This window comes from Anaerolineaceae bacterium oral taxon 439 (assembly GCA_001717545.1).
GTDB lineage: Bacteria > Chloroflexota > Anaerolineae > Anaerolineales > Anaerolineaceae > Flexilinea.
Map to the genome: position 1 here is coordinate 920,784 of CP017039.1, position 115,343 is coordinate 1,036,126.

101 protein-coding genes (2 of these 101 cut by a window edge) are annotated in these 115,343 nt (G+C 56.6%); 65 read left to right on the forward strand and 36 right to left on the reverse strand.

Translation table 11 applies throughout. The features are described 5' to 3' along the window. From BEQ56_04150 to BEQ56_04195, 10 genes are all read left to right on the forward strand, one after another. Positions 1-688 carry the 3' portion of a hypothetical protein gene (locus BEQ56_04150; protein ID AOH42739.1) on the forward strand. The gene continues 1,868 nt to the left of window position 1, outside the view, so the window shows 688 of its 2,556 coding nt (coding positions 1,869-2,556); its start codon lies beyond the left edge, outside the window; it ends in the stop codon at positions 686-688. A gap of 108 nt (positions 689-796) precedes the next feature. Next, positions 797-1,582 (forward strand): conjugal transfer protein TraX, encoded by a 786-nt coding sequence (locus tag BEQ56_04155; protein ID AOH44396.1) that lies wholly within the window; start codon positions 797-799, stop codon positions 1,580-1,582. Between the two features lie 43 nt (positions 1,583-1,625). Beyond that, positions 1,626-2,318 carry a DNA-binding response regulator gene (locus tag BEQ56_04160; protein ID AOH44397.1) on the forward strand — a complete coding sequence of 231 codons (693 nt, stop codon included), beginning with the start codon at positions 1,626-1,628 and terminating at the stop codon, positions 2,316-2,318. A gap of 9 nt (positions 2,319-2,327) precedes the next feature. Continuing rightward, complete coding sequence (locus tag BEQ56_04165; GenBank protein AOH42740.1) at positions 2,328-3,260, forward strand: two-component sensor histidine kinase; 933 nt, start codon at positions 2,328-2,330, stop codon at positions 3,258-3,260. A 333-nt stretch (positions 3,261-3,593) separates the two neighbouring features. After that, positions 3,594-4,517, forward strand: a complete 924-nt coding sequence (locus BEQ56_04170) for a bacitracin ABC transporter ATP-binding protein (GenBank protein ID AOH44398.1) — start codon at positions 3,594-3,596, stop codon at positions 4,515-4,517. Continuing rightward, entirely contained in the window at positions 4,510-5,295 is a 786-nt protein-coding gene (locus BEQ56_04175) for a lantibiotic ABC transporter permease (protein ID AOH42741.1), read from the forward strand. The genes BEQ56_04170 and BEQ56_04175 overlap by 8 nt, the downstream gene beginning before the upstream one ends. Position 5,296: 1 nt before the next feature. After that, the gene (locus BEQ56_04180; protein AOH42742.1) at positions 5,297-6,076 is read left to right on the forward strand and encodes a lantibiotic ABC transporter permease; all 780 of its coding nucleotides are present in this window, start codon (positions 5,297-5,299) and stop codon (positions 6,074-6,076) included. A 10-nt stretch (positions 6,077-6,086) separates the two neighbouring features. After that, positions 6,087-7,010 (forward strand): bacitracin ABC transporter ATP-binding protein, encoded by a 924-nt coding sequence (locus BEQ56_04185; GenBank protein ID AOH42743.1) that lies wholly within the window; start codon positions 6,087-6,089, stop codon positions 7,008-7,010. Further along, the gene (locus BEQ56_04190) at positions 7,003-7,737 is read left to right on the forward strand and encodes an ABC transporter permease (GenBank protein AOH42744.1); all 735 of its coding nucleotides are present in this window, start codon (positions 7,003-7,005) and stop codon (positions 7,735-7,737) included. Before BEQ56_04185 ends, BEQ56_04190 begins: the two co-directional genes overlap by 8 nt. A 5-nt stretch (positions 7,738-7,742) precedes the next feature. Continuing rightward, positions 7,743-8,483 (forward strand): ABC transporter permease, encoded by a 741-nt coding sequence (locus BEQ56_04195; protein AOH44399.1) that lies wholly within the window; start codon positions 7,743-7,745, stop codon positions 8,481-8,483. A 52-nt stretch (positions 8,484-8,535) separates the two neighbouring features. Here BEQ56_04195 and BEQ56_04200 read toward each other — a convergent pair whose 3' ends face one another. The 5 genes from BEQ56_04200 to BEQ56_04220 all read right to left on the reverse strand — a co-directional run bounded on the left by BEQ56_04200 (position 8,536) and on the right by BEQ56_04220 (position 12,443). Continuing rightward, positions 8,536-8,730 (reverse strand): hypothetical protein, encoded by a 195-nt coding sequence (locus tag BEQ56_04200; protein AOH42745.1) that lies wholly within the window; start codon positions 8,728-8,730, stop codon positions 8,536-8,538. A 166-nt stretch (positions 8,731-8,896) separates the two neighbouring features. Further along, complete coding sequence (locus BEQ56_04205) at positions 8,897-9,451, reverse strand: hypothetical protein (GenBank protein AOH42746.1); 555 nt, start codon at positions 9,449-9,451, stop codon at positions 8,897-8,899. 38 nt (positions 9,452-9,489) lie between these two features. Then, on the reverse strand, positions 9,490-10,278 hold the full coding sequence (locus tag BEQ56_04210) for a hypothetical protein (protein ID AOH42747.1): 789 nt from the start codon (positions 10,276-10,278) through the stop codon (positions 9,490-9,492). A 146-nt stretch (positions 10,279-10,424) separates the two neighbouring features. Next, on the reverse strand, positions 10,425-11,699 hold the full coding sequence (locus BEQ56_04215; GenBank protein ID AOH42748.1) for an AAA family ATPase: 1,275 nt from the start codon (positions 11,697-11,699) through the stop codon (positions 10,425-10,427). Positions 11,700-11,804: 105 nt separating this feature from the next. Continuing rightward, positions 11,805-12,443: a hypothetical protein gene (locus BEQ56_04220; GenBank protein ID AOH42749.1), complete on the reverse strand. Its 639-nt coding sequence runs from the start codon at positions 12,441-12,443 to the stop codon at positions 11,805-11,807. A gap of 357 nt (positions 12,444-12,800) precedes the next feature. Between BEQ56_04220 and BEQ56_04225 the strand changes: the two genes are divergently transcribed. From BEQ56_04225 to BEQ56_04285, 13 genes are all read left to right on the forward strand, one after another. Next, positions 12,801-14,048, forward strand: a complete 1,248-nt coding sequence (locus tag BEQ56_04225; GenBank protein AOH42750.1) for an AAA family ATPase — start codon at positions 12,801-12,803, stop codon at positions 14,046-14,048. 97 nt (positions 14,049-14,145) lie between these two features. Further along, positions 14,146-14,574: a hypothetical protein gene (locus BEQ56_04230; protein AOH42751.1), complete on the forward strand. Its 429-nt coding sequence runs from the start codon at positions 14,146-14,148 to the stop codon at positions 14,572-14,574. A 24-nt stretch (positions 14,575-14,598) separates the two neighbouring features. Then, a complete protein-coding gene (locus BEQ56_04235) occupies positions 14,599-14,919 on the forward strand; it encodes a hypothetical protein (GenBank protein AOH42752.1) in 321 nt (106 codons plus the stop codon). After that, positions 14,912-15,244, forward strand: coding sequence for a hypothetical protein (locus BEQ56_04240; protein ID AOH42753.1), 333 nt, complete (start codon positions 14,912-14,914; stop codon positions 15,242-15,244). Before BEQ56_04235 ends, BEQ56_04240 begins: the two co-directional genes overlap by 8 nt. A gap of 128 nt (positions 15,245-15,372) precedes the next feature. After that, entirely contained in the window at positions 15,373-16,326 is a 954-nt protein-coding gene (locus BEQ56_04245) for a hypothetical protein (GenBank protein AOH42754.1), read from the forward strand. Further along, on the forward strand, positions 16,320-17,312 hold the full coding sequence (locus BEQ56_04250; GenBank protein AOH42755.1) for a hypothetical protein: 993 nt from the start codon (positions 16,320-16,322) through the stop codon (positions 17,310-17,312). Before BEQ56_04245 ends, BEQ56_04250 begins: the two co-directional genes overlap by 7 nt. A 12-nt stretch (positions 17,313-17,324) precedes the next feature. Next, positions 17,325-18,551, forward strand: a complete 1,227-nt coding sequence (locus tag BEQ56_04255; GenBank protein ID AOH42756.1) for a hypothetical protein — start codon at positions 17,325-17,327, stop codon at positions 18,549-18,551. 1 nt (position 18,552) lies between these two features. After that, a complete protein-coding gene (locus tag BEQ56_04260; GenBank protein ID AOH42757.1) occupies positions 18,553-19,518 on the forward strand; it encodes a hypothetical protein in 966 nt (321 codons plus the stop codon). Between the two features lie 83 nt (positions 19,519-19,601). After that, positions 19,602-20,291, forward strand: coding sequence for a hypothetical protein (locus BEQ56_04265; protein ID AOH42758.1), 690 nt, complete (start codon positions 19,602-19,604; stop codon positions 20,289-20,291). Next, on the forward strand, positions 20,288-21,358 hold the full coding sequence (locus BEQ56_04270; protein ID AOH42759.1) for a carbamoyl phosphate synthase: 1,071 nt from the start codon (positions 20,288-20,290) through the stop codon (positions 21,356-21,358). The genes BEQ56_04265 and BEQ56_04270 overlap by 4 nt, the downstream gene beginning before the upstream one ends. After that, positions 21,355-22,125 carry a hypothetical protein gene (locus BEQ56_04275; GenBank protein AOH42760.1) on the forward strand — a complete coding sequence of 257 codons (771 nt, stop codon included), beginning with the start codon at positions 21,355-21,357 and terminating at the stop codon, positions 22,123-22,125. The genes BEQ56_04270 and BEQ56_04275 overlap by 4 nt, the downstream gene beginning before the upstream one ends. Next, positions 22,116-23,039 (forward strand): hypothetical protein, encoded by a 924-nt coding sequence (locus BEQ56_04280; GenBank protein AOH42761.1) that lies wholly within the window; start codon positions 22,116-22,118, stop codon positions 23,037-23,039. The genes BEQ56_04275 and BEQ56_04280 overlap by 10 nt, the downstream gene beginning before the upstream one ends. Positions 23,040-23,300: 261 nt before the next feature. After that, positions 23,301-24,698, forward strand: coding sequence for an AAA family ATPase (locus BEQ56_04285; protein AOH44400.1), 1,398 nt, complete (start codon positions 23,301-23,303; stop codon positions 24,696-24,698). A gap of 10 nt (positions 24,699-24,708) precedes the next feature. On the opposite strand, the gene BEQ56_04290 is transcribed toward BEQ56_04285, so the two are convergent. From BEQ56_04290 to BEQ56_04325, 8 genes are all read right to left on the reverse strand, one after another. Continuing rightward, entirely contained in the window at positions 24,709-25,287 is a 579-nt protein-coding gene (locus tag BEQ56_04290) for a hypothetical protein (GenBank protein AOH42762.1), read from the reverse strand. Continuing rightward, positions 25,284-26,069, reverse strand: coding sequence for a hypothetical protein (locus tag BEQ56_04295; protein ID AOH42763.1), 786 nt, complete (start codon positions 26,067-26,069; stop codon positions 25,284-25,286). The genes BEQ56_04290 and BEQ56_04295 overlap by 4 nt, the downstream gene beginning before the upstream one ends. A 3-nt stretch (positions 26,070-26,072) precedes the next feature. After that, entirely contained in the window at positions 26,073-26,984 is a 912-nt protein-coding gene (locus BEQ56_04300) for a hypothetical protein (protein AOH42764.1), read from the reverse strand. A gap of 30 nt (positions 26,985-27,014) precedes the next feature. After that, on the reverse strand, positions 27,015-27,530 hold the full coding sequence (locus tag BEQ56_04305) for a hypothetical protein (GenBank protein AOH42765.1): 516 nt from the start codon (positions 27,528-27,530) through the stop codon (positions 27,015-27,017). A gap of 14 nt (positions 27,531-27,544) precedes the next feature. Next, entirely contained in the window at positions 27,545-28,756 is a 1,212-nt protein-coding gene (locus BEQ56_04310; GenBank protein AOH42766.1) for a hypothetical protein, read from the reverse strand. A 34-nt stretch (positions 28,757-28,790) separates the two neighbouring features. Continuing rightward, positions 28,791-29,927: a hypothetical protein gene (locus BEQ56_04315; GenBank protein ID AOH42767.1), complete on the reverse strand. Its 1,137-nt coding sequence runs from the start codon at positions 29,925-29,927 to the stop codon at positions 28,791-28,793. A 184-nt stretch (positions 29,928-30,111) separates the two neighbouring features. Beyond that, positions 30,112-31,830 carry an ABC transporter ATP-binding protein gene (locus BEQ56_04320; protein ID AOH42768.1) on the reverse strand — a complete coding sequence of 573 codons (1,719 nt, stop codon included), beginning with the start codon at positions 31,828-31,830 and terminating at the stop codon, positions 30,112-30,114. Positions 31,831-31,843: 13 nt separating this feature from the next. After that, a complete protein-coding gene (locus tag BEQ56_04325) occupies positions 31,844-33,583 on the reverse strand; it encodes an ABC transporter ATP-binding protein (GenBank protein ID AOH42769.1) in 1,740 nt (579 codons plus the stop codon). A gap of 302 nt (positions 33,584-33,885) precedes the next feature. Between BEQ56_04325 and BEQ56_04330 the strand changes: the two genes are divergently transcribed. From BEQ56_04330 to BEQ56_04340, 3 genes are read left to right on the forward strand one after another with little or no spacing between them, the layout of a single operon-like run. Then, complete coding sequence (locus BEQ56_04330; protein ID AOH44402.1) at positions 33,886-34,884, forward strand: hypothetical protein; 999 nt, start codon at positions 33,886-33,888, stop codon at positions 34,882-34,884. Next, on the forward strand, positions 34,856-35,647 hold the full coding sequence (locus tag BEQ56_04335) for a hypothetical protein (protein AOH44401.1): 792 nt from the start codon (positions 34,856-34,858) through the stop codon (positions 35,645-35,647). Before BEQ56_04330 ends, BEQ56_04335 begins: the two co-directional genes overlap by 29 nt. Continuing rightward, positions 35,644-36,228, forward strand: coding sequence for a hypothetical protein (locus BEQ56_04340; GenBank protein ID AOH44403.1), 585 nt, complete (start codon positions 35,644-35,646; stop codon positions 36,226-36,228). Before BEQ56_04335 ends, BEQ56_04340 begins: the two co-directional genes overlap by 4 nt. A gap of 35 nt (positions 36,229-36,263) precedes the next feature. Here BEQ56_04340 and BEQ56_04345 read toward each other — a convergent pair whose 3' ends face one another. The 13 genes from BEQ56_04345 to BEQ56_04405 all read right to left on the reverse strand — a co-directional run bounded on the left by BEQ56_04345 (position 36,264) and on the right by BEQ56_04405 (position 47,110). Further along, positions 36,264-37,298: a UDP-glucose 4-epimerase GalE gene (locus tag BEQ56_04345; protein AOH42770.1), complete on the reverse strand. Its 1,035-nt coding sequence runs from the start codon at positions 37,296-37,298 to the stop codon at positions 36,264-36,266. Further along, the gene (locus tag BEQ56_04350; protein ID AOH42771.1) at positions 37,295-38,269 is read right to left on the reverse strand and encodes a hypothetical protein; all 975 of its coding nucleotides are present in this window, start codon (positions 38,267-38,269) and stop codon (positions 37,295-37,297) included. Before BEQ56_04350 ends, BEQ56_04345 begins: the two co-directional genes overlap by 4 nt. 6 nt (positions 38,270-38,275) lie before the next feature. Then, complete coding sequence (locus BEQ56_04355; GenBank protein AOH42772.1) at positions 38,276-38,587, reverse strand: hypothetical protein; 312 nt, start codon at positions 38,585-38,587, stop codon at positions 38,276-38,278. A gap of 200 nt (positions 38,588-38,787) precedes the next feature. Beyond that, positions 38,788-41,094: a hypothetical protein gene (locus tag BEQ56_04360; GenBank protein AOH42773.1), complete on the reverse strand. Its 2,307-nt coding sequence runs from the start codon at positions 41,092-41,094 to the stop codon at positions 38,788-38,790. Between the two features lie 41 nt (positions 41,095-41,135). Continuing rightward, on the reverse strand, positions 41,136-42,263 hold the full coding sequence (locus tag BEQ56_04365; GenBank protein ID AOH42774.1) for an A/G-specific adenine glycosylase: 1,128 nt from the start codon (positions 42,261-42,263) through the stop codon (positions 41,136-41,138). Between the two features lie 3 nt (positions 42,264-42,266). Then, complete coding sequence (locus tag BEQ56_04370) at positions 42,267-42,569, reverse strand: hypothetical protein (protein AOH42775.1); 303 nt, start codon at positions 42,567-42,569, stop codon at positions 42,267-42,269. Positions 42,570-42,572: 3 nt separating this feature from the next. Further along, on the reverse strand, positions 42,573-43,226 hold the full coding sequence (locus BEQ56_04375; protein AOH42776.1) for a hypothetical protein: 654 nt from the start codon (positions 43,224-43,226) through the stop codon (positions 42,573-42,575). A gap of 166 nt (positions 43,227-43,392) precedes the next feature. Then, positions 43,393-43,641 (reverse strand): translation initiation factor IF-1, encoded by a 249-nt coding sequence (locus tag BEQ56_04380; GenBank protein AOH42777.1) that lies wholly within the window; start codon positions 43,639-43,641, stop codon positions 43,393-43,395. Positions 43,642-43,682: 41 nt separating this feature from the next. Next, positions 43,683-43,880 (reverse strand): 30S ribosomal protein S21, encoded by a 198-nt coding sequence (locus BEQ56_04385; GenBank protein ID AOH42778.1) that lies wholly within the window; start codon positions 43,878-43,880, stop codon positions 43,683-43,685. Between the two features lie 108 nt (positions 43,881-43,988). Then, positions 43,989-44,519, reverse strand: a complete 531-nt coding sequence (locus BEQ56_04390) for a hypothetical protein (protein ID AOH42779.1) — start codon at positions 44,517-44,519, stop codon at positions 43,989-43,991. Positions 44,520-44,574: 55 nt separating this feature from the next. Next, positions 44,575-45,354 (reverse strand): 5'/3'-nucleotidase SurE, encoded by a 780-nt coding sequence (locus BEQ56_04395; GenBank protein ID AOH42780.1) that lies wholly within the window; start codon positions 45,352-45,354, stop codon positions 44,575-44,577. Beyond that, positions 45,351-46,280, reverse strand: a complete 930-nt coding sequence (locus BEQ56_04400) for a hypothetical protein (protein AOH42781.1) — start codon at positions 46,278-46,280, stop codon at positions 45,351-45,353. The genes BEQ56_04395 and BEQ56_04400 overlap by 4 nt, the downstream gene beginning before the upstream one ends. Before the next feature lie 71 nt (positions 46,281-46,351). Further along, positions 46,352-47,110 carry a hypothetical protein gene (locus BEQ56_04405; GenBank protein ID AOH42782.1) on the reverse strand — a complete coding sequence of 253 codons (759 nt, stop codon included), beginning with the start codon at positions 47,108-47,110 and terminating at the stop codon, positions 46,352-46,354. 26 nt (positions 47,111-47,136) lie between these two features. Here BEQ56_04405 and BEQ56_04410 point away from each other — a divergent pair, with 26 nt between their 5' ends. The 9 genes from BEQ56_04410 to BEQ56_04450 all read left to right on the forward strand — a co-directional run bounded on the left by BEQ56_04410 (position 47,137) and on the right by BEQ56_04450 (position 59,041). Then, positions 47,137-47,697 carry a hypothetical protein gene (locus BEQ56_04410; protein AOH42783.1) on the forward strand — a complete coding sequence of 187 codons (561 nt, stop codon included), beginning with the start codon at positions 47,137-47,139 and terminating at the stop codon, positions 47,695-47,697. After that, complete coding sequence (locus BEQ56_04415) at positions 47,694-50,045, forward strand: hypothetical protein (protein ID AOH42784.1); 2,352 nt, start codon at positions 47,694-47,696, stop codon at positions 50,043-50,045. The genes BEQ56_04410 and BEQ56_04415 overlap by 4 nt, the downstream gene beginning before the upstream one ends. Positions 50,046-50,213: 168 nt before the next feature. Then, positions 50,214-51,182 carry an ABC transporter permease gene (locus tag BEQ56_04420; GenBank protein ID AOH42785.1) on the forward strand — a complete coding sequence of 323 codons (969 nt, stop codon included), beginning with the start codon at positions 50,214-50,216 and terminating at the stop codon, positions 51,180-51,182. Continuing rightward, positions 51,169-51,963 carry an ABC transporter ATP-binding protein gene (locus tag BEQ56_04425; protein ID AOH42786.1) on the forward strand — a complete coding sequence of 265 codons (795 nt, stop codon included), beginning with the start codon at positions 51,169-51,171 and terminating at the stop codon, positions 51,961-51,963. Before BEQ56_04420 ends, BEQ56_04425 begins: the two co-directional genes overlap by 14 nt. Before the next feature lie 11 nt (positions 51,964-51,974). Beyond that, a complete protein-coding gene (locus BEQ56_04430; GenBank protein ID AOH42787.1) occupies positions 51,975-52,859 on the forward strand; it encodes a DNA methyltransferase in 885 nt (294 codons plus the stop codon). Beyond that, positions 52,853-53,647, forward strand: coding sequence for a 16S rRNA (cytidine(1402)-2'-O)-methyltransferase (locus BEQ56_04435; GenBank protein ID AOH42788.1), 795 nt, complete (start codon positions 52,853-52,855; stop codon positions 53,645-53,647). Before BEQ56_04430 ends, BEQ56_04435 begins: the two co-directional genes overlap by 7 nt. A gap of 11 nt (positions 53,648-53,658) precedes the next feature. Further along, positions 53,659-54,456: a hypothetical protein gene (locus tag BEQ56_04440; GenBank protein AOH42789.1), complete on the forward strand. Its 798-nt coding sequence runs from the start codon at positions 53,659-53,661 to the stop codon at positions 54,454-54,456. Positions 54,457-54,628: 172 nt separating this feature from the next. After that, positions 54,629-55,351: a ribonuclease III gene (locus BEQ56_04445; protein ID AOH42790.1), complete on the forward strand. Its 723-nt coding sequence runs from the start codon at positions 54,629-54,631 to the stop codon at positions 55,349-55,351. A 57-nt stretch (positions 55,352-55,408) separates the two neighbouring features. Then, on the forward strand, positions 55,409-59,041 hold the full coding sequence (locus BEQ56_04450; GenBank protein AOH42791.1) for a chromosome segregation protein SMC: 3,633 nt from the start codon (positions 55,409-55,411) through the stop codon (positions 59,039-59,041). 160 nt (positions 59,042-59,201) lie between these two features. On the opposite strand, the gene BEQ56_04455 is transcribed toward BEQ56_04450, so the two are convergent. Then, positions 59,202-60,665: a phosphoglucosamine mutase gene (locus BEQ56_04455; GenBank protein AOH42792.1), complete on the reverse strand. Its 1,464-nt coding sequence runs from the start codon at positions 60,663-60,665 to the stop codon at positions 59,202-59,204. Positions 60,666-60,823: 158 nt separating this feature from the next. Here BEQ56_04455 and BEQ56_04460 point away from each other — a divergent pair, with 158 nt between their 5' ends. The 8 genes from BEQ56_04460 (at position 60,824) to BEQ56_04495 (ending at position 75,046) form a co-directional block, all read left to right on the forward strand. Next, a complete protein-coding gene (locus BEQ56_04460) occupies positions 60,824-63,304 on the forward strand; it encodes an ATP-dependent DNA helicase RecG (GenBank protein AOH42793.1) in 2,481 nt (826 codons plus the stop codon). A 7-nt stretch (positions 63,305-63,311) separates the two neighbouring features. Continuing rightward, positions 63,312-63,806 carry a pantetheine-phosphate adenylyltransferase gene (locus BEQ56_04465; protein AOH44404.1) on the forward strand — a complete coding sequence of 165 codons (495 nt, stop codon included), beginning with the start codon at positions 63,312-63,314 and terminating at the stop codon, positions 63,804-63,806. Positions 63,807-63,841: 35 nt separating this feature from the next. Further along, the gene (locus tag BEQ56_04470) at positions 63,842-64,330 is read left to right on the forward strand and encodes a hypothetical protein (protein AOH42794.1); all 489 of its coding nucleotides are present in this window, start codon (positions 63,842-63,844) and stop codon (positions 64,328-64,330) included. A gap of 75 nt (positions 64,331-64,405) precedes the next feature. Then, entirely contained in the window at positions 64,406-65,887 is a 1,482-nt protein-coding gene (locus BEQ56_04475; protein AOH42795.1) for a hypothetical protein, read from the forward strand. Positions 65,888-65,906: 19 nt separating this feature from the next. After that, positions 65,907-67,376, forward strand: coding sequence for a transcriptional regulator (locus BEQ56_04480; protein AOH42796.1), 1,470 nt, complete (start codon positions 65,907-65,909; stop codon positions 67,374-67,376). Positions 67,377-67,635: 259 nt separating this feature from the next. Further along, complete coding sequence (locus BEQ56_04485; GenBank protein AOH42797.1) at positions 67,636-69,882, forward strand: hypothetical protein; 2,247 nt, start codon at positions 67,636-67,638, stop codon at positions 69,880-69,882. Between the two features lie 54 nt (positions 69,883-69,936). After that, positions 69,937-72,162: a hypothetical protein gene (locus BEQ56_04490; GenBank protein ID AOH42798.1), complete on the forward strand. Its 2,226-nt coding sequence runs from the start codon at positions 69,937-69,939 to the stop codon at positions 72,160-72,162. A gap of 193 nt (positions 72,163-72,355) precedes the next feature. Beyond that, positions 72,356-75,046 carry a hypothetical protein gene (locus BEQ56_04495; GenBank protein AOH42799.1) on the forward strand — a complete coding sequence of 897 codons (2,691 nt, stop codon included), beginning with the start codon at positions 72,356-72,358 and terminating at the stop codon, positions 75,044-75,046. A gap of 64 nt (positions 75,047-75,110) precedes the next feature. On the opposite strand, the gene BEQ56_04500 is transcribed toward BEQ56_04495, so the two are convergent. Next, the gene (locus BEQ56_04500; protein ID AOH42800.1) at positions 75,111-75,491 is read right to left on the reverse strand and encodes a hypothetical protein; all 381 of its coding nucleotides are present in this window, start codon (positions 75,489-75,491) and stop codon (positions 75,111-75,113) included. Between the two features lie 105 nt (positions 75,492-75,596). Here BEQ56_04500 and BEQ56_04505 point away from each other — a divergent pair, with 105 nt between their 5' ends. Further along, the gene (locus BEQ56_04505) at positions 75,597-77,192 is read left to right on the forward strand and encodes a murein biosynthesis integral membrane protein MurJ (protein ID AOH42801.1); all 1,596 of its coding nucleotides are present in this window, start codon (positions 75,597-75,599) and stop codon (positions 77,190-77,192) included. Here BEQ56_04505 and BEQ56_04510 read toward each other — a convergent pair. Together BEQ56_04510 and BEQ56_04515 are read right to left on the reverse strand one after the other, a co-directional pair. After that, complete coding sequence (locus BEQ56_04510; GenBank protein ID AOH42802.1) at positions 77,148-78,785, reverse strand: hypothetical protein; 1,638 nt, start codon at positions 78,783-78,785, stop codon at positions 77,148-77,150. The two genes, BEQ56_04505 and BEQ56_04510, sit on opposite strands and share 45 nt — an antisense overlap. 75 nt (positions 78,786-78,860) lie before the next feature. Beyond that, on the reverse strand, positions 78,861-81,233 hold the full coding sequence (locus BEQ56_04515) for a hypothetical protein (GenBank protein ID AOH42803.1): 2,373 nt from the start codon (positions 81,231-81,233) through the stop codon (positions 78,861-78,863). A 148-nt stretch (positions 81,234-81,381) separates the two neighbouring features. On the opposite strand from BEQ56_04515, the gene BEQ56_04520 reads away from it, so the two are divergent. Next, positions 81,382-83,085, forward strand: a complete 1,704-nt coding sequence (locus BEQ56_04520; protein ID AOH42804.1) for a hypothetical protein — start codon at positions 81,382-81,384, stop codon at positions 83,083-83,085. Positions 83,086-83,163: 78 nt separating this feature from the next. Here BEQ56_04520 and BEQ56_04525 read toward each other — a convergent pair whose 3' ends face one another. Together BEQ56_04525 and BEQ56_04530 are read right to left on the reverse strand one after the other, a co-directional pair. After that, positions 83,164-84,210, reverse strand: a complete 1,047-nt coding sequence (locus tag BEQ56_04525) for a hypothetical protein (GenBank protein ID AOH42805.1) — start codon at positions 84,208-84,210, stop codon at positions 83,164-83,166. A 55-nt stretch (positions 84,211-84,265) separates the two neighbouring features. Next, the gene (locus tag BEQ56_04530; GenBank protein AOH42806.1) at positions 84,266-86,350 is read right to left on the reverse strand and encodes a hypothetical protein; all 2,085 of its coding nucleotides are present in this window, start codon (positions 86,348-86,350) and stop codon (positions 84,266-84,268) included. 290 nt (positions 86,351-86,640) lie between these two features. Between BEQ56_04530 and BEQ56_04535 the strand changes: the two genes are divergently transcribed. The 6 genes from BEQ56_04535 (at position 86,641) to BEQ56_04560 (ending at position 97,128) form a co-directional block, all read left to right on the forward strand. After that, positions 86,641-88,728, forward strand: coding sequence for a hypothetical protein (locus BEQ56_04535; protein AOH42807.1), 2,088 nt, complete (start codon positions 86,641-86,643; stop codon positions 88,726-88,728). A 54-nt stretch (positions 88,729-88,782) separates the two neighbouring features. Next, entirely contained in the window at positions 88,783-91,158 is a 2,376-nt protein-coding gene (locus BEQ56_04540) for a hypothetical protein (GenBank protein ID AOH42808.1), read from the forward strand. Positions 91,159-91,177: 19 nt separating this feature from the next. After that, positions 91,178-93,430 (forward strand): hypothetical protein, encoded by a 2,253-nt coding sequence (locus BEQ56_04545; protein AOH42809.1) that lies wholly within the window; start codon positions 91,178-91,180, stop codon positions 93,428-93,430. A 563-nt stretch (positions 93,431-93,993) separates the two neighbouring features. Next, a complete protein-coding gene (locus BEQ56_04550) occupies positions 93,994-95,217 on the forward strand; it encodes a sugar-binding protein (GenBank protein AOH42810.1) in 1,224 nt (407 codons plus the stop codon). 193 nt (positions 95,218-95,410) lie between these two features. Then, a complete protein-coding gene (locus BEQ56_04555) occupies positions 95,411-96,280 on the forward strand; it encodes an ABC transporter permease (GenBank protein ID AOH44405.1) in 870 nt (289 codons plus the stop codon). A gap of 5 nt (positions 96,281-96,285) precedes the next feature. Continuing rightward, the gene (locus BEQ56_04560; protein AOH44406.1) at positions 96,286-97,128 is read left to right on the forward strand and encodes an ABC transporter permease; all 843 of its coding nucleotides are present in this window, start codon (positions 96,286-96,288) and stop codon (positions 97,126-97,128) included. Positions 97,129-97,157: 29 nt separating this feature from the next. Here the strand turns inward: BEQ56_04560 and BEQ56_04565 are convergent, their stop codons facing one another. Beyond that, complete coding sequence (locus BEQ56_04565; protein ID AOH42811.1) at positions 97,158-97,406, reverse strand: hypothetical protein; 249 nt, start codon at positions 97,404-97,406, stop codon at positions 97,158-97,160. On the opposite strand from BEQ56_04565, the gene BEQ56_04570 reads away from it, so the two are divergent. From BEQ56_04570 to BEQ56_04595, 6 genes are all read left to right on the forward strand, one after another. Then, on the forward strand, positions 97,405-97,731 hold the full coding sequence (locus BEQ56_04570) for a hypothetical protein (GenBank protein ID AOH42812.1): 327 nt from the start codon (positions 97,405-97,407) through the stop codon (positions 97,729-97,731). The genes BEQ56_04565 and BEQ56_04570 overlap by 2 nt on opposite strands. Before the next feature lie 3 nt (positions 97,732-97,734). Continuing rightward, positions 97,735-99,321: a glutaminyl-tRNA synthase (glutamine-hydrolyzing) subunit A gene (locus BEQ56_04575; protein AOH42813.1), complete on the forward strand. Its 1,587-nt coding sequence runs from the start codon at positions 97,735-97,737 to the stop codon at positions 99,319-99,321. 8 nt (positions 99,322-99,329) lie between these two features. Continuing rightward, the gene (locus BEQ56_04580; protein AOH42814.1) at positions 99,330-100,769 is read left to right on the forward strand and encodes a glutaminyl-tRNA synthase (glutamine-hydrolyzing) subunit B; all 1,440 of its coding nucleotides are present in this window, start codon (positions 99,330-99,332) and stop codon (positions 100,767-100,769) included. A 74-nt stretch (positions 100,770-100,843) separates the two neighbouring features. Continuing rightward, the gene (locus tag BEQ56_04585; protein AOH42815.1) at positions 100,844-101,581 is read left to right on the forward strand and encodes a hypothetical protein; all 738 of its coding nucleotides are present in this window, start codon (positions 100,844-100,846) and stop codon (positions 101,579-101,581) included. A gap of 85 nt (positions 101,582-101,666) precedes the next feature. Continuing rightward, the gene (locus tag BEQ56_04590) at positions 101,667-103,532 is read left to right on the forward strand and encodes a hypothetical protein (GenBank protein AOH42816.1); all 1,866 of its coding nucleotides are present in this window, start codon (positions 101,667-101,669) and stop codon (positions 103,530-103,532) included. Beyond that, positions 103,525-105,234 carry a hypothetical protein gene (locus BEQ56_04595; GenBank protein AOH42817.1) on the forward strand — a complete coding sequence of 570 codons (1,710 nt, stop codon included), beginning with the start codon at positions 103,525-103,527 and terminating at the stop codon, positions 105,232-105,234. Before BEQ56_04590 ends, BEQ56_04595 begins: the two co-directional genes overlap by 8 nt. Before the next feature lie 13 nt (positions 105,235-105,247). Here BEQ56_04595 and BEQ56_04600 read toward each other — a convergent pair whose 3' ends face one another. From BEQ56_04600 to BEQ56_04610, 3 genes are all read right to left on the reverse strand, one after another. After that, on the reverse strand, positions 105,248-106,141 hold the full coding sequence (locus tag BEQ56_04600; protein AOH42818.1) for a hypothetical protein: 894 nt from the start codon (positions 106,139-106,141) through the stop codon (positions 105,248-105,250). Continuing rightward, on the reverse strand, positions 106,111-107,532 hold the full coding sequence (locus BEQ56_04605) for a hypothetical protein (protein ID AOH42819.1): 1,422 nt from the start codon (positions 107,530-107,532) through the stop codon (positions 106,111-106,113). Before BEQ56_04605 ends, BEQ56_04600 begins: the two co-directional genes overlap by 31 nt. A gap of 86 nt (positions 107,533-107,618) precedes the next feature. Next, positions 107,619-108,206 carry a hypothetical protein gene (locus tag BEQ56_04610; protein ID AOH42820.1) on the reverse strand — a complete coding sequence of 196 codons (588 nt, stop codon included), beginning with the start codon at positions 108,204-108,206 and terminating at the stop codon, positions 107,619-107,621. A gap of 394 nt (positions 108,207-108,600) precedes the next feature. Between BEQ56_04610 and BEQ56_04615 the strand changes: the two genes are divergently transcribed. From BEQ56_04615 to BEQ56_04650, 8 genes are all read left to right on the forward strand, one after another. Beyond that, positions 108,601-109,227 (forward strand): hypothetical protein, encoded by a 627-nt coding sequence (locus tag BEQ56_04615; protein ID AOH42821.1) that lies wholly within the window; start codon positions 108,601-108,603, stop codon positions 109,225-109,227. 126 nt (positions 109,228-109,353) lie between these two features. After that, the gene (locus BEQ56_04620; protein ID AOH42822.1) at positions 109,354-109,605 is read left to right on the forward strand and encodes a hypothetical protein; all 252 of its coding nucleotides are present in this window, start codon (positions 109,354-109,356) and stop codon (positions 109,603-109,605) included. Further along, the gene (locus BEQ56_04625; GenBank protein ID AOH42823.1) at positions 109,598-111,022 is read left to right on the forward strand and encodes a glucuronate isomerase; all 1,425 of its coding nucleotides are present in this window, start codon (positions 109,598-109,600) and stop codon (positions 111,020-111,022) included. Before BEQ56_04620 ends, BEQ56_04625 begins: the two co-directional genes overlap by 8 nt. Positions 111,023-111,063: 41 nt before the next feature. Then, on the forward strand, positions 111,064-112,350 hold the full coding sequence (locus BEQ56_04630) for a hypothetical protein (GenBank protein ID AOH44407.1): 1,287 nt from the start codon (positions 111,064-111,066) through the stop codon (positions 112,348-112,350). 50 nt (positions 112,351-112,400) lie between these two features. Next, positions 112,401-113,219, forward strand: a complete 819-nt coding sequence (locus BEQ56_04635; protein AOH42824.1) for a D-mannonate oxidoreductase — start codon at positions 112,401-112,403, stop codon at positions 113,217-113,219. 143 nt (positions 113,220-113,362) lie between these two features. Continuing rightward, on the forward strand, positions 113,363-113,632 hold the full coding sequence (locus tag BEQ56_04640; protein ID AOH44408.1) for a hypothetical protein: 270 nt from the start codon (positions 113,363-113,365) through the stop codon (positions 113,630-113,632). Positions 113,633-113,635: 3 nt separating this feature from the next. Then, positions 113,636-114,568 (forward strand): protein kinase, encoded by a 933-nt coding sequence (locus BEQ56_04645; GenBank protein ID AOH42825.1) that lies wholly within the window; start codon positions 113,636-113,638, stop codon positions 114,566-114,568. Positions 114,569-114,643: 75 nt separating this feature from the next. Beyond that, positions 114,644-115,343, forward strand: partial view of a 2-keto-3-deoxygluconate kinase gene (locus tag BEQ56_04650; protein ID AOH42826.1) — the 5' portion only. It continues 377 nt past the right edge of the window; the window shows 700 of its 1,077 coding nt (coding positions 1-700); it begins with the start codon at positions 114,644-114,646; the stop codon falls past the right edge of the window.

Genomic DNA, 115,343 nt, shown 5'->3' on the forward strand with positions numbered 1-115,343 from the left:
TGCGATCCCGCTGGGCGTCTGTCTGGTTTATTTATTATCATCGTCGATTGGCCGCTATTCGGGGTGGCGCTTTAATCTACCGGCGGATTGGTTCATATGTTTGTTTTTCGCGATCGGCGCGGCGATGGTTAGCGAATGGGTATCGCTGGCGTTTCGGTTCAGCGACGAACTGGGGGCGGATTCCCGCGTCTCCGAGGCGTCCGGGAAACGGAATCGGTTTTCCGTGGTACGGGCGGCCGCGCTGATTGGGGTCATGGCGTTGATCGGGGCTGCGCCGGCGCTGAGCGGGCGGCTCCGTTCGGATCGCGTCGTTCCGCTCCGGGGTCGGGAGAGCGCGGTCGAGTGGCTCGCTGAACGGGGGATGACGGCGGGGGAGCGGATAGAAACGCGGATTGCGTCGGCGTCGGAGCTGCGCGTTGGACGGCTGCTGTACCCGCGCTGGTTCGCCGCTGACGATGGGCTGACGAGCGCGAATCCCTGGGCGGCGTACCGTCCGCGTCCGTTCGACCGGCTTGGATTCGTTCTCCTGAATCGGGAAAACGTGGACGTCGTCATTCCGATCGGCGCGCTTTCGGGGCAGGTCCCGCATCGGGCGGATTGCCTCGTCGGCGGGACGCGGGACGGCGACGCGCTGATCGCGGATTTCGTGATCTGCCCCGCGGCGGGTTTCGCCGTTTTTCCAGAATAAGTCGACATGTTTCTTTATTTTGATAATTAGATAATTATTTTTGCAATGAAACGTTTTGGGCGGGATGTCGTATTTAAAATCAAAAGCGGATATCTGGAAGGAAACGGGATGAGTACGTTTGGGTTAAAAATGTTGGCTGCGACGTTCATGCTGCTGGATCATGTTTATTTGTACTTTTTCGCCCCGTCGCTGGGCGCGCCTTTGATCCTGACCTGTATCGGACGGATGGCGTATCCGTTGTTTTTGTTTTGTATGGTCTGGGGGTATCACTATACGCGCAGCCGCAAGGTTTACCTGCTGCGGTTGTACCTGTTGAGTATCTTCATGACCGTCTTCTGTTACGCTGTCGATTCTTATTTCCCAACCGAAAACGGCTTCGGATTTCATAATATTTTCCTGAGCCTGTTTCTTGTTGGCGCGCTGATCAGTACGATCGAAATTTTCCAGAAAGACCGGAAGCGGGGGATTGTCCTGTTCAGCGTTATTTTCGCGGTTCAGGTTTTATATATCTATGCGGAGCGGATATTGCGCGCGGTTTTTCCATCCCTGCCAGGGCTGAGCGGCGACACGATCACCGGGATCGTTCCGAATCTGTACCTGAACGAATACGGTTTTGAATTCGTTGCGCTCGGCGTTCTGATGTACTTCCTTAAGGACAGGAAGGAGCTGTTTTGCGCGGCGTATATCCTGTTTTGTATCGCCCAGTTCAGCGCTGAGATGATTTCGGGTGAGTTGGGTCTTCCGGTGCAATGGCTGATGATTGCGGCGCTGCCGCTGATGATGAGCTACAATCATGAAAAAGGCCGGGGCATGAAATATTTCTTTTACGTTTTTTATCCGGCGCATGCGTTCCTGCTGTTTTACCTGGCGAATTTTGCGGTGGGATCGAGCTGACAATGCGCGGTGCGGATGCGGAGCGAAATGGAGAATGGATGGGGTGAACCGGATTTTAATCATTGACGACGATTGGCAGCTTTGCGCTTTGATTCAGCGCTGCGTTTCGCGGGAGCATATCGATGCGGATATATGCCGCGACGGGCGGGCCGGGTTAGCGAAATTAAGGGAAACCGGGTACCAGCTGGTTATTTTAGACGTGATGATGTCTGGCGCGGATGGTTTTGAAGTTTTATCAGAGATCCGTAAAGAAAGCGGCGTTCCGGTCCTGATGCTGACCGCGAAAAACGACAGCGCTTCGAAGGTCCGCGGGCTGCGCGGCGGGGCGGACGATTACCTGACGAAACCGTTCGATCTGGAGGAGCTCATGGCGCGGATTTTGTCGCTGATCCGGCGGTACACGCGCTTCAATCCCGCCGACGACGGGCCCCGGATGCTGATCTACGACGGACTGACGATCGATCTCGACCTGCGGACGGTTGCGACCGCGGCCGGTTCGTTTGAACTCCCTCCGAAGGAATTCGACCTGTTGCTGTTCGCCGCGAAAAATCAGGGCAGGATCCTGACGAAGAAACGGATCTATGAGGAGGTATGGAAGGAAGCGTATCTTCATGACGACAGCAATATCATGGCAGTGATCAGCCGGCTGCGGAAAAAGCTCGAAGCCGATCCCGGGAGCCCGAGGTATCTTCAGACCGTGAAAGGGATCGGCTATCGGTTCAATAAGGACGTTTGAGCTCGCCGGATGAAGATTCTGATCGCGTTCCTGATTTTCCTGACGCTGGCGGCGATCGGTTCCGCCGTTCGGCTCTGGCGCGTAAAGAAACGGCTTTCTGAAATGACCGGCGCGCTCCGCGACGTTCGGGACGGGAACGGGAACCGCCGGCTCCTGGCCGGACCGTCAGAGCCGATCGCGCCGCTTGCGTATGAGATGAACGAGATTGTTCGCGCTTATGAGGACCGGCTGGCGCAGTTCCGGCAGACGGCGGAAACGAATAAGCGGCTGATGACGAGCCTGTCGCATGACGTTCGGACGCCGCTGACGACGCTGATCGGGTACCTCGACGCGGCTCAGAAAGGTATCGTAACAGGGAAGGAGCGCGAGGAATATATTGAAACGGCGCGCCGGAAGGCTTACGACCTGAAAGCGTATATCGACGTTTTATTTGACTGGTTCAAGCTGAATTCCGACGAATTTGTCATGGAAATCGTTCCGGTCGAAGCGGGAGAGCTGACGCGGAATATCCTGATCGATTGGATCCCGATTTTCGAAAGTCAGGGGATCGCGGTTGAGATCGATATCGCGGAAGAGTCGGTTCCGGCGGCGCTGGACAGCGGGAGTTACACGCGGATCCTGAATAACCTGATTCAGAATCTGGTCTCTCATAGCCGCGCGGATCGCGTTGAAGCGCGCCTGTCGAAGCGGGACGATTGTTTTGAATTTACGCTGTCGGATAACGGCGTCGGGATCGCGAAAGAAGCGCTGGATCAGGTTTTTAACCGGCTTTACACGCGCGATCTGGCCGATAGCGAGAGGGGAAGCGGGCTTGGGCTGTCGATCGCGCGCCAGCTGGCCGGGAAAATGGGCGGGCGGATCAGCGCTGAAAGCCGCGTCGGGGAAGGGACTTCTTTCACGCTTGCTTTTCCGCTGATTCGGTCGGAGGCTTTACGACGCTGAGGACATGGAAAGTTTCGCTGCAGGCCTCAGGCGGATTCAGAACGCTTGTGATGAAGCCGGCCGCGGGGCTGCGTATGATGGCGATAACGATGGTTTTACGGTCTGCGTTGATCGTCATTGCGGCGAAGGTTGGGTATCACGGATGAGTGCCAACCGCGGCACTCATGGCATCCATATGTATATGTTTATCTGTATTTGATCTCTTTTGCATGAGCTACGACCGCGAAAGTCCTGCCGAAAACCTTGCGTTCAGCCGATTGCAAGGTTAATTCAACGTTCCCGCAAGGTTAACGCAAGGTTGCGCTGCTAAAGTAAAGAGAAGGAAGTTGAATGATGGACGAATTTGTGATTGAGACGAAAAAGCTGACGAAGAAATACGGGCATGAAACCGCGATTCATGACGTCGATCTCCATGTCCGGAAAGGGCGGATTTACGGGCTTCTCGGGCGGAACGGCGCCGGGAAAACGACAATAATGAAGCTGCTGCTTGGGCTGACGGATCCGACCGCCGGAGAGGTGCTGCTCTGGGAAAAGCCGCTGCGGGGGAACGAGAAAAAAGTTCTGCCCCGGATCGGGTCGATGGTTGAGGGCCCGGGTTTTTATCCGAATCTGACCGGGACGGAAAATCTGCGAATTTTCGCGACGCTGCGCGGCGTTCCGACGGCGAACGCGGTCGAAAACGCGCTGAGGCTGGTCGGGCTTCCGTATCGGGATAAAAAGCTGTTTTCGCAATATTCATTAGGAATGAAGCAGCGCCTGGCGATCGCGCTTGCCGTCATGCATGATCCGGAGCTGCTGATATTGGACGAGCCGATCAACGGTCTCGATCCGATCGGAATCGCGGAAGTCCGCGCTTTTATCCGCGAGCTCTGTGATCAGCGCGGAAAGACGGTCCTGATATCCAGTCATATCCTGTCAGAGGTCGCGTTATTGGCGGACGATATCGGGATTATCGATCATGGCGCGCTGTTGGAAGAAGGCAGCCTTGCGGAACTGGAACGGAGAAACAGTCGTTTCGTACAGTTTTCTGTTTCCGACATGGCGCAGGCGGCGCGGATATTGGAGCGAGTTTTTAACGAAACGCGGTTTTCGGTTCAGGACGATTATCGTTTGCGAGTGGACTGTCTCGATTTACCGGTTGGGAAACTCGTTGCCGCTTTTGTGGAAAATGGACTGGAAGTCAATGAAGCGCATACCTGCGAAGAAAGTCTGGAAGACTATTTCAAACGGGTAACGGGAGGAGAAGGCATTGCTTAATCTTGTGCTTTGTGAATTCACAAAATTAAAACGCAAAAAAATTGTTTTACTGATCATACTTTCTGCTTTCCTGTTTCCTGTTCCGCTCACAGCGTTCATGACGCTGCCCTTTCCGATTGAAAGCGAGGCGGCTAATTTCAATGAGTATTTCAGTTATGTGATGGGATATGGCGTAGAGCTACTGCTGCCCTGTGTGATCGGCATTACTGCCGCGAACCTGTTTTTTATGGAACGCGATCATGATACTTTTAAAAATTTGCGGGTGATTCCGGTCACAAGCACACAGATGGTCCTTGCAAAAATTATTGTTTTATTCCTTTTCGGAATATTATTCAGTTTAGCTTCAGCCGTTGCCGCGTTCCTTTGCGGGGGTTTTACACCGGGCGCGGAGGTCACAGGGATATTCTATAAATTGGTATTGGCGTTAGAAATGGGGGCCTTTATTACGGGCGGAACTTTGCCCTTAGTTGTTCTTGTCGTTTTCTTCAGTAAAACCTATATCTTTTCTATTTTGCTCTGCGTATTTTACAGCGTTTTGAGTTTGACGGCGGAAGCCAGTTTCGGCGCGCTGCCCAAATTATTGTGCTGGCTCATGCCAATTCCTCTGACAACGCTTTGGAGCGCGGGAAATATGATTCAACATGGCGTACGCGAAAATATAGAAGCGTTAGAGCGTCTGTTTCCGTCTACAGCTCAGACCGTTGCTATTTTAAGCGTTATGGCATTCCTGTCTGTCATGCTGATCGATTACCTGTATAAAGTGAGGAGAGATGAATAACATGATTCGCATGATTCAGACCGAAATCTGGAAATTAAAAAGGTATCGAATTATCTGGTCCGGGGTTTTCCTCATGCTGCTTTCCGTTCTGCTGACTATTTTTTCTACTACGGCAATGGATGGGACGATCTGGACATTTCCTTTCTTTTCTGAGCAGGTCGTCAAGAACAACGTTACGACGATTTTTCCGATGTGTATTGTTTTGATTGCCGGATATATCATAGCAAGAGAAGAAAAAGATAACGCGCTTAAAAATATTATGGTAATTCCTGTTTCTTATTCCTGTCTATTGTCAGGGAAACTGGTTGCTTGCGCATTGCTTTCTTTGTTTTTAGGGCTGGCAAGCGCGGTGTTTACGATAGCTGCGAGCTTGCTGCTGGAATTTCCGGGATTTTCTGTCGCGGTCGTTATTCAGACATTTATTCAGATGATTTTGAACTGTCTGTTTCTGTATATTGCGGTGACGCCAGTGATTGCGCTAACGGTTCGTATTCCAAACGGGCACCTGATCGGGACGATCATAGCGTTTGTTTATGGCTATGGCGGTATGTTTGCTTCGGGGAATATGACGCTGGCGAACGTTTACCCAATTACTGCAAGCCTGGGCCTGATCCGCTATCGCAGTTATGATCCAGCAGTCCATTGGAACATGCTGAGCTGTCTTTGCAGCCTGTTCCTCTGCGTCTGTATTTCCTGTATATTCATCCTGCGCATAAAAAATAAAGAGCCTGAAAGAACAACGAAAAAGCCTGATAAAGCGATCCTTAAGAAAGGATGGTAATTTCTGCCGAATGAACGAATTTGTGATTGAGACGAAAAAGCTGACGAAGAAATACGGGCATGAAACCGCGATTCATGACGTCGATCTCCATGTCCGGAAAGGGCGGATTTACGGGCTTCTCGGGCGGAACGGCGTCGGGAAAACGACAATAATGAAAGCCGTTTTGGGGCTGATCCCGATCGATTCCGGGGAGGTTAAAGTATTTGGCGAGCGGATCGAGGAACGGAAGGAGCGGATTTATCCGCGGATCGGCGCGATGATCGAGACGCCGGGCTTTTATCCGAACCTGACCGGGACGGAAAATCTGGAAATTTTTGCGAAGCTGCGCGGCGTTCCGACGGCGAACGCGGTCGAAAACGCGCTGAGGCTGGTCGGGCTTCCGGTTCGGGATAAAAAGCTGTTCGGCGCGTATTCTTTGGGCATGAAGCAGCGCCTCGGTATCGCGAACGCGGTTTTTCATGACCCGGAGCTTCTGATATTGGACGAACCCACGAATGGACTCGATCCGATCGGAATCGCCGGGATCAGGGATTATCTTAAAAAGCTGGTCGTTGAGCGTGAAAAAACGATCCTGATATCCAGTCATATCCTGTCTGAAATCACGCTGCTCGCCGACGATATCGGGATTATTGACCGCGGCGTATTATTGGAGGAAGCCCCGTTGAGCGAACTGACAAAAAGGGACCGGCGTTATATCGAGCTCCGGGTTTCGGACGTTCCGAAAACCGTTCTGATCCTGGAACGGGATTTTGGAATGAAGGGTTATTCCGTTCAGGACGACTGCACGCTTCATCTTTTTGACGCGGTTGAGGATATCGGCGCGGTCCACAGAGCGCTCGTACTGGAGGACGTCGCCGTTTACGAATCCCGGTTTTGCAGCCATACGTTGGAGGACTATTTCAAGAGTATAACGGGAGGAGAGGGAATTGCTTAACCTGATTCAGACGGAGTTCCTCCGGCTGCGGCGCAGGCGTACGGTTTTCTGGATGCTCCTGGCCGCCTGGCTGATGCCGCTTGTCGGCGTTTTCTATTTCGGCGACGATTGCCGGTTGGGACTGGATCCGATCCGGTTCTTTAAATGGGCGTCGTTCAGCTATACGGCGTGGATCGTTTTACCCATCGTGCTTGGAATCTTTGCCAGTATGCTCATGGTCGACGAAAATCGCCTCGGGATCCTTTATCAATTCTGGATCGTCCCGGTTCATCGGTCCAGCTTCTTTCTCAGTAAGTTTCTGATGGTCATGATCTACGCGCTTTGCTTCATGCTCGTTTCCGCGTCCGCGTCGTTAATTTCAGGGCTGCTTTCCGGCTGCGTTACGCCGGATCGGGACGCTGTCGTCTTCCTTTTTCGAAAGTGTCTTGAGATCGGATCCCTGACGGCCTTTACGACGGCGCCGGTCCTCGCCGCGGCTGGGACGCAGCGCGGTTACCTTCTGCCGGTCTGCCTGACAATCGTTTATACGTTTTTCGGGTTTATCCTGCTGGGAGTCAATCCGTTTCTTCATCCGATATCGAGCGCGATGGAAATCGTTTTTCGCGACGTTCCCGGCGTAGTTTTATCCCGCCCGTCGAATCTTCCCGACGCGTTCTTTTGTATCGGAATCTGGTGCGCCGGGTCGGCGGCTGCGGCGCGAATACGGGTGAAAGGGTCATGGATATGAATCGGGTGAAAACGCTGCTTTGGGCGGAATGGCGAAAACTGCGCCGTTCGAAAATCATATGGATCAGCGTCTTCGCGGTTGCGCTCGCCTCGGCGACCGTGATCGCGCAGGGGCAATTCGTTCATTATGGTGAAACTTTCGCGAGCCGTCCGGGCTGGCTGCTGACCACGGCGCAGTCGTTGGCGACGTTTTATGTTTTGCCGGCGATCGTTGCGCTCGTGGGGAGCTATCTGATCTGCCGCGAGGATCATGACGGAACGATCGTTTCGCTTCGACTTGTACCGGTCGATGAAAAAAGACTGTCTGCGGTGAAAATGGTTGTTGCGTTGATCTTCAGCCTGATCCTTTACCTGCTGCTGTTCCTGTTCATGCTGGCGGCGGAAGCCATTCTTCACGTTCAGGATTTAACGGCGGCGACAGTGATTTCTTTTCTGAAAATGTACCTGATTGATGGGGCGGGGGTATTTTTCGCGATCTCCCCGATCATCGTTACCGTCGCGCGCGACCGGAAGAAATACTGGCTGGCGCTGCTGGTCGCCGAAGTATATTCTTTCGTCGCGGTCTTCGCCGGGTTGGCGGGGCTGAACGACGTGGTTCCGATTACGGCGGTCCTTAATCTTTCCGGAGCGTTCGGCGAATCCGGCACGGTCAGCCTGATCCGGAGCGGTCTCGTTTTGCTCTGCTGCGGCGGTTTGGCGCTGTACATGTTGATGCGGATCGATTCCTGCGGCCGACGGGCAAAATAGAGCGTTTCATGTGAAGATCCCCGTCGGTCTCAGCGGAGGATATCGGGATCGGTCAGGAACTGGCGTATCCCGATCGTAATAAATCCGTTGTCGTCAGGGCGTGGACGGCGATTTTCCTGAACGACGATGAATTTTCGGAATGAATCAGGAATTTTCCGCAGCGACGCACACCGGTCACGACCTTGATCAGTCCGTTCTTTTTCCGCCGGATCAGTTTCTTCAGGTACGCGTCGCGTCTGATTTCCATGACTTCGCTCTTATTGAGAATGATTTCGGTTCCCCAAGCGTATTCTCAATAAGTTTACCCCGGTTCTTTTTCTGGCCTGCGGCGCGCCGTCTCCGGACGAAAACAGGGGTTCTATTAAGGATCAGGTCGCCTCACAGCCTTAATTCTCAGCAGCCTCAGGAGTGGGTCATGGGAAGCAGAAGAAGATTTCCTGGATCGCTTTTTCTTCGGCAGGCAGCGGAATTGTCTGCTGTCCGGCGGCGAAAACGACCAGCTGCGGCCGGAAGGCGGCGACGCGTTCCAGCTTCCCCGCGTCTCTACGCAGGTCTTTCGCGCGGTCCAATTCGATCCCTCCTTCCCATTCCGAAGCAAGCTCGATCTCCATCATCGCCGCAGCCGTCTCAGCTTCCGTTCGCAGCTCGTTCGGGAACGCCAACAGGGCGGGCTTATAATCTTCGCAGAACGCGCGCAGCGCGTCGGCGGCCGAAAACGTTTCCTTCGGTTCATAGATGAAAAGGCGATCGGCGCCGAGGCGGGTCAGCTTCGCGGCGGATTCAGGCGCGGTCGGCCCGATCAGGACGAGCTGAGCGCGGAGCCGGTATTGGCCGGCGGCAGCGCGGACGACGGTCCAGGCGGCGTGGGCAGAGGGGCCGAGCCCTCCGTCAGGGGTGAGTTCGGCGGCCAGCGCCAGATCGATCCAGTCGGTTTTCGAAAGCTTTGGAGCCGGTATCGGGTTTGTCATGCGTTTCCTTTCCGTAAAGAGGGAGCGATCGCGAATCGTCAGAGCGACCGCTGACGGCGCACCTCGTACATCAGGATCGCCGCGGCAATCGCGGCGTTCATCGATTCGATCCGTCCGGTCATCGGAATCAGGATTCTCCGCCGGGCAAGCGCCGCGGCGTCCGGGCCGATTCCCTGCGCCTCGGAGCCGAGGATCAGCGCGGTCGCTTTCGTATAGTCTGAAAGCCAGAAATTTTCACTGTCTTCGACCGCCGCGGCGCAGATTACGATTTCGGGACGGCTGCTGAAAAAGGTTCGAATCTCGTCCCAGTTCAGTTCGTAAATCGGAATCGAAAAATGCGCCCCCATCGCGGAGCGGACGACTTTTGGCGCGCTCGGATCTGCGCAGCCCGGCGAGAGCAGCACGCAGTCAACCCCGGCCGCCGCCGCGGTCCGCAGGATTGTCCCCAGATTCCCGGGATCATGGATCTCGTCAAGGATCAGGATAAACGTTGGTTCGTTCGGGATCGGGAGATCGCGTTTTTGCGCGATCGCGATGAGCGGCTGCGCGTTTCGCGTATCGGAAATCGCGTCGATCAGCGTCGGCGCGGTTTCGATCGTTTCGATTCCGACGGCGCGCGCGTCGTCAAGGAGCGTACGGACGCGCGCGGGCGCCGGTTCGGCGTAAAAGATCGTTTCGAGAAGCGCGTTCTGACGAAGGGCTTCTTCGACGAGGCGGACGCCTTCAATCATGAATTTTCCTTCTTCGTCGCGCGCTTTTTTCTGTGCTCTCAGCCGGCGGACGCGCTGGATTTTCGGATTTTGGATCGAGGTCAGGATCGTGGTCATGCGGTTTTCCTTCTTATGGGCGCGATGGGTAAAGAGTCGCCCACTTAAAGAATTGTACCTGCTCTATGAACAGAAGCGTGTCTTTTTATTTCCGTTGTCCCAGATCTATCAGTGTTGATGCTGGGCGCTTCTCGTACCCCCCGTGTTCAGGGCTTTAGGCAGCAAATCGGCACAATCCAAACGCCGTCTTCTCTCCTGTAAGCGAAAGGGGCTTTCGCGCAGAGCACCATCAGGAAGGACGGTTCTTTCATTCGATCCGTATTGATTTTGGATGCGAGTTTTTTGAGATTGTCTGCGCCTCCGTTGATCAGCGTGTCGCCGCCTAATTTGATTTCAATTAAGGCATACGAGCCGTTCCGCAGATGAAGGACAGCGTCGCACTCCAGATCGTTTTTATCTCGGTAATGATAAATTGAGCCGTCTAAGGGTTCCGCGTAAATTCTCAGGTCCCGGATACAGAGATTTTCAAAAAATAATCCCATTGTATTCAAATCGTTTAATAAATCCTGCGGCCCGATTCCTGACGCTGCCGCCGCGATCGAGGGGTCGGTAAAGTATCGTGTGTCGGTTGTTCGAATGGCCGTTTTGGATCGCAGGTTTGGGTTCCAGGCAGGTGTGTCTTCGATAACGAATATCTTTTTCAGCGCGTCAATATAAGAATACAGAGTTGCGCTGTCGAAAGTATCCATCTGATTCGCTAACATGTCCTGTCGAATCGTTTCGAGCGAGGCTTGTGTTGAAATATTCCTGGCATAGGATTTGAATAGCCGTCTTGCTTTCTCTTTATCTTTTCGAATGTTGTCGGCTCTGCTGATGTCGTTCGATAGAATCGACTCGAAATAGTCGATCGCTTGAAACAGGGCGCTTTTCTCTGGCAGTCCGATCGATTTTGGCCAGCCGCCTCTGCAGATTGAAAAAGCGATTTCTTCTAAGGTGTGATGATCTGTTGCGGAGATGATCTTTCCGTCGAAGAGGTCACGCAGCGAGACGGATCCTGTGGATTCTCCGGATTCGAACAGGCTCATGGGCCGCATGTGCAATCTTGAGATTCTTCCGGTTCCGGTATGCGTGGATGGATTTAATTCCGCCGGGATGGCGGACCCGGTTAAAATGAATTGCCCGAATTCATCTCTTTGGTCGACCTCGTACCTGACGGCGTTCCAGAGATTCGGCGCTAATTGCCATTCGTCGATGAGCCGCGGGACTTCGCCTTGCAATAGCAGCGTTGGATTCAACTCTGCCATTTCCCGGTATTGTCTGGCTAAATCCGGCTGATCCATCGCTAAAACGCTTTTTGAGATCTGTTTTGCCGTTGTCGTCTTTCCGCACCATTTTGGGCCTTCGATCAGAACCGCGCTCTTGAAGCTCAGGCGTTCCTCAAGGATTTTATCCATTATTCTCGGTATGTAATTTTTTGGCATGATGCCCGCCTTTCTCTGATACGCTGAATTATAGTGGAATTCCAGTGTTTGGCGCTTTTTTATTCCAGTAAATGGCTGGTTTTCGTTCCAGTATTTGGCGGCTTTTTATTCCAGTGTTTGGCCGGGCTGAAATACGGTTGCGCGGATCGCCCCCGCCGCATGAATCCGGACAACCTTATGAGGATCTTCGTTCGCAAGCCGTTCGAGCCTTGGAAGATACGGCTTGACGTAGTTCGGCTTCCTTTTTCCGATGACCCGGAAAATTTCCGGCGCTTCGATCCGAACCCTGTCGGAAGCGTCCTCAAGCAAAGCGAGGAAAATCCCCATTTTATTTTCGAATCGGTGAGGAGCGTTGGTCGCAATATTTTCGCAGGCCCAGATAAAGTTCATTCTGACAGTCGGGACCGGGTCCCGCGCTAAAGCGAACAGGCCGTTCAAATAAGGCTCTACGAGTTTATCGTCCGCGCGTCCGATCCGTCCTAAGGCTCCCGCGGCCCGTTCCCGAATTTTCGGGTTCTCGTTTTTTAAATAGTTCGCTAAAATGCTGATATATGGCTCCGCTTTTTTCGGATATTTCAGCCCCATTTCTCCGATGAGCCAGATGGATTTTTCTTTGATCCTGTCCGAGGAATCGGTCAGCCGTTCTCCGACAAAGAGAATCGCTTCATTCCAATGATTTTTATCCTTGGTCAATGCAGTTAACCGGTTATAAGTTTCGTCCGCTGCGATATTTTTTGAGTTCATTCGACTTACTCCGTTTTCCGTGCGTCCATTGCAAGCTTCTGGCAATTCGTAAGCGTTGAAGGCTTTTCGGCGATCCGCCTTGAAAGGATCGTGGCCGCCGCATGAATAACTTCCCCGGGATCGTTGAATCGACGATACGATCATGTTGCAGTAGTCCTGAATTATACGGCTGTTCCGAAGCGACGGTGCATGGGCCGTCGGGAAGCGCACGGACGCGCTGGATTTTCGAATTTTGGATCGAAGTCAGGCCCGTGGTCATGCGGTTTTTCTGATTTAGCCGCCGTCAGGATCTCCGGCGGTGCGGCTTGCGCGATATAATTCTTAAAAATGTGGCGACACACAGAAAAAGGAGCCTCAATGATCATCAGGCGCGATCTCTATCTGGAAAAATTGATCGAAAGGAAAGGCAACGGTCTGATTAAAATCGTAACCGGGATCAGGCGCTGCGGAAAGTCGTTCCTTTTGAATAATTTATTTATTGAGCATCTTCGAACCGAGCGGGTTGACGACGCGCATATCATTCGCCTTTCGCTCGAAGGCGTTGCGAATCGGAGATACCGCGATCCGGAGTTCAGCTACGCTTACGTGACGGAACGGATAAAAGATTCTCAAACGCACTATATTATTATCGACGAAGTTCAGCTGATGACCGATTTTGTCGAGGTGCTGAACGGTTTTTTGCAGCTTCAGAATGTCGACGTCTACGTAACCGGAAGTAATTCCAGATTTTTATCTTCGGATATCGTCACTGAATTCAGGGGGCGGGGCGACGTCGTTCGGCTGCATCCGCTCCGTTTCGCTGAATTCGCAACGGCGTACGCGGATCGGCAGGAGGCATGGGACGATTATTTTATCTATGGCGGACTCCCGCAGGTTCTGACTTACCGTTCGAAAGAGAGTAAGGAAGCCTATCTCGTCGACTTATTCGATACGGTTTACAAGCGGGACATGATCGATCGGAATCGATTAAGAGGCGCGGAGAATCTTGATGAATTGTTGGACGTTCTTGCGTCTGGGGTCGGGTCGTTGACCAATCCGTCGAAGCTTGAGAAAACGTTTCGGTCGGTGAAGAATTCAGCTTTTTCGAGGAGCGCGATCGATCGTTATATTTCCTGCCTGGAGGACGCGTTTATCGTTTCGAAAGCGCTGCGGTATGACGTAAAAGGAAAGCGTTATATCGAAACGCCATATAAAGTTTATTTTGAAGACGTTGGATTACGGAACGCCCGGCTGAATTTCCGTCAGGTTGAAGAAAACCGCCTGATGGAGAATATTATTTTTAATGAATTGCGATGCCGTGGGTTCAGCGTTGACGTCGGGTTGGTCGAATCTTATTCAAAGAATGTCGATGGGCTGACGGTTCGGAAAACGCATGAGATCGATTTTGTCGTGAATCGGGGGAGCGAGCGGTACTATATCCAATCCGCTTACGAGATTCCGGATTCTGAAAAAATGGCGCAGGAAAAAGCGTCATTGAACCGGATCGGCGATTCTTTTAAGAAGATCATCGTCGTCCGCGATTACATGAAGCCGAGGATCGATGAGACCGGAATCGTCAGGGTCGGGTTGATTAATTTTTTACTGGACAATCGGATTCTGAGTTGACTGCGAAAAATGTGGAATCAGACGGGAAACAGTGAATTTCCGATTCATCGGTTAACGCGCTGGCCCTTTGTGTATCAGACGTAGATGGAGGCAGCAAATGCCGCAGATGAACAAAGGCGGAAAATTTATTTTCGGGATTTCCCTGATCCATTCTGACGGGGCGGTTTTACTGCCGGCGCAGGCGGTTGAAGAATACGCGATCGCTAAAGAGGGCAGGGTTATTCTTCTTTCAGGCAGCAAAAGCACAGGCGGTTTTTGCGTGACACGGAAAGGATTGCTTGAAAAGTCGCGTCTGAGCCATATTCTCAGCGAAAACCCTGCGCTAAGCAACTATGAAATCAATGAAGGGGAGTTTATTAAGTATAAAGGCCGTTTTTATTGCTGGAAGAGGATCGACACGAGCGGAAGACTTCAATTGGATGACAAATTATATTGCAAATTCGCAGTCAGATTCGTCCCTTGTCGCTCCGGGATTCTGCGGCAGATAGTTTCTTTTGTATCTCAGTTCGTTATACAAATGGTATAATGACAGCAGAAAGAGAGGTGCAGTATGGCGACAAAAAGCGCAAACGTCATCGCCCGGGTTGAACCGGAGATCAAGGAACGTGCGGAGGCGATTTTCAGTCAGATCGGGATCCCCGCTTCAACGGCGATCAACATGTTTTACCGGCAGGTCATTCTTCAGCGTGGGCTCCCATTCCGTCCGGGCGTATCGGTCCAACGGCCGCTTTCTCGTGATGAAATGAGCGATGAGGAGTTCAACGCCCGGATGGAGGAGGGTTACCGTCAGACAATGACAGATCAGGCTGAGCCGGCGGATGAATATTTTGATCGACTCATTCAGCGAATCAACGTTGCGATTCATGAATGAATATACCGTTAAGGTTACGAAGCGCGCGGCCAGAGCGATGGATCAGATCGCTGATTATATTACTTATAATTTAATGAATCCTGAGGCTGCAATCGTTTTAGCAAATGAGTTTTGTCATGAAATACGAAATCTTCGTACTATGCCGTCTCGTTTTGAAAGTGGCGATGAAGAAAAGTGGGGAAAAAAAGGGTTTCGTCGATTGATCGTGAAGAACTATTTTATCTATTTCGTAATAAAAGAAGAGGGCAAAACAGTATATGTGATTGATGTTATCTACATGAGAAGGAATCAATCTGCGCTGCCTGAATCGGCGATTACGGAGTAAGCACGACTTCCGATTCCTCCGGTTCCGCGCGAACGGAACCGGCTTTTATGATAAAATGCAGAGGATAAGATAACGTTGGATCACGGGTCTCAGATCCGTAATTTCTGAATCAGAAAGAGATTCCCTGCATGACGAATCCGGAAATTTCGGTCATTATTCCTTTTCTCAATGAAGCTGAAAATATTCCAGAGCTGGTCGCGGCGATCGAGGCGTTCGCGCCGACGCTCCCGGTTCCGATCGAGGTTGTCTTCGTCGACGATGGGTCGACGGACGGATCGGGCGAGCTCCTGAGCTCGATTTCATTTCGGAATTTCAGCGCGCAGCTGGTCAGGCTGTCGCGGAATTTCGGGTCGCATCCGGCCGTTCGCGCCGGATTCAGCGTGGCGAAGGCGCCGAATTGCGTCTGGCTTGGCGCGGATTTACAGGAACCGCTCGAAATTATCCGCCTCGGTTACGAAAAAATTCGCGAGGGCTTCGACCTCGTCTGCGTTCAAAAGCGTTCGGTCCGGGTTTCGGCGTCTGAAGAAACGTTCTCGCGGCTGTATTCGAAGCTGATCCGACGGTACGCGATCGCGGGTTATCCGGAGAAGGGCGTCAATACGATCTTTGTCGGGCGAAAGGTCAGGGAACAGCTCCTGCTGAACCCGGAATCGAATTCGAGCGTCGTGCTGCAGTGCCTCAGCATGGGGTACCGGCAGGCGGTTCTCAACGTCGATTATCTGGAACGGAAGCGCGGCGTTTCGAAATGGTCGTTTGGAAAGAAGTTGAAGCTGATGATCGATTCGTTCGTCGCGTTTTCGTACTTTCCGATTCGGATGGTTTCGGTTCTGGGCTTCCTTTTCGCGCTGATCGGCGGGTTGATCGCGCTGTACGTCGTTATCGTTAAAATCAGCGGCATCGCCGAGGTCACGCTCGGCTGGACGTCGCTGCTGTCGATCCTGATGATCGGGTTCGGGCTGACGAATATTTCGCTCGGGATTATCGCCGAGTATCTCTGGCGAACGCTCGACGCTTCGCGGAAACGGCCGCCATATTTGATAGATTCTATAGAAGATTTATGTCGTGAAGAGGGAAAATGCTGAAAATAGCGCATGTTGGGTATGGCTACTGGGGGACGAACGTTGTCCGCAACCTGGCGGCGTCGGGGAAAACGGAGCTTTGCGCGATTGTCGACGCGCGGCCGGAGCGGGTCGAAGCGGCGCGGAAGGCGTATCCGTCGGTTCCTCGGATCGGAACGGACGCGCGCGCGGTTTTAGACGATCCGGCGGTCGAGGCGGTTTCGCTCGCGATTCAGACGGAACCGTCGTTCGAGATGGCGAAAGCGATCCTGAACGCGGGAAAACATCTTTTTATCGAGAAGCCGATTGCGGAAAACGCCGAAAAAGCGGAGATTCTCGCCGAATTGGCGCTGAAAACCGGACGCGTCCTGCATATCGATCATTTGATGCTCTTTCATCCGATTATTCGCCGGATTAAGGACCTTTACGATTCGGGCGAGTTGGGGAAGCTGATTTATGTCGACGTTTCACGGATGAACCTGGGGCCGATCCGGAAGGACGTGAACGCGATGCTCGATCTGGCGGTTCATGACCTGGCAGTGATCGATTTCATTTCCGGCGGCGAAATCCCGTATCATGTCGAAGCGATCGGCGAGACGCATTATGGAAAGCAGGAGACGCTGACCTATCTGACGTTGAAATATCCGACGTTCCTGGCGCATGTGAAATCGAGCTGGATTTCGCCGATCAAGGAGCGGCGGACGATTTTTGGATGCGAAAAGAAGATGGTCATATTTGACGACATGAAAACGGTCGATAAGCTGACGATTTACGATCAGGGGATCGTCGAGACCGGCGAGGAATACGGCGCGTACGAGTACAAAGCGCGGACCGGCGATATCACGATCCCTTACGTCGCGCAGCAGGACGCGCTCCGCAACAGTATCGAGCATTTTGCCGAGTGCGTCGGGGCGGGGCGCGAATCGATCGCGAACGCGGCGCAGGGCGTCAAAATCGCGAGGATTTTAGACGAAGCGCGGCGGAAGCTGGACGCGACGCGGGCGTCATAGAGAGGATAGATCATGCGGCAGATTCCGATCATGAAACCATATTTTACCGAGCGCGAGGCCGCGCTCGTCGCTGAAACGCTGGAAAGCGGCTGGGTCGCGCAGGGGCCGCGCGTCGCGGCGTTTGAAAAACAGGTCGCGGCTCATGAAGGCGTGGCTTATGGGATTGCGGCGACGAGCTGTACGACCGCGCTGCATCTTTTGATGGTCGCGATGGGGTTTGGGGCGGGCGACGACGTTCTCGTTCCGTCGTTTACCTTCGTCGCGACGCCGAATTCAGTTGCGTATACCGGCGCGGCAGTCGTTCTCGTCGACGTCGATCCGGCGACGTTTAATCTTTCGGTCCCATGGCTCGAATCGTTCCTGGACGCGAATTATCGGGAAGCGGACGACGGGTTCCGGAACCGGAGGAGCGGGAACCGTTTAGCGGGAATCGTTCCGGTTAACCTGTTCGGCCTCTGCGCCGATATTCCGGCGGTGAACCGGATCGCGGCGCGGTACGGGATGAAGGTCGTTGAGGACAGCGCCTGCGCGTTGGGCGCGATGATTTCGGGAACGCACGAGGGCGGGTTCGGGAACCCGTCGGCGCTGAGTTTTCATCCGCGCAAGTCGATTACCACCGGCGAAGGCGGAATGATCCTGACCGATTCGGAAGAGCTCGCCGGAAAGCTTCGCCGCCTCCGCTCGCACGCGGCTTCTCTTTCGGAGACGCAGCGGCATCTCGCGAAGGGGTATCTCCTTCCGGAGTTCAACGAGCTTGGTTATAACTATCGAATGACCGACCTGCAGGCGGCGGTCGGAATCGCGCAGATGGAAAAGATCGATTTGATTACGGAAGCGCGGCGGCGGATCGCGGCCCGGTACGACCGGCTGATCCCGGGGAGCGTTCCATGGCTGATTCCGCCGTTCGTCCCGGATGGGTATACGCACGTGTACCAGACGTATTGCTGCCGCGTGAATCTGGCGGCTTTGGAGATGAAGACAGTCGAGGCGGGGAACGCGTTCCGGAACCGCGTTATGGAATTTCTTGAGACGAACGGTATCGCGACGCGTCAGGGGACGCACGCGACGCATACGCTGGGCGTGTACCGCGACCGCCGCGGCGCCGGCGCGCCGGATCTTCCCGGGGCGTATGAATGCGACCGGCTGTCGATCGCGCTGCCGCTGTATGTCGAGCTGACGGAGGCGGATCAGGACTTCGTGATTGAGGAACTGATCCGGGCGGGGAAGGAGGCGTTATAGAATGGCGAGCGTTGCTGGGAAAAATATCCTGATTACCGGAGGCGCGGGGTTTATCGGGTCGCATTTAGCGGACGCGCTTCTCGAACGTGGGGCGGGGAAGGTCGTCATCGTTGATAATTACTTCCTTGGAAAGACGGAGAACAACGCGCAGGCGCAGGCGAATTACGCGAATTTCAAGGCGTATCGCGACGACGCGCGCGATTTGGGGACGATGCGCGCCGTGATCGATACGGAGGGAATCGATGTCGTTTTCAATCTGGCGACGATCGCGCTGAATTATTCGTTTTTTAATCCATATACGGCGTATCAGGTCAACGTCGATATCGCTGAAACGCTGCTCAGGCTGCTGAGGGATGGGGCGTATCGGACGCTGATTCATTCGTCGTCGTCGGAGGCGTACGGGACGGCGCGGTATTCGCCGATGGACGAGGCGCATCCGCTCGATCCGACGACGCCATACGCGGCTGGGAAGGCGGCTGCGGACCTGATGATCCAGGCGTTCTATAAGGTATACGGTCTGGACGTCGCGATCGTCCGTCCGTTTAATAATTATGGCCCGCGTCAGAACGATCAGGCGCTGGCGGCGATTATTCCGCTGACGGCGCGGCGGATCCTGACCGGGGAGAAACCGGTTCTCGAAGGCACGGGCGAGCAGACGCGCGATTTTATTTTCGTTAAGGACACGGCGCGGGCGTTCGTCATGGCGTATGAAAGCGAGGCAACGCGCGGACGGATCATCAATTTAGGATCGGGAAAGGAAATTTCGATGAAACGGCTCGTCGAGCTGATCGCCGGGTATTTTGGCTATGACGGCGGAATCGAGTACCGTCCGGCGCGTCCGGCCGACGTTTCCCGCCTCTGTGCGTCGGCGGCGCTGGCGAAGGAGCTGATCGGGTTTGAGCCGGCGGTTGGCTTTGAGCGCGGATTGGAAGAAACGCTCGACTGGTATCGCGGGAAGTATCTTTAATCGCTTGAATCGCTTGCGGGCTGATGCCGGAAAGACGCCGCGCCTGAATAAAAGCGGGTGATTCCGGAGAAGAGCTTAGTGAAATGAAGTGGTGCGTTTTTTCGGATGTGCATGGCAACGCGGCTTACCTGGACGCGTTGACCGAAGTCTGGCGGTCGCGGGCGTACGACGGTTATTTTTTCCTCGGCGACGCGGTCGGCTATTTCCCGGCATGGCGTGAGGCGCTGCGCGGGGTTGAAGCGCTCGGGGCGGTTTGCCTGTTGGGGAATCATGACGCGATGGCGGTCGGGATCCTTCCGATCGATCCGAAGAAAGACGAGGTTTACCGCCTGAGCGAGGTCCGCGCGACGCTGAGCGAAGAGGATCGCGCGCTTTTTCTCTCCAGGAAGCCGGAACTGACAGTCGAGCTGGACGGACTGACCGTTATGATGACGCATGGAACGCCGGAGAATCCGCTCTGCGGATATGGGTACGAGGATTTGGCGGACGACGCCTGGGACCGGAAGGGGATCGATTTCCTGTTCATGGGCCAGACGCATCGGCCCTGGCTTCGCCGCGGCATGTATACGACGATCGTCAACGCCGGCTCGGCCGGCCTTCCGCGCGATATCGGGAATGCGCCGAGTTGGGCGACGCTCGATACCCGAACGCGGACGGCGGCGATCGAGCGGCTGAAGCTGGATTTGGTCGAGACGTTCCCGGAGAAGCCGGCGGTTCATCCGTCGGTCTGGGCATGTGTCCGGCGAGGGACCGGAGACGGAGGGGTGGAATGAATCGCGACGAAATTCGCGTGATGGTGACGGGGGTCGGCGGCGGCGGAAACGGGGAACAGCTGGTCAAAGCGCTCCGGCTGGCGCGGACGAATTATCGGATTATCGGAGCGGATATCACGCCGCTGTCGAAGGGGCTTTTCCTGACGGACGAGCGCGTGATCCTGCCGCCGGCGACCGCGCCGGAATATCTGGACGCGCTGATGCGCGTCTGCCGGGAGAAACGGATCGACGCGCTGTTTACCGGTTCGGAGCCGGAGCTGAAACGGGTCGCCGCGGTTCAGGACGAGATCCGGGCGGCGGGCGTTTTTTTGCCGATGAATCCCCAATCTGTGATCGAGACCTGTATGGATAAGTCGAAGACGATGGCTTTCCTGGCGGAAAACGGCTTTTCGTATCCGGAAACGGTACCGGTTCGCGGCGTCGAGGACCTGACGCGGGTCCGGGCGTTCCCGGTCGTCCTGAAGCCGTCGATCGGCGGCGGCGGATCGGCGAATACGTTCATCGCGCAGAGCCCCGACGAGCTTCGTCTTTTCGGCGAATGGATGCTGCGCGCGTATCCCGAGTTTATCGTGCAGCGGTACGTCGGGAACGCGGGCTGCGAATATACGGTTGGCGTCCTCTGCGGAATGGATGGGGCGCTGATCAACTCGATCGCGGTTAAAAAGAATATCCTGTCGGCGCTGAGCTGCCGGATGAAGATAAAGAGCCGCTTCAGCGACGAGCTGCTGGTTATCAGCAGCGGGATTACGCAGGGCGCGATCGGGCGCTACCCTGACGTTACGGCGCAGTGCGAAGCGATCGCGCTGGCTTTAGGCGCGCGTTCGGCGATCAATATTCAGCTGCGTTTCGTCGACGGCAAGGCGGTTATTTTTGAGATTAATCCGCGCTATTCGGGAACGTCGTCGTTCCGCGCGATCGTCGGATACAACGAGCCGGACGTCATGATCCGGAAACACCTGCTCGGCGAGACGATCGAGCCGGGCTTCCCGTACGAAGAAGGCGTTATCCTGCGCGGGCTGGACGAAGTCTTCGTTCCGGCGAAGGAGCTTTCGGGGCTGGGCGAATGAAAATGAAGCGGCGCGCTTATCTTACGATGGATACCGACTGGGCGTCGGACGAGGTCCTGGCGTTTGCGCTGGATTGGTTCGAGGCGAACGCAGTCCCGGCGACGATCTTTGTGACGCATGATACGCCGCTGCTGGCGCGGATGCGCGCGAATCCGCGGATCCGACTGGGGATCCATCCGAATTTTTACCCGCTCCTGAACGCGAAGCCGGACCGCGGCGATTATCATGAAACGGTCGCCGCGCTGAAACGGCTCGTTCCCGAGGCGATCATCGCCCGCTCGCATGGCCTCGTCGACGCGGGAATTATTCTGGACGAGTTCGCGGCGCAGCGCTGCAAAGCTGATTCGAACCTGTTTATTCCGTTCAGCTCGGGAATTTCGCTCCAACCCTTCGCGCATTACAGCGGGCTGACGCGGATCCCCTATTTTTACGAAGACGACGCGTATTGCTTCGACGCGGCGAAGCCGTCGCCGGAGGCGCATTTACGCCTCGATCCGACGGGGTTAAAGGTTTTTAATTTTCATCCGATTCACCTGTTCCTGAATACGGAGACGATGGAGCGGTACGGGTCCTCGCGCCCGGTTCATGGCGACTTCGCGCGTCTGTCCGCGTTCGTCAATCCGTCCGCTCGGGACGGGGCGTTTTCGTTCCTGAAGCGGATTTTCGCGGAGGCGCGCGAGCTTGGGATCGAATGGGGGCTGATCGAGGAGCTGGTTCCGGGGCGTGAGCCTAGCGGTCCGGACGGAAAGGAAAACGCATGCGGCTGACGGAAATCAAGCGGGACGGTTGGACGGTCGTTCGCGACGGGTCGTTCTCGTCGTTGGGGCTTTGCGGCGCGGCGGCGGGACTGCCGATTTTGACGTTCGCAGGGAACGAAAAGTTTTTACGGATCGCGCTGGCGAACGCGGATGTTGCCGCGGTCATGGTTCCGGCTGCGTTAGCCGGCGCGCCGGCGCTTCGGGACACGACGCTGGGCGTTGCGGTCGTTCCGGAGTTGCGCCGTGACTTTTTCGAGCTGCATAACCGCCTGGCAGCAGATTTCCCCGACGCGTACCTGCGTCCCGGGTTCGAAACGCGGATCGCGCCGTCGGCTTCGATTTCGCCGTTGGCGGAGGTCGGCGCCCGGAATATCGAGATTGGGGAAAACGTCCGGATCGAGGCGTTCGTTTCGGTTAAAGAAAATACCCGGATCGGCGCGGGGACGATCGTTCGGAGCGGGAGCGTTTTAGGCGGTACCGGACTCGAGTTTATTCGGATCGGCGCGGACGGGATCCTGCCGGCGGCGCACTGCGGCTGGCTGACGATCGGCGCGGACGTTGAGATTCAGTACAATTGCAGCGTGTCGCGGTCGCTTTTCCCCTGGCACGAGACGGTCATCGGCTCGGAAACGAAGATCGAGAGCCTGACGCATGTCGCGCATGGCGTATCGATTGGATCGCGCGCGCTGATCGCTTCCGGGGCGGTTATCGGCGGCTCGGCGCGGATTGGCGACGGCGTCTGGATCGGACCGAACGCGACGATTTCGTCGGAGGTCAGGGTCGGCGACGGCGCGCGGATCAGTTTAGGCGCGGTCGTCGCCGGAACCGTCAAAGCGGGCGAGACGGTCAGCGGGAATTTCGCGATCCCGCATGAGAAATTCCTGCGGGAACAGTTCCGACGCATGCTTGGCGCCGGTCAGTAGCGCAGGATATCGCGGTTATACCGTTTCTAAACCAAACGGTCGTCTCTTTCATCGTAGAATACGGCTTAAGGAGACGATGAAAATGAAACAAAATTTTTTCAGGCTTGGAATATGGGTAACCGCCCTCGGGGCTCGCCGCTTTTGATTCGGGGCTGAATCACCGCTATAATTGATTCATCTGAAGCGCCGGAACCGCTCCGGACGATTCAGCATGATATAAATTTGAGGAATTCAGTTGACATGCGAAAAGGTTCGTTTGAAATGGCCCTCTCGGAAGCCGCCGAATCCGAATTCAAAAGCGCGTTGGAAACGAAAAAGCCAAAAAGCTGGCTGAAAACCGTCAGTGCGTTCGCGAACGGGATCGGCGGGACGATATTTTTTGGAATTGGGGACGATCGCGACTGGATCGGGCTTACCGATCCGAAGTCCGACGCAGAGGCGATCAGTCGTTTAATTCAGGCGCGGATTACGCCGGTTCCGGGCTTTGTTCTGACGCCGATTGCGAAAGAGGGAAAGAGCGTCTTAGCCGTCGAAGTCGCCGCCGGTCGCTCAACGCCTTATTATTACAGGGCCGACGGGATTTTGGAAGCGTTTATCCGAATTGGAAATGAAAGCGTCGCCGCGCCGGATTATGTTGTAAACGAGCTCATTCTTAAAGGGACGAACCGATCTTTCGATTCGCTCGCGACCGATTCGCGAATCGCGGATTACAGTTTTACTTTGTTAACCGCGACGTATTTGGAACGGACCGGGCTGAAATTTGAGCCGGCGGATTTTGTTTCGTTTGGATTAGCGGATCGGAACGGCTGCCTGACCAACGCGGGGAAGCTGCTCGCGGATCAGCGTCTCGTTTATAACTCTCGTATATTTTGTACGCGCTGGAACGGACTGGATAAGGGCTCGATTTTTGACGACGCGCTTGACGATAAGGAGTATGAGGGGAACTTAATTTATCTTCTCCAAAGCGGGCGCGAGTTTATTCGGAATAATTCGAAGGTCCGTTTCGAAAAGAAGGCCTTTTACCGCGTTGATAAGCCGGACTATTCGGATCGGGCCGTGACCGAAGCGTTGGTTAACGCGTTGATTCACCGCGACTATCTTGTCCCCGGAAGCGAAATTCATATTGACATGTACGACGACCGATTGGAAATCAGCTCTCCCGGCGGGATGTACCGGGGAAAACCGATCCAGAAATACCGGTTGGAGGAAATTGAATCGGTTCGTCGGAACCCGGTTATCGCCGATTTATTCCACCGCATGAAGTTCATGGAGCGCAGGGGCAGCGGAATCCGGAAAATTCTATTGGAGACGGCGAAATTACCGGGGTACACCAATGCGCTGAAACCGCGGTTCCGCTCTTCGGATACGTCGTTTTCCGTGATGCTGAAAAATGTCAATCATTCATCCTGGTCACAGCGTGATCACATGAATGATCAAAGCGCTGCCCAGGATCGCGCGGTGGGCAATCTGGGCGAATCGATTCTTGACTTCTGCTCCGTGGCGAGGACAAAGCGCGAAATCTCGGATCATCTTGGATACAGGAACCTGACGTATTTTACGCGGCGTTTTTTAAAACCGCTTCTGGCGAGCGGGCGGCTGCGCATGACGATTCCGGAAAAACCGAACAGCAAATATCAGAAGTATTATCGCGCAGGATAGTTTTTTCCCGTCAGCCCTTGATCCGGAGCGGGACGCCGGCGAGCATGAAGCAGGCGGTGGCCGCATGTCGGACGATGCGCTGGTTAATCCTGCCGAGGGTATCGCGGTAAAGACGGCCCAACGGGTACGCCGGGATAATCCCCAGTCCGACTTCGTTCGATACCAGGACGAAGGTCGTTTTCGGGTTTTCTCTGATGATCGCGAAGAGCTTATCCAGCTCTGGGGAGAGAACGGAATACGCGTATTCTTCGGAAGCGATTTCCGGGAGCGTGATCACGATATTGGACGCCCAGACGGAAACGCAGTCGATAATGACGCCCTGATATGGTCCGTCGTTGGAAAGGCGCTGCCTGAGCTTATCGAACGTTCGGGAATAGGCTTCGAGCGTGTCCCAGTTGCTGGGACGGCGGGCCTGATGCGCCTCGATCCTCCGGCGCATCTCGTCGTCCGCGGCCTGCGCCGTCGCGACGTAAAGAACGCGTTCGCCGGCGGATTTTACGAGCTCTTCTGAGTAATGGCTTTTTCCGCTGCGCGCGCCGCCGAAGACGAAATGCAGATTTGCGAATAATTCGGATGCATGGTCGCTCATAATATCTCCCTCAGCAACTTCATAGACGATCGGAAATCGTTCTCGTTGAATATTTCCAACGTTACAACGCCGGCGTAGGAATTCAGGACGAGTTCTTTCAGAATTAATTCTACCCGATTATCGCTGAAGGACGTTAAGCTGCTGTGGTCGCGTTTGGCGATCCCATGCAGGTGGATAACTTTCGTTCGGGCGAGCCGTGGGCGCAGGTAGGGAATCGGATCGCGTCCCTGGAGCCAGAGATGGCCGAGATCCACGCAGTAAGACGCGCCGAACCGGCGGACGATTCCGTCGTTCCGTTCGGCGGGGTACGATTCGAGGTTTTCGATCGCCAGCCGGCTCCGGTCGGGAAGCGCGCCGGTCAGCCGTTCCAATGCATTCAGGCAGTTCCGCTCCATTTCGGCGAGTTCGTTTTCCTCCGCCATGCCGATCTGGTGCGTATCGAGATGGGCGACGTAGGCGATTGGATCGAGCTTCTCAGTACAGCCGATCACTTTCAGCGCTTTTTCAATCGAGATGTCTGCGCGTTCGCCGCCGGCGGTGAATTTCAGGTCCAGCGGCAGGTGAACCGTCCAGGAAAGCGCATGGTCCGCGGCGATCCGGCGGAGCTCCTTGACGAGCGCCTCCGAAGGCAGGTTCGAATAATCGTCGGCTTCGAAGAGAACGAGCTCGATATCGTCGACTTTGTCGGCGAGGTAACGGACGTTGGGGAGGATATCGGCGGGAATGATGTAGGAGGTCGTCCCCAGCCGAAACGGCAGCGCCGGAAAATTTTTCAGGCTCATGGGCTAAAGATGATAAATGAACGAGAACGAATCCGTCATGAGAAAGACCGGCGGATGAAGCGTGAATAAGAAGAGGACGATCAGTTCGGAAATCTCGATTGCCGCGCCTAAGACGTCGCCGTTGATCCCGCCAATCGTTTTTCGTGCGATTTTCCCGAGCCAGCCGGGCAGTTTCCAGAGAACGAACAGCCGAAAGATCATCAGGATAATTTCGAGCAACCCGATCAGCGAGCTCCGTTTCTGATGAAAATTGAAACCGCGGTACATGATGATCGAATTGTATCGCAGCGACAAAACCGCGACCCCGGCGAGCGTCAGCAACGGCAGGATCGCGCCGTAAGCGACCGCTTTGGGATGCAGCTCTTTTTTCAGCTGTGCCGCCATGCCGTTCGGGTTGACGACCGGTTCGTCCCGGACGATCTTCAGCGCGGCCCAGCGCGCGTAAACCGGCGCGAAGAAGAGGACCGGGGTGAAGAAGATCGGGATCAATTGCGCTTTCATCAGGAAAAAGAGGATCGTTCCGGCCAGCGCGTACGTCCCGTGATGAACGTCTTTCATGATTTCCAGGCGGCGTTCCGCCGTTCCGGCGTAGAAGAAGCCGTCGAAAACGTCCATGAGCCCGTCTAAATGCAGCGCGCCGGTCAGCGCAACCCAGACGATCAGCTCGAATACGCCGTTATTGTCGTACTGTACGGTTTCGGAAAAGAACAGGCGTGTCAGGATCAGGAGAACGCCGATGATCCCGCCGGCGAGCGGGTAGAGGACGGTCGAGAGCCGCCGGTTGGCGAAGGTGTCTTCTTCGGCGGAAACGCGGACCGGGATCCGCGTCAGGAAGCGCAGCGCGATTTTCAGCGCCGCGCGGAAGCTCGCGCGCTCACCTGAGGCCGGAGAGGAGAGCTGAGAAGTTGGTTCCATATTCAAATTGTACCTCGATTTTCAGGAGGTTCAGCGCGCAGGCGGATCTGGCAGCGTGAAGAGGTCGAAGCGGAACCCCAGCGCGCTGAAATCAGCGATATGATCCGGACGGATAACGACGAGCGCGCGGCGATAGTCCGCCTCGCGAAGGAGATCAAACGCGGCGGTCAATCCTTCGTGGCGCCGGAATTCGAGCGGACCGAGCTCGTCGACGACGATCAGGTCGGCTTCCCGAACCGCGGCCAGCGACTCGTTTGCCCAGCGGAAAACGCCGTCGTCAATTGTCCATTTTCCCAATCGCGTTCCGAGATCGATCCCGGGATCGTCGCTTCCGGCGAATTTCTCCGCGCCGGAAACGACGTCGACAAGGCTGAAGCCGGTTTTAACGCCGTTTTCGTTAAATCGTCCGGGTTGAAGGACCCCTGCGCAGCGGAACCCGTCTTCCCGCCAGCGTTCGATCGCGCCGCGGCAGAAGGTCGTTTTACCAGCGCCGCGTCCGCCTGATATGACGCTGATTCGACGGGGCGGAGTATCGCTGCGTTTCATTGGGAAAATTTTCGTTAATAAGGTTCGATGATCCGCTGAATCGTCCACCAGCGGTTCCAGTACAGCAGGATCAGCGTGACAAACGGGAAGATCAGATTCAGCGCGGAGACCGGTTCGGCGAACCCGGTATAGAAAAGGCTGACAAGCCAGGGGATCAGGAGAAACGCGGCGCTCAGCGCCAGCGATATCGCGGTCCCGAACCGCTGCCAGCGCTGCATCGCTTTATCCATCGCGTACAGGAACGGGATCCAGAGCAGGTAAAGATTTTTTCCGATATTGGGGATCCCGACGAGGAATCCGGCGCTGAGCGTCATCGCCAGGACCCATTCGAAAGCGCGTTCGTCCTGTTTCGCGTTCAGCGCCCATTCGAGGATCATCAGCAGCGCGATGACGCCGGAAACCGCCCAGGCGATCCGTCCGCCGATTTCCGGCTGCCAGACTTCAATAAAGAGCGCAAAGTACATTGGATTCAGGTATTTATAGTAGTAGATAATCGCGCGCAAAAACTCGGTCGGCCAATTCGGCATGAACAGGAACGAAATCAGGATCAGCAACCCGAGGACCATCATAAACCAGGCGGCAACCGCGCCGCGCCGGTTCGCGAGCGTCCAGATCAGGATCCAGAGGATGGGGAGGAGCGTCAGGCTGTATTTCATCGTTGCGAACGCTAACATGATCCCCGCAAATTCAAGTTCGTTTTCCCGGACGGCGTTGACGGCGACGAGGAGCGCCAGAACGGAAAGGATCCCGATATCTCCGTCCATGGCGGCGAAGGCGCCGTAATACGTGAAGAGAACGAACGAGCCGACGACCGCGGGCGAAAGCCATCCTGAGCGAAGCCGGAGCGCGGCGATCGTTCGAATCGCGATCAGGACGAGCGCCGCTTCGCAGACAGTCATCCAGATTACCAGCGCGGCATCATAATTCCCGATAAACGAGAGCGGAAGCGTCGGGAGCGTCGCGTACAGCGGCAGCGTGAACCCCGATACGCGGACGTCATGCGTATGCCGCAGCACGATATTTTCGAATATCCCGGCGCTGTAGGGGTTCTGGCCCTGCGCGAAGAGAACGCGCCCTGCGAGCCAGTTCGCGTAAAAACTCGCCCCGTAATCGGTCCTGCTGACGAGGAAGACGTTCACGGCGGCGAAAACGATGGTCAGAAGAATAACGACGGATACGACCGAGGGCGAAAGCCCGTAGGTCCGTTTCGGCGGTTCGAGAATCATATCGGCAGGGTCAGGTTTATCCGGTCGGCCCCGGTCAGATCGCTTTCCGGTAGACGCGATGAACCTTGGAGCGTTTCATTCCCAGCCCGTTCATTTCGCGCTGGACTTCTTTCGCGGTCTCGGACATCTGCGCCCCTTCGCCGGTCAGGAAACGCGGATTATCGCGGATAATTTCATGGACCCCGTCGAAGAGGAGCGCGTCGCCGCCTTTGATCCGGTATTCGGATAGGATCCCGAGCCCGTTGACGATAATTCGATCGGTCTTTTTTATTTCCCGGAGAATATCAAGAATCAGGAGCGGGTTCAGGAGGCTGCCGTTATGCCGCTGCATGGCGGCGGAGATATCCGGGAAACCGAGGATGAACCCGATCAGCTCGTCTTTGTCGTTGACGATGAACTTGACGAGGTTGGGATCGACGAAGTTGATCACGTTATCGATCAGAAAGTTCAGGTCGCGTTCGGTCAGCGGAAAATACTCCCAGTTATTCGTAAACGCCTTTTCGTACAGCTGGCCAATCTCTTTCGCGCGGGCGAGGATGTCTTTCCGGTTTTTGAACGTGAAAACCTTGATTTCGCCGCGTTGTCGAACGAGATCGACGGCGCGCGTGACTTTTTCGGGGACGACGACGGTCGATGTATTGAATTCGACCGAGATAAAGTCGGTGACCTTTGCGAGGCCGATGCCTTCAAGGAGCGTCTGATAATACGGGAAGTTATAGGAGGACATGTTCATCGACTGGCGCAGGTTGAAGCCGTCTACGAGAACGCCGTAGCCGTCGAAAAGCGAGAACCCTTTCGGCCCGATCATCTCGTTCATCCCGCGCTCCCGCCCCCAGCCGATCGCCGCGTCAAAGAGCGCGGCGGTAACGTCCGGATCGTAAATCGCGTCGAAGAGGCAGAAGCTCAGGACTTTTTTCTTCTGGTAGTCGTTGAAATGCGGATTGATCAGCGCGGCGATCCGTCCGACGATCCGTCCCGCGCGGTAAGCGAGGAAAAAATCCGCCTCGCCGTATTCGTAAAACGGATGCTTCTTCCGGTTCATCATCATCGCGACGTCGTTTCGAAACGGCGGGACCCAGTTCGGGTCGTTCTTATACAGGTCGAATTGGAATTGGATAAACGCGCTGACGTCTTTACGGTTCCCGGTATCGATTTTGCGGATTTGAATCATATGCCCTCCGACATGACAATTCTTTAATGATCGGGTTTATTTTACCTTTTTTTTCGATAAAAATCGTGTTGGGATGGAAAATCGCCTGCGTTTGCATGGCCGGATTCGCCGGTGGATTGGGGCTGGAAAGAGAACGGACGCCGAGCGGTTCAGCTGGCGTCCGTTCTGTCAGGCGAAACGTGGATTAATACGTAAACGCGTCGGTCAGCCGCGACTTATCGATCATTTCGCGATAGGTTGTAGAGCGGTCGAGGAGCTCCTGATGATTCCCTGCGGCTTCGACAAGCCCGTCTTTCAGGACGACGATCGTATCGGCGTTTTCGATCGATTTCATGCGGTGCGAAATGATGATAACCGTCCTTCCCTTGATCAGGGAGTTCAACGAATCCTGGATCCTCTTTTCGTTCTCGATATCGAGCGCGGCGCTGATTTCGTCTAAGAGAATAATCGGCGAATTTTTCAGGATCGCGCGCGCGATCGAAAGCCGCTGGCGTTCGCCGCCGGAGAGTTTTCCGCCGTTCTCCCCGATCATCGTCTCGTACCCGTTCGGGAGCTTCAAAACGAACTCGTCGCAATTTGCCAAACGCGCCGCTTCCTTGACCTCCTCGTCGCTTGCGTCGGGACGTCCGATCCGAATATTTTCGAGAACGGTGGTGTTAAAGAGAGTGACGTCCTGAAAGACGATCGAGATTTTCTTGAAGAGATCTTCCGTCGCGATGTTCTTCATGTCGCGGCCGTCGATCCGGATTTCGCCTTGGTCATAGTCGTACAGGCGCGAAGCCAGACGCAGAGCCGTCGTCTTTCCGCCGCCGGACGGCCCGACGAGCGCCGTGACTTTTCCGGCGGGAGCGGTGAAGCTGACGCCGTTGATAACGTGGTTATCGTCGTACGCGAAAGTAACATCTTTAAATTCGATCGCGGTATCGCGGATTTCGGCGGATTCGCCGCTTTGAATCGCCGTTTCGTTAATCGATTGGATATTCTTGACGCGGCTGTCAATGTAGAGCATCTCGGCGAAGTTCATCTGGATATCGAGGATCGCTTCGCTGATCCGCGACGAGGCAAGAATATACCCGAGGAGATAAAGGAGCGTTACGCCGTCGTTGGCATAAAGGATCGATCCGACGAAAATGGTTACGCCCAGCATCGAACGGACGATAAACCCGGATAGCGTAACCGGGATTGCCTGCGCAAATTCGGCTCGGATATGGATTTTTTCCGAATCTTCGATTGAGGCGGCGACGTCTTTCCGAGTCGCTTCCTCGAGCCGATAACTTTTAATTTCTTGCTGAAGCTCGATCGCCTGCTGGAATTTTTCGGCGTTTTCGCGAAGCTTGACGAAATATTTATTTGTCTCGCGGATTTGGATCGATTTCGAAAGATAGAGAAACGCGAAGCTGAGAATCGTTGGAATAATAATGCTCAGTCCCAACGGCACGTTCCAGACCAGGAGCAGTATCGAGATCAGCACGAAAGCAATGAGATTGCTGTAGAACTTGGGAATGGCGTGACTGAGGGCGTGTTCTATATCGGTGATGTCTTTCATGATTGCCTGCGCCAAGTCGGACATATCGTGCTTGGAGAAGAACGAAAGCGGGAGCTCTTTTAACTTTTCCGCGAGGTTGATCCGCAACGTTTTCGCTTCCGAATAAACGACCGTATAGGTATCGTTATAGTTAACGTAATATAGGACGAACATGACGAGCGCGCCGCCGCAGATCAGGATCACGAACGTTTGCAGACTGGGCAGCCCGCCTTCAAGCAGCCCCTTGGTAAAAACCATAATGATTATCATTGGAATCATATTCGAAATGGCGAGAAACGCGCCGCTGACAATCGCGCGGATAATTTCCGAAGCGCCGCTGTCGGAGAGTTGGAATCGGTTTTTTAAGTAATTGATCATGGTTTCCTTCTTTTCAGGATACGGCCCAGACGTTGGCCTGGTGATAGAGATCGACTAATTTCTTGTATTCGCCGCTGAGTTTTACCAATTCGGCATGCGATCCGCGTTCGACGATTTTTCCGGCGTCGACGACGAGAATCTCGTCAACGTTCTGAATCGCGCTGAGACGATGCGCGATCATGATCACCGTCTTTCCTTTCATCAGGTTCGCGAAGGCCTGTTGGATCTCGTATTCGTTTTCAGGGTCGGCTGCGGCGGAGGCTTCGTCCAGGATGATAACGTTGGCGTTTTTCAGGATCGCTCGGGCGATCGCGATACGCTGAATTTCTCCGCCGGATAAATGGATCCCCTGGCTTCCGATCAGCGTATTTTCCCGTTCCGGGAATTTCGCCAGTATTTCGTCGCACTGCGCCAGCGAGAGGGCTTTCATGATTTCTTCCCGAGTGGCGTCCGGACGTCCGATCCGGACGTTTTCGTAGATTGTCGTTTTGAACAGTTTCGTATTCTGGAAGACGAACGCGATATTTTGCATAACGGCTTCCTGCGAGTACGTTGTCAGCGGTTTTCCGCCGATCCGGATTTCGCCGCCGTTGAGTTTATAGAAGCCGGAAATCAGTTTCGCAATCGTCGATTTTCCGCCTCCTGAACTCCCGACGAGCGCGTATGTCCGCTTGCCCGGGAGCTTGAAACTCAGATCGTTCAAAACGTATTCGTCGTCATACTTGAAGGAAACGTCGGAAAATTCGATATCGTAATTGCTGAACCGGGTTTCGTTTCCGAAAACGACTTCTTCTTCGCTCATCTCGGTAATGAGATTTTCGATTTTATCGACGACGTCTCCCGCCTGAAGCTTGTACATGCCGACGTACATGACCTTCATGAAACAGTTGAAAAGCAGTCCCGAAAAGACGGTATAAAAGATGACTTTCACGATGATTTCGTTTGTTTCCGCTCCTGCCCCGAACTTAACGAATGCGAGGGGGATCGTAAACGCGACGCCGATGTTCAGAATAACCTGAAACAATACGAACGGCATCCTGCAGCTCAAGGTATACGCATGGGCAGTATCTCCGTATTCGATGATGGCGTTGTAAAAAGAAGTAAACGATTCGAGGCCGCCGCCGAAAATTTTAACGACGGGCATTCCGCGGACGTATTCGACCGCCTGCGCGCCCATTTTTTCTAACGCCAGAGCGTATTTCCGCATGAATTGCTGGTTGCCGGTTGTCAGGTAAATCAGCAGCGTACCGACGATAAGCATAATCACGAACAAAATCCCGAGCCGCCAGTCGACGCTGAACATGATCAGCGTAATCAGGATCGGCGCGAGCGCGGCGACCGTCAAGTCCGGAATCAGGTGCGCGACGATCGTGTGCGTTTGTTCCGTGTTGTCGTCGATCAGCTTACGGATCCGTCCGGACTGATTACGGTCGAAAAAGGAGAAAGAGGCTTTTAAGAGGTTTTCAAGCCCGCGCTTTTTCAGGTTGCTTTCGAGGCGGAACGCGACGATATGCGTCGCGATGAGACTGAAGAAGTAGCTTATCCCGTAAGCTAATAAAAGTCCCGCGATGACGTATGCCGCATGTTTCCCTTCTGTGGTGTTTCGGTTGACGATCAACGCGTTTAAAAATTGATAAAGATACCAGAACGTAATAAACTGGAAAACGGTCGCGATCGTGGTTAGAAAAACGGCGAAAATCGCTAAGAATTTCTTTTCCGGAACATACTTGAGGAGTTTCTTGTAAATTTCCATTTAATTCCTTCTTTAACTTGATAGGATGAATTCGTTAGGCGAACCTAATCGTTAGGCAATTCTAACATTCCTGAGGTCGTCGGTCAAGAATCATTGGCAGCAATTGCTGCCTTGAGCATATTGATTCGAAAATTGCTCTGCTTTGGATCTGGTTTGCGTATCCGTTTGGAAAAACGACGTCCGCTGGGCGCGGATCGGGTAAAATCATTTCAACGCAGAACGCCGTCATGAATTAGATTCTTCAAACTGCAATCCAGGTACAATAAGGGATATCTCAAATCTGATGATGAAAGAGGCGAATGATGAAACATAATTTACCTGTTCGAAAATCAGCGTTAGCCGTTGCGGCGGCGCTGGCGTTTGTTTTGACGAGTCTGACGGGCGTCTTTGCGATCGGCGATAAAGAAGCGCTGAACGTGGGGGCGTTGAACGGTCCGACGGCAATGGGGCTGGTCGATTTAATGCATAAAGCTGAGACTGGCGAAGCGAATTACACGTTCCAGATTTTCGGATCGCCGGACGAAGTCGTCGCCGAACTCTCGACTCAGTCGCTCGACGCGACCGCGATTCCCTGCAACCTGGCATCGGTTCTATATAACAAAACTGAAGGCAAAATCCGGCTGGCGGCGATCAACACGCTCGGCGTCCTGTACGTTGTTGAAACGGGCGACAGCGTCCAATCGGTTGCCGACCTGAAAGGCAAAACGATTTTTGCGACGGGGAAAGGCGCGACGCCCGAAGTTGTCCTGCGGACGGTCCTGACGAAAAACGGTATTGACCCTGACAAGGACGTCACGATTGAATTCAAAAGTGAAGCGACCGAAGTCGCGGCGCTGATGAAAAACGCGGGAGACGCGGCGATCGCGATGCTGCCCCAGCCGTTCGTGACCGCCGCCGCGATGCAGAACGATAAGATTCGCGTCGCCCTCGACATGACGAAAGAATGGAACGCGGTCAGCGACGGGAAAGACCTGATTACCGGCTGCGTCGCGATTCGCGCGGACGTCGTCAAAAAGAAAGCTGAGAAAGTCGCGGCGTTCATGGCCGATTACGCCGCCTCGGTTCAGTTCGTTCAGGAAAACGCGGGGGAAGCGGCGAAGCTGATTGAAGAATATTCGATCGTCCCGAAGGCCGCGATTGCCGAGAAGGCGCTCCCCGCCTGCAACATTGTCTTCATCGATGGAGAAAAGATGAAGACGCTGGCGGAATCATATTTTGAGCTCTTGTTCGAATTTGACCCGAAGACGGTCGGCGGAAAGCTTCCGGCTGAGGATTTCTATTATCTCCCGGCCGCGAAATAAGTCTTTTTTCGTGCGTTTTGGCGCGGCGTGCTTCTGGATTCTCGTCTGGGAGCTCGCCGCGCGTTGGTATGATAATTCGTTGATTCTGGCGTCGCCGAGCCGGACGGCTGCGACGCTGGCGGCGTTGCCGATGGATCCGGCTTTCAGGCTGGCGATCGCGTCCAGTTCCGCGCGGATCGTTACTGGGTTCGCTGGGGCGCTGGTATTCGGCGTCTTCTTCGCTTTTCTGGCCAGCCGGTCGAGCTGGCTGGCGGCGCTTCTCGATCCCCCGCTTCACCTGATCCGGTCGACGCCGATCGCGAGCGTGACGATCCTGATCCTGCTTTGGGTCGGATCGCGGAATTTATCCGTGATCGTTTCGTTTATTTCGGTCGTTCCGATCGTTTATCTGAATACGCTCGCCGGGATCCGGTCGCTCGATCCGAAGCTGCGCGAGATGGCGACGGTTTTCCGGCTTCCGTTTGGAAAACGGCTGCGGTATATCCTGCTCCCGACGGTTTTTCCCTACTTCCGCGCCGCGGTCAGCGCGGGGCTGGGCTTCTGCTGGAAGAGCGGGGTGGCGGCGGAGGTCATCGGGATCCCGTCGAACAGTATTGGCGAGAAGCTGTATCTGGCGAAGATTTACCTGAGTACGGGCGAGCTTTTCGCCTGGACGGCGGTGGTGATCCTGCTCAGCTACCTGTTCGAACGGATCAGCCTGGCGGCGCTGGCGCGGGCGGAGCGATGGCTGACGAAGGCGTCCCCGATTTCGGAGGACGGATGAGCGCCGGGATTACGTTTCGTGAGGTTACGAAGCGGTTCGGTCCGGAGCTCGTCCTGGACCGTTATTCGGCTGAATTCCCGTTCGGCGAGACGACATGCCTGATGGGGCGGAGCGGCGCGGGGAAGACGACGATTTTCCGCCTGATCCTCGGGCTGATCCGTCCGGATTCCGGGACGATCGCGGGGATCGGCGGCGTTCGGGTTGTCGCCGTTTTTCAGGAAAACCGGCTGCTGCGCGGGATGAGCGCGGTGGATAACGTCCTGCTCGTCACGGACGGGCGGGCTGAGGCGGCGCGTCGGTCCTGGTCGCTGCTGGCGCGGATGGGGCTGGATCGGGAGCTGGCGCGGAAACGGGTCGACGCGCTTTCGGGCGGTCAGCAGCGGCGCGTCGCGATCGCGCGCGCGTTGGCGGCGGAGGCGGACGTTGTCCTGATGGACGAGCCGTTAAAGGGGCTGGACGAAGCGACGGCGCGGACGGTTTGCGGCGTGATTTCGGACGAGACGCGGGAAAGGACGCTGATCTTTTCGACGCATGACCGGCGCGAGGCGGAACGGCTCTGCGCGCGGGTCGTGGAGATATAAAAAATTCCGCCGCTCTTACTCTTTCCTTTTTTTCGCTACTCCCAGCTCAGGAGCTTCAGCCGTTTTTCTCCCCATTCGATCGCAGTGCGGATGCCTTCGTCGATCGGGTACTGCGCTTTCCAGCCGAGGAGCTTCGCGGCGCGGTCGGCGTTCGCATATGCGCCGGCGACGTCGCCGGGCCGGGGCTCGGCGGTCTCGATTTTGATCTTTTTTCCGTAAACGCGCTGGAAGGCGTCGACGAGTTCTTTGACCGTCGTCCCGTTTCCACCGCCAATATTGATGACGAGATAGCGGCAGTCCGGATCGCCGTTGCGCTCGAACGCCTGATCAAATTCGGTCAGCGCCTTAACGTGCGCCTGAGCCAGGTCCCAGATATAGATATAATCGCGGATGCCGGAGCCGTCGCGCGTTGGCCAGTTGACGCCGGTGATGGTGAAATGGTCGATTTTTCCCAGTGCGGTATCGACGAGCTTGCCGATGACATGCGACGGTTCTTTGACGTGAATTCCGCTTCGGTATTTCGGATCGGCGCCGATGGGATTGAAATAGCGGAGCGCGATCCCTTTCATTCCGTACGCTTCGCAGGTATCCTTCAGGACCATTTCCATGATGAATTTCGTCCGCGCGTACGGAGAGGACGGGTTGAGGTAGCTGTTTTCCGTGACGACGAAGTCCGGTTTTTCGCCGGGTTTGAGCCTGACGTCGCCGTAGACCGACGCCGACGAGCTGAAGACGATCCGTTTGCAGCCGAGTTCATGCAGAATATGGAACATCTCGTTCGACTTGGCGACGTTTTCGCGGTAATACTCGTACGGGCTGGAGACCGAATCGGGAACGACGATCAGCGCGGCGCAGTGCAGCACGGCGTGAATATCGGGATGATCGCGGAAAATCCGCGTCAGGACGGCGCGGTCCGTAATATCGCCCTGATAGAAAATCCGTCCTTCCGTGAATTCGCGCCGTCCGGTGACGAGCGAATCGAGGATAATCCCGGTATGCCCCGCGTCGCTGAGTGCGGAAATGACGGTGGATCCGATATAGCCGGCGCCGCCGGTAACTAAAAATTTCATGGCGTTGGTTCCTTTCCTGAGGTTGATGCGGATGCGTTGTCTTTTGCGAAGGTTTCTCGGACGATATAGACCGGGCGGTGCTTGACTTCCTGGAAAATGTACCCGATGTAGATGCCGATGAAGCCCAGAATGAACATGAGAATGGCGGCGACGATCAGGAGCATGAACATCAGCGAGCTCCAGCCGGGCGCCAGCGTACCGGTATTGCCGCTGAGCCAGATGGAGAGGACGTAAACGACTTCGGCGATCGCCAGGATCAGGAAAAGCCCGCCGGCGGATAACCCGATATACAGCGGTACGAGCGAAAACGAAAAGATCGCGTCCGAACCGAGCCGGAGCATTTTCCGGAACGAGTATTTCGACGCGCCGGCGATCCGTTTTTCCGGCGTGAACGGGAGGATAACGCTCCTGAAGCCGATCCAGCTGACCATTCCGCGCAGGTAACGATGGAATTCGGGAAGCGAACGGAGCGCGTCGAGCGCCCGCCGCGACAGGAGGCGGAAATCGGCGCCGCCGGGCACCGACGGCGTGTCGGCCAGCCGGTTTAACGCCTGGTAGAAGAGCGCCGAGGTTTTGCGCTTGAAATAGCTGAGAGACGGGTCGGCGAGGCGCTGGGTCTGGACGACGTCGTAGCCGGATTCCGCCAGCGCGATCATTTCGGGAATGAGCCTGGGCGGGTGCTGTCCGTCGCTGTCGAGCGTGACGACGTAGTCGCCGGACGCGGCGTTGAGCCCGGCGCAAAGCGCGGCCTGATGGCCGAAGTTGCGGCTGAGATGAAGCGCGCGGACGCGGCGGTCGCTTTCGGCGATCCGGTTCAGCCGTTCTTCGCTCCCGTCGCTTGAGCCGTCGTTGACGAAAATGATTTCGGTTTGGTACGGAAGCGGGGAAAGAACGGCGCTGAGCGATTGATAAAACACGGTCAGGACCGGTTCTTCGTTATAGACGGGGGCGACGATGGAAACGGTTTTCATTCGGCTTTACAGCGCCGGAACGGCGGACTGAGCTTCCTTTCGTTTTTCAGCGAGCCTTTCCTCCTGGATCAGGCGGAGCTTTTCCCGGTACCCCGCTTCAGTCTTCAGCCAGAAGCTCGCCGAAGGGCCGGTATTCTTTTCGAGCCGGTTCGCTGAATCTTCGTCGATCCTCAGCGTTCCGGCGATCAGGTTCCGCATCTTGTCGAACGTGATCCCGAGGGTTTCGGTGAAATCGAATTCCGAAATTCCATGGTCTTCGAAGAGTTCTTCGAGCGTTGCGTCCGGAGGCGTCGCTATACAGATCGTACTGAAAATCATCTTGCTGCCTCCCTTGTTCTCAGTGATAGTCCACAATTTCAATGATGCACACTGCCTGGCCGTCTATTTCAATTTTTTTCGAATATCAGTCTGTACGGATGCATCAAATAGAAACGTGACGATCATATGACGGCTGAACCTTAATAGTTAATTGTAATGTTTTTTTTCTCACTGTCAAAACCGTTCGCTGTCAAAGCGCGTCAGCGTTTCTTCAGCTTCGAGAGCGACACGATTAATTTCTTGTCGCCGCCTTTTTCGAATCGGACGCGGACGACCTCTTCCCCATCTTCGATCAGGCTTTCAAGAACGAGGCCCGTTCCCCAGAGCGGATGCGCGACCGGGTCGTTCGCTTTGAACTTCTGCGCAGGGAGCCCCGCGGCGGCGGCAGGCTTTTTTCCGCCCGTCGAAATCGCGGACGAGCTCGCGAAAATCGATTCGGCCGATTTCCCGGAAGACGCGCAGGAGCGCGGAGAATCCTTGATCCTGATCTTCGAGACCCAGGTCGGTTTCGATTCCCAGCGCGGGTTTTCGCCGCTCCGCCGTCCGGCTGAAAAGCCTGCGCCGATCGATCCGGCGGAAGGGTTTTCGATAACCTGAATCAGGTTTTCGGGGATCGAATTCAGGAAGCGCGACGGAAGCGTCGTTTCGATCGACCCGAAATTCATTCGTCGTTCCGACCGCACGAGCGTCAGCTCGTTCCGCGCTCGGGTCATCCCGACGTAAAAGAGGCGGCGCTCCTCGGCCATTTCTTCCGGGTCGTCGAGGCTTCGGACATGCGGAAGGGTCCCGTCGTCCAGTCCGACGATGAAAACCCGGTTGAATTCGAGCCCTTTAACCGCGTGCAGCGTCATCAGCGTTGGCAGGTCGCTGTTATCGACGATTGTATCCTGATCGGCGACGAGGGCTAAATTCTGAAGAAATTCCGAGATCCCGCGGTCCTCGTATTCGAACGCCATCTGCCGAAGTTCCTCGACGTTTTCCCATCGGTCCGTTTCGTCCGGATCCTCGGTCAGGTAGCTTCGATAACCGACGTCGAAGATGACCTGATCCAGGAGGGCGACGATCGAGGGATCGCCCCTGAGCCTTTCGGTCCAGCGGACCAGGAGCGCGCCGAAGTCGGCGACGGACAGCGCTCCGCGGCCGATATCGGGCCAGTACGGCGATTCCGGGCCGTTTTTCCCGAGGTCGAGAAGGACTTTTCCGACGCTCTGGCCGGCTTCAAACGCGGCCATGCGCAGGTTCTGAAGCGTTTTCCCTCCGATCCCGCGGGCCGGTACGTTGATAACGCGCGTCAGGCTGATTTCGTCGTCCGGGTTATAGACGAGCCGCAGGTACGCGATCAGGTCCTTGATTTCGCGGCGTCCGTAGAACCGCTGTGCGCCGACGATCCGATATTGAAGGCCGCGATGCAGGAAGGCGTCTTCAAGAAGCCGCGATTGATTATTCGCACGGTAAAGGACGGCGAAGTCTTTTCCCGAAGCGGTCCGATTCGCGATCATGGCCGAAATCGTATCGACGACGTACCGCGCCTCCATTCGGTCGTCCTCCGCCTCATAGAAACGGATTTTATCGCCGTCGCCGCGGTCGCTGAAAAGCGCTTTTGGCGTGCGGTTGGCGTTGTTGTCGATAACGGCGCGGGCGGCGTTGAGAATATTCTGGGTCGAGCGGTAGTTCTGTTCGAGGAGAATCTTTTTGCATCCGTTGAAATCCTTCTCGAATTGCAGGATATTCCTGTAATCGGCGCCGCGCCAGCGGTAGATCGACTGGTCTTCGTCGCCGACGGCGAAGAGGGAGCGGTTGACCGACGCGAGCTTGCGGAGGAGCTGGTACTGGGCGGCGTTGGTGTCCTGAAATTCGTCGACGAGAATCTGCTCAAAGCGTTTCCCGTACCGTTCGCAGACGTCAGGATGATCCTGCAAGAGCCGGTGCGTATACAGGAGCATGTCGTCGAAGTCGACGGCGTTGCTGAGACGGAGCGCTTCCTGATATTTTTCGTAGACGCGGGCGACGATCTCGCTGCGGTAATCGCCGCGCGGCATGTCCTTCGCGAAGAGGAGGTTATTCTTGGCGTTGGAGATTTCGTTATGGACCGACTGCGGCCTGTAGAGTTTATCGTCGATATTTAATTCTTTCAGGATCCGCTTGATCAGCGTGAGCTGATCGTCGGCGTCCATGATGACGAAGTTGCTGCTGACCGGGAGAAATTCGGCTTCGCGGCGCAGGATCCGTCCGCAGATTGAGTGAAACGTTCCGATCCAGAGCGAGCCGCTGACGGTTTCGCCGAGGATATCTTCGACACGGCTGCGCATTTCGTCGGCGGCTTTGTTGGTAAAGGTGACGGCGAGGATATGATACGCCCGGATATTCAGGTCGCGGATCAGGTAAGCGACCCGCTGCGTCAGGACGCGGGTCTTTCCCGATCCCGGGCCGGCTAAGACGAGTACGGGTCCGGGCGGCGCGGTGACGGCTTCGTATTGCGCTGGGTTCAGGTGTGAATAATCGTTCATGTAGACTCCTCTCCGTCCGGCGATCCGCCGGTTTTTTTCAGTTATTCAGCTGGATTTGGAAGACCGGTCAGCGGCAGCGATTTTTCGTCGAGCCAATTCCGCGCGATCGCGCGGTCGACCTTCCCCATCGGGTATGCGTTCAGTTCCGACGGCCCGGCCCAGGTCAGCGCGTCAGCGCTCAACGGCTCCGCTTCGGCGTTCGCGGGAATCGTTCCGACGAACGCGTGCAGGATGATTTTGAAATGTGTGAAGGCATGCCGGTACACGCCGAAAGGGCGTCGCGGACTGAAATCGACGCCGAGCTCTTCGCGAATCTCCCGCCGGATACAATCCTCCAGACTTTCGCCCGCTTCAACTTTTCCGCCGGGAAATTCCCAAAGCCCGCCGAGGAGGCCGTTTTTCGGGCGGCGCGTCAGGAGGAGTCGTCCGTCCCCGTCCACAATGACGGCGGCGGTCACGGTCAGCGTCGGCGCTGGCGCTTTCTTTTCGACGACCGGACGGTCGCGGACTGTCCCGCGCGCGGCCGCCAGGCAGTCGTCCCGCAGCGGGCAGATCGGGCAGCGCGGCGCGGCCGGAGCGCAGATCGTCGCGCCAAGATCCATCAGCGCTTCGAGGAAATCGCCCGGCGCCACGCTGACCTTCGGATCGGCCAGGAAGCGTTCGCTGATTCGTTTTAATTCAGCTTCCGACGCTTTCGATCGCAGCGGCGCGGATAAATCAAAAAGGCGGGAATAGACGCGGCGGACGTTCCCGTCGATCGCCGGAACCGGGTTCCCGAACGCGATCGAGGAGATCGAGCCGGCGGTATACGGCCCGATTCCGGGAAGCTTCGCCAGGGCGTCCGGATCGGACGGAAGTTCGCCGCCATAGTCGCGAACGACGATCCGCGCGGCGCGATGGAGCGAGCGGGCGCGCGAATAATAGCCGAGCCCTTCCCAGCGTTTCAGAACGTCCTGTTCCCCGGCGGCGGCCAGGTCCGCGATCGTCGGAAAAGCTTCGAGCCATTTTTGATAATAAGCGATAACGGTATCGACGCGCGTCTGCTGGAGCATGATCTCCGAGATCCAGACGCGGTACGGCGTCCGCTCCTCCCGCCAGGGAAGGCCGCGCCGATTCGGGCCGAACCACGCGAGAAGTTTCGCGCTCAGCGGGTCCGTGTCGAGCGCCATGAGCTACAGCTGGAATTCGTTCCGCGCGGGGACGAGCTTATCCTCGAAGTCGAGAACGTACTCCTGAAGCTTTTCCAGGAGATCATGCCATTCTCTGGAATTCATCCGCTCTTCGGCTTCGGCCTCTCCGGGCAGGAGCGCCGTGACCATAACCTGCGGCCTGTCGCCGTAGACGGTCGCCCAGGCGTCGTTCAGCTCGAATCCCAGCCGGTTCATATTCGGGACGAATTTCCGAACCAGAAAATCGAAATATTCCTGCTCATGGTTCGGGAGGATATTCCAGGTCATGATCAGCTTCAGTTTCATCTTCTAAGCTCCCGCGGCGTTTTCATTCGCGTCCGGATCGTCCGATTCATCGTCGTTCGCTGAAGAAAGCGGATGATTCAGGATAATGACCCTGGTTTCCTCGGGGAGGTTGGCGGGGTTCGTCGCTTTGAAGCTGTTCATGACGTCTTCCGTCTGCGAAATCCCCATTTCTTTCAGGAATTTTCCGAGCGGATCGAGCTCCAGTTTGCAGAGCGGATCGCTGTACGCCATGGGGATAACGATATTGGGTTTGATCATGCTGACCAGCTCGACGGCCTGCTGCGCGTTGAGCGATCCGTTCCCGCCGATCGGAACGAGCATGATATGCGCCGTTCCGAAGGATTCGATTTCCGACATGGTCGGGAGATAATCCAGCTTGCCGAGATGGGCGACGAAAACCCCGTTCATCTCGATCACGAAAACGGTGTTCCCATGCTGCTGACGGGCGTGATCCTGATACCCGTCGATAAAAATCTGATTGACTTCATATTCGCCGGGGCCGGTGATGACGAACGGGTCGGCTTTCGCGCCGCGGACCGCCGCGATATGACGGTGATTCGGCGAATTGGCGGACGAGGTAATGATATCCGCTTTGAGTTTCAGCGGCTCGAACCCCGTGACCGCCGCGTCATACGGGTCGCAGACGACCGTTCCCATTCCTCTTTCCGTGATCCGAAAGCAAGAATGCCCATACCAGGTAATTTCCATCCATCCTCCCAAAAAGCTTCCATCGTAAGGCTTCTGAAATTATACACGACGGAGCGCGGAAAAAAAGACCCGCTCGGAAGAACGGGTCGAAGCGGCAAATCGGCAGGAAGGCGGCCTATTCGCTCGGCGTCGGTTCGCTTTGTTTACGCTGACGGAAGACGATCCGACCGCGGGTTAAATCGTACGGCGACATTTCGACGCGGACCTGATCTCCGAGGAGGATACGAATGTAAAACTTGCGCATTCGGCCGGACAGGTAAGCCAATACTTCATGTCCATTCTCCAGACGGACGCGGAACTGCGTTCCGGGCAGCGCTTCGATTATTGTACCGTCAACGGTAATCTTGTCTTCTTCTTTCGCCATAACCTTCCTGTTTCCTGTTGATTCCTTCGCCCAGCTTTGGATTATTCCTTACCGGGGGCGGAGCGGCGCTTGAGGCGTCGCAGCGTTTTACTGCGTTCGACGCGGTTCGTTTCGCTCTTGGAAACGTACCATCGCTTGCGGCGCACGGTGCTCAAAATGCCGCTTTTGACGACCTTCTTGCGGAAACGTTTCAGCAATTGATCCTGCGATTCATTCTGTCGTAAAACTACGCTTGTCATCTGTTCTCACCTCCCCTCACGTTCGGGATGAAGCTGAGGGACGGTCTTTCCGCACCCTGAGTATAAGATTATACGCGGAAGAGCAGGATCCGTCAAATTCGCGCGGGACTAATAAACGTATATCTGCACGGTCAGGATGGTCCCGAACGACAGGTTATTATCCGAGAAGATTTTCCAATTCCCCTCGTACATTCCCGCTTCCTCCGGCGCGGTGAGGTCGAGCGCGAGGACGACGTTTTCGCCCGAATTCGCGTTCGGAAACGGCAGGCTCGCGGGAGAGCCGAAATTTTCGCCCGAAATAAATCGCAGCTTATATTCCGGGTTCCATTTACAGCCGCTGTTATTGCGGATCTCCCATTTCTTCGTGAACGCTGTTCCGGGGGTCAGGACGGTTCCGTCGGGAATCGTCAGGTCCCGAACGAAGTAGAAGCTGTCGGCGCAGTGGACCGGGGTTCCGGTTGGGGTGAGCGTTGAAGCGTCGCGCGTCGGGAGCGGCGCGGTCGGGACCGGCGTTTCCGTTTTGGCGGGCGTTGGCTCGATCTTCAAGAGCGCCTCCAGCCGGGCGCAGCCGGCGGCGGACGCGGCGACGGTCAGAAGGATCAGGCTGATAACAGCCTGGGCGAATCGGCGGGAGGACATGGATTTCATCTTTCTTCTTTCAAAAATAAAAATAAAGAGCGCGGATTCGTACCGCCTAATTCCAGACCACCTTGCGCAGCGCGGCGAGTTCCTCCCGCGCCGTCAGGTCCAGGTGAAGCGGGGTGACGGAGATATTTCCGCGCGCGATCTCGCCGCAGTCGGTCCCGGGATGGGTATCGCCTTCGGGTTTATCTCCGCCGAACCAGTAATAAGGCCGTCCGAACGGGTCGACCCGGCGGATCAGTTCGTCACGGTAGACGCGTTCGCCCTGGACCGTGATAACGAATTCGGATTGTCCTCTTTTCAGCGTTTCCGGATCAGGGAAGTTGAAATTCAAAATCGTGAACGGCGGGAGCGCGATCCCTGAAAACGTCCGGATCGCGCGGCGAAGGTACGGCTTGACGATATCGCGGTTTTCGGCGTAACTCCCGGGTTCGTCGAGCGAAAACGCGGCGGCGCGCATCCCCCAGATCGTCGCTTCGAGCGCGGCGGTGACCGTTCCGGAGTAAGTAATATCGCGGCTGACGTTATTCGTCGGATTGACGCCTGAGAAGACGACGTCGATTTTCTTATTCAGGAAGCCGAGCCCTGCGAGCGCGCTGCAGTCGGACGGGCTATGGTCGCAGGCGTAAGCGGGCGCTCTGCCGACGGGCGCGGCCGGGTCGACACGCATGGAGCGGCCGAGGGCTTTCTGATGACCCGTGGCGGACCAGTTCCGGTCCGGCGCGATAACGGTTACATTTCCGAATTCGGAAGCGGTTTCGGCGAGGAGCGCGATCCAGGGCGCCGTGATCCCGTCGTCATTGGTAACGACAATTTCGAGCGGGGTTTTCATAAAGAATTCCTTTCTGTATCATGCGGACGGCCGGGGTCGTCGATCTCCGCCCGTGACGTCAGCCAGGCGGCGATAAAAATCAGCGCGCCGCCGACGAATTGAATCGGGAGAGGACGCTCGGACAGGAGGATCATCCCGAAGAGCATCGCGAATACGGATTCCAGTCCGAGAATATTGGCGGCGTGCGCCGGGTTCGCGTTTCGCATGCCGATCGCCTGAAGCGTGTATCCGCCGCCGGCGACGATCAGTCCGGCGTAGAGGACGATCGGCAGGCTTTCGAGTACCGGACGGAGGTCGCCCCGATCGGCGACTCCCCAGACCGTGAGGTTCATCACGGCGCAGACGAAAAACTGGCTTGCAGAAAAAACGAGCGGATCGATTTCATGGATGACGAGCTTAATCGTTAATATCTGGACCGCCCAGAGGACCGCGCCGAGGAAAACGATAACGTCGCCGGGGGTTATCCGGGCGAGCCCCAGTCCGGCGGTCGTGAGCAGGTATAACCCGATCGCGGCCAGCGCGGCGGCGAGGAGCGCGTTCGCCGTCAGCTTCGTTTTTAAAAAGAGCGCCGACAGGAACGGGACGAGGACGACGTAGAGCGTGGTGATAAAACCGGTGTTGCCGACGGTCGTCAGCGCGATCCCAGCCTGCTGAAGCGTGGCCCCGCCGAAGAGCAGGACGCCGTTGACGAGGATCCCGAAGATTTCTGTCTTTCGCCTGGGGAAGCGGAAGCGCGCTAACGCGAAGATAAAAAGCGACGCGGCCAGGTACCTCCAGCCGTTAAACGCGTAGGGCGACATGCGTTCAGCGGCGATTTTTTGCGGTATGAAGCCCGTTCCCCAGATCAAAGCGGCAAGCAACAGGATCAGCGACGCAGCGGTGCGCTTTCTTAGGACGGGTGGCTGGGAATCAGGACACGGTTTCATTCGGATTTTATGGGTCAGGTTTTCATGCTGCCCCGGCGGACGAAACGCCGTCGGGCCCGGAATTCGTTTCGTCAGAGTGTTTTCATCTTTTTGACGTTGGCGCGGTGAACCGACCGTTCGGCCGCGGGCTGTTTCGTCATTGAGATCGTTTTTCCTTCGATCAGCGCGCTCAGGTAATCGGCGGTCTCGGTCAATCTCTCCGCTCCGCCGACGTCGCCATGCCCGGGAACGACGAGCCGGACGCGCGGATCCGACGCCCAGTTCCGCAGCGCCGCGATCCAATCGGGAACGAGGCGCGGGTTGGTAATTTCCGGGACGGTTTCAACGGCGTCGCCGACGAGGAGCGCCCCAATCTCCGGGCAGAAGGCAAAAATCGAATCGATCGTATGGCTCGGGCAGGGGATCAGATCGAGCGTTTTCCCGCCCAGGTCGAGCGAGACCGGCTGGTCGAAGATGACGTCGGGCGGTTCAAGCGTGACGTCGGCGAAAAAATCGCCGTAGCGTTTCTGATACCGTCGGAGAAGCGAAGGGAGTTCGTTCGCGAAACGGTCGGTCGCGGCCTGATGCGCCATGATTGCGTCGAACGGAAACGCGCCCGTCCCCCAGCAGTGATCCCAGTCGGCATGAGAATAGACCGCGATGACGCGATGATCCAGCGGGATCAGCTCGTCGATAAAGCGGAGATCGTCCGGTTTTGAAAGCGTGTCCCAGACGACGGTCGTTTTTTCGCCCTTCAGGATCGCGCCGTTGACGAGCCAGTCCTGGTTGGGAAGGAAGCGCGCCTGCGTCAGGATCAGGTCATCGCTGAGGTACTGATAATTCTGCTGCATAAGTTTCAAAATTATAAGCGGAAAGCATGGGCTTCTGTCTTGATTTCGGTGTGTTTTATGCATCGGCGGTCCTCATCGCGACAAGAACGTTTATAATTTTGGGGATGGAAATCGATCAGGGCGGACGTATCAGGAATGTAAAGCTCATGGATCCGGGAATCAGCGATTATTGGGCGATCGCGCGCCTGGAAAAGGAGTCGTTCGGAGAGGACGCCTGGACGGCGCTGGACATGATCCCGGTTCTGCTGAATGGGGATATTTTCCGTTGCAAGGCGGTCTCCGAAAGCGACGGACGGTTGATCGCGTTCGCGGCGGCGGAGTTCAATCGCAGCGCGAAAAGCGCTTTCCTTCTGACGATCGCGGTCGCGGCGGAAGCGCGCCGGCGCGGGCTCGGGTCGCTGATGCTGCGGGGGTGTGAACGCGCCTGCTCCGAACGGTTCGCGGGAGGGCGGATGAAATTAACCGTTTCGACGGTTAATAATGCCGCGATCGCGCTTTATCGGAAACATGGCTACCGGCGGGTCGGCGAGCTTTCGAATTATTACGGCGAAGGCCGGGACGCATATTTAATGGAAAGAAGTTTATGAATGAGTTGACGCGGAAACGGCTGTTTCAAGGGGTTTTGATATTTTTTCTTCTGATCGGGGTCTTTTTTCGCTTTTATAACCTGAATTGGGATTCCGGCGCGCTGCTGCATCCGGACGAATACGGCTTTGCGAATACGCTGACGCGGCTTTCGTTCCCGTCGAGTCTCGGCGATTATTTTAATACTCGTCTCTCGCCGCTCAGTCCATATAATAAGTATGACGAAGCCGGGGTCAGGACCGCGGACGGGCCGGATAACCGGATGCGCTGGGGCCAGCTTCCGATTACGCTGATCCGGCTGACGGCGGAGATTTTCCGGACGACGGGCTATTCCGAAGCGCGGATGACCGGGCGCGTCCTGTCGGCGCTGGCGGACGTTGGGTCGCTGCTGCTGCTCGTTGCGATCGGGATTCGTCTCTTCCGGGACCGGACGGTCGCGCTGCTGGCGGCGGCGCTGAGCGCTTTGGCGGTGATGCAGATTCAGCAGTCGCATTTCGCGACCTCGGATAATTTCGCGGTCCTGTTCGTCATGCTGACGATATTCGCCGGAGCCCGGATCGCGTCCGAGCCTTCGCTTGAACGCGGCGCTGAAACGGGCGTGTATCGCGTTCCGGCGGGTGCGTTCCGGCGCTTTATCCTGTTCGGGATTTTTCTGGGAATGGCGACCGCCTGCAAGATTAATCAGGTCGTCGCCGCGATCGTGATTCTTCCGGCGGCGTTCTTATCGATCGCCGATGTCAGGCTCTCGCGCCGCGGCGATTTCCGCGAAGTTTTCGGGAGGGTTTTCGGGTTATGCTGTCTGGCGGCGATTTGCGCGCTGATTTCCTTCCGGATTTTTCAGCCGATGAGTTTCCGCGCGGCGAGCGGCGATACGTCGTTTTTTACCTGGCGTCCGAATCCGGATTGGCTGGACTCAATGGCTGTGTCGGCGATCGAGTCGAGCGGTCTGGGCGGCGGGCCTCCCGCGGAGCAATGGGCCCACCGGCTCCCGATCATCTTCCCGCTGGTGAACATGATCGGGTATGGGATGGGGCTTCCGCTGGGGTTGACGGCGTGGGCGTTGATGGGATGGGCTTTCGTCCGGATCGTGCGGATGAAGGAGGACTGGCGCGCGCTGCTGATCCCGTTTGGCTGGGCGTTCGTTTTCTTCGTCTTCATGGGGACGCGTTTTGTCAAGAGTATCCGCTACATGCTGCCGGTGTATCCGATGCTCTGCCTGATCGCCGCGTGGGGTTTGATCCGGATGACGCGGTCGGCGCGGAAGGACGCGCGGATCGCAGGCTGGATCTGGCTGTCGCTGGCGCTCGTGGGAACGGGGACGTGGGCGGCGATGTTCGCCGCGGCGATTTATGCGCAACCGCATTCGCGGGTCGAGGCGGTTCGCTGGATGTACCGCGAGATTCCGGCCGCGATTCAGTTTGAAAGCGGCGGCGCGGACGGCGAAATCACGGCGGAAACGAAGATTGTCCGGGTCTTCGCGGCGGATTCCGTCGAAATTTCGCCGGATAACGGGCATGATATCGGGTTCAGCGTCGAGGAAGCGGCGCTGGTCGGGAGGCTCCGCTTCGCAAAGGCCGAAATTCCCGCCGGGACGCGTTCCCGTATCGGCGTCCGCGTTTTAGATGGAAGCGGCGCGACGCTCATGGAGGAGATGGCAGCGCTGACAGGAACCGGCGCGCCGGTTGAAATTCTTTTTCCGCTGACCGACGCGCTCCCGCTTTCGCCGGGCTTCTATACGCTTCGCCTTTCGGCGGACACGACGGTCCGGCTTCGGCGGAACGTGATCGCGAACGAGAGCTGGGACGAGGGGCTTCCGTTCCGGCTCGACGGATTCGATCCGTTTGGCCAGCTGTATACCGGGATTACGAATGAGATTCGCTGGAGCGATTCGGAAAGCAAGAAGGAGATGCTCCTTGACGTATTGAAACGCGCCGATTATCTCGTTCTTCCGAGCCAGAGATCGATCTGGTCGGCGGTTCGGATCCCGAAGACGTATCCGATGACGCTTCGCTACTATGAGGCGCTTTTCGACGGTTCGCTTGGTTTTACGAAAGCCGCTTCGTTTTCGCGCCCGTTCCGGTTGGGGGACGTTTATATTTCGGATCTCGTCGGAGAGATCAGGATCGGCGCCGCGCCGGAACTTCCGATTTATAACCTGCGCCTTCTGGCGGCGGAGGAGGCGTTCAGCGTCTACGACCATCCGCCCGTTTGGATTTTCAGGAAGACGGACGCTTTTTCGATCGAGAAGGCGACGGAAATTCTGGATTCGGTCGATTTGTCCGCTGTTAAAGTTCAGGGTCCGCGCGAGGCGGAATGGGACGACGGGTACGCCGCGCCGGCGCTCTTTTAGATTCAGCGCTTCAGGGCGATAAACTGTTATAATCGTCGGCGTCCGGTTCGTCTGCGTGGAATGGAGCTTCCGGCGGTCCGGCGGCGATAATCAACTTGTCCATGCGCGCGATTTTTTACCGGGCGGCATGATAGAATTCGAAAGATTAAACCTTTTATCGGAGCTGTTGTGGCTGAAATTATTGGGAACGCGATTTCGTTAGGGATTCTCTGGGCCGTTTTAGCGATCGGCGTATACGTAACCTACCGGATGTTGGATATTGCGGATTTATCCTGCGAAGGGGTTTTCCCGCTGGGGGCGGCGATTACGGCTCGGGTCCTTTCGGAAAACGGCGATCCGATCGTCGCCTGTCTGCTGTCGATCGCCGGCGGCGGGATCGCGGGCGCGGTCACCGGGATCATGCATACCCGATTGAAGATCCCGATCCTGCTCGCCGGGATTCTTTCGATGACGGGGCTGTATTCGGTTAATTTACGCGTCCTCGGAAAGGCGAATATTTCGCTGCTGCGGATTCCGACGCTGTACTCGAAATTTCAGGACGCGTTCGGGCTGCGCGCCGACGTAGCGACGTTTTTCGTCGGGTTGATCGCCGTCGCGTTGATTATCGCGGTTTTGTGGTGGTTCTTTAATACGGAGCTGGGTTATTCGCTTCGCGCGACCGGAAACAACGTTCACATGATCCGCGCGATGGGCGTCGATACGGATTCGATGTTCATGATCGGTCTGGTGATCAGCAATGCGCTGATCGGGCTGGCCGGCTCGCTCATCGCGCAGAAACAAAGCTTTGCGGATATCGGGATGGGGACCGGGACGATCGTTATCGCGCTGGCGTCGGTGATTATCGGAGAGGTCCTTTTTGGGCGGAATACCGTCTTGCGGCATATGATTTCCGTGTTTCTGGGTTCGATCGTTTACCGGATTATTATTTCGCTGATTCTGGAAATCGATTTCAGCGTCAGCCTTTTCGGGGTGTCGTTCGATATTGCGGTTGAGCCGACCGATTTGAAGCTGTTCACGGCGATTCTGGTCGCGGCAGCGCTGTCGCTGCCGGTCCTGTCGAAGCGGATTCAGGCGCGGAAGGCGCTGACGACGCGAAACGAGGCGAAGAAAGAGGGTCCCGCGAATGCTGGAAATTAATTCGATTACCAAGATCTTTGATCCCGGGCTGGTCAGCGAGAAAACGGCGCTGAACGGATTGAATTTATCGATGGCGGACGGGGATTTCGTGACGATTATCGGCGGGAACGGCGCGGGGAAGTCGAGCTTATTGAACGCGATCGCCGGCCGGTTTTACCTGAACGCCGGGACGATCACGATCGACGGCGTCGATATTACCGATTTCCCGGAATTTAAGCGGGCGCAGTGGATCGGGCGCGTTTTTCAGGATCCGATGATGGGGACCGCCTCGAACATGACGATCGAAGAGAACCTGTCGATTGCGATCCGCCGCGGAAAGAGCCGGACGCTGAACTGGGGGATTGGCCGGGGCGAAAAGGAGCTTTTCTTTTCGCAGCTCAGGCAGCTCGATCTTGGGCTCGAGGACCGGCCGAAGACGAAAGTCGGCCAGCTTTCCGGCGGCCAGCGTCAGGCGTTGACGCTCCTTATGGCGACGATCCGGAAGCCAAAGCTCCTTCTTCTTGACGAACATACCGCCGCGCTCGATCCAAGCACCGGGCGGAAGGTCCTGAGCCTGACGCGGAAGCTGATCGAAGAGGAGAAGCTGACCGCGCTGATGGTGACGCATAACATGAAAGATGCGCTTTCGTTTGGGAATCGGACGATCATGATGCACGAGGGACGGATTATCGCGGATATTCGCGCCGAAGAAAAAGCGCGGATGGACGTCGAGGACCTGATTGGATTATTCGAGGTTAATTCGAAGAGCGCGCTGGCGAACGACCGCATGCTGCTGGGATAAATGGAACTGGCATGATTCGTGTAGTCGCTGCTGAGAACCTCGCGTACCTGAAAACGCTTTCATCGGGAACGGTCGACCTGATTTATATCGATCCTCCGTTTAATACGGGGCACGAGCAGATACGAACGCATTACCGCATGACGCGCTCGGACGCGGGGACGCGGCGTGGTTTTAATGGGGTTACCTATAGCGACGAAATCCTGAGCGAGCGGCGTTATTCCGACAACTTTGACGATTATTTAAATTTTCTTCGGCCGCGGATCGAGGAAGCGCACCGGCTGCTGAAAGGGAGCGGTTCTTTTTATTTCCATATCGATTATCGTGAGGTGCATTACTGTAAGGTCCTGATCGACGAGATATTCGGACGGGATTCGTTCCTGAACGAGATTATCTGGGCGTACGATTTCGGCGGACGATCGAAGAAAAGATGGCCGGCGAAGCACGATAATATCCTGTATTACGCTAAGGACCCGGAACGATATACGTTTAATCGCGACGCGGTCGACCGTATTCCATACATGGCGCCGAGTCTCGTCAGCGAAAAAAAGCGCAAACTTGGAAAATTTCCGACGGATACCTGGTGGCATACGATTGTCCCGACGAACGGGAGAGAGAAAACCGGCTACCCGACGCAGAAACCGGCGGAGATCCTTCGCCGGATCGTCCGTGCGTCTTCGAATTCCGGCGACCTTGTCCTTGATTTTTTCGCCGGGAGTGGGACGACCGGGGCGGTCTGTGCCGAGGAAGGGCGCGACTGCATCCTGGTCGACGAAAATCCTGAAGCGATTGAAATCATGCGCAAGCGGATCCCAGGCGCGGAATTCTGCCCGTTCGGGTCGATCGGCGCCGGCGAGGCGCCGGAGCCTGAAACGGCGGGCCGGAACGGGAAATGCTGAATCTGGTTGCGACGCCGATCGGAAATCTTGGCGATATTACGCTGCGCGCGCTGGAGACGCTCCGCGCGGCGGATTTAGTCGTCTCGGAGGACACGCGTAAAACGGGAACGCTTCTTCATCATTTCGATATCCGGAAGCCGCAGCTTTCCTTCCGCGAGGATAACGAAGCCAAAGCGCTTCCGCGCGTGATGAACGCGCTTCGCGAGGGGCTGAACGTCGCGCTCGTTTCCGACGCCGGTTCGCCGTCGGTTTCCGATCCCGGGTTTACGCTCGTGCGCGCCTGCCTGAGCGAGGGGATCGCGGTCAGCGTCAATCCCGGCCCGACGGCGGTTGTCGCCGCGCTGACGCTTTCGGGACTCCCGGTGCATTCGTTCACGTTCCGCGGTTTCCCGCCGCGGAAGCCCGGTCAGCGCAAGCGCTTTTTTGAGGTCGACCGCCGCGCGCCGCATACGCTCATCTTTTACGAAAGTCCGCGTCGTCTGACCGGTTTCCTGAGCGACGCGCTCGATGTCTTCGGCGACCGGGACGCCGCCGTTGCGAACGACCTGACGAAGCTTTTTGAGCGGGTTGACCGCGGAAAACTCAGCGAGCTTCTGGCCGTTTTCCGTGAGAACGAACCGCGCGGCGAATATACGGTTGTTATCGCCGGCGCGGCGGCGGAAGCCGACCCGGCGCGGGCGGAACGGGCGGAGAAGAAACGCCGGTACAAGGAGCTGAGCCTGCGCGGGCGTGGGGAACCGATTGGGGACGGCCTGACCGATTCCGACGATGCGACCGAAGGCGATTAAGGAGCGGCCTCATGCATCGGTTCTTCCTTCCTGCAGGCAGCTTTTCTTCGGATGCAGTCCTGTTTCCGCCTGAAACGGCGAATCAGATCCGCCGCGTCCTTCGGCTTCGGGACGGCGAACGCGTTGTCGCGCTGAAACGGGAGGGGCGGGGCTTTCTCGTGGAGCTGACGGTCGACGATAGAGCGGTTCAGGGACGGATCGTCGGCGAGGCCGAATCGGGTCATGAAACGCCATACCGGATGACGCTGCTGACGCCGGTAACGCGGCGCGAAAAATTCGAATGGATTTTGCAGAAATGCACTGAGGCGGGGGTCGGTCGCTTCCTTCCGACGATTTCCGAACGCAGCCTGATCCGCTCGGCCGCGGATTTAGCCGGTAAGCGCGAGCGCTGGGAAAAGATCATTCTCGAAGCGGCGGAGCAATCCGGACGGGACCGCGTTCCTGAGCTCATGGAGCCGACGACGTTTGAGGCGGCGATCGCAGCCCGCACGGAGGATTTACCCGCTGATCCTTCGCTCAGCCCGGGGTCCGATCCGTTGCCGGCCCTGCCTTCCGGTTCGCTGAAGGTCCTGTTCTGGGAAGAGGCGGAGGAGTTGACGTTGCGGGCGCTGCTCGAAGAGACTCGGCGAACGGGGATGCCGTCGGACGTTTATTTAGCGGTCGGTCCCGAGGGCGGGTATGGCGCCGGGGAGGCCGCGGCGGCGCGGTTGGCGGGGTGGCGTATTGCGACGCTCGGGAAACGGATCCTGCGGATGGAAACGGCGGCGTTGGCGGCGGTCCTGCTGACGAATTACGGTCTGGAAATGTAAATTATTGATATAATGTTTTACGGTCCCAGCGGGATGAGAACGGCTCCGCGCTGAATTGGTTGATGAATTCGTTTTTTCAAAACTTTTTTGCGGAATGCATTCCTTAATTAATTCATAACTGCGGCGCTCCGGAATTCCCAGCTGGTCAGGGTTTTATAAAGGAGAAAAACGAATGAAGAAAAACGCACCATACGAATTACCGGAGGATTTTTCCAGGCGGATCGGGTTGACGTTCAACGACGGGCTGCTGCTGTATCGCGCGCTGACGCACCGTTCCTTCCTGAACGAACATGCCGACGCGATTGAAGACAATCAACGGCTCGAATTTCTGGGCGACGCTGTTCTGGGGTTCATTGTCGGCGCGTGGCTGTATAACGCGATGCCGGAGATGCCTGAGGGCGAGTTGACGAAGTATCGTTCCGCCCTCGTGCATACCGAGCAGTTAGCCTCGTTCGCGCGGGAAATCGATCTGGGTCGGGCGCTCCGGCTCGGGCGCGGGGAGATCATCGCTGGCGGCCGTGCGAAAACGCCGATTCTCTGCGACGCGTTCGAAGCGCTTGTCGGCGCGCTCTACCTGGATCAGGGACTGGAGGCAGTCCGCGATTTTCTGCGTCCGATTATGACCGAAGCGCTCGACGATATTGTCGCCAACCGTAAGGGCGAGAATCCGAAGAGCCAGCTTCAGGAGATCCTTCAGTCGCGTGGGCTGGACGTTCCGCGTTACGTCGTTGTTCAGGAATCCGGCCCCGATCATGCGAAAATGTACGAGATCGAGGTTCTCGTCGGCCCAAAGACGGTCGGCCATGGGAAAGGATCGAGCAAGCACGCCGCGACCAAGGACGCCGCGCTCAACGCGCTTTCGCGTTTGGGTTTTTATGGCGGGACGGCGGAGTAGCCGGCCCGGGCGCTTTCGTTATGGCTGAAGCGGACGGAAATGAAGCGGTAAAAACGCATGTCGACTAAATTACAATCGCTCGAGCTTCAAGGTTATAAAACCTTCGCGCAGAAGGTCCGGCTCGAATTTCCCGGCGCGATTACCGCGATCGTCGGTCCGAACGGTTCGGGAAAGTCGAACGTTTCCGACGCGATCCGCTGGGTTCTGGGGGAGCAGTCGTATACGCTGCTGCGCGGGCGGAAGACGATGGACATGATTTTCGCCGGCTCGGACCAGAAGGCCCGCGCCGGAATGGCGTCCGTGACGATTACGTTTCGAAACGAGGATGGCTGGCTCCCGATCGATTACGATGAAGTTGCGCTGACGCGGCGCGCTTATCGGAGCGGCGAAAACGAGTATCATCTCAACGGCCAGCGCGTTCGATTGAAGGATATCAATGAGCTTCTGGGGCAATCCGGATTAGCCGAACGGACATATACGATTATCGGTCAGGGCCTGATCGATACGGCGCTGGCGCTTAAAGCGGACGAGCGGCGGAGCTTTTTCGAGGAGGCAGCCGGGATCGGGCTTTTCCGTGGGAGGCGGGACGAAGCGGTCGGCCGTCTCGATCAGACGCGGCGCAACCTCGAACGGATCAGCGATATTTTAGCCGAGCTGGAACCGCGGCTGGCTTCTCTTTCGAAGCAGGCGAAGCGGGCGAAGGAGTACGAATCGCTCAAGGCAGATTTGAAGGCGCTGCTGCGCGACTGGTACGGGTACCACTGGCATAAGTCCCAGGGCGAGCTTTCAGCGGCGATCCGAGGCGTCGAGGCGCAGTCCAGAATCGCGGCCGAAGCGCGCGCGCGGCAGGGCGAGAAGGAACGGCTCGTGAATCAGATTCAGGCGCGGATTAAAGCGGAACGCGACGCGATCGGCGAGCTTCATCGTTCCCTTTCGCAGGTCCACGCGGCGAAGGAACGGGCGGCCCGCGAGGCGGCGATTTTGTCGGAACGGCTTATCGCGGCGGATCGCTCGCTGAAACAGTTTGGCGAAGAGAGCGAGCTGAATCAGGTCGAATATCAGCATCAGGAAGAGCGCCTGGCGCAGACGCAGCAGGAGATCGACAGGCTGCGAAAAGGGATCGAGACGGCGGGCGCGGAGAAAAAACGCGTTGAGGCCGAGCTCGAAACGCAGCTGGCGGAGATGAATACGCTTCGTCGCCGCTTATCCGACCAGCGGAACCAGAGCGCCGCGAAGGAAAATGATAAGGTCCGGGTTAAAGCGCGGCTCGACGAGGCGCGGGAGCGTTTGCGCTCGATCGACGTGTCAAATCGGACGTTCGAGGAGACGGGAAAAAAAGCGGAGTCTGAGTTGGCGGGAATTCGGGAGAAGCTCCGGCTTGCGGCCGAGACCGTCAGCGCGAATGAAGCGGCGTATCAGGCCGCGGCGAACGAGCTCGCGCAGGTCCGGCAGGAAGCCGACGCGCTCCTGACGGAACGCGCTGCGATTCAATCCGCGCTGGCGGAAATCCGTACCGCCCAGTCGCAGAAGAAAGCGCGGCTCGACGTCCTGACGAGCGCTGACGCGAACCTGACCGGCGTGAACCAGGGCGCGCAGTTTCTCGTCCAGGCGGCGAAGAAAAGCCAGCTCACGAAAGCGGTAACGACGATCGGCGCGCTTTTCCGCTTCCCGAAGGAAGCGGAAACCGCCGCCGCGGCGGTTTTAGGCGAGGCGCTGGACGGCGTTATTGTCGACCGGTCGGATTGGGCCGCGGCCGCGGGGCTTCTCCGCGCCGGGAATAACGGCCGCGTCGTTATTTCTGACGACGGCGGCGACCGGACAATGGAATCCGGCCCGAACGAAGCGCTGCTGGCTGCTGGCTGTGTACCGCTGATGGCGATCGTCGAGGCCGAGCCGGAATACGCCGCGCTGGCGCGGCGTTTTTTGGATGGAGCATACCTGATCGGCGGCGAAGCCGACGCGGCGGAAGCGTTCCGGAAAGCGGATGTGCTGCGATCTGTGCTTCGTCCGGGCGAGACGCTGGTGACGGCCGCGGGCGAGCGGTTTGATGGCGACGGCGTTGTTATCGCTGGAACGAATCCGAAAGTCGCGCTGCTGTCGCGGAAACGCGAGATGCGCGAGCTGGCGGCGGAGATCGAGCGGATCGGGACGTCCGAGGCGTCGGAAAACGCGAAACTCGGCGATCTCGCGCTGCGGGTTAACGAGAATTCAGTTCGTCAGTCGGCTATATCGGAAAAACGGAAGGAGCTGGCCGCCGCGCTTGACGGCGATCGGAAGGCGCATAGCAGGCTTCAGATCGACGTTCAAAAGCAGGAACAATTCATCGCGTTCCAGCGTCAGCGGATCCAGGAGAACGAGGCGCAGCGCGAGAAGCTCATGATCCAGATCAACGCGGACCGTCAGGCGTTAGCGGCGGCCGAATGCGCGTTGGAAACGATTCGAACCGAAATCCGCGCGCTTCAGGACGCGATCCACGCGATCCATCCGGAAGAGCTTCAAAGTCAGCTCCAGTATTGGACGATTGAGTATACCGTGACCGGAAAATCGATCCGCGAAGCGGAAGCGCGCGCGAAGGAAGCGGCCGCGCAGATGGAACGGAACCAGGCGCGGATTGCGGCGAACGGCGAAAAGATCCGCGCGATAGAGGACGAGATCGCGGTAATTAACGAACGGAGCGAGACGCTCCGACGCGAGGAGACGGAAAGCGGCGCAGAGGCGAAGCGGATCGAGGCCGCGATTCAGCCCGCTGAAGGCCGGTTAACCGCGTACGACCAGTCGGCGGCCGCGGCGCAGTCCGATTTTCAATCCGCTCAGCAGCGGTCGGCGGCGGCGGAAAAAAGCCTCATGATCGCGCAGCTCGAAGTCTCGCGCCTTCAAAATGGTCTGGATTCGCTGAAATCGCGGATCGAAGAAGATTTTGGATTGGTATCGTTCGATTTTGACGAAAAAGTTATCGGGCAGTCGACGCTTCCGCTCGGCGACCTCGTTTCCGAGTTAGCCAGTGTCGAAGAAATTCCGGAATCGCTCAACGACCAGATTCAGCGGATGAAATCGTCGATCCGGCGCATGGGGCCGATCAATCCGGAGGCGATCAGAGAGTACGACGAGGTTCAGGAGCGTTATGCCTTCCTGAAGACGCAGCTGGCGGACGTTCGTCAGGCGGATAAGGATTTGCGCGAGGTGATCGTCGAGCTGGAGGAGATGATGCGAACCGCGTTCCAGACGACGTTCGAAAAGGTCCAGTCGGAATTTCGCGACCTGTTTACCCGGCTTTTCGGCGGGGGTACGGCGAAGCTGGTGCTGACCGATCCGGACGATTTAAACAGCTCCGGGATCGATATTCAGGCGAAGCTTCCGGGACGGCGCGAGCAGGAATTATCCCTGCTTTCCGGCGGGGAACGCAGCCTGACGGCGGTTGCGCTCGTTTTCGCGCTGCTGCGCGTATCGCCGACGCCGTTCTGCGTATTTGACGAGGTGGACGCAGCGCTGGACGAAGCGAACGTCGGGCGGTTCTGCGAACTGCTGCGCGAGCTGAGCAATGAGATTCAATTTATCCTGATCACGCATAACCGCAATACGGTTGAGACGGCGGACGTTATTTACGGCGTGACGATTTCGAAGGATTCGATCAGCCAGGTTGTCAGCCTGCGGCTCGACGACGTTGATCAGTCCTATTTCAGCCGCGCCTGATTGGATTTGCGCCAGGACGGAGCGGCGGGTCCGGTCATACCGTCTTTAATCAGGATCTCCGGGAGGAATCCGTCCCTGTCAGGATCAGCGCGGCGCTCGAAGCAATATTCGGCGGAATGAGCATGAATCCTCCCGGAAGTATGGATAACTATGATTGGGTTTATTTAACGCGATCCGCGACTGTGTTCCCGTAGTTCAGGAGCGTCCTGACCATCTCGTCTGAATGCCCTTCCGCGTAGACGCGGAGGACCGGTTCGGTTCCCGACGGCCGGATCAGCAGCCATCCGTCGTCTTCCAGAATGTACTTGACGCCGTCTTTGGTCGAGATTTCCGCGACTTGGACGCCGCCGATTTCCGCGGGGGCCCGGCGGATGAGCATGTCGATCATGTCTTTTTTCGCAACCGGACGGGCGAGACGGATGTCGATCCGATCATAGCGGAACGCGCCGATTTCGTCTTCGAGCGACTGAACGAGTTCGGACAGCGTCGTTCCGCTCTTCGCGACCATTTCGGTCACGAGCAGCCCCATGATAATTCCGTCTCCTTCGGGAATATGGCCCTGGAAGGAAATACCGCCCGACTCTTCCCCGCCGATCAGGACCTCGCGTTCCATCATGTGATCGGCGATATGGTTGAAGCCGACCGGGGTTTCAAAAACGTCGACGCCGTACTTCCTGCCTAAAACGTCGACCATGCGCGTCGTCGAGACGGTTCGGACGAGCGCGCCGTTCAGTCCTTTTTCCTGACGCAGGTAGCGGGCGGCGAGGGCGATAATTTTATGCGGATCGACGAAGTTTCCCCGCTCGTCCATCGCGCCGATCCGATCGGCGTCGCCGTCGGTCGCCAGTCCCAGGTTCCCCAGTCCCGCGCCGATCGCGCTGGCAAGCGAGCCGAGGTAGCGTTTGATCGGCTCCGGATGAATCCCGCCGAAACCGGGGTTGAGCTCCCCGCGAATCTCGGTGACTTCGCGGCCAGTCCCCTGAAGAAGATTGGGGATGACGCCGCGCCCGGATCCATACATCGAGTCAACGACGATCCTCAGGTCTTTCGCGTTCGCGATCGTGTCGAAATCGATGAGCCTGCGCAGGTGCGCGCCGTATTCGATCGTTGGGTTGAACGTTTTGATCAGGCCCATGTCCCGGGCTTTTTCGTAGTCGAGGATATTCGGGCCGCGGCCGCGCGTCTCGTTGTCGTTCATGTACACTTCAACCAGGTCGCATTGTTCCGATAATGCGCTCCCGCCGAACGCGGCTTTCAGCTTGAAGCCGTTGTAGCGCGGGGCGTTATGCGACGCGGTGATCATGACGCCGGCGATCGCCCCGTAATTCCGCGTTGCAAACGAGATCGCGGGCGTCGGCGCGGCCGACTGGCTCAGGTAAACTTCGAAACCGTTCGCGGCTAAGATCCGCGCGACTTCCCGCGCGTACCGGTCGGAGAGGAACCGCGTATCGTATCCGATAACGATCCGGTTTGGATTTTCGACTTTCTCGACTTTGGAAAGCTTGAGCCAGGTTCCGGATTGAACCGCGTCGGCGACCGCCTGCGATACGATTCGCAGGTTATCAAAGGTGAACGTGTCGGAAATGACCGCGCGCCATCCGTCTGTCCCGAAATTAATTGCCATAAATTGCGCTCCTGTTTATCAAAACTGCGGTTAAGTTTACCTTTTTTTAAGCGATTTTATTCTGTTTTCTGACGGCGGGGCGTTCATAGTCGCCCCGGCCTCTGAATGTACCCGAAAGGACTGCGCAGCGCGTGAGAATGCGATAAAATAAGCATATTATGTTGTCTGCAAAAGAGAAGCTTCTAAAATTTATCAGTTTGGAAATTAACCGCGGCTGCGACAATCGCGCGGTCGTCGGCGGCATGATCCGATTCCTGCCAATCTGGAATCAGGAGTCCGGCGGCGACGAGCTCAGCCCGGAAGAGGACGAAGCGGTCCGTGCGTACCTGAACGGGTACGAGGAGATGGACCGTGAGGCGCGGGAGGCGGCGGGTCTCGCGCTGAGCGAACGGTTAGGCTCGCCGGTTTCGAAGAAGGCGAGTTCCCCGAGGCCTAAACCGGCGCAGTCCCGGCCACGTTCCGACGGGGCACGATTTGATGAGCGGCGCGAGCGAACGGATCGCCCGCCGCGATTTCAGGTCCGGAAGATCCGTTTCGACGACCTGAGCGTGAACAGCGAGATGCTGGAAAAGCCGGTCAGCGTCATTCCCGGGATCGGCCCACAGAACTCGCGAAGCATGGCGAAGCAGGGGATCTATACCGTCCGCGACTTTCTCTACTATTTCCCGCGCCGGTATGACGATTATTCGACGTTTAAGAAGGTCAACGAGCTCGAATACGGCGACGTCGTCACGATTATCTGCAACGTGTATTCGATTTCGACGGTCAAGCGCGGAGTCCGTCAGCTGACAGAGGCGGTCGTTGGCGACGGAACCGGGAAAATCCGTCTCGTCTGGTTCAACCAGCCCTGGATCGAACAGCAGCTCAAAGCGGGGACAGTTTACGTTTTCTCGGGAAAGGTCGACGAGTATCTTGGCCGCGCCGTGATGAACGGGCCGGACTGGGAAACGATCGACGCGGATCACCTGACAACCAACCGGATCGTTCCGATTTATTCAACCAATTCGCAGCTCAAACAGAGCTTCCTGAGACGGATGGCGTTTAATACAGTGAACCACTGGCGCGAGGCGCTCGGCGATTTCCTTCCGCCGGACGTCCGGCAGCGGGCGAAACTCGACGCGCTCCCGGACGCGATCGCCCAGATTCATTTTCCCTCGTCGCAGGAAACGCTGCGCGAAGCGCGGCGGCGGCTGGCGTTCGACGAGGTCTTTTTAGGACAGGTCAACGCGGTCCGCGCAAAGGCAGACTGGAAAAAGGCGTCGGCGACTTGCTTCCGGATTTCCGACGAGCGGATAACCGGTTGGACCGACCGGCTCCCTTACCGGCTGACCGAGGCGCAGTGGCGCGTTTTAAATGAAATGCGCGGCGATATCGACTCGGGTCACCCGATGAACCGCCTGATCCAGGGGGACGTCGGTTCCGGGAAAACAATCGTCGCGCTGCTTTGCGCGCTGATCGTCGCCAATTCCGGCGGGCAGGCGGTCCTGATGGCCCCGACGGGAATCCTCGCGGAACAGCATTATCAAAACCTGCTGAAGCTGCTGGAGGCGTTTACCTTCCCGGAGAGCGGGTTGAACCTTACGCCCGGGAATACGGCGCTCCTTTCAGGCGGGACATCCGAGACCGAAAAACGGCGGATCACCGACGCGCTTCAATCCGGCGAAATCCGGCTCGTCATCGGGACGCACGCGATTCTCGAGGCCCCGATTCAGTTTCGGAATCTGGAACTGGCGATTATCGACGAACAGCATCGTTTCGGCGTCAGGCAGCGGGCAATCCTGCGTTCCAAGGGGGAAAGTCCGCATGTCGCGGTCATGAGCGCGACGCCGATTCCGCGCTCGCTCTGGCTGACCGTCTTCGGCGACCTGGACGTTTCGGTTATCGACCAGCTCCCGCCGGGGCGGATCCCGATTGAAACAAGCGTTTTCCCGCCGGTCGCGCGGGAACGCGCCTGGTACTTTGTCGAGGATCAGCTCAAAAAAGGCCGGCAGGCGTACCTGATTTATCCGCTGATCGACAGCGGCGACAACGGCGAAAAGGACGAAGTCGCGGCGGTTAAGTCGTTCGAACGTCTTCGCGACGAAATCTTTCCGCATCGGCGCATTTCGCTCCTGCATGGGAAATTGAAAGACGCGGAAAAGGACACGATCCTGACCGCTTTTAAGGATCATGAGGTCGATTTACTGGTGTCGACGTCGGTTATCGAAGTTGGCGTCGACGTTCCGAACGCGACCGTTATGGTCATCGAAGGCGCGGACCGCTTTGGCCTGGCGCAGCTGCACCAGTTCCGCGGTCGGGTCGGCCGCGGCGACGCGCAGTCGTACTGTATCCTGATCCCCGAAAAGGACGATTCGGTCGAGAACGACCGGCTCGTTGCCATGACGCAGACGAACGACGGCTTCGAGCTGGCGGAGAAGGATTTGGAAAAACGCGGCCCGGGCGACGCGTTGGGAACGCGCCAATCCGGCCTGACGGAATTCAAGCTGGCGACGCTTTTCGATCTGGAACTGATCCAGCTTGCGCGCGCTGAGGCGGAACGGATTTTTTCCGCCGATCCCGACTTATCCGCGCAGGAGCATCAGGCGCTTCGGGTGGAAGCCGAACGCGTTGAAAAGGTCATTCAGACGGATATCAGTTAGCGACATGATTATTACCGCTCTCTTTCCCGGAAGTTTTGACCCCGTGCATTACGGGCATCTGGATATCGCGGTGCGCGCGTCGAAGCTGTTCGATCGGCTGGTTGTCGGCGTTTACGCGTCTCCGGATAAACGGACCGTCTTATTTACGCAGTCCGAACGGATTGAGATGTTTTCCCGGGCGGTTGCCAATTATCCGAATATCGAGGTCGTCGGCTACGACGGACTGACGGTGCAGTTCGCGAAGAAGATCGGCGCGTCGGTCATGGTTCGCGGGCTGCGCGTGTTTTCCGATTTCGACTATGAATTCCGGATGGCGCTCGCGAATCAGGAGATTCATCCGGATATTGAGACTGTCTCTCTGATTACGCATCCGCGCTTCATGTTCCTGTCGTCGTCGACGGTTAAGGAAATCGTCTTGAATCAGGGCGATCCGAAGACTATGGTCCCGCCGCACGTTAAAGAACGGTTCCTCACGAAAGCCGCGGAGAAGCCGCGTTTATAATAATCAGGAGCTATCGGATATAATTTTAATAGATCGTGATCGCGTCGCAGGAAGCAGGTGAAATTATGGATATTCATACACTGATTGACAAGCTGGAGGACTTAGCGAGTCAGGGAAGATCGGTTCCGCTGACGCGAAACGTTATTGTCGACGAAGATCGACTGTTGGATATCATCGATCAGATGCGCGTGTCGATTCCGGACGAGATTAACCGCGGGAAACAGATCCTCGCGCAGCGCGATCGGATTTTAGCGCAGGCGTCGGAAGAGCAGGCGCGGACGATCGAGATCGCCAACGAAAAGAAGGAACAGCTGATTTCCGCGTCGGAAATTACGATTGACGCGAAGAAACGGGCCGATCAGATCGTTTCGCAGGCAATGACCGAGGCGGAGATGATCAAGCGCGAGGCGGATAAATACACGCTCGAAAAACTGCGGCAGCTGGAAGCGGAGATGGAACTGGCGCTGAATCAGGTCCGCAACGGGATTCATCATATCCAGCGCGATCAGGGCGGCGACGACTGAAGCGCTTTCGCGTGGGACCGGGCGATTTTCAGCGGCTCTTTCCGCGCCGGCTCTCTTTTTTCCTATTGATTTGAAATGAACCGGAATCAGAACGGCAATTCGATCGCGGCGAACGTCCTCCTGTATGGAATCGGCGGCATCCTGTCGCAGGCGGCTGGTTTAATTACGCTGCCGATGATGGTTCGGTCGCTGACGGCGTCGGAATACGGGACGATCGAAGTCATTACCTCGGCGTCGGGTTATTTTTCTCTCCTGATCGGACTGAATACGATTTCGGGGCTGTATCGTTTCTTTAATGAAACCGACGAAGCGAGCGGCGAACGGCGGACGGTCGTTTCAACCGTGATGATCTTCGTTTTTCTTTGCGGCCTGGCGATCGCGCTGGGGGCGATTCTTTTTTCGTCGGCCCTGTCGTTCCGGCTTTTCGGGAGCGGTGGGAATGCGGCGCTGATCCGATTGGCGTTTCTTTCGATGATCCCTGTTTCGGTTTACACGTATGCGATGGGGCTGCTTCGGCTTCAGAACAAGGCGCTTCCGTATATCGTTATTTCGCTGGTCGTTTCCGCCGCGTACATGGGGTCGATCCTGTACTGGGTCGGGTTCCGCCGGACCGGCGCGCCCGGCTTCTACGTTGCGCAATTCACCGCCAACCTGATCGGGACGATTTTAGCGCTTGCCGGCTCGCGGCGCTACCTGACGTTCGCGTTTTCGCCGCGCTGGTTCCGGCGGATCGCGCGCTATTCGTTCCCGCTCGTTCCCGGCTCGATTCTGGCCTGGTCGCTGTCGGCGAATAACCGGCTGGTCCTGAACGCGGCGGCGGGCGAGGTTCAGGTTGCTTACTATGGGCTGGCGAATAAGGCCGCGATTGTGATTACGCTGGCGACGCAGGCGTTCTGCAACGCGTGGGAACCGATGATGTACGCGCTGTTTCGCGAGGAGGACAGGCTCAGGTGCACGCTGCCGAAGATGCTGACGCTGTTCACGTATGGGACGCTGCTGATCGCGGCGATCATGATGACGGGGGCGCGGGAGATATTCCTGCTCCTGGCGCCGCCGGAATATCTCGTCGGCGTCGGGCTGCTGGCCGTGATCCAGCTGCGCTGGCTCTTTACCATGGGGGTTTACGTCGTCGACCCGGGGACGGCGAAGACAGGGCGGACGATCTGGGTAACGGTCATGCTGGCGGCCGCGGTCGCGGCGAACCTGATCGCGAATCGGATTCTGGTCCCGCTTTTTGGGCTGACCGGCGCGGTTTTCGCCGAGCTGATCGGGTATGCGGCGGCGATGATCGGACGGTGGATCGTTTCGGACCGCCTCTTCCCGATCCGTTGGGACCGGCGCTTTTTTATCCTGGCGATTGCGCTGTACGCGCTTTGCGCGGGGGTTCAGACGCGGCTGGTTTTCTCCTCGCTGAATCCCGCGGCGGCGTTCGCGCTGCGTTTCGCCGCGACGAGCGTCTTCGCCGGGACGCTCTGGGCGGCGCAGGGGGCGGACTGCCGGACGGAGTGCGTTGAGCTGGGGAAGAAGGGCTGGGCGCGGATCCGGAAGTGGGTCTGAGGTGAGAATTGGGGGGGAGATGATAATAAAGAAGAATCAGGACTATGAAAGAAATTTGGTTCGAGAATTGATCTCTCTACCGTGTGAGACAGAATGGGTCGAATTTAAACATAATATGTGTGACCCCCAACAAATAGGCGAATACATTTCTGCTTTAGCAAATTCTACTGCTCTGATCATTAGACCGAAAGCTTATATGATCTGGGGTGTGGATGATGCTACGCATAAACTTATCGGAACATCGTTTAATTTCAGGACCTGCCGGAAAGGCTCTGAGGAACTGGAATTATGGTTGTCTCGAATGTTGAGTCCGAGCGTTGCTTTCAGATTTTTTGATGTTGAGGTGGATGACGTTAGAGTAGTATTACTGGAAATTCCTGCCGCTGACAGGCAGCCGGTCAAGTTCTCAGGGGAGGAATTTATTCGAATTGGATCGAATAAGAAGAAATTAAAAGAATATCCGGAAAGAGAAAGAGCCTTATGGCGCGCTTTCGATACGACGCCCCATGAGCTTAGGAATGCAAAAGAGAATATATCGCCAGATTACATATTAAAATCATTCGATATTGCGGGATATTATGAAAAGATGGGCTTTGCGTTGCCTGAGAATAAGAATAAAGTTATCGACGATTTTTCTAACGAAAAATTCATCAGGAAGAACGACCATGGAGGATTCAGTATCACGAATTTAGGTGCGTTGTTGATTGCTAAAGATCTAAGAAGCTTTGATGAATTAGGACATAAGCTTGTCAGGGTTATCTGGTATAAAGAAAACAACAGACTGGAAACGATCCGCGAGAAAGTATTTAATAGCGGATATGCTATTTCTTATGACGAAATTGTCGAATACATTTTAACAATTATTCCGCAGGAGGAAGTTATAGAAGATTCAATAAGAAAGTCTGTTTTAGCGTACCCGGAAATAGCGATTCGTGAATTGACGGCGAATATGATTATTCATCAGGCAATTGATCAGAGGGGAACGAATCCGATGATTGAAGTCTTTAAGAACAGAATTGAGTTTTCAAACGTCGGCTCGCCTTTGGTCCCGGTTGAGCGAATCGTAGATACGGTCCCGGTTTCTCGAAACGAGAATCTTGCGGGATTTATGCATAAATGTGGAATTTGTGAAGAACGTGGAAGCGGTTATGATAAAGTGATTGACGCTACTGGAAAAAGAGCGATGTTAGCGCCAAAGATAGAAATCCAGAACGATAGATTTACGAAGGTTACACTGTATTCGAAAATCCCGTTAGATTTAACGAGTAAGGAAGATCGGATCAGAACCTGTTACATGCAAGCCTGTTATGCCTATGTTAATGGCGAGGCAATAACGAATAATAATATTCGGAATTTATTCGATATAGATTCAGCCGATAAATATAAAGCGTCGCGAATTATCAAAGAATCGCTTGAAGCAGGCGTAATCAAACCGATTCAACCGAATATGGCGCCAAGACACAGGAAATACATTCCAATATGGGCTTGATTTAAGTTGCGGTAAGTTGCACAAAATTTGACTTGAAGCAACGATATTTGATTTATATCGGCTTATTCTTTTTGAAAAACGCCATATATGGAGAGGAAAAGAATGAAAGGACAACGGCTTTCAGTTGCAGCGTTTGAATTGGAGCATGAACAATCCGGCGTGATAAATATAGCGGTCAACGCAGGGTTCGTCCTGGAAGGTTGAGCCTTCGAGGCAAATCACAGGAAAGCTGAGGCAAACTGATTTATAATTTTTCATCATGGAAACGAGACGAAAGAATCGCAGCTATCACCCTTTTCTGATCGGGGTTATCATCGCGGCGGGGATTGGCATTCTGGCGCTGGTATTCGATTCGCTCGCCGTAGTTCCGACGCATGTCGGAATGGGGCCGTTTAAGCAGGGGCTGCTGATCGCGCTGGCGTACCTGTTCCTGATTGCGTTCGACTTGCGCTGGAACGGGTATTCGCGAGGTTCGGCTATCGCCTGGGGCCTGGCGATTTCAGGGGGTGGATATTTTGTCCTGATCAACGTCTTCAGCTATCGGTACCCAACGGCGAAAGCGCTCGATCGGATCGGGTTTTACTCGTTTCTGGCGCTGATGGCGCTGCTGTCGGGTTTGCTGCTGCGGCTGAACGCGCTGTCGGACGGAAAATTCTGTCGGCCGATCGGGTTGAGCGAGCGATTCGCGAACGTATTGGCGATCGTATTCCTGATCCTCAGCCTGCTGCCGGTCGTGCAGAGCGGTTTTTATTGGGACGACGCCTATTTCTCGGTCCAGCTTCCCGGGCTGCGCCTGGCGGGCGGGTCGATCTGGGAGCGGACCTGGGGCGAGATCGTTCGCTACGTTTCGCGCGGCCGGATCAATCCGTTCGCGACGTTTCAGTTTTTCTTTTTCTATCTTCTTCCGGACGCGCGCGCGTATAAAGTTTTCCTGATCCTGATGACGATCCTGAGCGTCCTCTCTTTCTGGATCTTAGCGCGGCGGATTTTCGGTCCGCGGAGAATCGTGACGCTGTCGATATTGCTGCTGCCGATCTGCTTCCAGCTGCGTTTGTATCATGATCCGCTGGTTTCGTATTATGGATTGATGCAGGTGCTGATGATCGAGTTCTGCTGGGCGATGACGCTATGGATCGATTTCCTGCGGAGCGGGCGAAAGGGGCGTCTCGTCGGGAGCCTCGTCCTCTTCATGATCGGGCTGCTGACGTATGAGATGTTTTATCCGCTGCTGTTGATTTTTATCATGACGGCGGTTTTCGAGCGGAAATCGGTTCCGGCCGGGCTGCGCGCCGCGTGGGGCCATCTTCTGATCACGGCGCTGCTTTTCGCGTTGACGATCGCGCTTAAATTTGCTTCGCCCGACGGCGCGGCGGGGTATTCCGGGACGACCTTTTCGGCGAATCCAGGTAAATTCTTTGCCGCATGGCTGAATCAGGCGACGGCGGCTTTCCCGTTCGCTTATCGCCTGAGCGCGCCGGAGTCGCTCGTCCTGACGCGGCTCGTTTTCCCGCGCGAGATTTTCAAGACGACGTTCTCGACGTTTATCGGCGGGATCGAATGGTGCGACGTTACCGCGCTGCTCGTCCTGTTCGTGCTGCTGTCGGAACTGCGCAAGGCGTTCAGCCCGGCAGAAGTTAAACCGTATCATTTTGCTTTCGGGCTGGCGCTATTGGCGCTGTCGTCGGTCGTTATCGCGCTGAGCCGGAAATATCAGGAGGAGCTCGTTCCTGGCGTCGGCTACCTTCCGGTTTTCTTCGGCTACTTTGCCGCGGCGTGGCTGATTTTTATTGGAGTTGCCCGGATCTTCCCGTGGCTGTCCCGGCGCATGGGGGCGAATACGCCGTTCCTGATCGGTTTTTCCGTCTTCGCGGTCCTGTACTGCATGAATCAGCAGACGAACCGGGCCGTGATCCGTGTATTGAACGAGGGGTTCCTCTATGGGCGCGAGACGGCGGAGGAAGCGCTCCGCGGCGGGATCCTCGATCCCATATCGGACGGCGACCTGCTGATCTCAAATCAGCCGTCGGCGCTCTGGGAAACCGGATGGGAGGGGGAATATTCTTCAGCGCTTTTCTACTCGCTGAACAGCGGTTGTCCGGTTAACGCGATCTCTGCGCGCGCCTATCATCAGGCGATTCAGGACGAAGCCTTCGCCGCCGAATTCGCTTCGAATCGCTACGTGATCGAGTCCGCGGGGAATCAGGACAGTGGCTTCGTGAAATTCGGGAAGCTGATCCAATCCGACCCGCCGGAGGATGGGGCGACGGAAATGGCCGGCGGGCCCGTTCAGCTCGAAAATCCGATCGTTAATTCGGTTTACGTTTTTATTCGCGGTTTCGACCGGACCGCGGACGCGATTTCGTATGTCGGCTGGAGCGGGAACGGGGTTACGCTTCCGATTCGCGACGCCTGGCTGATTCGGACGACCGCGGCGGGAAGGCTCTATAAAGTCGACGATCCGAAAGCGATCCTCTTCGATTCGATCGGACTGACTTCGTTTCGTTAATCGGCGCGCGGAAACGGCGGCGAATCTGAATCTGGAAAAGCTGAGAAAAGAATCATGAATCGATTGCTAACGTCTTCAAAAATACGCACGGTTTATTCGTCGCTCAAGCAGCTGGGCTTCTGGTTCAGCGTGCTGACGGTTTTCGGTGGCGTTTACGGCTTTTTTGGCGAAACACGGTCTGGGAAAATCTTTTTCGTTGTGATTTTCCTGGTCGGCATATTCCTCGATCGCCAATCAGAACGTTCTCTTGAGTCAGCGGCGGTCCGGCTCAGGATCGGTCCGTTTACGCTGTCGCGGAAGCTGATTTCGCGGCTGGCGCTGACGGCTGGGCTGGCTGGCGTTTATATCGCGGAGCGGAGCGCGCTGACAGGAACGCCGTCGCGTTTCGGGTATTTAACGCTGCTGCTCCCGGTTTGGGCGGTCCTGCTCCGGATTCCGATCCGGGACGCGGAGGAACGCGGGAATTCGTTCTTTGCGGTATGGAATCCTGAAATCTGGATCCTAGGGCTGACGGCGCTGATGCTGACGCCGATGCTGGAAGGCGGGTATTATTGGGATGACGCGGTGAACGCGACGGTTTACGGCGCGGAACGCTTCGACGCGGCGCCGCTGTGGCTGAATTTATCGGTGTTTATTCAGAAATACTTCGCGTTGGGACGCGTTAACGTTCTTTCAGTCTACTATTACTTTTTCTTCTTGCTGCGGAACCCGCTGATTTATAAAACGCTGATTTTACTGTTCATCCTGTTGAATCAGTTTTTATCCGGAATGATCGTTCGAAAGATCACCGGCTCGAAACGCATGGGGCAGCTGGTGATGCTGATCGCGCTGCTGTGTTTCCAGATGCGCCCGTATCAGGACGCGCTGACCGGATTTTACGCGCTGATGCAGCTGATTCTGGTCGAGCTGCTGCTGACGGCGTATTGGCTGATCAAGTATGTCCGCGAGGGGAAGCGCCGGTACCTCGTCGCATCGGTTTCAGCGTTCGCGATGGGGCTGTTCACGTATGAAGTCGTGTTCCCGTTCTTGCTGATGATCCCCGTGATCGCCTGGGCGGAGTCGCGGAAGGTCAGGCGTGTCGTTGCCGTCAGCCTTCCTTACGTCGCCGTCTGGCTGGCGGCGGTCGGCGCAGTCGCGTACGTGCGGCTGAACCTGGACGCCGGGCTGGGGTACAGCGGCGCGGCGTTCAGTTGGGATTGGACGGCGATCCTGCGAACCTGGCTGAGGCAGACAGTCGCCGGGCTGCCGCTGAATTTTCATACGTTTGGGACCGAGGCGGCGATCCTGAGCGACGTTACCCAAATCGATCAGGTATTCAATTTCACGCCGGTAAAGCTGCTGTTCGCGATGAATGTTCTTGATTTCGTCCTGGCCGCGATCGCCGCATGGCTGATTTTCCGCGTTTTTTCACGGCTCCGACCGGATGCGCGCCCCGGATCGCTGCGGACGCTTGCCGCGCTTGGCGCGTCGCTGTTCCTGCTTTCCGGCGTCTCGATCGCGCTGAGCCTCCGTTATCAGGGTCAGCTTGTCCCCGGGTTGGGATATCTTCCGGCGTATCTGGGTTATTACGGGACGGCGATGCTGACGACGGCGCTGATCGGCGCGCTGTCTTCCTGTTTCCGGACGTGGCGCTACGCTGACCGATGGATCCTGAAGGGGCTGACGGCGGCGTATGTCGTGGTCTTCGTAGTTACGCTGCAGGAGAACCGGAGCGTCCTGAACCTGCTGGACCGGGCATTTTCAGATCCGTATCGGGCCGGCTGCGACGCGCTGGCGGCGGGGATATTCGATTTTCTGCCCGGGAACGCGGCCGTCCTGACGACGAATCCGGGCGATTATCTTTGGGAAGCGAACTGGAATGAGACCGGAATCGAGGGTGAATTCTGGACGATGGAATCCGGGCGGAACTTCCTGAACGGGACGCTGCGCGCGGGGCGGTTTCCCGCGCCTGGCGAGGCGTTCGCGGATCCCGGCGCGCCTGTTTACGCGTTTGAGTATGGCGGGAACGAGCTCGGGACGTTCGCGAAGTTAGGGCGTGTCGTCGAGGTCCGGACGGAAGCGGACGGCGGACGGAGCGTCCTGACCGACGGCGTGATTTATTTTATGGGCGGGAACTTTTTAAGACGTTCGGACGTTTCATATTTAAACGGAACCGGCGAGTTCATGCGTCTGTCGGGGAAGGCGATGCTGCGCGTCCGGGAGGACCGGCGCGGAACGATTTTCCACCTGCCCGAAGCGGAGACGCTGCGCTTCGAGACGCTTGACGTCGTGGGGTTTTAAGGGATTCAGATGCGAAAAGTTCAGGACATGCTTTATGCTGATGATGGCGCCGGCGGTCCGATCGGGCGGGAAAACGTTTCGTTCAGGAACGGGGTTTTATCCCGGCGGGGTTTATGGTACGATTAGAAAATCAGATTCATCAATCTGAACGTTTCCCTGCCGGTTCGGGGGGAGAGCTATGAAGGAGAGTTGCATGAAAAATCCGCAGATGATACTGAAAAAAGCATGGCAGGCCGTCCTGGCTGTCGCCGTCGTCGCGCTGATCGCGGCGGGGTCGGTTTTCGCCGCGACCGAGTTCCTGAGCGGCGGGGACTGCAAAGCGTTTCATACGGACGGGATCCTGTTTACCGGAAGCGTTTCGATAACCGGGACGACGGTTGAAAAATGGCGCGATCGGGTCCTGGTGACGATTACCGATCCGAACGGCGTTGAATACACGACGGGCAACGACCGGGTCAAGGAGCTGATTTTATACGCCGCTTCGGACAGCACGCCCTACCAATGCCAGCAGCTGTCATCGAATCCGCCGAATCCGCCGAACTCGTTCAGCTGCAACAGTTTCCCGAAGAACGGCGTCATCGCACGTGTCGGGATCCGTTTCATCCCCGCTTTCCAGGGCCCGAACCCGACCGACCCGGCGCTTCCGGGAAAATATACGATTAAGATTAACAGTCTGGTCGTTACGACGGATCAGCTGCTCGACGGGCACGCGACGATCGACGCGGTTTCGACGGCTTGCGCTTGGAATATGTCGATCCGGGAATGGATCCCGGACCCGGACGGAACGCCGAAGACGGATAAATTCGTGTTTAATGCGAATAAAGAAGCTGCATGCCATGACGGCGGCGTCGTGCAAACGGCGCAGACGCTCAGTTTTAAGGACGAGCCCGGAAAGGCGTTTACGATCGTCAGCCTGCCGTTGGGCGAGGCGTTTGATACCGGGCGCGTTCGCTTTTACGGCGATAAGGTGATCAAGGAATTTGATTATAGTATAGAATTGAACTTTAAAAATAATGTTAATGTCGACTATAAAGTAACTTATGCGTATCATAAGGGTACAAATCCAGCCGATCACTCGGTGAATCCGATAGGTTTTGTCCCTGCCGCGCCTTGGGCGACTGTTCATAACGAACTGCCGCTCCGGTTTGTAGGGGGAACGATCAAAATCGATGTTGGGGCGCTGCCGTTCGAGAGTCTTCCGACGGTTTCGGATTTCAAGTTTACGTTCTATTATGCGAATAAGAACCCAACGCTGGGCTACGAAAACTCCATGTTCCATTTTGAACGGGAGATGAGCGTCGTCTTTTCGCGAACGTGCGATGTCGCGACCAACCTGAAATATCGGACCACCAGCGTCGCTTACGACCCCTGCATCCCGACGAAGCAGGTCGCGTCGATCAGCTTCACGGATGCTACTGGAAACGGGTATAATCCGATAACTTCGGTGCCATCGCTGGCCGGTTCGGATATGCCGCCGGCGGTTGCCGGCGGTTATATCCCTACGTCGACCTTTGCCGCGGCGCCTTTGCGGAACTGGTACTTTGAGGTCGAACGCTGCAAGAACGCGACCTGCACGGATAAGGAACGGCAGTCGGACACGTATATCCACCGGATTTACGTCGACGACGCCGAGGTGGATAACCGCTGGTGGCACTATAACGCCACTCCTGAAGCCAATATGCGCCGATATACCGGAATCCCGCTGAAGACTTTTCAGGGCGCTGGCCGGCCGTTCGAGATCAAGCAGATGGACGTGACGATCCGCGGCGCGGGAACGTATTTCGTGCGCGCGATGATGCCGGATATCAGGATGTCCGGTGCCGGAAGCGGACCTTGGTACCCGAACAACGCGATGATGGAATTCTACCTGACGGTTCCCGAAAAAGCCGGCGAGAATACCTGCTCGAGCGAGGGCTCGGACGGGATGTATAAGGTGATCTGGGATGGCTGCGGCGAGAATTACGTTCCCCAGACGCAGAAGTTCGAAGCGGTCAACGAGAAATATGGGTTTATCTCGAATTATTCGGCGCTGACGCTCGAATACCGGTTGAACCCGTCGAAGTCGAGCCTGACGTCGGTCGCGGAGATCGCGGAGCTGGAATGCGAATGGCAGCTGTTAGCCGAGGGATACACGATCGATGGGTCCGGCTGCTATAAGGATAAGATTATTCTCCCGCCGTTCACGCGCGCGATTATCAAGGGCGGGAAGATCGTTATGCCGGTGAAGCCGACGTTTTATCAGAACGATACGCTCAGCGAATTTGTCATGGCGTATACGCGGCGAACCACGGAACAGAATACTAACCTGTTTATTAACGCCACGGATCAGGAATGCCCGCGCGAGCCGATTCCGGATACCGGGTATTCGCTGCGTTCGCCGGCGCCGATGAGCGCGGCGGATCAGTCCGGCTTTATTTTCACGGGCAATACGCTCGAGATTCCGGCGATCGGGCTGGGGACGGAATACCCGATTGAAATCGTGCATATCAACTATCTGAACGGGAAGGACCTGTCCGGCGGGTATGACCTGAAGGTCTTGGGCGGGTATGTCGGCGAGCTTGAGGGCGGCGCTTATCTTCCGTATCCGGGGAATACCGTCCTGACGGGGCATTATTATTCTCAGGGCGTCTTCGTCAACCTGACCAGTCTGCATATGGAAGATGAAATTATTATCTATGGGACGGACGGATATAAGTACACGTACCGCGTCAACAACTCGTTCTGGACGAAGCCGGACGACGCGTACATGATGTTCCAGCCGAACGGCGAGCGGTCGCTGACGCTGGTGACCTGCGACGATTATAACTTTATCGACGACGAGTATAAAAAGCGCTATATCGTCCAGGCAACGATTTCGTCGATCGAACCATATAACAAGGAATAAAGGTTTTATTCATAATTTTACGGTAAAAAAACCGCTCTTCAAAGAGCGGTTTTTTTACCGTAAATCAGTCGTCTTTTTTGATCGCTTCGCGGGCTTTCGCTAAAATATCTTCGACGTCCGCCGCAGCGTCTTTCACGACGTTCTCAGCTTCTTCCGCAGCGTTTTCGGCCTTTTCGGCGGCGTCGCCGCGGGCGGCGGCCAGCGCGGCTTTCGCGCGTTCAACGCTGTCGTTCGACGACGGCGCGGCGGTTTTCGCCGTTCCGCTTCCGGTCTGCGCGCCGCTTTTATCGAGGAGATACCCGACCGCCAGTCCGCCGATCAGCCCGATTGTCAGCGCAGTGTTCAGGTTGACCGAGTCGACGAACGTTCCGACGGCGTACCCCAAAACGATCCCAACGATGCAGCAAATTATTAAAATCCGATTCGCAGCCATGACTTCTATCATCCTCCGATTCCTTAATAGATTCAATCGACGCTCCTGATTATACTTCATGCGCCGCGATCGCGTCCGTTCGAGCGGGGCGGGCGGCATCCGTGATAAAATGAACAAATGCCGGAGAGATCAAGAGAACAGGTTCCCTCGAAAGGATCTTCATTTATTAAATCGACCGCAATTTTAGCCGGGGCGATGGTTTTTTCTCAGATTTGCGGGCTGCTCAGTAAGAGCCTGCTCGGGTCGACGTTCGGAACGTCGGCGGAGCTCGACGCTTATCTGGCGTCGAACCGGCTGACGGAAACGATCTTCAACCTGGTCGCCGGCGGCGCGCTCGCCAGCGCGTTCGTCCCCATGTTCAGCACGCTGCTGGACCGGGATGACGCGCGCGGAGCCTGGAAGCTGGCGTCGAATATCGTCAATATCCTGATTCTTGTGCTGCTGGTCCTGACGGCGCTGCTGTACGCGTTCGCCGGGCCGGTTGCGGAGAACTTTCTCGTTCCCGGGTTCAAGGCGCAGGATCCGCTGATGCAGCGGCTGACCGCCGAGCTGCTGCGGATTCAGCTGCCGTCGATCCTGATTTTCGGTCTCAGCGGCTTGCTGATGGGGATTTTGAATTCGCATGGGAACTTCCTGCTTCCGGGATTGGCCCCGGCCATGTACCAGATTGGCATCCTGATTGGCGTGACGATCCTGGCGAAGCCGTTCGGGATCCGCGGCCTGGCGTATGGCGCGGTTCTTGGCGCTGCGCTGCACCTTTCAGCTCAGCTTCCCGGCTTAATCCGGATCCGGACAAAGCGCTATTTCGCTTCGTTCGGGTTCCGCGACAGCGCTGTGATCGAGGTGATCCGGCTGATGATCCCGCGGCAGGTCGGCGCGTCCGCGGTCCAGCTGAACTTTCTGGTCAATAATTTTATCGCTTCGTATCTTCCGGCGGGCTCGATCACCGCTGTGTCGTTGGGCCTGACGATTATGCTCATGCCGCAGGCGGTTATCGCTCAATCGGTCGCGACCGTTTCGCTGCCGCGCTTTTCGGTCCTGGCCGGGCGCGGCGAGCTGGACAGAATGCGCAGCGCGCTGGCGGATACGCTGCGACTGGTGCTGCTGCTGTCGCTGCCCGCGGCGGTGGGGCTGATTCTCTTCGGGAGCGAGATTGTGCGGCTGATTTTCGAACGCAGCGCGTTCAATCCGCAAATGTCGGAAATGGTGAATTGGGCGCTGCGCTGGTACAGCGTCGGGCTGGTATTTCATTGTATCGTTGAGGTCGTATCGCGCGCGTTTTACGCGGTTCACGATACGAAGACACCGGTGATCGTATTGTTCTGCGCGATGGGCCTGAACATGGCGCTCAGTTTCCTGCTGACCGAAGGATTTTCGCGCGCCGGACTGTATCCGCATGGCGGGGTGGCGTTGGCGAATTCGATCGCGACCGGGTTGGAAATGGCGGCGCTGCTGACGCTGATGCGCCGGAGGCTGGACGGCCTTTCCGGAAAACGGATCGTCCGCGTGCTGGTTCAGGGCGGGGCCGCGGTCAGCGCGATGATCGCGTTTATTTTCCTCTGGCGCGCGGCGGCGGGGAAGCTCGCGCCGCTGCTGTATCTTGCCGGAGGGATTGGCGGCGCGGTCTTCGTGTACGCGGGTGGCTGCCTGGCGGCGAAGGTCGAGGAATCAGCGCTGATCCGCCGCGCCCTTCGCCGTTTTTTCGTCCGATGAAACGGACTCATGATACGATTTTTCCGTATTCACGTTCCAGATATTCGCTTTCGTTTCCAGCCCGGCGCATAAATTTTTGACCGCTTCGAACGCGGTGACCATCGAATGGTCCGTGTTGTTGTAACGGTGCTGCCCGTTGCGCCCGATACAGGAAAGGTTGGCGATTCCGTCAAGCCAGCCGGTCAGCTCGCCGATCCGGTCGTAGGTATCGAAGTAGGCGGGATAGGCCTTCTGAACGTGTTCGACATGCCAGTCGAGGACGTCGCCGGCTTCGGCGACGCCGATTTTTTCGAGCTCGCCGATCGCAAACGCGCTGAACGCTTCGTCGCTCATCGTCCAGAGATCGTCGCCCTCGGCGCAGAAATATTCCAGCCCGATTCCGACGTTCTTTTCAAAATCGCTGATCAGGTAGGGCGACCAGTTGTTGAAAACCTGGATCCGCCCCATCCGCACATTCGGTTCCTGAACGTAAATCCAGCAGTCGGGAATTCGATCGCCGACGGTCCGGAGCCGCGTCCTGTTCTTCAGGAGCAGCTTTTTCAGCTGGAGCCCTACGGTAATAAAGTCGCGGTACGGAAGGCCGGCGGCGATTTCGCGGATCGGCGCCGGAACCGCGCCGGGGTTCGCTCGTTCGATCCCGGCGATCAGGTCTTTCAGCGGCATGGAAGAAAAGACGGCGTCAGCGGCGAGCGTTTCTTCTCCGGCCGGACTCTCAACGATTACCGAGGCGATCCGTCCGTTCGCGAGCGTCAGCCCTACCGCTTTCCGGTTCATGCGGATTTCGCCGCCCATCGCGCGGATTTCGTCGGCGACCTTTTCCCAGAGCTGTCCCGGACCCAATTTCGGGTACCAGAAGCTTTCGATCAGCGACGTTTCGACGGTCCGCTTCTTCCGCCAGGCGGACGGGAGGATTTTTGAAAGCATATCGGCGAGAATCCTGCGAATCGAGAGCCCTTTGACGCGCTGCGCCCCCCAGTCGGCGGAGATTTCCGACGGGTGGCGCCCCCAGACTTTTTCCGTGTATGACTCGAAGAAAAGCGCGTAAAGCTTTCGCCCGAACCGGTTGCAGTAGAAGTTTTCCAGCGAGGTTTCCGGGAGCTTGACAACGTAGGTTTTCAGGTAGCTGAACCCCGCTTCAAGCGTCCGGATCAGTCCGAGGTTCCGGAAGGTCTGAGCCTTGAACGAAATCGGGTAATCGAAGAATTTTCGGAGCGAATAAATTCGCGAAACACGGCGACGGAGAAGCATGACGAGGTCGGTTTTCTCAGGGTCAGGCCCGCCGGGAACGTACGGCTTTTCCTCGCCGGGGCCGAGGATCCGGTCGTCCTTCGCCGGCGCGCCCTGGATCGGGAGCCGCTCTTCCCACCAGCGCATGACGGACGCGTCTTTGGAAAAGAAGCGGTGACCGCCGATATCCATCCGGTTCCCGTTGTAAACGACCGTTCGGGAAATCCCGCCGATAGCGTCGGAGGCTTCTAAGATCTGGACGTCAAAGCGGTCGCCCGCCGTTTTCAGGATTTCATATCCCGCCGTCAGCCCCGCCGGACCGGCGCCAATAATGATTACGCGTTGTTTTTTGGGATCGCTCGTCATTGCAGTTTGTCCTCGTTTGTGTTTATGGTGTTTTTTTATTCAGGCAGTTTTCAAGGCCCGATCCCCTCGGACGGTTTATTGAACGATGTATTCAGTCCAGAGCGCGCCGCGCTGCTGCGGCCCCAACCCGAAGGTCATCCCGCTCGGGCTGGAGAGTTTGAAATCGACCCGCTGCGTCCCCGATCCGAAAACGGGGTAGGAAATTGTCACGTCGCCTTCCTGTCCGGGCTGGATCGTCGTCCCGAAGCGGAAAAGCCGCTGCGCGCCGGGCTGGAGCCCGGCGGTCGCGACCATGAAATAATCTTCGGCCAGCGGGCAGCTCCCGTCGTTTCGGAAGCGCCAGGTTTTGGTCATGCGCTGACCCTGCGCAATGGCCTGCCCGTCGGGCGTGACGTCGGCGACGAACCCGACCCGGTCAGTACAGCCCTGCGGGCGGTCCGGCGCGTCCGTCATCGCGCTCCTTTCGATTGGATCGGGAAGTCCGGAGGCTTTTTCGCCGTCGACTTCGCCGGCGCTGACGGCGCAGCGGAAGCCGAAGGATTGCGGATTCGCGCCTTCGACGCCAAAGCGCCCAGCCAAAAGCCAGCCGGATTCAAACTGCGCGTCTGCGGCTGAGCCGCCTTTGACCGTTCGCGTCGTTCCGCTGAGAGGGCCCTGCGGATTTTCCATCCCGGCGGACATGACGCGGTTCTCGCTGTAAAAATCGTTGGTCCATTCAGCAACGTTCCCGCCCATCGAAAGCGCGCCGTACGGGCTCCGGTCGAAGGTTTCGGCGTCGTCCGCCGGACGGAGCGCGCCTAAAACGGACGCGTCCGCCTGCGAATACGGACTGTCGTTCCCCCAGGGGAAGAGCGCGCCGTTCGTTCCGCGCGCCGCCTTTTCCCATTCCGCTTCGGTCGGCAGCCGCTTTCCAGCCCAACGGCAGTAGGCTTCCGCGTCCGCCCAGGCGATCCCGACAGCCGGGAGAGCGTCGTCGGCTGGGAAGCGCGGATCGGTTGGCTCGGCGCAGATCGTCGACTGAGCGCAGCTGCGGTACTGTCCGGCGCTGATTTCAGTCTGGTCGATCCAGAACGAATCGACGATCGCTTCGGTCATCGGCGTTAAAATCGAGAGATTGAAATCGAATTTCCCGTCGAGCCCCATCTTGAACGCGCCGCCGGGAACGTAGACCATTTCCTGCCGGTCTTTCAGCCAGACCAGCCCCGCGCCGATTTCCGTTCGAATCGGGAGGTTTTCCTGAAGCGGGGCAGCGTTCGAGGCTTCGTCGGGAATGGCCTGGTTCTCCGAGACCGAGGCGTTTTCCGGCGTGGCTTCGGCGGCGATCGGCAACGTGACTTTTTCAGCCAGGACGGTTTGCGTCAGGTTAAGCGCGTCGAGCGTTCCGCGGTAATTCGGGCGATCGCCGACCGGGATTACGCTCAGGTAGCGATAGAGGAAGAATCCGCCGGCGATAACGCCGATCGCGAAGAACGCGCTCAATACGCCGGCGAGCGAACGCCGCCGGCGGGCCGATTTATCATAGTCTTTGATCGTGTAGCCTGGGCGCGGCTTCGGTTCGGCGGGCTCTTCCGATTGGATCGGCGCGGCCCCCGCTGGGCGTTCCTTCCCGGCCGAGGGACGCGCCGCCGTTGGGCGGGGAAGCGCGGCGGCGGGTTCTTCGTTCGTCCAGCGCTCCAGGATGCTCCGGAAGTCGTTGAATACGTCGATCCCCGAAGAAAAACCTTCTTCGCGGCTGGGGGTCAGGCATCGCAGAATCAGGTCAGAAATATCGCGGGCGGGAAAGCCCTGAAAATTCGCGAAACCCGCTTCGTAGTATTCGTAGTACTGGTTGGCGTTGCGCCTCGAATCGGCGACGGACGCGCCGTAGGGGATCAGCCCGGTAAACAGTTCGGCGAGAACGACGCCCAGCGCGAAAACGTCGTCGCGTTCGGTCGGCTCCTGATCGTTCGACGCGGCATGCCGATAGCGTTTCAGCTTCGCGTCGTATTCGGTCGGAAGCGGTAAAAAGGAAACGAGCGCTTCTTCGTTATCGGCGATCAGGACATGATTCGAGCTCAGCGATCCATGCGCTATGCCCTGCCCATGCAGCGCGGCTAACGCTGAAACGATCGAATAACCGAAGCCCATCGCCCGATTTATTTCCAACGGCCGCCCGCTTTCTTTTAAAACGTCCGCGAGCGATTTTCCGGGATAATACGCCTGACTCAGGATCAGTCCTTCGGGAAAGACATCGGGAATGCCGACCGGGATAACGAGCGAATGCCGGAATGCGGATCGTTTCTGGAACGTCAGCTGGAGCGAGAGGAGGGTCGACGCCTGCGGAAAGGCGTTGACCGGGATAACGCGCAGGTAGCAGTCAGCCCCGGTTTCGATCCGCGTCGCGCGAAAATAAGATGAATCGTTCGATGGCGCGTATTGCTCTGTAATCCGGTAGTTCAGAATAACCATGCTCATTGCGTTCGTTCGCCCTTTCAGGAGCCCTCCGGATTAAATTATAGTTGAATCCGGAGGAATCGACGACTCTCGATTTTCATTCGAGCAAGAACCCCCGTTTCTCCGTTTCTTTTGGTAGAATTTTGTATAGAAGAATCGTGCGGTGCATCGCGCAATCGCCGTCGCGGAAGTTTCGCCCGGCGTTCAATCTCTATTGAAAAGAGGCTTTCCGTTTGCCGTGAGAGAGTATCAACTCAAGCTGAATCAGCTGATCCCGTTTCTTCCGGAAGTGCGTAGTATTTCCGGCAACAAACCGAATATTGTTTATAATGCTGTGACTTTCGATTCACGTGAGGTCAGGCCCGGCGCGATATACGTCGCGCTTCAGGGAACGAGCGTCGACGGTCACGATTTTATTCCAAACGCGATCGAGAACGGCGCGACCGCGATTATCGGAACGTCCGGCTTAGCGCGAGATACGTTCGACCTCCCGGTCCCTTATATCCGCGTCAGCGACTCCCGCTGCGCGATGGCCTGGGCGGCGGCGGCGCTTTACGATTTCCCTGCCCGCGATCTGGTTACGATTGGCGTGACCGGGACCGACGGGAAGACGACGACGTCTACGATTCTCTATTATATTTTGAAGGAGGCGGGCTTCGCAACCGGAATGATCACGACGGTGGCGGCGATGATCAATGGGGTTGAAATCGATACCGGTTTTCATGTGACGACGCCGGAGAGCCCTGACGTTCACCGGTTCCTGGCGGAAATGCGCGACAGCGGCGTGACCCATGTCGTTCTTGAAGTCACGTCGCACGGCCTGGCGCAGCAGCGCGTTGCCGCCGTCGATTTCGATATCGCCGTCGTGACGAATATTACGCATGAACATCTGGATTACCATAAAACGCGCGAGGACTACTTTGCGGCGAAGGCGATCCTGTTTGAGGGGCTGGGAAAAAGGACGCGCGCGATAAAACCGCTGGCGATCCTGAATCTTGACGATCCGGACTCCTATCGTTTTCTGGAACCGCGGACCGCGGTGAAAAAGGTCTGCTACTCGGCGGAGGCGAAGGATCAGGAGGCATTCGCGACGATCGGTTCGCTCAAATCTTCGCCGGGCGGGCTGGAGCTGGAAGCGCGCTTCCGCGAGATGCCGAATTCGAGGGATAATCAGGCGATCCGGGTGCATTCGTCGTTGATCGGGAAGTATAACGCCGCGAATATTCTTGCGGCGATGTCGGCGGCGATTTACGGGCTTGGCGTTATACCGGAAACGGCCGCGGCGGGCGTTGCAAAATGCGGCTATATTTCGGGGCGGATGGAACTGATTTCGATGGGTCAGGACTTTTTCGCGATGGTCGACTTCGCGCATACGCCGAACGCGTTGGCGAAAGCGCTGGATTCTGCCCGCGGGCTGCTCATGGATTATCATCCCGCCCGGCCCGACGCGCGGATTATCGCGATTTTCGGTTCGGCGGGGCTGCGCGATCGGGAAAAACGGCGGATGATGCCCGCTGTGGCGGCGAAGAAGGCGGATATCATGATCCTGACGGCCGAGGATCCGCGGACAGAATCACTTGAGGAAATCCTTGGGCAGATGGCCGAGGAGGCGGAGGCGAGCGGCGGAAAGCTGAATGAGACGTATTATGTCGAGCCGGATCGGGGAAACGCGATTCGCCTGGGCGTTCGGCTGGCCCGGGCGGGGGATCTGGTCGTTGCGCTCGGGAAAGGGCACGAGCAGTCGATGTGCTTCGAGCGGACGGAGTACCCCTGGGACGAACGCGTTGCGATGCGCGCAGCGCTGGCGGAGCGGATGGGGGTTCCGGGACCGGCAATGCCGTACCTGCCGACGTCGGCGGGGAGATAAAATGAGAACGCCCGGCTGGATGAGGTCCTTCCCGAAGACCTGACTCAGGGGATCGCCTCATCAGCGCGGGCGTCTTTTTTATTCATATCCCGACTTCGCTTCAGCGTAAATCTTCTCAAACTCCGCCAGGAAATCCCCGGCAATCTCCGACGAGCTGATGAAGAGGATCTGCTCATCGTTAAAGCGGTCGGCGGAACGGGTAAAGTTATACGAACCGGCGGCGACGAACGAGCCGTCGATGATAACGACCTTCTCGTGCATCAGCGCATCGGCCGACCCATCCATGAAGATCGGCACGCCCTGCCCTTTCAGGAACGGCGCCTCGCCGCCTTTATCCCTGAACGCTTTTTCGCCTTCGAAAACAACGGCTACGTCAACCCCGTTTTCCCAGCGGCCGACGAGCGCTTTCCCGATCGCGTCTTCCGTAAACGAATAGGCGAGGATTCGGACCTCTTTCCGCGCCGCCTCGATAACGGTCGTGATCGTCTTGCCGATATTGTCTTCCGGCGCAAAACGGACGAGGAAACGCGTTCCGTCTTCGAGCTCGATAATCCCTGGCTCGTCGCTTTTCGGACTTTCCGCGCCGAAGAGGTTATCGAAGAACATCTCGTCAAATTCGGCGCTGAAAATTGCGTTCGCCTCTTTCGATCGCAGGAAAATCATGAAGTTATTATCGTAAAAAAATGAACTGGGCGTCATGTTGGCGCTGCCGCTGATCGTCGCGTCGTCGTCTAAAACGATGAACTTCGCGTGCATCAGGCCTTGCCCGTTTGCCTCAAAAATCTCGACGCCGCCGGCTTCCATGTTCCCGACGACGTCTTTTCCCGCGTTTTCGCCATGAATCACGACGCGGACTTCGAGACCTCGGTCGACAGCGCTGATCAGCGCTTCGGCGACTTTTTTATCCGTGAAATTATACGTCGCCAGGTAAACATGATCCTTCGCGGTGTTAATTGCCTCGATAATCATGTCCTGGAGCGTCGTGTCCCGCTTCGGGGCATAGGGGTTATTGAAATAAACTTCCATGAAGCTTCCGGGTTCGACCGCCGCGGACACCGCGCTGAAGGAGCCGGCGATCAGGATGACGGAAAGGACGGCGAGGATGATCCTGAAAAGACGTTTCATTTTGGACTCTCCGTTAAACGTTAAACTAAAATAAAAATCGAAGCGCCCGCTTTCGTTAGCGGCAGCGGTGCAGCGTATACAGTGTCAGATCGGCGAATCGAGCCGCGAATTCCTCGTCCGGAACGCAGTCGTCAGCGTAAGGCGCCCGTGAGACCGGCGGGTTCGATTCGCCGCGCCAGTCAGTTTCGATCATGAAATACGGGCCGCCTTCGGAAAGAACGCGCGGCGCGTCCGGCCCGACATAATCCGGGTAGCAGGTCAGACGGAAGCTTTCGCACATTTCATATTCGTAAAAATCGGCGGGCAGCGGGAAGATCAACGGGGGAGCGTCCGGATGCGTTTCTTTAATATAGGAGAGGACGCGGTTTGGAGCATGGAATGTCGATATGAAATACGGTGCTGCGATCTGATCAAGGGAGTTTTCCGCGTAGGCGGGACGGCTCCGGTTCAGCCGCTCAGCTTCGACCGAAAACGTCGTGACGACCAGGACGGCGGTCACGAGGATCAGCCCGACTCGCAGTTCGTTCTTTCGGATCTGATCGAGAAGCGCGGCGAACGCGACCGCGACGATCAGAAGGACCTGCGGTACGAGCGGGAGAAGGTTGCGGTTGAACGGGACGTACCCGCTCAGCGCGCAGAATCCGATCAGCAGGAGCAGCGTCGAGAGAATGTAGAGGAGAAGGTCTCGGAATTCAGCCGCGATTTTTCTCCAGCTCAGCGCCGTTCCGACGGCTCCCAGCGCTGCGATCGCGAGAAGCTCGGGCCGCTTTCCGATCAGCGCATGAGCTAAATGTCCGACGCTATTGCGCAGCATTCGCTGGGCGAGCTGGATCGGGGAGATCTCCGAGGTTGGCTGATGATACCCGCCGGGAGCGTAGACGCGTATTACCTGATCCAGAATCGGGTAATACCAGAGAACCGCCAGCGCGATTCCAGCGAGAAACGCCAGGATCATCTGGAACGCTGCGGAATGAAAAGCTTTTTCAGCCGCCGGAAGTCCATCCTTCTTCAGCAGGTTCGTCAGCCAGTCGACGCCGAGGACGAGCATGATTCCGCCGATAAAAATTGCGTTGAACGGTATCGTGTAAATCAGCATCGCGGTCAGAATCGTGATCGCCCAGAAGCGGAAACGGGCGCGATCGGTTTTCACGGAGAGAACGAAATAGATCAGCGCGCTCATCAGCGCCATTGACAGTCCGTATCCACGCAGCTCGACGCTCCAGGCGTAAAACGGCAGGCTCGTCGCCAGCAGCAGCGGCGCGAGGAGGACGGCGGTTTTCCCGAACCGGCTCGCGGCGAGCGCGCTGAAGACGAGGGAGAGCGCGGGGAAAACGAGCGTCGCCGCGCGGACCGGGGCGACGTTCAGCGATACGGCGGCGAAATCCTGCATTCCGAAAATCCGTAGGATGCGCGCGAGGAACAGGTTGAAGAGGACATGATTATTCGGATAATCGTAAAATACGGCGGGATTCAGCGCGTCCGAGGCGATAACGTAGTTTTTCAGCGTGTAAATCTCGTCGCACCAGAGCGACTGCGGCAGGAGGAGTTTAACGCTGAGGATCAGGAACGGGAGAACAGCAAGGAGGACCGCGCCGAAGACGCGTCGGTTTTCACGAAAAGCCTGGAAAAAGGTTTGGAGACCCCGGAGAATTTGGGGGCCGGACGCGAGCGCCAGGAGCAACGCGGCGATCAACGTCGCTGCGTAGACGATTTTAACCATGCGCTTCGGCAGGATCTTCGGAAGCGTAATCGCGTAGGCCCGGCCGTTCACGGCCGGATCGCTCGAATCGGTCGCGGAGAACAGGATTGTCCCGTCGTTCCAGATCATGAACTCTCCGCCGCCTTTTTCCCGGACCGAATCGCTCGTTGACAGCGGGTCGCGGCGTATCTCAACGCCGTTTTCGGCGAGGCGAACGTCGAGATCCCGAATCATGACTTCCGCTGGGAAGGGCTGGCTCAGCGCGGCATAACCGCTCTCCTTGCGGATCGTTTCGATGGGAAGCGCTGTCCGTCCGATCGAAACCTTTCCCATGCGGTTCAGCGTCGCCAGCCATGAAAGAAGAACCAGCGAGCAGAGCAGGATTTTGAGTACCCGTAAGAGGAAATTTGTCGGAGTCCGCGTGCTTTTTTCGTTTGCCATATTTTAGATTATATCAGCGATGGCCTGCGGCGCGAGGTCTGGGGACGCTTACCGGCGGAGACGAATTTTTATCCGTGAATCGGTTCGGCGGTTTCCTCAGCGAAATGGCGGAAAAGGAATTGTTTCTTTACCCGTTTTTTTGATAATATTAAGCCAGACGTTTTTCACTTCTCTTTATCAGGCACGAAGGATCTGGCCTGGTAAATCCTTATAAAATACAGTGAATATTCAGGCCGATAAAGGAACGATTCGGTATTGTTGAGCGAACGTAACCGGAGGAGAATCTATTAATGAGCGACGACAGTATGAAGACGATCGGGCGGTACATCATCGAGCGGGAGATTGGGCGCGGGGGAATGGCGACCGTTTATCGTGCGCATGATCCGCAGCTGGACCGGGCCGTCGCGATCAAGCTGATCCGGAAGGGAGCTTTCGCGCCGGAGCAGCTGGCCATGATGATGGAGCGGTTCCGACGGGAGGCCAAGGCGCTCGCGAAATTGAATCATCCGAATATCGTTAAAGTCCTTGATTATGGCGAGTATCAGAACGCGCCGTATCTGGTTATGGAATACATTGACGGCGTGACGCTGAAGAGCTTGAAAAAGCCGCTGCGGCTGGACGTGGCGGTACGGCTGCTGCTGCCGATCGGGGAGGCATTGGCGTATATTCATGATCAGGGCCTGCTGCATCGAGACATCAAACCGTCGAATATAATGCTGACGAAGGATCGGCGGGTGATCCTGACGGATTTCGGGATTGCGAAATGGATCGAGAACGACGGCGGGCAGGTAACGCTGACGGGGACGGGGATCGGAATCGGAACACCGGAATACATGGCGCCTGAGCAGGGCCGCGGACAGCGGGCAGACGGAAGTTCCGACGGGTATTCGCTGGCAGTCGTATTTTATGAGCTGGTCACCGGGGTGAAACCGTATCAGGGGGATACGCCGGTTGATATCCTGATTAAGCAGGCGAACGATCCGATTCCGGATCCGCGCATGATTAATCCGAAGCTGCCTGTCACGGTGAAGCGATTTTTGGATCGGGCGATGGCGAAAAAACCTGCCGATCGGTATCCGACGATGAATGATTTTTTACGGGACTTCAAGGAACTTCGACTCTCCCCGGTTGGGAAACCGGCGGGACAGGGGAAGGAATCGCGCATCCGGAATGGCGACACCGGGACGGATCAAATCTGGACCCGATTTGCGGATGATACGCGGACCGGCAGCTCGATCCGACTGGAAAAATCGGATATTCGCAAGGTTCGCAAGGCGACCGTCGGGCAAAGCCGTTCCCCGCAGGGCAGGGCATGGGAGGGGAAACGAACAGGGGTGATAATTCTGGCGGTGAGTATCCTGATGGGTTGTATTGTCTGGGTCGGTATCCGCTTCGGTTTCGGAGATTCGCCGGGTGGCGCGACGATGACGGCGCCTGCGCTTGAAGATTCGGGAGAAGGGGAAGTCAGGCCGGAGCATGCTGCAAGGCCGACGAGGGTCGCGGAGGCGACGAACGATTGGGAGAGGACGAAGTCCACGGCTCAGGAGGTTTCGCTTCCGGATCATTCCGCGGCGACGCAAACGGCTGTGTCTCAGCGGTCAGAGGAATCCATGCGGGAGACGTCGGAATTTCTGGATCGTCAGGCAACAGAATTGGCTGCTGCGCTGAGCCGTATCACGGAAACCGCGAATGCTGCGGAGCGAATCCGGTTGACGGAGATTAGCCTGCCTACGGAAACGCCGGAACCAACGGCGACGGAAAGACCGTTCGCGAAATTACGCGTTGGAGATACGATCGAATTCGGGCGCTATGAGCAGGATAACGAATTCGGAAATGGACCCGAGGCGATCGAGTGGGAGGTTTTAGAGATCAAGGATGGCAGCGCGCTGATCGTCAGTCGGTATGGCCTGGACGCAAAGTCGTATCATGATATCTATACGGAGATAACGTGGGAGCGCTGCACGCTGCGAAACTGGCTGAATAACGATTTTTATGATGAGGCTTTCAATGAGGCAGAGAAAAATCAGATTTTATCAACAACGGTAATAAATCCGGAAAATTCGACGTACGGGACGAGCGGAGGAGATTCGACAGAAGACCGCGTTTTTCTTCTGAGTTTAGCCGATGCACGGCGTTTTTATGAAACGGACAGGCAGCGGGTTCTCGACGCAACCGCATACGCAAAAGCGAATGACGTTTTTATCAGCGAAGACAACGGCAGAACGTTTTGGTGGCTGCGGACGCCTGGACAAACGCGGCTTTACGCCACAGGGATCAAGTCGTTTGGAACGCCGGACTATAACGGCGTAAACGTTCAATTCCCTCAGGGCGCGATCCGGCCGGCAATCTATCTGGCGATGGACTCGAATCAGGAATAAAGCGTCCAAAAAGACAATGATGCGCATGGCAGTTAAGGAGTGAGGCGTAAAAATATGAGCGACGACAGCATGAAGACGATCGGGCGGTACATCATCGAGCGGGAGATCGGGCGCGGGGGAATGGCGGTCGTGTACCAGGCGCACGATCCGCATCTGGATCGATCGGTCGCGATTAAGCTGATCCGGAAGGGAGCGTTTACCGGGGATCAGCTGGAAACGCTCCCGGAACGCTTTCGGCGCGAAGCGCGCGCGTTGGCGAAGCTGGACCATCCGAATATCGTGAAGGTTTTAGACTACGGGGAGTTTGAAGGGTCGACGTATCTGGTCATGGAGTATCTCGAAGGAATAACGCTGAAGGAGGTGAAAAAGCCGCTGCGGGTAGAAATGGCGGTGCGGCTGATTCGTCCGATCGCAGAGGCGCTTGAATACGTCCATGATCATGGGATACTCCACCGTGACGTCAAGCCATCGAATATCATGATTACGGCGACGAAGAAGGTCATGCTGACGGATTTCGGGATAGCGAAATGGCTGGAAGATCGATCGGATCAGTTTACGCTGACGGGGGCGGGGATCGGAATCGGGACGCCGGAATACATGGCGCCGGAGCAGGGGTTGGGTAAAAAGATCGACGCGCGGGCGGATATGTATGCGCTGACGGTGGTATTTTATGAGCTGATTAGCGGGAGAAAACCGTTTTCCGGCGAAACGCCGCTTGAAGTGCTGACGAAACAGGTCAGCGATCCGATTCCTGATCCAAGAACGATTATTCCCGAGCTGAACGAATCGGTAAAGAAATTCTTAGATCGAGCGATGGCGAAGAAGCCGGAGGACCGGTATCCGACGATGATGGATTATTTACGGGATCTGGACGGGCTGCGGCTGCAGTCGATCGCAGAGGCGGCGAGCGGAAATACAGGGATTCAGGTCACTTCGCGCAAGGATCCAACGACAAACAGCTCGGTCCGCTTTGGGAAAACAGACATGCGGAGGGTTCGCGAGGCGGCGGAAGACCGTTCGAGCCAGGCGCCGAAAGCTTCAGGGGAAGACAATACGGGGCGCGTGACGACAAAAGCGGAGGATCATCAGAATAAAAACGCCGCCGTAAGAAAACCGAATCGCCTGCGCTGGCTCCTTCCTGCGGTGGGACTGCTGGCGATTCTCGTGGGATGGATCGGAATTCAGCGTCGGGCCGGAAGATTGCCGGTTGAACCGATGGGGACGCCGACTGAGATGATCCTTGGCGTTGAGAGAAGTCAGACGGACATCCCCATGATTGGGATGGAACCGACGGCTGTCGTTAATCATCAGGGGAAAGAGGCTCCCGTGCAGTCGGGAACCGTCTTTCCGTCGGAATTTATACCGATTGCGATGACCGAAACGGAACCGGCGATGGGTCAGGGTTTGACGCTGATCGAGCCGCAGCAGGAAATCATTGAAACTCAGTCTCCTGAAAGGAAAATGGCAACGCATACGGCGATCGCAGAGCAGAAAAAAGCGGCGCTTTACGAAACGGTAACCGCGTTCAATCAGCGGTTAACCGAAACAAAACAAGGTTACTATCCGGCTCGTAATCCGGTTTCTACGCCCATGCTTGCCGGAACGTCGGTACTGACAATGACGCCAGCCTTTGCAGCAACGCGCCTGGCGCAGGATATGACGTCAACCGCCGCGAAGCTGAATCTTGAGGGAACGGCGATTGCCGTTCATCAGAAAGAAACGGAGTTGGCGGCGATTGTTACGGAAATGACGCTGACGGCGGTCGCCGCGGAACGGATCCGATTGACGGAAGAAGAGGCGGCGGCACGGGCGCAGGCGGAGCGGATCCGATTGACAGAGCTTAGCCTGCCTACGGAAACGCCGGAACCAGCTGCGACGCTTTCGGTTGATAACCCGTATGCGGATATAAAGGTTGGGAAAATATTGCCGCGCACCGGTTTCGCTCCGGGGCGGATCACGAAACTGCCGGAACAGCCGGCTGCGAAGCTCTACCAGACATCGAAGCTGCTCATGAAGATTCCGGCCCTGAACCAGTCGCTCGAAATCATCGGCATCTTGCGGGTTGACGGCGAATGGGATATCGCGTGGCTCGGACAGTACGCCGGCTACCTCGAGGGGTCGGCGTATCCGACCTGGGAAGGTAACTCGATCATCACCGCCCACGTCTGGGCCGCCTACAACAACCCGGGTCCGTTCTTCGGATTGAAAGACCTGAGATACGGCGACAAGTTCATGATCGAAGCCTATGGCAAGACGTACACGTACGAGATTCGCGAATCCGAACAGCTGCTCGAAACGGACGTTGAAAAGATGATGACGCGGAAGGAAGGCAGCTGGATCACTTTGATGACTTGCACGACGTATGATGCGAGCGAAGATAGATATAAATATCGCTACCTGGTCCGTGGCGTACTGATTGAAGTGAATTGATAAGTAAAAAGGGAAGTCTATGAGCGACGACAGCATTAAGACGATCGGGCGGTACGAAATCAAGCGGGAGATCGGGCGCGGGGGAATGGCGATCGTGTATCAGGCGCACGATCCGCAGCTGGACCGGGTCGTCGCGATCAAGCTGATCCGGAAAAGCGCGTTCCCGCCGGAACAGTTGGCGCCGATGACGGAGCGGTTCCGACGGGAGGCCAAGGCGCTCGCGAAATTGAACCATCCGAATATTGTAAAGGCGCTGGATTATGGCGTACATGAGGGAGCGCCGTATCTGGTCATGGAATATATTGACGGTGTGACGTTGAAGGACGTGAAAAAGCCGCTGCGGGTGGACGCGGCGGTACGGCTGCTGCGTCCGGTTGCCGAGGCGCTCGAATATGTCCATGGACAAGGCCTGCTGCACCGGGATATCAAACCGTCGAATATCATGATTACCAGAGACGAACGCGTGATCCTGACGGATTTTGGGATTGTGAAGTGGATGGTGGATGAAGACGACCCGTATACGCTGACCGGAACGGGCCTCGGGATCGGGACGCCGGAATACATGGCGCCCGAGCAGGGGCGCGGACAGAAGATCGACGCGCGATCGGACGCGTATTCATTGACGGTGGTGTTTTATGAGCTGATTACCGGCGTAAAACCGTATCGGGGAGAGACGCCGGTCGATATCCTGATTAAGCAGGCGAATGATCCGATTCCTGATCCGCGCGAGATCGTTCCGGAGCTGAATCCATCGGTAAAGCGATTCCTTAATTGCGCGATGGCGAAAAAGCCGGAGGCCCGCTATCCGACGATGAAAGATTATTTACGGGACTTCGAGGGACTGCGGCTGCAATCCCTCGCGCAGGCGGCGAGCGGAAATACCGGGATCCAGGCGTCTCCTCGTACGGATTCGACGACAAACAGTTCGGTCCGTTTTGGAAAAACGGATTTTCGAAGAGTTCGCGAGGCGGCGGGGGCCCCATCCCGGAAGAATTGGTTCCGCGGCGTCGGGATTTTCGCGGCGGCGCTTCTGATTGTCGGCGCCGCGCTGCTGGGCGTATTGCGCACCCGGGTGGAACCGGAGCTTCTGCCCACGGGAACGCCGCGGATCCAGCTCGTCAAGCCGGAAATCACGCCGACGGGGCCTTCCAGTCCGACGGAAAATCGGCCGGCGACAGCGGCGGCGAGAACGGCCTCGCAATCGGCGTATCGGGAAACAGAAATCGTGGCGGCGTCTATTGAAAGGACTGAAATGGCGCGCGGGACCGCGATTCAGGGAACCGCGTCAGCGTTAGCGGATCGGGCGACAGAGCTCGCTTCGGTGTCGTTGGCGCTGACGGAACGAGCGAACGCGCCGTTAGAGACGGAGGTCGCTTCGTTGAGCCGGACGGCCACGCTGCTGGCTGGATCCGGCGGGTCGGAAGGCGAGGCATCTTCGAATTCATTGGACGAGACGGTGTCAGCTGAACTCCTGATCGAAATCGGATCGCAGGATTCGATTCATATCATCGCTTCGTCGGACGAGGCGGCGCTGACGATGATCGCTGAGTTTCAGCAGATCCGGACGCAGGCGGCGCTGATCCAAACGCCGGAGTCGGGAGCGGAAAGCGCGATCGATCTTCAAATTCAGTTCCCGACGGAGACGCCCGCCCGTACGAATCGGTTCGCGAACCTGAGCGTCCGGGACACGATCGAATTCGGACGCTATGAGCAGGATAACGACTTAACGAATGGAAGCGAACCGATCGTCTGGCAGGTTCTGGAGGTTTCCGATGAGAGCGCGATGATGATCACGAGATACGGGCTGGATAAAAAAGGCTATCATGAAAAGTATCTTGATGTCACCTGGGAAACGTGTTCGCTGCGGAACTGGCTGAATACGGATTTTTACGAGAGCGCTTTTAATGAAGAGGAAAAGCGGCTGATCGAGGAAACGCGTGTCCTGAACGCGGATAATCCGGTTCACGGGACGCCGGGCGGAAACAGTACGCCCGATAAGGTTTTCCTGCTCAGTCTGGAAGAAGTCCGTCGCTTATTTCCCGGAAATCGGGAGCGCATCGGCCGGCCGACGTATTACGCGGAAGCCAGAGGCGCCTGGACGTCGAAGGAGGAGGGCTACGTCGGGAACGCGTGGTGGTGGCTCCGATCCGGCGGGCTTGACGCCAGGCAGGCGGCGCGCATCTTCGTTGGCGGCGCGCCGGACGTTGACGGCGCTTATGTGAATGACGACCGCGGCGTTGTTCGTCCTGTGATCCGGGTCACTCTGAATTAGAAAGATTGGATTCCGGTCTGGTTCGGAAATATCTGATGCGGCGCGGAGCGGCCGCGAAAAATCGCGGGGAATCAAGCCTGAATAGCTGAGGCTCCGGGTCATCAGCCCGTTTGAATTTCATGGCGGGCGCCCGTCCGCGCGCCGGGTAGTTTGGGGAAAACGCACTGACTTTTGCACGTGATATTAAAAAAGGCGTTGATAATAATGTTCTAAGAATGAAGATTCGTAAGGATGCGTATTATGAAAGCCGAACGTTCTTTTCGCAAATAGTAACGGAGCGCGTTTACGTGGCTCGTCGTTCTGTTTGTCAGCGGATTTCAAGAGATAGTTGAAGGTTCGCGACCGCTGGCAGGGCGATATCCCAAGGCGTCCGCTGAAGTCGCTCTTCCCTTCGCAGTTTCCTGAAATTCATCTTCAAAAGCCTGGACCGCATCTTGATAAACCGACAGGACAACAGGCTAAAAAATCTGGCGTGAACCGCTAAAGACGGGTATAATTATTTACATGATGTTATGGCGTGGATTGCGCCGCTCTAAACGATAATCAAAAAAAGGAGTAGATGAATGAAAAAATCGTTAGTTTTGATGCTTGCTGTCTTAGCGCTCGTTTCGCTGGTATCAGGGGTTGCTGCCGCTGACGTTACGCTTGTCATGGGTTCATGGCGCGCGGACGATGTCGACGCGATGAACGAGCTGTTCGCCGCGTATGAAGCTGCGTCAGGCGTGAAAATTGAATTCAAGCCGACCAACCCGACGGACTACAACGCGACTTTACGCACGCAGCTGGAAGCCGGGACCGCGCCGGATCTGATGTACGCTCGTTCTTACGCGACCGGCGCCGATCTTTACAAAAGCGGATTTTTCGCGAAAGTGAATGATCTGAAGGGATTGGACACGGCGTTTTCGCTCGACTATCTTGCCCCCTGGACGGCTGACGGGGACGTTTTCGCGGTTCCGATTCAGGCCGTCAACGCCGCGGTTTATTATAATAAAGACATTTTTGCCGAACTTGGACTGGAAATTCCGACGACGTTTGAAGAGCTTCTTGACGTCGCTCAGAAGCTCCAGGACGCCGGTTACGTTCCGTTCGCCAACGGTATCGCCGATAACTGGGATGTTCTCGAATGCCTGTTCTTAGGCATGGTTCCGAGTTGGATCGGCGGGTCGGACGTCCGCGCGCAATACGAAAACGGTGAAAAGCCGATGAACGATGAGGCCTGGGTAAAGGCCTACGCCGATCTTGCGAAGCTCGCTCCGTTCTTCCCGAAGGGTTTTGAGTCCGTTACCTATAACGACAGCCAGGCGCTGTTTGCGACGGGAAAAGCGGCGATGTTCGTCGACGGTTCCTGGAATATCAGTGTTTATGACGATGCTGATTTTGATCTCGGCTTCTTCGCGATCCCGGCGCCTGCGGGAATGGAGACGCGGATGCAGTTCCATCCGGACGCCGCTATCGCGATGAACCCGGCGACGAAATACCCCGAAGAAGCGCAGGCTTTCCTTGAATGGCTCTGCTCTCAGGATGGGACGGATACCCTCGCGAAATACCTGCCTGCCGGTTTCTTCCCTTACACGCTGAATAAGGTCGAGCTTGGCGATGCTCGCGCGAAAGAAATGCTTGCGCTCGGCGACGGAAAAGAGAACGACGCCCGTTTCGTCTGGCCGAAGATGATCGACCTGTATACCCCGATGCTGGAAGCCTGCAACGGCGTTTTGAAAGGTTCGATGGAGCCTCAGGCCGCGGCTGACAGCGTCCAGGCCGCCTGGGAAGCGCTGACGGCGAAGTAAGCTTTTTCCGAAGCGCGATTCATTAAAGAAGAGGCTGCGCCGGACGGTCATGTATGACGTCGCCGCGCGGCCTCTTTTCTGTCGATAGTTCATGGATAAAAAAGGGAGATACGATATGGCTCAACCGGCGGGTTCCCGGCGCAGAAGAATTTTCCGGGGCGGTTCGGATATTAATCCGAGCTGGCACTATTGGATGATTTATTTGCTGCCGGGGATACTGATTTATATCTTTTTCATGGCATGGCCGTTGATCGATTCGATTCGGGTTTCGTTTTATCAGACGAACGATGGGATCCGCCAATTCGTGGGTTTTTCGAACTATATAACGCTTTTTACCGATCCGATCCTGAAGGAGAGGTTCTGGGGCGCGTTCAGGCATACCTGGATCTTTTTCGCGATTCATATGTGCGTCCAGAACGTTCTGGGAATGTTATTTGCGACGATCCTGACGAACAAGACGATGCGCGGGGTTCGAGGGTATCAGACTATCCTGTTCCTGCCGGTTACGTTGTCGATTCTGGTTACCGGCTATCTTTGGAAGCTGCTGCTGAACCCGGTTTGGACCGGCTCAGTTTTTGAAAAAATGGGGCTCGGATTTCTTTCTCAACCGTATCTGGGGATGGAAAATATTGCGCTTCCGGTTATTTCGCTGGTCAGCTGCTGGCAGTGGGTCGGAATTCCGACGATGATGTTCTTCGCCGCGCTTCAAGGCATATCCGAGGAGGTTATTGAGGCCGCTTCGCTCGAAGGGTGCAGCGGGTGGCAGATGTTCCGGTTTATTCAGCTGCCGCTGATCATGCCGATTGTCGGGATTATCGCGATCCTGACGTTCGTTAATAACTTTAACGCTTTTGACGTCATTTACGCGATGGAGGGCCCGAACGGTCCGCCGAATTATTCAACCGATATTATTGGTACTTTCTTCTATCGTTTAGGGATTGCTGGCGAACATCCGGTCGCGATCCCGAATCCGGGGTTGGGCGCGACGCTGGCGACGGTTATTTTTATTATGCTGACGATTTTCGTCGTTCCGACGTTGATCAAGACGCAAAGGGAGGCATGACCCATATGAAAATCTTTAAATCACAACGTGTGCAGAACATGCATATTCCGTCGCATATTGTATTGGTCGTCTGGTCTTTTATCGTTCTGTTCCCGATTTATATCATGATCATTAATTCGTTCAAAACGAAATTTTCGATCTATGATAATCCTTTCGGGCTGCCGGAGAAATGGAATCTCAAGAATTATCAATACGTTTTCACGAACAGCGACTTCATGGGTTATTTTATGAACTCTATTCTGGTCGTTGTCATTTCGCTGGCGTTAACGCTGGCGCTCGGCGCGTTCGCGGCTTACGCCCTGGCGAATTGGAAAGGGAAGGCTTCGAATCTGGTCTTCTTCTTTATCGTCGCCGGTATGATGCTGCCGATCCGGATCGCCTCGATCCGGCTGATCCAGATTGTGAAAGCGCTTGGCCTGCTGAATACGATCTGGGGCCTGATCCCGATTTATGTCGCGATGGGGTTTCCGGTTTCGGTCTTTATCATGACGGCGTTTATCCGGTCGGTCCCGGGAGAATTGACGGAATCGGCGTTTATCGACGGGGCCGGAAGGCTGAAGATCTTCTTTGTCATTATTATGCCGCTGCTGAAACCGGCGATGGCGACGGTCGCGATTTATAATCTTGTCCCGTTTTGGAACGATCTTTGGTTCCCGCTGTTATTTATCACGGATGAGAAATCGAAGACGTTGTTGCTCGGCGTGACGCGTCTTTTCGGACAGTATCAAACGGATTGGAGCCGCGTCCTGGCGGTTCTGACGCTTTCAGCGCTGCCGGTCATCATTCTTTATTTGCTGATGTCGTCCCAGTTTATCAAAGGTCTGACCGCGGGAGCGATTAAGGGGTAAGTCAGGAGACAAGCCGCGAGGCGTTGCCATCATTCCAAAGGTTTTGTCGGATCGGAACCGGCTGCCTCATGGGGCCGGTTTGTCTTATTTCGTTGGAGGGTCGTGAGAGAATGCCGCGCGGGATTTAAAACGCGATTCGGCCATACCGTTCGTGCACTGAAAAAAAGCGGCGTACGGATTTCAACGGCGGTTTTTTGGTAAAATACCCAGATAAATCGGTTGTCTTTCAGCGGAAATTCAGCTGACCCCATTCCGAGATACTGTAAAGGTATAAACATGGCAGAAAAAGTGATCATTACGAAGGAGATGTTCGAGCAGTTCGCTCAGGTCGGCGAGGTCGAATTGACGCCCGCGGAGGCCGAATCGATGATTGCGAAGATGAACGCGCAGATAAAGGTCATCGATCAGTTAAGCGCGATCCCGCTGGACGTTGACATGCCCGCGGTCGTGCATGGGAATCCATATCCGCAGGAGATTCGGATCCCGCTTCGGGAAGACGTATGGACGCCGTTTGAAAACGTTGACGGAATTTTAGCGGAAGCGCCGCGAACGCAGGACGGTTATATTGTCGCGCCGGACGTTCCGCATCAGAAATTGAGCTGACTTATGACAGATTTAACTCATTTAACCGCCCTTGAACAGGCAAAATTGATTCGGGACCGCAAGATCAGCGCCGTCGAGCTTCTGGACGCGACGCTCGCGCAGGTCAGGAAGGTTGACGGCCGCCGGGGACAGGTCGGCGCGACGGAGACGGCCGAGGACCTGGAAAAGGTTCATGCGTTTATCCTGCTGACCGAGCGGGAGGCGCGCGAGAAGGCCTCGGAGGTTGACCGGCGGATCGCCGCCGGCGAAGCGGTCGGTCCGCTGGCGGGCGTTCCGTATTCGGCGAAGGACGTATTCTGTACGAAGGGAATCCAGACGACGGCCGCGGCGAAAATCCTGGACGGATGGAAGCCGCCGTATAATTCGACCGTGATCGAGAAGATGGATCAGGCTGACGCGGTCCTGTTCGGTAAGGTCAACTTAGACGAGTTTACGTTCGGCGGATCGAACGAAACGACGGCGTTTAAACCGACGGTCCGGAATCCATGGGACTTCACGCGCGTTCCCGGCGGTTCGTCGGGCGGATCGGCGGCGGCGGTTGCCGCGGACGAAGGGGCGATTTCCCTCGGGACGGATACCGGCGGCTCGATCCGCGAGCCCGCGGCGTTTACCGGCACGGTCGGATTGAAGCCGACGTATGGACGCGTATCGCGCTATGGCGTTATTCCGTTCGCTTCCTCGATGGACACAATCGGGCCATTGGCGAGGTCGGTTGCTGACGCGGCGATCGTCCTGCGCGAGATTTCCGGCGCGGATCCGAAAGACGGTGTGACCGGTCGGGTTGCGATCGACGATTATTTAGCTGAAATGGTCAAAGGGGTCAAGGGAATGCGGATCGGGATTTCTCCCGATTATCTTGAAATTACGCATATCGACGCAAACGGCGAGTACGCCGGGGCGCCGATTGATTCGGACGTCCTTTCCACGTTCAATCAGGCGGTTGAAATATTCCGCGCGCTTGGGGCTGAAATTATTGAGGACGTGCCGATGAAGAATACGAAGTATTCGGTTCCGGCGTATTTCGCGATCAGCCGGATCGAAGCGTATTCGAATCTCCAGCGCTACGACGGCCTTCGCTTCGGCGTCCCGACGAAAAGAAGCGTTGCAGATATGTACGATTTGTACTATAAGACGCGCGGCGAAGGGTTCGGGTACCAGACGAAATTGCGTCTCCTGACAGGAATTTTTATCTCTCAGGAGAAATTTTACGAGAAATATTATCGCAGGGCGCAACAGGCCCGCGGCCTGCTGCGCGCCGATTTTGATCATGCGTTTGATCCGGACGGAAAGTATCGCCTGGATGTGCTGCTGACGCCGTCGACGCCGTCGCCGGCGTTTGAGTTCGGCGGCGCGACCGCGAAGGATTCGCTGCTGATGCAGTTCGCCGATCAGTTTACCTCGCCGATGAATTTCGCCGGGACGCCGGGGATCAGCTTCCCCGCCGGCCTGTCGAAGGAAGGGCTGCCGATCGGGCTTCAGGCGGCTGGTTACGATTATTGCGAATCGAAGATTCTCCGCGCGGCGTACGCGTTTGAGCGGGCGACTGCTGATGAAGAATGGCGATCGGTAAAGCCGATGGCCTTACGATAGGAGTGCGAATGGCGACTGAATACGAAGTAACGATCGGACTCGAGACGCATATCCAGCTGAATACGGTCACGAAAGCGTTTTGCGGTTGTAAAGCGGATAGTTGGAACGACGCTCCGAATACGAATATCTGCCCGACCTGCGCCGGGCTTCCCGGATCGCTTCCGGCGACGAATCAGGCGATGGTTGAAAAGGGGCTGCGCCTCTGTCTGGCGATGAATTCCGAGGTGAACCTGACGTCTCTGTTTGATCGGAAGAATTATATGTACGCTGACCTTCCTTCGGGATATCAGGTTACGCAGGATACGCGGCCGATTGGCGTCGGCGGTTATCTTGACTTCAATATGGACGACGGGCGGGAAATTCGCGTTCATATTCATAACCTGCATATGGAAGAGGACGCGGGAAAGACGAAGAACGAGGGCGGCGTTCGCCTGATCGATATGAATCGCTGCGGCGTGCCGCTGATCGAGATGGTGACGATGCCGGATCTGCATTCGGCGGACGAGGCGGCGACGTACCTGATGAAGCTGCGGCAGCTGCTGCGCTGGATCGGGGTTTCCGAAGCCAATATGGAGCGCGCCCATTTACGCTGCGACGCGAACGTATCGATCGCGCCGAAGGGGTCGAAGGAATTGGGGAAGCGCTGCGAAATTAAGAATATCAACTCGATCGAAGCGGTCCGGTCCGCGATCACGAACGAGGTCCAGCGGCAGATCCGGGAAGTTGAGGCCGGAAATAAGATCGAGCAGTGGACGATTGAATGGGATAACGACGCGCAGGTGCTGCGGAAGATGCGTTCCAAGGAAACCGCGGCGGACTATCGTTACTTCCATGAACCGAACCTGATGCCGGTTGTTATTTCGCCTGAGTTTTACGAAGAGGTCAGGAAAAGTATGCCCGAGCTTCCGCGCGCGAAACGGGCTCGCTTCATGGACGAGCTGGGGTTGCCGGCGTACGATGCGTCGATTCTGACCGCGGATCGCGAGACGTCCGAATTCTTCGAAACGGCGTGCGGGCTGTATGGCGGCGATACGAAGCGCGTCTCGAATTGGATGATGAACGAAGTGCTGCGCGTCGTTAACGAAAAGGGCGTTTCGCTGGCCGAGCTTCCGATTCGCGCTGAGGATCTCGTCGAGATTATCAAGCTCGTGGACGCGAAGACGATCAATACTTCAACCGGAAAATCGCTCGTCGATAAGGTTCTCGAAACCGGGAAAAAACCGGGCGATATCGTCAGGGAACTGGGCCTGGGGCTGGTCAGCGACGAAGGCGCGATCCGGGAGGTCTGCCGGAAGATTGTAGACGGGAACCCGAAGGAAGTCGCGGCTTATCGCGGCGGGAAAGAGACGCTGATTGGTTGGTTCGTGGGTCAGGTGATGAAGGAGATGCGCGGGAAGGCCGATCCGGAAATGGCGAAGGCGATTCTGTCGGAGCTGCTCCGGGGATAGTTTCCTCTCTATAAAAGTGTGATGCCGCCTTGTTCCGAATTGAATAAGGCGGCTTTGTTCAGGGGGTAAAATTCATGTATATCCACACGTTTGGCCGACAGGATCGTCCGGCGATTCTGTTGCTTCATCCGATGGGGCTTCCGGGCGAGACGTTATTCGGTATCTTCCGGGAATTTGTGCCTGACGATTATTTCGTAATTTTTCCCGATCAGGGCGGACACGGAAAATCCGGCGGTTATGAGTCGGTCGAAGCGGAAGCCACGGTGCTGACGGATTGGCTCCTGGAAACGGGGCATTCGCAGATTCAGCTTGTTTTCGGCGCTTCGATGGGCGCGGCGTTGGCGTACGAGCTGCTGAAGCGGGATGAGATTCGGTTTGAGAGAGTGTGGCTGGAGGGGGCGTCGCTGCTGAATGGGGCGAAAGTGATGCGGCGTTTTCTGCTGGGTTTTTATTTTATGGCGCTTTGGATAGCCCGACGGAACCGAAGGGCGGTCGTTCGATTCATCAGCAAAGTGTATCCTGAAAAAATCGCGGAAATACTGGTTGAAAATTGCCTCAAAATTGACGCGGAAAGCGCGAAACGGATTTTTGCCGCATGTTCGGATTACCGGCTGGAGCCGATGCCGATCGGGCTGCAGCGGCGCGTGCATATTGAGCTGGATACGACGGAGCGCACACAGCTGAAAGCGATCCGGAGATATTTCCCGAACGTGGATTTTACCCGGCATCCGCACTGCCGGCACTGTGAAAATATGGCGCAGGATCCTGAACGCTATATCCGGCGGATGCTGGAATGGATGACGCGAGGGTGAGTTTGAGGTATGCGCCGTCGAAGATGGGAATCGTATCACGCGGTTGGTATAATTAGGTGACGAGCTTGAAGGGAGTCGGCTGCGGATGAAAAAAAGGCGATTGGGGATTTTCCTGTTTTATGACGCAGATGGAGTCGTTGACGATTACGTGACCTTCCTTCTGGCCGACTTACGGCGAGTTTTAACCGAGCTGATTGTCATTGTGAACGGCGTTGTTCAGGACGAAGGCCGGGAGCGTCTTTCCCGCTTCGCCGACACGTTCGTAGTCCGCGAGAACCGCGGATTTGACGCGGGGGCATGGAAAGAAGGCATCGTCGCGATCTGCGGCGAGGCGAAGCTCCGGACGTTCGATGAGGTCGTATTGGCGAACGATTCGTTTTTTGGTCCGTTTATTCCGTTTCAAACAATTTTCGAACGTATGGAAGAGCGAAAGCTCGATTTCTGGGGCCTGAGCGTTCATGGGGAGGCTCCGGGAGTACGCAGTCCTTATGGCTACCGGCCCCGCTACCTGCAGACGTATTTCCTGGCCTTCGGTGAAAAAACGATTCAAAGCGGGGAGTTCTTTCGTTATTGGGAGCGATTCCCTGAGATTATCGACCCGAGAGATTTAAGCGATCGGTTTTGCGCGGTGCTGACGAGATATTTTGAAGATCTGGGGTATCGCTGGGGCGCGTTTTCGGATACGGCTGACCTGGAGAGCCCGGATCGGAGAAAAAACTTCGATCCGCATTCGTTCGCGCTTTACGAACTCCTTTCGAAACGGAATTATCCAGTCCTGAAACGGCGTTCGTTTATGATCCCGCGCAGGCTGGGGCTGCGTTATAACGATGGCTTCGATTTCCAGAGGTCGCTGGCGTTTATTCAGGAAACGTATGACTATGACCTCAAACTCGTTTATGATCATCTGCTGCGGAAATATGACGCGGCGGATTTGAAGGAGATTTTGAACCTGAATTTCGTTCTCCCGGGACGTGGGAAAATCGCGGCGGCGGCCCCGTCCGGGAAAAAAGTCTGCGTCATTGCGCATTTATATTATGCAGATTTGATCGAGGATTGCGCCGCGTATCTTCGGAACGTTCCGGCCTGGATCGATCTCGTGATTACGACGGATTCGGAAGACAAAGCGGAGAAAATACGCCCGGCTGTCCGCGCTGACGCTGTTATTCGGGTTGTTCCGGCGCGCGGGCGGGAGCTGTCCGCACTGCTGGTTGGCTGCGCCGGCTGGATCACGCGCTATGATGTGATCTGCTTCATTCATGATAAAAAAAGCTCACAGAAAGAGTTCAGCTCAGTTGGAAAAGCCTTTGCCGATTCGATCTGGGATGCGACGCTGCATAGTTCTGATTATATTGAGAATGTCCTGACCACGTTTGATCAGAACCCGCGGTTAGGATTGTTAGCTCCGCCGCCGCCGTTTTGGGGAACGTATTTCTGGTCGAGCGTGGACTATTGGACGATCTGCTATGATCAGGTCGCTGCGCTTGGAAAGCGGCTCGGACTTGAAGCGAAGATCGACCGGCGGAAGCGGCTGATCGCGATCGGGTCGGTTTTCTGGGCCCGGCGCGAAGCGTTGGCGCCGATCCTGGAAGCCGGCTTTACGCTCGAAGATTTTCCGCCTGAGCCGCTTCCGAACGACGGAACGTTTCTTCACGCGATCGAGCGTATTTTCCAATTTATCGCCGCGTCTCAGCGTTATTTATCGGGCTGGGTGATGTCGGACGCATATGCGCGCGTCCTGATATCCGATTATCAGACGATGTTTGACGAGACGAAAAGCGTGCTGAAAGAATATGAGGAGGTCCGCACGAGTACGTTTGATGATTTCCTTTCCTCTATTCAAAAAATCCCGCTGCCCGTTCGGTTGGTCCGGAAGCTGAAGGATCGCGTTCGGCAGATGTGCCCGGAAGGCGCGGTTAAGTTATACCGAAGGTTCAGGTTTAATCGTGGCTGAGCTTTATTCGGAAGACGATCTTTTCAGTCTGCCTCTGACGGAGGAGGAGCTGGCGCTGGTATCGATCGTTCGCGATTATGACGAACGGGATTGGAATCGGATCGTTCGCGAACGGAAAAGCGCTTTTCTTGCAGCGGAGCTTTTTTCCGAACGCCGCAACGCTGTCTCCTGGTTCGAGCTGGGTGGGGATAGCCGGGTTCTGGAAATCGGTTCTGGCTATGGAGCGCTGACTGGCGCGCTCGCCGATCGTGCAGGGGCTGTCGTCAGTTATGAAGCATCAGAGGTCCGCAGCGCAATTAATCGCTTCCGTCAGCGGCGGCGTAAGAACGTAACGATCTGTAATAGTGATTTTAAAGATATTATTGCTCTTGCGTCCGTCCGAAAATTTGATGTGATTACGCTGATGGGCGAAGAGGTAGACCTTTCCCGGCTCGCGGAGTACGCCGCCCTGCTTCAGGAGAAGGGGCGCGTGATTCTCGCGCTGCCGAATCGGTACGGGTTGAAATATTGGGCGGGATGCTCCTATGCTGATAAAAATCGGAATCTGAGCTATTTCCCGTTTGCTTCAGCGTCTTCAGATCTGCCGTCTTTTGGGGTTACGCGAAAGGAGGTTCTGCGTGCTGCGAACGCCGCGGGGCTTGCCCATGCGAAGTTGTATTATCCCTATCCGGATCATCAATTCGTGCGCGCCATTTATTCGGACGATTTCCTGCCGGACCGCGGCGCGCTGACGCTGAACTCGTTTTCATGGTCGGGCGAACGCATGCGCCTTTTTGAAGAATCGCCGGCGTATGAGCGGTTGTTGGCCGATGGCGCGTATCCTTTTTTTGCGAACGCCTTTTTCGTCGTGCTTGAACGAGCGGAGATTGATTCATCAGGAGACATGATGATCCATGTTCGGTTCTCGAGTTCAAGGGCCTCTCGGTTTCAGGTTCGAACCGAGATCCGGCTTGGAAGCGACGGACGTCGAATCGTCCGGAAACTTCCGATGTTCCCGGAGGGTAGTGCGCATATTGAAAACGCCTGCAAAAATGGGTCGTCCCTATGCGAGAGATTTGAGAAGGTGGGCGTAAACGTGGTATCCGGAGCCTGGAAGGACGGTTTCGCGGAGATCCCCTATCTCTCCGGCATGTCGCTTGGGGATCGATTGGCGGAGCTGGCGCTGTCCGCCGACTGGGCGGGATTTAACGGCGCGTTCTCAGCCTATTGTGAAAAAGTTCGCGGCATGGCGACGGGCCCGTTTCAGCCGACGAATCGTTTCCGGGAGATTTTCGGCGTCGCGGCGGTTCCGGCTGGGCTTTCAGCCTGTGATCAGGTCGATATTGATTTCATTCCGCAGAATATCCTGATTGTGGATCATTCATGGCAGGTCGCCGATATGGAATGGACCTTCGATTTTCCGGTCCCGGTCGAGTTTATTTTGTATCGTGCGGTTTTCTATTTTGAGCTCGATTACCCAGACGTGGCGCGAGAAATAACCGCGGCAGGGATCGATTTATTGCGTCTTGCCGGCGTGGAGAAGCTGACACAGCTGTTTGCGGCGATGGAATACTGGTTCCAGAATGAATATGTCGGAATTCGCGATCAGAATTTTACGACGCTGCAGTTCGCTGATATCCTCGTCCCGAGCCGGGAGCGGCTCGGCTTCCTGAAACGCTGCCGGCGCTTTATCGGCGTTGCGCGGGATCGTATCCGCGGGTAGCTCCGCGCCGGGGTTACTCCGTCTCCAGCGCTTCCGCGTACCAGATCAGGTAGTCGCGCAGGTGCGTTTTCCAATACTCCTCGTCATGCTTGCCCTCGTTGAGGATAAACGTATGCGGAATTTTCAACGTTTGCAGCTGGTTCGCAAAGACCGCCTCCTCTTCAACATAGAAATCCTCATTCCCGATATCGATTCGGATTTTCAGCGTAGGCAGGTCGCGGCTATCCTCAAAGATCCGGATCAGGCTGGACGTTGAATAATAGGCGGTCAGCAGGCTATGCTGTCCCAGGACGCCGAACAGATCGTAATTTTTCAGCGCGATCAGCTGCGACCAGAAGGCGCCGCGGCTGATCCCGCCAATCGCGCGCGCCGATCGAGCCTGAATAACCGGGAAATTCCGTTCGACGAACGGGATCAGGTTTTCGATCAGGCGGCGTTCGAAGTCCGACTTCTCGACGTCCTGGAGATAGTTCTCCTCCTGCGGCATGATAACAATGATCGGCTGGATTCGCTCGCTCAGGATCAGCTCATCGAGCGTTTCGCGGACGCCGAGGCGCGTCCAGAGCGTCACGTCCTGACTTTGGCCATGCAGCAGGTAGAGAGACGGATAACTCTGGTTTGGCTCGAAGTTCGGCGGCAGGTAGATACTCAGGATCATCGGCTCGTCGAACATCAGGATCTTTCCCGCCGTCTCGCTTTGTCCCTGCGCCCTGGCGTCCAGCCCCAAAAACGCGAAGCAAAGGACCAGCAGGCAGATTCGTCGTTTCATCATAGCAAAAATTATAGTTGATTCCTGGACAGAAACAATCCGCGTCACGAATTCATAACAGTCGGACGGGAACGTTAAATTTTCCGAAGATTGCGGTTCCCAAGCGGTCAGCGCGCCTCCTCCCGGCTTTCCAGGCATTCCGTCAATGGGAGAATCTCGCTCAGGAGACCGCTCCGTTCCGCGGAAGTCATCGGGACCGGACGCGCGAACTCGGTCAGCATCGTCGTCTGAATTTCGGTTTGCAGCAGGCGCCCGTCGTAAAAAATATGGCGGTCGAGAAGCTCCTGCCGCGTTCCGACGATCGGGGTATCCATCTGATCAAAAAACAGGTTCCCTAAGCCGTAATGCACGATTCGATCTGACGCGACTCCGTATGATTGGGCGAAGTGGCTCTGCGAACCGCTGACGACGGTGGCGCCGGCCTCAGAGATCCGGTTAAAATCGCGTTTCTGGTAGTCGCCCGGTTTTCGCGAATACGCTTCCCCATACTGAAGCGTTACGATGACGATTTTTCCCGCTTCGGCGTAGCGCCGGACGTCGGCTTCCAGCTGGTCGAAATCGCAGCGATGGACCCCGGGTAGCGTCCCGGTCACGAAAACATGTTCCGGACCGGCGCTGTTGCAGCCGAGGAATACGAATCCGTTGCCGTTATGCCGAAGGGTGTACGGCCTGGCGGCCGCTTCGATCGTCCGTCCCGCCCCATAGTAGGGAGCCCCTTCGCGTTCGAAGAGCTCGAACGTTTCGAGGAGCGGCGGCCAGTCATAATCGCGGAGATGATTCCCTGTCAGCTCGATCAGGTTAACGCCCAGGCTTTCGAATAAGCGCCAATCTTCGTACGGCGTGCAGAATTGCATCGTTCGGCTCCGGATCGGCTCCGGACATTTCGTCCAGAATGAAGATTCGTTGGAGATATGCCGGATATCCGCGCTTTCAAATATTTCTTTGACCGCGCTTCCCGCCCAGGCCGCGCCGTGCTGCGCCATGGCGTACGACGTATTCCGCGTCAGCGCGGTCGTTCCGGTAATCAGGACACGGCTGACCAGCAAAGGATCAAAGCTTTTCTCCGCGAATGGTCCATCCGTCGGCGCTTTCCGATTCAGCGGATCGGCCGTGGGATCGTACGCTGCGTCCCAGGGCGCGGGGGAAGCGCCCACACGGATCCGTTTCAGCTCGGGCGTCAGCTCGACCGCGGGAATCAGCGCGCAGCCTCGATTCCCGCCGCGAATTTTCCCGACCGGATCGACAGCGGTGAAGATTGCGCTGGGGTCGGGCGGGCCGAAAGCATCGCTGAATAGCGCGATCGCCTCGGGGCGCAGCGTCAGATGCGCGATTTCTTCAGTTTCAGCGAGCCCCTTTCGCCAGAGCGCCCTGAGCGCGTCGAAAGACAGCTCGTCGGCGACGGTCGCAAACGGGCAGGCGACGACGAACGGAACGTCGACGGTTTTAGACGCCGTCTCGGCGAGGGCATGATCGCTGACCAAAAGAAGAACGCAGACGATAAGGATACAGCGACGGAGAAAAGGGTTCATGACCCGATTATACGCGATCCCGATCGGCGGCGCCTGGAACGGCGAGGAAAAGGCCGCGCGGGGCGGGCATCAGAGGCGAATTAATCTTAAATCCCCTTCATTTTTTCGTTGTACAGCTTGAAGTCGCAGATCGGATCTCCCCGCCCGATCGTCTGCGTTCGGCCCCAGCGGACGCCGGGAATATTTCCATACGCGACGTCGTCGCTTTCGCAGAAGATTTCCGTCAGCTCCGGCATTCTGTATTTCTGGAAAACATCGGCATAGAGGCAGCGCCGGCAGTCCCAGACCAGCGCGGCGGGATCGTCCCGGGTCCAAACGAAATCCCAGCCGGCTTCGCCGTATTTTGTCCGCAACCCTATTTTGACCATCCGGCGCATCAGCGGAAAAAAGAACGGGATCTTTCCGATAACCTGGAACAGGCTGGCCGCCGATTTCGCCGCGTTCAGGACGGATTCGCGGATTTGTTCTTTGCTGTCTCCGTTGTCGGCGCCATGGCTGGTTAATACATCGTGGAACGCGATCGCGGGTAAAATCGCTTTCACCAGGTGATACGCTATCATCTTATTCCCCAAGTCGTTTTCCGATAAAAGCTGATCGAAACGACCGATAACTTCTGCCTGGAGCGCCTCGTCCTTTAATTTCTGATAAGCGTTGGCGATATAACTGTTTTTCATGTGTTTCAACGCGTCGTTTTTCACGATGTTTTTTCTCCTCTCTTCGCGAAATCAGCGGTTCCTGAATCTTGCCGGGATCAACTGAGCCGCGGCGGTCAACTGATTTCCACCTGCGCTTTCATTCCCGCGAAAAAAGGCGGGCAACCCGTTCCCGCGGCATGTCCCGGGGGACGATTTGAAATTTTGCAATCCGCAGGATCCGTTCCCACGTGTCCGGTTGTTTCATCGCAGTCTCCGTTTACGGTTTGCTGAACGATATCCCATTGGCAAATTATAGTTCGCTGTGGCTGATTGCGCCAATGATTCCAGCGAGATTGACGGTTCGCGGTCCAGTGCGGTTATACTTAGCTAATGTAGATAAAGTTGGTACGCAGGTACCGGAAAGAGGCAGGGAATGTCTAATTTTTTTATTCGATTCATCATGAAAAACGCGCGGAAGCCTGAAGGTTTTTTCGGTCGGGTTTTCGCGAAGTCAATGGGGAATGGCCATGACCCGATGGCGAAATGGGCTCTGGGAAGCTTTCGCTTTAACGATGGCGACCGGTTGCTGGATGTCGGCTGCGGCGGGGGGAGGAATATCCAGCATTTATTTGAACTGTATCCCGGGAGCGCGGTTGACGGCGTCGATTATTCGCCGGAAAGCGTCCGCGTCAGTCGGAAGCTGCACGCCGCCCGGCTGGGCGATCAGTGCCGGATTGAAGAGGGGAACGTGATGGCGCTGCCGTTTGCGGACGCGACGTATGGCGGTGTAATGGGCTGCGAAACGATTTATTTCTGGCCGGACCTGGTCGGCGGGTTGAAAGAGATCTGGCGCGTCCTGAAACCGGGCGGACGGATTATTCTGATGAACGAGGTTAACGACCCGAAGGCCGCGAAGATCTGGATGGAAAACTGTCCGGAAATGAGGGTTTATACGGAGGAGGATCAGGTTGACGCGCTGAAACAGGCTGGTTTCATGGATGTCGAAGGGAAGACGAAGGACGCATGGTCGGTCGTCAGCGGCGTAAAGGGACCGCGGTAACTTCGAAGCGGTTATCGCTGAAATAAAGCCGTCTTCTGATCGAATTGGTGCGAGTGCCTCCGGTAATCTGGCGTCTTTCGCGCCGTTTTTCGGAATGGCGGTTTTTCGTTTCTGCGGCCCCGGTATTTGCGGCTTGATGAAACCGTTTCGCGGCGTTTCAGGAAGTATTTCGTAATTCCGAGCTTCGGACTCCTGAATCCTCGGGGGCTTCTTGCAATCCTGAAAGAAACGTCATTCAAAACGGCGAAAACCCAGTTTTTTCTTTGCTTTTATCGCGTTTCTGCGTATAATAATTCTTACCTGTATAAACGCAGCCGCACGGCGGACCGGCCGCCGTGCGCCGTTTCAGCGGTATCGCATAGGAGATTTCATGAGTAAAAAATGGCTCTTCCCGGAGGATCGCTTTTTTGACCCGGACCCGACGCAAAAGAAAAATGCGCTTGAAATTTACGCGCGCGTCCGCGATTTGCCGATCGTCAGTCCGCATGGGCATGTCGATCCCGCGCTTTTTACCGAAACGGGCACTGGCTTCGGCGATCCGGCGGAAGCGTTAATTATCCCGGATCATTACGTTTTCCGGGTCTTTTATTCGCAGGGGATGCAGCTCGAGGATTTCGGGATCCGGCTCCGTCCCGGCGTTCCGGGTCGGAGCGAATCGGATCACCGCCTCGTCTGGCGGCGGTTCTGCGAAAAGTTTTACCTGCTGCGCGGGACGGCGTCGTTTAACTGGTTCAGTTATGAGTTCAAGGTCGTTTTCGGGATCGACGAAATCCCCGATTCGGACAACGCCGACCGGCTTTATGACGAATTGTCGGAGAAGCTGGCTTCGCCCGAATTTCGCCCGCGCGCGCTGATGGACCGGCTGAATATCGAGACGCTTTGTACGACGGACGGCGCGGCTGATTCCTTATCGGCTCATGACGAAATTCGCCGGAGCGGCTGGGAGACGCGGGTCCGCCCGACGTTTCGTCCGGATAGTATGGTCGCGCTTCGTTCGCCGGAATTTCCTTCGGAGATCGCCCGTTTATCCGAAGCCTCCGGCGTGAAGATCCGCACGTTTGACGGCTATCTCGAGGCGCTGCGGAAGCGGCGTGCGTTTTTTAAATCGATGGGGGCGGTTTCCGCCGACCATGGCGTTTTCGCGACCGATACGGACCGGCTCCCGAAAGCGGAGATGGATAAGATATTCCGCCGGGCGCTGTTGGGCGACGTTAACGTTTCGAAGGAACGGGATTTCATGGCGCATATGCTCTGCGAGTTTGCGGCGATGAGCTGTGAGGATGGGTTTGTCATGCAGCTTCATCCGGGCGTCCTTCGCAACCATAATCAGTTTATTTACGATCGGTTTGGCGCGGATAAGGGCTGCGATATCCCGGTCGAAACCGAATTCACGAAGCATCTTCTCCCGCTCCTGAACGAATTCGGCAACCATCCGGATTTCAGGCTCGTCCTCTTTACGATCGACGAGTCGACGTATTCGCGCGAGTTAGCGCCGCTCGCGGGTCATTATCCCGCGCTCCGACTGGGGCCGCCGTGGTGGTTCAACGACAGCTGGAACGGGATGACCCGATTTTTCGATTCGGTCGTCGAGACGGCGGGACTGTATAACCTGAGCGGGTTTATCGACGATACGCGCGCGTTTCCCTCGATCCCGGCGCGGCATGACGTTTTCCGGCGCGTTCTGGCGAACTGGCTGGCGAAAATGGTTTGCCGCAGCTTTATTGATCTGGACGACGCGCATGAGTTGGCGAAGCTTCTCAGCTATGATCAGCCGAAAGCGATTTATGGGCTCTGACGCAGGATTCAGATATGGACGGCGGAAAGGAGCTGTTTAGCATGGAAGCCGGCGGGAAGGTATTCGGATTCGGAACGACGGATCCGGCGGGACTTCTCGGCGAGGAGGAGCTCCGGCGGATTTTTTCCGAGATCATGGCGGCGTATCCGGTCGACGGGAAGCGGATTCTCGTCCTGATTCCGGATCATACGCGGACGATGCCGTTGCCGGTTTTTTATCAGCTTTTCTATGAGCTGGTCTGCGAAAAAGCGGCGCGGTTGGACTTCCTGATCGCGCTGGGGACGCATCAGCCGATGAGCGAGGATGCGATCGCGAAGGTCCTCGGCGTCACGGTGGATGAGCTGCATGGGAAGTACGCGAGGATGCGCGTTTTGAATCATGAATGGGCCCGTCCGGAGACGTTCGTCGAAATCGGGACAATCGCGAAGGAGGAGCTGATCCCGTTGACGCATGGGACGATCGATCGCGACGTTAAGATCGAGGTCAACAGGCTGGCCATGGAGTACGATCGCGTGATCGTTCTGGGGCCGGTTTTCCCGCATGAGGTCATGGGGTATTCGGGAGGAACGAAGTATTTCTTCCCGGGGATCAGCGGCGCGGACCTGACGAATGCGACGCATTGGGTGGCGGCGATGCAGACCTGTTTCGCGACGATCGGGAAGCCGGACACGCCGCAGCGGCGGCTGATCGAGCGGGCGGTCGAGAGGATCCCGACGGAAAGGGTGTATCTTTGCACGGTGAACCGGAAGGAGGGTGTCTACGGATTTTTCGGCGGCGCCCCGCTTCCGTCCTGGCGCGCGGCGGTTGAGCTTTCGAAGCAGGTCAACGTCGTCTATAAGCCGCGGCGTTACCGGCTGGTCGTCGCCTGCATGCCGCTCCTGTACGACGAGCTTTGGACGGCTGGAAAGGGTATGTATAAGCTGGAGCCGGTCGTCGAAGACGGCGGCGAGCTGATCATCTATGGCGATCATATCCGGGATGTGTCGCTGACGCATGACGCTTATCTGAACCGGATCGGATATCACTGCCGCGATTATTTCCTGTCGGACTGGGAGCGCTGGAAGGACGAACCCTGGGGCGTCATCGCGCATTCGACGCACGTAACCGGATTGGGGGCGATTGAAAACGGGGTTGAGAAAAAACGGATCCGGGTTACGCTGGCGACGTCGATCCCGAAAGAACGCTGCGAATCGTTATCGCTCGGGTACCGCGATCCGGCGACGATCGACGTCGAATCGCTGATGGGCCGCGAGGACGAAGGGATCCTGGTCGTTCCGTACGCGGGCGAAACGCTTTTCCGGCTCGAAAGCGAACGGGGCGATTTTTAGCGGACGGAACGAAGGCGGAAATAAGAGTAAGAGAAAAGGGAGAAACGGGAATGATTCCAAGCTTTGAGATTCAGGGAAAGGTCGTTGTTGTGACGGGCGGCGGCGGCGTGATCTGCGGCGGGCAGGCGAAAATGTGCGGCGAGCTGGGGGCGAAGGTCGCGGTTCTCGACCTGTTTCAGGAAGCGGCGGACCGGGTCGCGGCGGAAATTAATGAAAACGGCGGGGAAGCGATCGGGGTTGCCTGCAACGTGCTGGAAAAGAGCGACGTCGAAGCGGCCTGCGCCAGCGTTCTTGAAAAATGGGGGCGGGTCGACGTCCTGATCAACGGCGCGGGCGGAAATAAACCGGCGGCGACGACGAACGCGGAGCGAAATTTTTTCGACCTGCCCGCCGACGCGCTGCAATGGGTATTGAATTTGAACCTGCTGGGGACGATTCTTCCGAGCCAAGTCTTCGGCAAGGCGATGGCGGAGAGCGGCGAAGGGACGATCCTGAATCTTTCGAGCATGAATGCGTTCCGGCCGCTGACGCGGATCCCGGCGTATTCGGCGGCGAAAGCGGCGATCAATAATTTTACCCAGTGGCTGGCGGTCGATATCGCGATGAATTTCTCGCCGAAGATCCGGGTTAACGCGATCGCGCCCGGGTTCTTCGTCGGGAACCAGAATCGCGACCTTCTTTACGTCCCGGGAACGACGGAGCTGACCCCGCGCGGGCGGCAGATCGTTTCGCATACGCCGATGGGCCGGTTCGGCGAATTTGAGGAGCTGCTCGGAGCGACGCTTTACCTGATCTCGCCGGCGTCGAATTTCGTGACCGGCGTCGTTCTTCCGATCGACGGCGGATTCTCTTCGTATACCGGGGTGTAAATAAGGAAGTACCGGTATAGAGGTACGGCCGGATCAGGCGCGGCCCCGGGATCCAGGAGCGGAACGTCGTCAGCGATGACGATCCGGCGGCCGGGAGAAGTTTTTGGCCTGACCGTATGATGGACTGTGAAATGGAGACGCTGATGAACCCATCCGATTCGATGGATCCCGAGACCGGGCTCCCCGTGGATCTTTCCTGTTTTGAGGTTGACCTCCCGTCTTTCCTGAAGGAATCGATCGAGGCGATGAAAGAAGGTCAGGCGAAGCTCGCAAGAGGCGAGAAATATTTTGATTGGGACTGCGACTTCTGCGACCTGCAATCCAGTATTAACGTCGCGGAGGTCGAGCAGATCATCAGCCCCGAACAAGCCTGGTACCTCAGGGAGAAGTATTTGGGCCTCCGGAGAGAATAGCTGATGACACACGTTGATTTTACGAACCTGGAGCAGAGGAAAAAGACCTATGCCGGCGCGAACGGCAACAAGATTTCCGTCATTTACATGGGCGAATTGTACATGCTGAAATTCCCCGCCAACGCTAAGCAAAACAGGGACATGAGCTATACAAACAGTTGCTTTTCGGAATATCTTGGCTGCCAAATCTATGATCGTATCGGCGTTCCCGTACAGAAAACGATTCTCGGAACGTACGTCGTTAGAGGCGAGGAAAAGATCGTCGTAGCCTGCAAGGACTTTACGGAGCCAGGCGTAACGCTTCAGGATTTTGCGTCCCTGAAAAACCGGATGATCGATTCGGTGCGGCAGGGATACGGAACGGAGCTTCCCGACATTTTGCAAACGATTGAGGAACAGCAATTAATCGAGCAGGTTAGCCTGATGGAGCGGTTCTGGGATATGTTTATCGTCGACGCCCTGATCGGAAATTGGGATCGCCATAACGGAAATTGGGGATTTCTGTATGATGCCCGGATTGACGAGATGACGCTCGCTCCGGTTTTTGACTGCGGAAGCTGCCTGAATCCGCAGGCTGATGAGACGATCATGACGGAAGTTCTCACGGTTCAGGCGCAGCTCAACAAGCGCATTTACGACATGCCGGTATCGGCTATTCGTTTGAATGGGAAGAAAATCCGTTATTTCGACTTTATCTCCTCGCTGCAATATGACGGCTGCAATGAGGCGCTGAAGCGTATTCACCCGCGAATCGACATGGTAGGGATCAGCGAAATTATTGACCAGACGCCGTTTATCAGCGATTTACAAAAGCGTTTTTATAAGACGATCCTGGCGGAAAGGAAGGCCCGGATTCTCGATTTTTCTCTCAAGCGCTTGAGGAGCCGGGAAAATGCGGCTCCGGAAGGACAGAACGACGACAACGAAGCAAGGTAGCTTGAACTTCTATCGCGTTGGACGCCCTGGCGAGGGGGATATAAATACGATTCTTTTATGATACGAGGTTATTCCATGATACAGCTGCGTGAAAAATATAAATATGGTTTGGTGATTCCGACGAGCATGGGCGTTCGTATGACGCCGCTCGACCGTCAGCCGGTGCATACGTCGAATCTGTACATGATGCATTCGACGAGCGCGGAATCGAACGTTGGGAATATCGCCGCCACATTGGGCGAGAACGTGAAGCTGCTGACGGCGTTCGTGAAGGACAGCCCGATCGCCGAGTTCATCAAGGGCGAGCTTCGGCGGCGCAATCTTTCGTACGAGGGACCGGAGGTCGATCCGGGCGGCCCCTGGGGCTACCGGCACCAGTTTAATATCGCCGACAGCGGCTATGGGCTGCGCGGGCCGCGGGTCCTGAACGACCGCGCCGGCGAAGTCGGGCGGACGCTGGATATCCGCGATTTTGATACGGAGCGGATTTTCGGAAGAGAGGGCGCTGCGATTGTGCATCTGTCAGGGCTGATCGCGGCACTGTCGCCGGAAACGGGTCAATTCTGTCTGGCGGCTGCGCGCTGTGCGGCGGCGAACGGGACGCTGATTTCGTTTGACTTGAATTATCGCGCCTCGTTCTGGGAGGGGCGATCCGAGGAGCTCCGCGCCGTGTTTCAGGAAATCGCGTCGCTCGCCGATATCCTGATCGGGAACGAGGAGGATTTCCAGTTGGCGCTGGGGATCCAGGGCCCGGAAGCGGGCGGAAAAGAAATCG

Bases quoted from the DNA above. Each gene is read 5' to 3' on its own strand.
- BEQ56_04500 (AOH42800.1), bottom strand. From the start codon at position 75,491: ATGATAGAAGTCATGGCTGCGAATCGGATTTTAATAATTTGCTGCATC.
- BEQ56_04605 (AOH42819.1), bottom strand. From the start codon at position 107,532: ATGAACCCTTTTCTCCGTCGCTGTATCCTTATCGTCTGCGTTCTTCTT.
- BEQ56_04475 (AOH42795.1), top strand. From the start codon at position 64,406: ATGAACCGGAATCAGAACGGCAATTCGATCGCGGCGAACGTCCTCCTG.
- BEQ56_04405 (AOH42782.1), bottom strand. From the start codon at position 47,110: ATGCAGCAGAATTATCAGTACCTCAGCGATGACCTGATCCTGACGCAG.
- BEQ56_04640 (AOH44408.1), top strand. From the start codon at position 113,363: ATGAACCCATCCGATTCGATGGATCCCGAGACCGGGCTCCCCGTGGAT.
- BEQ56_04295 (AOH42763.1), bottom strand. From the start codon at position 26,069: ATGAGCCTGAAAAATTTTCCGGCGCTGCCGTTTCGGCTGGGGACGACC.
- BEQ56_04490 (AOH42798.1), top strand. From the start codon at position 69,937: ATGAATCGATTGCTAACGTCTTCAAAAATACGCACGGTTTATTCGTCG.
- BEQ56_04380 (AOH42777.1), bottom strand. From the start codon at position 43,641: ATGGCGAAAGAAGAAGACAAGATTACCGTTGACGGTACAATAATCGAA.
- BEQ56_04390 (AOH42779.1), bottom strand. From the start codon at position 44,519: ATGTCCTCCCGCCGATTCGCCCAGGCTGTTATCAGCCTGATCCTTCTG.
- BEQ56_04350 (AOH42771.1), bottom strand. From the start codon at position 38,269: ATGAAAACCGTTTCCATCGTCGCCCCCGTCTATAACGAAGAACCGGTC.
- BEQ56_04265 (AOH42758.1), top strand. From the start codon at position 19,602: ATGAAGTGGTGCGTTTTTTCGGATGTGCATGGCAACGCGGCTTACCTG.
- BEQ56_04320 (AOH42768.1), bottom strand. From the start codon at position 31,830: ATGATCAATTACTTAAAAAACCGATTCCAACTCTCCGACAGCGGCGCT.
- BEQ56_04385 (AOH42778.1), bottom strand. From the start codon at position 43,880: ATGACAAGCGTAGTTTTACGACAGAATGAATCGCAGGATCAATTGCTG.
- BEQ56_04565 (AOH42811.1), bottom strand. From the start codon at position 97,406: ATGTTTATACCTTTACAGTATCTCGGAATGGGGTCAGCTGAATTTCCG.
- BEQ56_04515 (AOH42803.1), bottom strand. From the start codon at position 81,233: ATGGTTATTCTGAACTACCGGATTACAGAGCAATACGCGCCATCGAAC.
- BEQ56_04480 (AOH42796.1), top strand. From the start codon at position 65,907: ATGATAATAAAGAAGAATCAGGACTATGAAAGAAATTTGGTTCGAGAA.
- BEQ56_04230 (AOH42751.1), top strand. From the start codon at position 14,146: ATGCCGCAGATGAACAAAGGCGGAAAATTTATTTTCGGGATTTCCCTG.
- BEQ56_04450 (AOH42791.1), top strand. From the start codon at position 55,409: ATGTCGACTAAATTACAATCGCTCGAGCTTCAAGGTTATAAAACCTTC.
- BEQ56_04460 (AOH42793.1), top strand. From the start codon at position 60,824: ATGTTGTCTGCAAAAGAGAAGCTTCTAAAATTTATCAGTTTGGAAATT.
- BEQ56_04535 (AOH42807.1), top strand. From the start codon at position 86,641: ATGAGCGACGACAGTATGAAGACGATCGGGCGGTACATCATCGAGCGG.
- BEQ56_04280 (AOH42761.1), top strand. From the start codon at position 22,116: ATGCGGCTGACGGAAATCAAGCGGGACGGTTGGACGGTCGTTCGCGAC.
- BEQ56_04550 (AOH42810.1), top strand. From the start codon at position 93,994: ATGAAAAAATCGTTAGTTTTGATGCTTGCTGTCTTAGCGCTCGTTTCG.
- BEQ56_04185 (AOH42743.1), top strand. From the start codon at position 6,087: ATGAACGAATTTGTGATTGAGACGAAAAAGCTGACGAAGAAATACGGG.
- BEQ56_04435 (AOH42788.1), top strand. From the start codon at position 52,853: ATGCTGAATCTGGTTGCGACGCCGATCGGAAATCTTGGCGATATTACG.
- BEQ56_04225 (AOH42750.1), top strand. From the start codon at position 12,801: ATGATCATCAGGCGCGATCTCTATCTGGAAAAATTGATCGAAAGGAAA.
- BEQ56_04570 (AOH42812.1), top strand. From the start codon at position 97,405: ATGGCAGAAAAAGTGATCATTACGAAGGAGATGTTCGAGCAGTTCGCT.
- BEQ56_04425 (AOH42786.1), top strand. From the start codon at position 51,169: ATGCTGGAAATTAATTCGATTACCAAGATCTTTGATCCCGGGCTGGTC.
- BEQ56_04415 (AOH42784.1), top strand. From the start codon at position 47,694: ATGAATGAGTTGACGCGGAAACGGCTGTTTCAAGGGGTTTTGATATTT.
- BEQ56_04590 (AOH42816.1), top strand. From the start codon at position 101,667: ATGAAAAAAAGGCGATTGGGGATTTTCCTGTTTTATGACGCAGATGGA.
- BEQ56_04325 (AOH42769.1), bottom strand. From the start codon at position 33,583: ATGGAAATTTACAAGAAACTCCTCAAGTATGTTCCGGAAAAGAAATTC.
- BEQ56_04445 (AOH42790.1), top strand. From the start codon at position 54,629: ATGAAGAAAAACGCACCATACGAATTACCGGAGGATTTTTCCAGGCGG.
- BEQ56_04555 (AOH44405.1), top strand. From the start codon at position 95,411: ATGATTTATTTGCTGCCGGGGATACTGATTTATATCTTTTTCATGGCA.
- BEQ56_04270 (AOH42759.1), top strand. From the start codon at position 20,288: ATGAATCGCGACGAAATTCGCGTGATGGTGACGGGGGTCGGCGGCGGC.
- BEQ56_04540 (AOH42808.1), top strand. From the start codon at position 88,783: ATGAGCGACGACAGCATGAAGACGATCGGGCGGTACATCATCGAGCGG.
- BEQ56_04200 (AOH42745.1), bottom strand. From the start codon at position 8,730: ATGGAAATCAGACGCGACGCGTACCTGAAGAAACTGATCCGGCGGAAA.
- BEQ56_04505 (AOH42801.1), top strand. From the start codon at position 75,597: ATGCCGGAGAGATCAAGAGAACAGGTTCCCTCGAAAGGATCTTCATTT.
- BEQ56_04600 (AOH42818.1), bottom strand. From the start codon at position 106,141: ATGCCTGGAAAGCCGGGAGGAGGCGCGCTGACCGCTTGGGAACCGCAA.
- BEQ56_04300 (AOH42764.1), bottom strand. From the start codon at position 26,984: ATGGAACCAACTTCTCAGCTCTCCTCTCCGGCCTCAGGTGAGCGCGCG.
- BEQ56_04455 (AOH42792.1), bottom strand. From the start codon at position 60,665: ATGGCAATTAATTTCGGGACAGACGGATGGCGCGCGGTCATTTCCGAC.
- BEQ56_04345 (AOH42770.1), bottom strand. From the start codon at position 37,298: ATGAAATTTTTAGTTACCGGCGGCGCCGGCTATATCGGATCCACCGTC.
- BEQ56_04210 (AOH42747.1), bottom strand. From the start codon at position 10,278: ATGACCACGATCCTGACCTCGATCCAAAATCCGAAAATCCAGCGCGTC.
- BEQ56_04530 (AOH42806.1), bottom strand. From the start codon at position 86,350: ATGGCAAACGAAAAAAGCACGCGGACTCCGACAAATTTCCTCTTACGG.
- BEQ56_04255 (AOH42756.1), top strand. From the start codon at position 17,325: ATGCGGCAGATTCCGATCATGAAACCATATTTTACCGAGCGCGAGGCC.
- BEQ56_04240 (AOH42753.1), top strand. From the start codon at position 14,912: ATGAATGAATATACCGTTAAGGTTACGAAGCGCGCGGCCAGAGCGATG.
- BEQ56_04290 (AOH42762.1), bottom strand. From the start codon at position 25,287: ATGAGCGACCATGCATCCGAATTATTCGCAAATCTGCATTTCGTCTTC.
- BEQ56_04635 (AOH42824.1), top strand. From the start codon at position 112,401: ATGATTCCAAGCTTTGAGATTCAGGGAAAGGTCGTTGTTGTGACGGGC.
- BEQ56_04545 (AOH42809.1), top strand. From the start codon at position 91,178: ATGAGCGACGACAGCATTAAGACGATCGGGCGGTACGAAATCAAGCGG.
- BEQ56_04440 (AOH42789.1), top strand. From the start codon at position 53,659: ATGCATCGGTTCTTCCTTCCTGCAGGCAGCTTTTCTTCGGATGCAGTC.
- BEQ56_04220 (AOH42749.1), bottom strand. From the start codon at position 12,443: ATGAACTCAAAAAATATCGCAGCGGACGAAACTTATAACCGGTTAACT.
- BEQ56_04360 (AOH42773.1), bottom strand. From the start codon at position 41,094: ATGAACGATTATTCACACCTGAACCCAGCGCAATACGAAGCCGTCACC.
- BEQ56_04250 (AOH42755.1), top strand. From the start codon at position 16,320: ATGCTGAAAATAGCGCATGTTGGGTATGGCTACTGGGGGACGAACGTT.
- BEQ56_04365 (AOH42774.1), bottom strand. From the start codon at position 42,263: ATGGCGCTCGACACGGACCCGCTGAGCGCGAAACTTCTCGCGTGGTTC.
- BEQ56_04615 (AOH42821.1), top strand. From the start codon at position 108,601: ATGTCTAATTTTTTTATTCGATTCATCATGAAAAACGCGCGGAAGCCT.
- BEQ56_04585 (AOH42815.1), top strand. From the start codon at position 100,844: ATGTATATCCACACGTTTGGCCGACAGGATCGTCCGGCGATTCTGTTG.
- BEQ56_04245 (AOH42754.1), top strand. From the start codon at position 15,373: ATGACGAATCCGGAAATTTCGGTCATTATTCCTTTTCTCAATGAAGCT.
- BEQ56_04260 (AOH42757.1), top strand. From the start codon at position 18,553: ATGGCGAGCGTTGCTGGGAAAAATATCCTGATTACCGGAGGCGCGGGG.
- BEQ56_04155 (AOH44396.1), top strand. From the start codon at position 797: ATGAGTACGTTTGGGTTAAAAATGTTGGCTGCGACGTTCATGCTGCTG.
- BEQ56_04370 (AOH42775.1), bottom strand. From the start codon at position 42,569: ATGAAACTGAAGCTGATCATGACCTGGAATATCCTCCCGAACCATGAG.
- BEQ56_04330 (AOH44402.1), top strand. From the start codon at position 33,886: ATGAAACATAATTTACCTGTTCGAAAATCAGCGTTAGCCGTTGCGGCG.
- BEQ56_04395 (AOH42780.1), bottom strand. From the start codon at position 45,354: ATGAAAACCCCGCTCGAAATTGTCGTTACCAATGACGACGGGATCACG.
- BEQ56_04495 (AOH42799.1), top strand. From the start codon at position 72,356: ATGAAAAATCCGCAGATGATACTGAAAAAAGCATGGCAGGCCGTCCTG.
- BEQ56_04285 (AOH44400.1), top strand. From the start codon at position 23,301: ATGGCCCTCTCGGAAGCCGCCGAATCCGAATTCAAAAGCGCGTTGGAA.
- BEQ56_04580 (AOH42814.1), top strand. From the start codon at position 99,330: ATGGCGACTGAATACGAAGTAACGATCGGACTCGAGACGCATATCCAG.
- BEQ56_04310 (AOH42766.1), bottom strand. From the start codon at position 28,756: ATGATTCTCGAACCGCCGAAACGGACCTACGGGCTTTCGCCCTCGGTC.
- BEQ56_04400 (AOH42781.1), bottom strand. From the start codon at position 46,280: ATGAAACCGTGTCCTGATTCCCAGCCACCCGTCCTAAGAAAGCGCACC.
- BEQ56_04630 (AOH44407.1), top strand. From the start codon at position 111,064: ATGGAAGCCGGCGGGAAGGTATTCGGATTCGGAACGACGGATCCGGCG.
- BEQ56_04315 (AOH42767.1), bottom strand. From the start codon at position 29,927: ATGATTCAAATCCGCAAAATCGATACCGGGAACCGTAAAGACGTCAGC.
- BEQ56_04560 (AOH44406.1), top strand. From the start codon at position 96,286: ATGAAAATCTTTAAATCACAACGTGTGCAGAACATGCATATTCCGTCG.
- BEQ56_04355 (AOH42772.1), bottom strand. From the start codon at position 38,587: ATGATTTTCAGTACGATCTGTATAGCGACGCCTCCGGACGCAACGCTC.
- BEQ56_04305 (AOH42765.1), bottom strand. From the start codon at position 27,530: ATGAAACGCAGCGATACTCCGCCCCGTCGAATCAGCGTCATATCAGGC.
- BEQ56_04645 (AOH42825.1), top strand. From the start codon at position 113,636: ATGACACACGTTGATTTTACGAACCTGGAGCAGAGGAAAAAGACCTAT.
- BEQ56_04205 (AOH42746.1), bottom strand. From the start codon at position 9,451: ATGACAAACCCGATACCGGCTCCAAAGCTTTCGAAAACCGACTGGATC.
- BEQ56_04235 (AOH42752.1), top strand. From the start codon at position 14,599: ATGGCGACAAAAAGCGCAAACGTCATCGCCCGGGTTGAACCGGAGATC.
- BEQ56_04215 (AOH42748.1), bottom strand. From the start codon at position 11,699: ATGCCAAAAAATTACATACCGAGAATAATGGATAAAATCCTTGAGGAA.
- BEQ56_04275 (AOH42760.1), top strand. From the start codon at position 21,355: ATGAAAATGAAGCGGCGCGCTTATCTTACGATGGATACCGACTGGGCG.
- BEQ56_04575 (AOH42813.1), top strand. From the start codon at position 97,735: ATGACAGATTTAACTCATTTAACCGCCCTTGAACAGGCAAAATTGATT.
- BEQ56_04165 (AOH42740.1), top strand. From the start codon at position 2,328: ATGAAGATTCTGATCGCGTTCCTGATTTTCCTGACGCTGGCGGCGATC.
- BEQ56_04610 (AOH42820.1), bottom strand. From the start codon at position 108,206: ATGAAAAACAGTTATATCGCCAACGCTTATCAGAAATTAAAGGACGAG.
- BEQ56_04180 (AOH42742.1), top strand. From the start codon at position 5,297: ATGATTCGCATGATTCAGACCGAAATCTGGAAATTAAAAAGGTATCGA.
- BEQ56_04525 (AOH42805.1), bottom strand. From the start codon at position 84,210: ATGAAACGTCTTTTCAGGATCATCCTCGCCGTCCTTTCCGTCATCCTG.
- BEQ56_04485 (AOH42797.1), top strand. From the start codon at position 67,636: ATGGAAACGAGACGAAAGAATCGCAGCTATCACCCTTTTCTGATCGGG.
- BEQ56_04430 (AOH42787.1), top strand. From the start codon at position 51,975: ATGATTCGTGTAGTCGCTGCTGAGAACCTCGCGTACCTGAAAACGCTT.
- BEQ56_04170 (AOH44398.1), top strand. From the start codon at position 3,594: ATGGACGAATTTGTGATTGAGACGAAAAAGCTGACGAAGAAATACGGG.
- BEQ56_04375 (AOH42776.1), bottom strand. From the start codon at position 43,226: ATGGGAACGGTCGTCTGCGACCCGTATGACGCGGCGGTCACGGGGTTC.
- BEQ56_04410 (AOH42783.1), top strand. From the start codon at position 47,137: ATGGGCTTCTGTCTTGATTTCGGTGTGTTTTATGCATCGGCGGTCCTC.
- BEQ56_04340 (AOH44403.1), top strand. From the start codon at position 35,644: ATGAGCGCCGGGATTACGTTTCGTGAGGTTACGAAGCGGTTCGGTCCG.
- BEQ56_04510 (AOH42802.1), bottom strand. From the start codon at position 78,785: ATGACGAGCGATCCCAAAAAACAACGCGTAATCATTATTGGCGCCGGT.
- BEQ56_04625 (AOH42823.1), top strand. From the start codon at position 109,598: ATGAGTAAAAAATGGCTCTTCCCGGAGGATCGCTTTTTTGACCCGGAC.